Here is a 111157-nt window from a genome sequence, read left to right on the forward strand (position 1 = left end):
GCGCATGATGCGCAATCTTATCAAGTCGAGCTTTCTCTGGCAGTTTACTGGCGGTTTTGTTCTGGGTGCGCTGGGTCTCCTTGCGTTCCAGCCCGCCGAGGCGACCCAGCCGGTGTATGGCGCGCCCGTACACACCGCTCCCGCCCAGCGCTGAGCCTGCTGAATCCCGGTGATCGGTCGCCGAAAGGCATTCCGCGCCGGGGCTGGAAACGTCATCGAGACGCCCCACATGATCAACATGCACACGCCCCTTTTCGCAACGCTCGCCGCCGTCGGACTCGCCGGTGCGGTCATCGCCACCGGTTCTGCGCAGGCAGAGCGCGCGGTCATCATTCCGGCCGCGACGATCGACGTCCCGCGGACGGGCGGCCTGCAGACCGCGGTGCTGGCGGGCGGCTGTTTCTGGGGGCTCGAGGCGGTGTTCGAGCATGTCCGCGGCGTCAAGGGCGTGACCGCAGGCTATGCCGGCGGGACGAAGGCGACCGCGAATTACGAGCAGGTGTCGAGCGAAACCACGCGGCATGCCGAGGCGGTGCGGATCAGCTATGATCCCCGCGTCGTGAGCTACGCCACGCTGCTGCGCGTCTATTTTTCGATCGCGCATGATCCGACGCAGCTGAACCGGCAGGGCCCCGACAGCGGCACCAGCTACCGTTCCGCGATCTTCCCGCAGTCCCCGCAACAGGCGCAGGTCGTACGCGCCTATATCACGCAACTGGGTCAGACGCGGGCGTTTGCGCGGCCGATCGTCACGACGCTCGAAATCGGCAGCTTCTATCCTGCCGAGGCCTATCATCAGGACTTTTTCGACCGGAACCCGACGCATCCCTACATCGTCGCCTGGGACAAGCCCAAGCTCGCGGCGTTCCGCAAGGCCTTCCCGACGATCGCCAGCTGACGCCGGCTTATTGCGTCAGGCGGATACGGCAATCCGTGTGTCCGGTCGCTGCGCGGCGACCGGAAAGCGCAGCATCCGGTCCGCGACCGGCAACAGTGCCTGCGCACCAGAACCCACCGCGCGGATGATCTCGGGATGGTCGACGTCCAGCCCGCCCGTCAGCGATCCGAAGGCGGGCAGGATCAGCTTGGTCTGGGTCGCGACGAAACACCGCCGCGCGACCTGCTTGCCGCGCAGCCGAAGCCGCAATTTGGGATGAAAATGGCCCGAGAGTTCGGGTCGGGTTTCACGGGGATCGGCCTCGTGGCGCAGTACCAGGCCATCGACACAGGCCTCGTCGACGACCGTGCCACCGCACCGGTCGAGGATCATCGGGTCATGATTGCCGGTGATCCAGGTCCAGTGGGTCTTCTGCGTCATGGCGCGCAGCATGTCCTGCGCGCGCTGCGGCAGCCGGTCGCAGCCGTCGCTGTCGTGAAAGCTGTCGCCGAGACACCAGATCTCGGTCGCGCCGGTCGCGTCGAGCACGGCGGCGAGTTCGGTCAAGGTCGCGATCGAATCATAAGGTGGCAGCATCTGGCCACGGCTGGCGAACCAGCTCGCCTTTTCGAAATGCAGGTCGGCGACCAGCAAGGCGTGTCGCGCGGGCCAGTAAACCGCACCTGCCGCCAGCGCCGAAAGCGTGTGTCCGCCGAACGAAAAGGGAACCATCAGGTGGCCATGCCGTCGGTCGACGTTCGAATCAAGCGATTGTGCGGCGCAGCGTCGAACACTTGCGCATGGCTGCAATCGGCGTAAAGCGCGCCGTCCCATCAGGAGGAGCGCTTTTCGCGCCATGTCGTCCGTCGCCGGAACACCCCAGCCCGCTGAAACGTCCACCGATCTGTCGGCGGCGCATCTTCACCCGCACCCGGCGCTCGCCGCGCTCACCGTGGGGGCGATCGGCGTGGTGTTCGGCGATATCGGCACCAGCCCGCTCTATGCCTTCCGCGAAGCGCTCGGCCAGAGTGCTGCGGGCGGGATCGATCCGAGCGAGATTCTCGGCGTGCTCAGCCTGGCGCTGTGGTCGCTGTTCCTCGTCGTCACGGTGAAATACGTCATCTTCCTGATGCGCGCGGACAATCAGGGCGAGGGCGGCGTGCTTGCGCTCGCGGCGCTCGCGCGGCGCGCGCTGGGGGTCCGGTCGAAGATCGCGATCGTGCTCGGGGCCGCCGGCGCGTCGCTGTTCTACGGCGATGCGATCATCACGCCGGCCCTGTCCGTCCTCTCGGCAATGGAAGGGCTGCGCACGATCCCGAGCGCGGCGCATATCTTCAACGAGGGCGTGGTGCGCGCGTTGACGATCGCGATTCTCATCGTCCTGTTCGTGATCCAGTCGCGCGGCACGGCGCATGTCTCGAAGCTGTTCGGTCCGGTCTGCATCGTCTGGTTCGTCGCGATCGGTGCGCTGGGCGTGTGGCATATCGCCGACGAGCCCTCGATCGTCCGCGTCTTCTCGCCGACCTACGGCGTCGCGTTTCTCGCGACCCACGGCGTCACCGGGCTGTTCGTGCTCGGCGCGGTGTTCCTGACGGTCACCGGGGCCGAGGCCCTGACCGCGGACATGGGCCATTTCGGCAAGATGCCGATCCGGATCGGCTGGTTCTTCCTGGTCTTTCCGGCGCTCGCGCTCAACTATCTGGGGCAGGGCGCGTTCGCGCTGTCGCAGCTCGAGGATGCCGCGCGTCGGGGCGTCCCGTTCGTCAATCAGGACTGGTTCTTCCTGATGGCGCCCGAACCACTGCGCCCCGCGCTGATCATTCTCGCGGGCTTCGCGACGGTCATCGCCAGCCAGGCGGTGATCACCGGCGCGTTCAGCCTGACGCAGCAGGCGATTCAGCTCGGCCTGCTGCCGCGGCTGCGCATCCGCCAGACATCGGCGGTGTTCGCCGGGCAGATTTACCTTCCCGCGATCAACTGGCTGCTGCTGATCGGCGTGCTGGTGCTGGTGATCCAGTTCAAGACCTCGTCGGCGATGGCCGCGGCGTACGGTATCGCGGTGACCGGCACGATGGTCGTGACCACGCTGCTCGCCTATATCGTCGTGCGGCACCGCTGGAACTGGTCGCGGCCGCTGGCGCTCGCCGCAATCCTGCCGTTCCTGACGCTCGACCTGATCTTCTTCGGCGCGAACATCCTGCGCGTGATCGAGGGCGGCTGGGTGCCACTGGTGATCGCGGCGTCGATCGGGCTGATCATCTTCACCTGGGTGCGCGGCAAGAAGATCGTCAGCGCGTTCGAGAAGCGGCAGAGCATCCCGCTCAGCGATCTCGCCGCCGCGCTCGAGAAGCGCCCGCCCGAACGCGTGTCGGGGACCGCGGTGTTTCTCACCGCCAATCCGCACGCCACGCCTGGCGCGCTGCTCCACAATTTGAAGCACAACAAGGTTCTGCACGAGCGCAACCTGATCGTCAGCATCCGCACCGCGGATCGCCCGTTTGTCGATCAGGCGGGCCGCGCCAAGGTCGAGCGGGTCGATGACAATTTCTCGATCGTCGTGCTGACCTACGGTTTCATGGAATCCCCCGACGTGCCGCGCGATCTCGGCGTCGGCGCCAAGACCGAGCAGCTCGGGCTCGACCCGATGCGGACGTCGTTCTTCATCGGCCGCAACACGCTCAAGCCCGACGCGGAAAAGGGCATGCCGCCCTGGCAGGACCGGATCTTCATGTTCCTGCAGCGCAACGCGAGCGATCCGACGGATTTCCTGCGGATCCCGCCGGGCAAGGTGCTCGAACTCGGCGAGCAGGTCACCGTCTGATCTCCCTCTCCCCTAGGGGGAGAGGGAAGGGGCCCGCACGGCGAAGCCGGGTGGGAAGGGTGAGGGGCGTGTGGCTAGGGACCCCGACCCAATACCCCTCACCCTTCCGTCGCGCGCGGCTCCTCCCTCCCTCTCCCCCAAGGGGAGAGGGATTCAGCGTCATCCCGCGAACGCCTTGACCAGATCGTACAGATAGTCGCGGCCGTCATAGAGCGACGCCACCCGGATCCGTTCGTTCAGCCCGTGGATCCCGCCCATGTCCTTGTCGATGAACACGCCCGGTGCGCCGTAAACCGGGATGCCGATCGCCTCGAAGAAGATCCCGTCGGTCGCGCCGGTCGACATCAGCGGCAGGATCGGCAGCCCTGGGAAGTGCTTGGCCGCGACCTTCGTCACCGGGCCCATGATCTTGGGGTCGAGCGTCGGCGGGATCGCGGTCGGCCGGACCGGCTGGTTCGCGGTCACGCTCACCTTGGTACCGGCGAGCGACTTCAGCTTGGCCAGCGTGCCGTCGACCGTCTCGCCGGGAAAGATCCGGCAGTTCACATTCGCGGTCGCGCGCTGCGGCAGCGCGTTTTCGGCATGGCCCGCACTCAGCAACGTCGCGACACAGGTCGTGCGCAACGTCGAATGCATCGCCTTGTCGCGGCTGACGATCGCGTCCGCCGCCTTGTCCTGCGGGTTGGCGAGCAGGCGCGTGATCGCGTCACCCATCGTCCCCGGCATCGCCTTTGCACTCGCGGCGAAGAAGGCGCGCGTCGTGTCGGTGAAGGTCACGGGGAATTCATGGCCCTGCACCGCCTTCACCGCGTCCGCGAGTTCGTAGATCGCATTGTCGGGCGTCGGCTGCGAGCTGTGCCCGCCGGGGTTGGTTGCGGTGAAAGTGTAATTCTGCGCGGCCTTCTCACCGACCTGGATCGCCAGCAGCTGGCGCTTGCCAGTATCGTCGAGCCGCCCGCCGCCGCCCTCGTTCAACGCGAATTCGGCGGCAATCAGGTCGGGCTTGCTCGCGGCGAGATATTGCGCGCCGTTCCACGCAAAGGTCGTCTCCTCGCCACAGGTCAGCGCGAGCTTGATCGTCCGCTTCGGCGTGTAGCCCGATGTCTTGAAGCGGATCATCGCGTCGGACCAGATCGCCGCCTGCGCCTTGTCGTCGACGGTGCCGCGCGCATAATAATAGCCGCCCTCCTCGATCAGCGTGAACGGATCGCGCACCCAGTCCTCGCGCTTGGCCTCGACGACGTCGAGATGGCCGAGCAGCAGCATCGGCTTGATCGATGCGTCCGACCCCTTCAGCACCGCGACCAGCCCGCCATCCTTGGGATGCTCGGGCACCGAGAAATAGGTGATGTCGGCATCGGCATAGCCCGCGCTTTTCAGCCGTGCGCCGATCTGCGCCGCGGCCTGTGTGCAGCTGCCTGAGGACAGCGTCGTGTTGGTTTCGACCAGCTCCTTGTAGAGTCCGAAAAACGCCTTCTGGTCGGGGCGGCTCTGCGCAAATCCCGTACCGGGCATGGTGACGACACTGGCCGTCAGCATCACTCCCGCCATCACCCTGCTTACTGCGCGCATCGTCGTCCCCTTGATCGTTTATTGCAGCAGCGTTGCAGCGAATGATCGATCACGCAACCTCAACGCTGCGGGACATTGCGCGGCAGGGCAAGCCGCACCTCGCGATTGGCAAAGTCGATGTCGACGCGCCGGAACAACGTCAGCGCATCCATGCCGAGCAGGATTGCGGGCCGCTCCGCCAGCCCGAACTGGCGAAAGGGCGGGGCATCGACGGCCGTCAGCGCGATCGGCAGGCTGGTGATCGTTAGGCTGCCGATCATGACGCGATCGATCGTCGAATAGTCTGCCATCACCGTCTGTCCGGTGACACCGGTCAGCGCGATCGATTGCGACCGGACCGGCTTGCGCAACAGTTTGCGGCGCAGTGCGGCATTGCCCATGCTGACCGACGACCCGGTATCGATGATCACGCGGATCCGGACGCCGTTGCAATAGGCGTCGGTGACGACGAGCTGGCCGAACAGGCTGCGCGCCCGGACGACGATCTCGCCCCGCTCGGTCCGCTCGCGGCGGTTGCGCCGGCGCGCGGGCGTCACGGTCATCGTGCGGGTGTCGAAATCGATTCCCACCGCGCGTCCCTGCAGCGTGTCGATCCCCAGCAGCCCCAGCGCGCCCAGGTTCTGCGCGGCGATCGCGGGTGCCTCGATTGCCGGGGTGTCGATCGTGCCGACCCGCAGCGCCGGGATGATCACGGTCGCGACGTTGTCCGATCCGGTCATGCCCGTGACGCGGACGATCCGGCCGGGCGCAAGCCGCAACACCGCCGCAAGCTCGCGTGAGATCACGGTGCGTTGCGCGCCGGTATCGACGACGAACTTCTGCGGACTGGTGCCCGCGATCGACACGGGCACGGTCATCCTGCTCTCGTCCTGCCCGAACAGCATCACCGTGTTTGCTGCAGATGCTGCATCATCGACCGGTGCAGCATAAGCGGGCGGGGCGGCGGGTTGCGGGGTAGCGTCCGGGGCAGACTGCTGGGCCGCAGCCGGGGCAGCGATGATGAGCAACACCGGGCCTGACCACCTGCGCATGACCCGATGCTGCGCCCGAAACCGACGGACGACAAGTCGTTCGTCCCTGGTTCGTCTCGGGTCCGTTCAGTCGATCCGCATCGCCTCGGCCGCCAGCGCCTCCGCCTCGATCAGCAAGGCGTCGTCGGACGTGTTGGTGGCGACCTTCTCGCGCCCGATCAGCGTCAGGATCGGCACCGCGAGCGGCGTCACGCGCTCGAGATCGACATGCAGCATCGTCTCCGCCGCACGGTCGAGCAGCCCGGCCAGTCGCCCGACATCGGTCATCCGCGCCCGCGCATCCGCCCAAGCGGCTTCCAGCAGCAAATGCGTCGGCTCGTATTTGCGCAGCACGTCATAGATCAGGTCGGTCGAGAAGGTGACCTGGCGCCCGGTCTTGCGCTTGCCGGGGTGCTGGCGCTCGACCAGCCCGCCGATCACCGCGACCTCGCGAAACGCGCGTTTGAGCAGATGCGATTGCTGCACCCAGTCGACGAACTCATGTTCGAGGATGTCGGCGGAGAACAGCGATGCTGGGTCGGTGATCTTGTCGATCCCGTACACCGCCAGCGCATAGTCGTTCGCGACGAAGCCGAGCGGTTTGAGCCCCTGCGTCTCCATCCGCCGCGTGATCAGCATGCCGAGCGACTGGTGCGCGTTCCACCCCTCGAAGCTGTAGGCGACCATGTAATGCCGCCCCTCGCGCGGGAAGGTCTCGACCAGCAGCTGCCCGGGTTCAGGCAGGACCGAGCGCAACCGCTGATATTCGAGCCATTCGCGCACATCGTCGGGAAAGCGCGCCCATTCGCCGGGATGCGCGAGGAAGCCGCGGACGCGGTCGGCGAGGTTGGTCGACAGCGGCATCCGGCTGCCGCCATAGGTCGGGATCCGCGCCGGCTTGGACGTCGCGCGGACGACGAGGTCCTCGGTGTCCATCTTGATGACTTCAAGGCTGAGCCCGGCGAAGAAGAAGGTGTCGCCGGGGCTGAGCTGCGCCGCGAAGCCTTCCTCGACGCGGCCGAGCGCGCGGCCATTGCCGAACCGGACGTTGAGCATCGTCGCCTCGACGATGATCCCGGCGTTCAGCCGGTGCTGGCCGATGAACTTGGGGTGGCTGATCCGCCATGTGCCGTCCGCATCCTGCGTCAGCCGCTTGAACCGGTCATAGGCCTTGAGCGCATAGCCGCCGTCGCTGATGAAGCCGAGCACGCGCGAGAAGGTCTCGGCTGGCAGCGCCGAATAAGGGAGGGCCGAGCGGACCTCGTCGAGCAGGTCCTCCTCGCGGAACGGCGCGGCGCAGGCGCACGCCATCACATGCTGCGCCAGCACGTCGAGCGCGCCGACGCGGAACAGGTCGGGATCGAGTTCGCCCGCCTCGACCGCGTCCAATGCGGCGCGCGCCTCGAGATATTCGAACCGGTTGCCGGGGACGAGGATCGCCTTGCTCGCCTCGTCGAGCCGGTGATTGGCGCGGCCGATGCGCTGGAGCAGCCGCGACGAACCCTTGGGCGCCCCCATCTGGATCACGCAGTCGACATTGCCCCAGTCGACGCCGAGGTCGAGGCTGGCGGTCGCGACCAGCGCGCGCAGCTTGCCCTCCGCCATCGCGCCCTCGACCTTGCGTCGTGCCTCGCGCGCGAGGCTGCCGTGATGGACGCCGATCGGCAGCGTATTGGCGTTCACCTTCCACAGATCCTGGAAGATCAGCTCGGCGAGGCTGCGCGTGTTGCAGAACACGATCGTCGTCGCATGCTTTTCGATCTCCGCCATCACCTGCTCGGCGGCATAGCGGCCCGAATGGCCCGACCAGGGGATGCGCCCCTCGGGCAGCAGGATCGCGATGTCCGGATCCGCGCCTGCCTCGCCCTGCACCATCGCGACCTGGTCGATATCGCCGTCGGGGGCGAGCCACGCGCGATAGCCATCCGCATCGGCGACCGTCGCCGACAGCGCGACGCGCCGCATCCCCGGCGAGATTGTCTGCAACCGCGCCATGCACAGCGAAAGCAGGTCGCCGCGCTTGCCGGTCGCAAACGCATGGACCTCGTCGATCACGATCGTGCGGATGCCCTCGAACATCGTGATGCTGTCGGGATAGCTCAGCAGCAGCGACAGCGATTCGGGGGTGGTCAGCAGGATCTGCGGCGGTTTCACGCGTTGCCGTGCCTTGCGGTCCGACGGCGTGTCGCCGGTGCGAGTCTCGACGCGGATGTCGACGCCCATCTCCTCGATCGGCGTCAGCAGGTTGCGCTGGACGTCGACCGCGAGCGCCTTCAGCGGCGAGACATAGAGCGTGTGAAGCCCGCTGGTCGGCTCCTCGATCAGCTCGGCGAGCGTCGGCAGGAAGCCGGCGAGCGTCTTGCCGGCCCCCGTCGCCGCGACCAGCAGCGCGTGGTGCCCGGCGCGCCCCTGCGCCAGCATGTCGGTCTGATGCCGGCGCGGCCGCCAGCCCCGTGTCGCAAACCAGTCGTCAAGTTGGGGGGGAAGGTCGCTCACGGCCTGTTCACGCATGGTCGTCATATGGGTGCACTATGCCGCAACGCCATGGACGGCGCTCACCCGGTCGGCAATTTGTCGGACCATCGATCTGTTTAGCCTGTGAAAGACCAACCTTGTCGATTCTTCGCCATCTCGCGCCGCTGTCCCTGATCGCGCTGTTGCCCTTTGCCAATGCGACGGCGGCGACGCAGAAGTTCGTCGGCGCAGGCGGCACCGTTCGCCTCGCCTATCCGTCGACCCTGACCCCGACGCGCAACTTTGCAGGTCGCGCGTTGATGACCAGCGGCTGGCGGACGATGTGGGACGGCACGCTGCCCGGGCGGGGCGTCGGCATCGTCCGGTTCTGGCAGGTCGCAAAGCCGACCGACGGGCAGGGGCAGGTGACCGAGATGATCCAGGTCGGCTTCAGCCGGAGCACGGCGGTGATCGCGCGCTGCACCACCGACGGGCTGACATCGGCGAACAGCCGCCGCCTCGCCGATCGCACGCTCGGCGGCCAGCGCTGGACGACCTATGAGACGGGCGATGCCGGGATGAGCCAGCAGGTCCGCGCGCTCACGCTGCGCAGCGTTATCGGCGGCACCTGCTACGCGGTCGACCGGATCACCTATGCGGCCAAGGCGGGATCGCCGCCGCCGCGCAATGCACCGACCCAGGCGGTCGCCGCGGCGCGGATGGATGCGATCCTGAAGACGGTCAAGGTCGGCCGGCGCCGCTAGGCGACCGCGCTTGTGCCGCTCCGCCGTTGCGCGTGGCACCGCAGCCGTGGCTCGGGCGTAGTAACGTGATGGCAAAACTCGGCGACTGGCTCGAACCGCATCCGCACGGCATCCTCGTCAAGCCGATCGACGCGTGGATCGATCCGTCGATCCCGAGCGAGAGGGCGCTCGTCACGCACGGCCATGCGGATCATGCGCGCGGCGGCCATGCCGCGGTCTGGGCGACGCCCGAGACGCTGGCGATCATGGATGCCCGCTATGGTCCGCAATCGGGTCACCCGGTCGCCTATGGCGAGACGATCCGCATGGGCGAGGTCGATATCGGTTTCGTCCCCGCCGGCCATGTCCTGGGTTCGGCGCAGATCGTGCTCGACTATCGCGGCGAACGGGTCGTCGTCTCGGGCGATTACAAGCGGCGGAGCGATCCGACCTGTACGCCGTTCGAGCCCGTCAAATGCGACGTGTTCGTCACCGAGGCGACCTTTGGCCTGCCGGTCTTTCGCCACCCCGATACCGGCGACGAGATCGACAAGCTGATCGCCGCATTGCACGCCAACCCCGACCGCTGCGTGCTGGTCGGGGCCTATGCGCTCGGCAAGGCGCAGCGCGTGATCGCCGAACTGCGCGCGCGGGGGCACGAGGCGCCGATCTACATCCATGGCGCGCTCCAGCGGCTGTGCGATCTCTACGCCGATCACGGCGTCCGTCTGGGCACCCTGCTGCCGGTTGCGGACGCCAAGAAGGCCGACATGGCGGGGCATGTCGTGATGTGTCCGCCCGGCGCGCTCAACGATCGCTGGTCGCGACGCCTGCCCGACCCGATCACCGCGATGGCGAGTGGCTGGATGCGCGTCCGCGGGCGCGCGCGGCAGAAGAATGTCGAATTGCCGCTGATCCTCAGCGACCATGCCGACTGGGACGAACTCATCGACACGCTCGCCGAGATCGCACCGCGCGAAGTATGGGTCACGCATGGCCGTGAGGACGCGCTCGTCCACTGGTGCATGACCCGCCAGATCAAGGCGCGCGCGCTGGCGCTGGTCGGGTTCGAGGACGAGGACGACTAGGCGGATGCCGTCCGCATCGCGGGGGTGATACGCGTTTTGCGCCACGACAGCCGGCGCCGCTCGAGCAGCGACCGCCACGCCCATTCGACCGGCGCGATGCTGAACGCGCGCAGATAGGCATTGGCGAGCCACAATAGGCCGATATTGATCGCCAGCGCGATTCCCATCAGCGCCGCCCAGCCGAACTCGCCGTACAGCCCGAGCGCGAAGGGCGGGAACAGGATCCACAGGCCGATGATCGTCTGCAGCACGTAGAGCGACAGCGCGGTCCGGCCGGCGGCGGCGAAAGGCCGCAACAGCCGCGCGCCGACGATCGTCCCGACCAGCAGATGGACGGCGCCGACATGGCCGAGCGTCATCGCCAGCCGGCTGACCTCCGCGGTCGCCCAGAGCGTCTTCGGCGCGGTATCGAAGCGCATCTGCTCCGCCGCGCCGATCATCCGCAGCGGGATCGCGATCCCGTAGGCGATCAGCGTCATCCGCGCATAGAAGGCACGCGATCGTCCGCCCTGCAGGATGCCGAGCCTGTACAGCGCCGCGCCGATCAGCATCACGCCCGCCGCTTCCCACACGAACACCAGCTCGAGCCCACGGCTCTGCAGATAGGCGATGACACTCCACTGATACGCCGCCCAGGTCATGAAGCTGCCCGTACGCGCCTTGTCCTCGGCGGCGATTCGCGCGGCATCCTCGGCCTTGGTTTTAGCGCGTCTTGCAGCTCCCTCGGCGACCTTGGTCAGCAGCGTGCGGTCTGCGGCGGTGACCGGTCGCCCGGCGCGTTGCGCGCTCTCGATCGCGGCGACCTGCGCCTGGGTCTGCGTGGTGGAGACATAGCCGTAGGTGCCGCCGGCGAACTGCAGCGCGGCCGCCGACAGGCCGATGGTCAGCAGCAGGCGGGGTCGCAGTCCGCGAAACAGGAAGGCGATCAGCGCCGCCAGGCCATAGGTGTGGAGGATGTCGCCCGGCCACAGCAGGACGAGGATGTGCACCACGCCGAACGCGAACAGCAGCAGGTTGCGCGCATAATAGCGCTTCATCACCACGCGCGTCCCCGCCAGCTGCGCGGCGCGGTCGGTCAGGATCACCATCCCGGCGCCGAACAGCATCTCGAGCATGCAGCGGGCGGTTCCGTTGGCGATCACCTCGCGCAGCCACCAAGCGATCTGGTCCTGCGTGGTCCAGCCGAAATGCCGGATATCGTCGAACGACGCGTAGAGCGACCCGCCCATGTCGTTGATGTTCATGAACAGGATGCCGAGGATCGCGATCCCGCGCAGGATATCGAGCACCGCGATGCGCGGGGCGCCATCGGGCTCGGCCGCGGTCATCGCTGGCGACGTCGCCACGTGCTCGGCGTCGCCATCACGGCTGGCGGAAAGGTCGTTCATCGGTCTGGGCCCCCCCGTGATGCAAGCCGGACGCTACGCCGATCCGGTGCGAAGGCAAGCGTCAGTGGGTGCCCTCGAGCGCCCGCGCCCGGCGGCGTTGTACCGAACTGCCGATGCCGAGCGCCTCGCGATATTTGGCAACGGTGCGCCGGGCAATGTCGAAGCCCTTGCCGTCGAGCAATTCCACCAAAGTATCGTCGGACAGGATCTTGGCACCCTCGTTCGCGATCAGCGCCTTGATCGCGCTCTTGACGGCCTGGGCCGAGACCGCATCGCCGCCATCCGCCGACTGGATCGCCGAGGTGAAGAAATATTTCAGCTCGTAGAGCCCGCGCCCGCACGAGACATATTTGTTGCTAGTCACGCGGCTGACGGTCGATTCGTGCATCTCGATCGCGTCGGCGACCATCCGCAGCGTCATCGGCCTGAGATGTGCGACGCCGTGGAGGAAGAACGCCTCCTGCTGCTTCACGATCTCGGTTGCGACCTTGATGATCGTGCGCTGCCGCTGGTCGAGCGCCTTGACCAGCCAGTTCGCGCTGGCGAGACACTCGCTGAGCCACGCCTTCGACGCCTTGTCCTGCTCGCCCCGGGCCAGTTCGGTGTAATAGCTGCGGTTGACGAGGATGCGCGGCAGCGTCGCGGTGTTGATCTCGATGCTCCACCCGCTCTTGGTTCGCGCGACGAACAGGTCGGGCACGACCGCGCGGCTCGGTTCGCCGCCGAACCGGCATCCGGGCTTCGGATCATAGCCGCGCAGCTCGCGGATCATGTCCGCCATGTCCTCGTCGTCGACTTGGCACAGCCGCTTCAGACGCCCGATCTCGCCCCGCGCCAGCAGGTCGAGATTGTCGATCAGCCGCGCCATGCAGGGGTCATAGCGATCCGCCTCCCGCGCCTGGATCGTCAGGCATTCGGCTAGGTCGCGCGCGCCCACCCCGGTCGGGTCGAAGGTCTGGATCACCGCCAGGACATGCTCGACCCGGGCAAGCGCGACGCCCAGCCGGTTGGCGATCTCGAGCAGCGGTACGGTGAGATATCCCGCCTCGTCGATCTGGTCGATCAGATGCGCCGCGACGAACGCATCATCCGCGGCGATCGCGGGGCCCGCCTGCGCCAGCAGATGATCGGCAAGGCTGAGCCCAGTATCGGCAAAGCCGTCCAGATCGAGACCGTTCCCGTCGCCATCGCTGCCACCGCCCGCGCCGGCCCCGCTCATCGACAGCGCGCCGTCGGTGCCGCTGCCACCGTCGGCGACGCTGTCCTGGTGATGGCTCTCGGTCGCATAGTCGATGTCGAGCGCGGGCTCGTCGCTGCCGACACTGCCGCTCACCAGCTCGTCGGCGGCGACGCGTTCGTCGCGGGGGGCGTCGCGGGCGGCGGCGTCCGGATCCGGGCCGGGCTCGCGGTCGGGTCTGTCGCCATCGTCCGCGGCGCCCGCCTCGAGCAGCGGATTGCGCTCGATCTCCTCGGCGATGAACCCCTCGATCTCCAGGTTCGACAACGCCAGCAGCTTGATCGCCTGCTGCAATTGCGGGGTCATCACCAGCGACTGCGATTGGCGAAGGTCCAGGCGAGGCGCGAGGCTCATGACACTAGAGCGAGAAGCCCTCGCCCAGATAGAGGCGGCGGACATTCGCGTCCGCGACCAGTTCGGCCGGGCTGCCCGAGAACAGCACGCGGCCATCGTAGATAATGTAGGCGCGGTCGACGATGTCGAGCGTCTCGCGGACATTGTGGTCGGTGATCAGCACGCCGATATCGCGGCGCTTGAGATCCTTCACGAGGTCGCGAATGTCGGCGATCGAGATCGGATCGATGCCCGCAAACGGCTCGTCGAGCAGCATGATCGACGGCTCGGCGGCCAGCGCGCGGGCGATCTCCGCCCGGCGCCGCTCGCCGCCCGACAACGCCATCGCGGGCGCGGCGCGCAGCCGGGTCAGCCCGAACTCCTCAAGAAGCGTGTCGAGCTTGCGCTCGCGCACCGCCTTGTCGGGCTCGGACAGCTCGAGCACCGTCAGGATGTTCTTCTCGATCGTCAGCCCGCGGAAGATCGAGGTTTCCTGCGGCAGATAGCCAAGCCCCAGGATCGCGCGCCGATACATGGGCAGGCGCGTGATATCGTCGCCGTCGAGCATGATCCGGCCCGAATCGGGCTTCACCAGCCCCATCACGGAATAGAAGCACGTCGTCTTGCCGGCGCCGTTCGGCCCGAGCAGCCCGACCACCTCGCCACGCCCGACCGACACCGACACATCGGTCAGGACGGTGCGCTTGTCATAGGACTTGGCGATCGACACGACCTGAAGGCCGTTGGTCGTCGGCGCTTCGACGATCGCGTCGCCGTGCGGGCCGGGGGTTTCGATCGGGGGCAGCGTGGGGGCATCCATCAGGCTTTGGCCTTGCTGAGGGCGGGCGGGTAAAAGCGGCGGGCGGTCGGCTGGCAACGTTTGCGGATGGCCGGCTGTGCGGTCATCGGATCAGTTGCGCTTGGGAACCGAGAAGGTCCCGGTCACGCGCCCGCCCGTCTGGGTCACGGTGCCGCCGCTGGCCGTCGCGCCGCCGCTGCCGCGGACCGACGATCCGTCGATCACCGCGCGACCGGTGTCGAGATTCATCGTCAGCCGCCCGCCATTCACGGTGTTGCCACCCTGGGTCAGCGTCACCGCGCCGAGCATCGTGATCACCCGCCGGTTGAGGTCGTAGATCGCATATTGGCTCTTCGCGGTCTGGTCCGGCCGGCGCACCGTCACGCCGCCCGACGCGTCGAGGCGCGACACCTGCGGGTTCCCGCCGACGACTTCGCCGGTATAGGCCACCGTCATCCGCGCCGAATTCAGCGTCATGTCCGCCTGCTTGACCGACACGCTTCCGTTCAGCACGGCACGGTTCGCCTTGTCCTGCAGCTCGATATGGTCCGCACCGAAATCGATCGGCGCGTTCGAGTTGTGCGCACGTTGCGCGGAGACGCCGGTCGCCGCGACCGCGGAGAGCATCAGGAGGACGGAGCATGGTATGAGGCGCATGGCGGCTATTTCGGCCCTCGCGGCACGATCCGCAAGCGCGCATTGCCGTCGAGCCTGACGGTGCGGGCTTCCAGATCGGCATGCAGCTTGTTCGCACTGAACACGCCCTGCGGCACCGTTCCCGTCACCGCACTGCCGCTGTCCATCGTCCGCGCGCGCATGTCGAGCGTCGCATTGGTGGTTTTCAGGTCATAGCCGTTGGGAGCGGTGACGTTGAGCGGGCCGTTCAGCTGCACCTTCTCGGTGTCCATGTCGTAGCGCCCGGAATTCGCCTTGATGTTGGCGGGGCCGTCGGCGAGCTGGAGCTGCGCGCTCAGCGTGTTGAGCTGCACGATCGGCTCGGCCGAGCTCTTCTGGATCGCCGAGCGGGCGTCGAGCGTGAACGCCTGGCCCTTCGAATCCTGCCCGCGATATTGCGCGGCCTGCAGCTTCATGCGCTCCTGCGCGACCTCGACCTTGTTCTTGTCGAGCACGAACGATACGTCGCCGCCCGCGGTCAGCGGCGCCATCACCAGGAATGCGGTCAGCACGCCGATCGCGGTCGGCAGTCCGAGTCGCGCCAGCCCGACGACGCGGTCGTGGCGGCTGCCCGGCGCCGCCCAGACCTGACGCGGCGAGCGGGCCTGCCGGATCGTCTTCGCCGATGCGTCGGACGGGGGCGCCATGGTCATGTCAGGCGTGCGCGAAGATGTCGATCTCGGGCCATCCGGCGAGATCGAGCGCGGCACGGGTCGGCAGGAAGTCGAAGCATTTCTGCGCCAGCTCCATGCGGCCTTCGCGAATCAGCCGCTTGTCGAGTTCCTCCTTCATCCGGTGCAGGAAGCGGACGTCGGACGCGGCATAGTCCTTCTGCGCCTCGCTGAGATGCGGGCTCCCCCAGTCGGAGGATTGCTGCTGCTTCGACACGTCCTGGCCCAGCAGTTCGCGCACCAGCTCCTTGAGCCCGTGCCGGTCGGTATAGGTCCGGACCAGTCGCGACGCGATCTTGGTGCAATAGGCCGGCGCCGCGACGACGCCGAGATAATGCTGGACCGCGGCGATATCGAATCGTCCGAAATGGTAGAGTTTCAGCCGCTCCGGATCCGCGAGCAGCGCCTTGAGGTTGGGCGCCGCATAGTCGCTGTCGGCCGCGAACCGGACGAGATGTTCGTCCGCGCCGCCATCCGAAAGCTGCACGACGCAGAGCCGGTCGCGCGGCGTGATGAGGCCCATGGTCTCGGTGTCGACGGCGATCGAGGCGCCCGGTGCGAAGATCCCGGACGGGATGTCGCCTTCATGAAGATACACTGTCATGCGGTGGCCCTAGCGGTCGGGGGCGCCTTGCTCAATGGTCCTCCGCGATGACGCGGGTGCGCCATGCTTTTGCCGCGATCATCGCCAATGGAGCAAGCGGACAAGATTCTGTTCGCGATAGCTTGATTTTTGCGCTATGCCCTTCCCCAAGGCGCAAAAGGTTTCGCGCCCGAGGGCCCGCGTTCGTCGTCCGGACACGCCGGCCTTTGGAGAGATTTTGCGGGCGAACCGGGAAGACGATCAGGGCTTATGGGTTTCGATAAAGGTGGCCGCGGGAACCGTGGCGGGCGTGGCCGCGACAAGCGCGACAGCTTCGGCGGCGGCAGCGACGATTTCGGTGGCGGCAGCAGCTTCGGCGGCGGCGGTGACCGGTTCGGCGGCGGCGGCAGCAGCTATGGTGGCGGTGGCAGCAGCTACGGCGGCGGCAGCAGCTTCGGCGGCGGCGGTGATCGCTTCGGCGGCGGCGGCGGTGGCGGCGGTGGTTACCGCGGCGGCGGCGGCGGCGGCTTCAGTGGCGGCGGCGGTGGTGCCGGGCGCGGCATGCCCCCCCAGGTCGTTGGTGAAGGCACCGGCGTCGTAAAGTTCTTCAACGCACAGAAGGGCTTCGGCTTCGTCGTTCGCGATGACGGCGGCGAGGACGTGTTCGTGCACATCAGCGCAGTCGAGCAGGCCGGCATGGTCGCTCTCGCTGAGGGTCAGCCGCTCGGCTTCACGCTCGTTGATCGTGGTGGCCGCATCTCGGCAACCGATCTCAAGATCGATGGCGAGCCGATGGCCGTGACCGATCGTGGTCCGCCGCGTGATCGCGATGCCGGCCCGGGTGCACCCCGTGGCGGTGCCGATCGTGGTGCAGGCGGCGCGCCGCAGCGCCAGCTGACCGGTGAGAAGGCAACGGGTACGGTCAAGTTCTTCAACGCGATGAAGGGCTTCGGCTTCATTCAGCGCGATGATGGCCAGCCTGACGCGTTCGTGCACATTTCGGCCGTCGAGCGTGCCGGCATGGCGACGCTGAACGAGGGCGACAAGCTCGAGTTCGAGCTCGAAGTCGATCGTCGCGGCAAGTATGCAGCGGTCAACCTGAGCGCAGGCGGCTAATCCCGTCCGTCCGGTCATCGGGGTTTTTCAAACCAGCATGACGATCGGACATAGCCTGATAGCGGCCGGTCTCGCACTTGCGGGGCCGGCCGTTGCCGTTCTAGCGCAGGGCGCAGCGGCACCGACCCCGGGTGGCGCGCCCGCGGCGCCCCGGTCTGTACCGCGCACATCGCCTGCTCCCGCTCCTGCGCCCGCGCCAGCCGTGCCGATCCTGTCGGTCAGCATCGTGGCCCGCTATCCGCACGATGCGACGGCATTCACCGAAGGCCTGTTGTGGCACGATGGCGCGCTCTACGAGAGTACGGGCAAGGAGGGGCAGTCCGATGTTCGCCGCGTCACGCTTCTAGATGGTCGTATCGTCGCGCGCCGGCGGATCGATCCGGCACAGTTCGGCGAGGGGCTCGGCCTGTGGAAGAACGAGCTGATCAGCCTGACCTGGCATGACGGCATCGCGCACCGCTGGGACGCCGGCACGCTCAAGCCGACCGGCACCAACCGCTATGCGGGGGAGGGCTGGGGCCTGACGAGCGACAAGGATGGCCTGATCCAGTCCGACGGCAGCGCGTCGTTGATCCTGCGCGATCCAAGGACACTCGCCGAGCGTCGCCGGATCGGCGTGACGATCGACGGACGTCCGCTGACGCAGCTCAACGAACTCGAATATGTCGATGGCGCGATCCTCGCCAACGTCTGGCAGACGGGATATCTCGTCCGCATCGCCCCCGGCACCGGCCGCGTCACCGCGATCATCGATCTGCGTCCGCTGGTCGCCGAGATCGGCGCCCGCGACCGCGACGCGGTGCTCAACGGCATCGCCTGGGATGCCGCGAAGAAGCGGCTGTTCGTCACCGGCAAGCTCTGGCCAACCCTGTTCGAGATCCGGATCAACGGCTAGGGCGCGGGAATCATCCGGCGGAGCGTGTCGATCCGGTCGGCCTCGGCCGCGGGCTTGTCCGTCCGGATCCGCGCGATCCGCGGAAACCGCATCGCAATCCCCGACTTGTGCCGCTTCGACTCCTGCAGCGCGTCGAACGCGATTTCGAGCACCATCGTCTTGGCGACCTCGCGCACCGGCCCGAACCGGTTGAGCGTGTTTTTGCGGACGAACGAATCGAGCATCCGCAGCTCCTCGTCGGTGATCCCCGAATAGGCCTTGCCGACCGGCAGCAGCTCGCCCTCCTCGGTCCAGCAGCCAAAGGTATAGTCCGAATAATAGGAGGACCGCCGGCCGCTGCCCCGCTGCGCGTACATCATCACGCAATCCGCGGTGAGCGGGTCGCGCTTCCATTTATACCAGAGCCCGACGCGGCGCCCGCCGACATAGGGCGAATCGCGGCGCTTGAGCATCACGCCCTCGATCGCCGAGTCGCGCGCGCCCGCGCGCACCGCCTCGAGCGCGGTGAAGTCCGCGGCGTCGATGACCTGGCTCAGGTCGAAGCGCTCGGCATCGAGCTGCGTCATGAACGCCTCGAGCCGCGCGCGTCGCTCGGTCCAGGGCAGCGCGCGCAGATCCTCGTCGCCATCGATCAACAGGTCATAGAGGCGGACAAAGGCCGGATACTCGGCCAGCATCTTCGCCGACACGGTCTTGCGCCCCAGCCGCTGCTGCAGCGCGTTGAAGCTCGCCGCGCCGCCGCCCTCCTCCAGCGTGCCCCCCTGATGCTCGCCCTTGACCAGCAATTCGCCGTCGACCGTCCCCGGCGTGACGAAGGCGGCGGCGATCTCGGGGAAGCTCGCGGTCACGTCGTCGCCGGTCCGGCTGTAGAGTCGCGTTTCCCCCGCGACATGGACGATCTGCACGCGGATCCCGTCCCATTTCCACTCCGCCGCATAGTCGGCGAGGTCGACGCGCAGATCCTCCAGACCATGGGCGAGCATGAAGGGGCGGAAGACGGGGACGTTGGCGGGTGTCGGTTGCGCGCCATGCCCCTCCGCCCAGGCGAACAGCGTCGGATAGGGGGCTGCCAGCCCGTGCCACACCTCCTCGACCGCATCGACGTCGAGCCCGAACGCATCCGCCAGCGCGGTCTTCGCCAGGCGCGACGAAACGCCGATCCGCAGCCCGCCGGTCGCCATCTTGAGCAGGGCGAAGCGCTCCTCCGCATCCGAGCGATCGAGCATCGCCGCAAGCGCCGCCGGCGCCTCGGCGCGCGACAGCGTCATCAGCCGGTCGACCACCTGCGAGATCGACAGCGGTTCGGCCGGCACTGGATCCGGTCCCAAGGGCTCGGGCTCGGGCCACAGCAGGGCGACGGTCTCGGCGGTATCGCCGACATAATCGCGGCTCATCCGGAAGAGAACGGGATCGACCCGGTCCTCGATCAACCCGCGGATGACCGCCGATTTGACCCCCGGCAGATCGAGATCGCCGGTCAGCGCCGCCATCGCCCAGCCGCGATCGGGGTCCGGCGTCACGCGCAGATAATCGCCGATCAGCTTCAGCTTCGCATTGCGCGACCGCGTATAGGTGAGGGCATCGAGGAGCGCGGCGAAAGCATGCATGATCCGATAACGCGCCGCCCGGCACTCGGCTCCGGGCCGGCGTCCACGTCGCTGCGGGCGCTACATCAAAAAGGCCCCCGCCGTTCCCGGCGAGGGCCCTGTCGTGGTATTGACGTCGTGGCATCGGCGCGGGCCGGTGCGATCTCGTCGCGTCAGTCGATCGCGTTCTTGATTCCCTTGCCGGCCAGCAGACCGAGCACCAGGAAGATCACGAACAGCGCGATCGCGATGAAGAACAGCACCTTGGCGATGCCGATAAACGCCCCGCCGACGCCGCCAAATCCGAGCAGGGCCAGCACGAGGCCGATGATCAAGAAGGTGATGGCGAGCTTCAACATGGGCATTCTCCTGTTCCTGACAGAACCCGTCCCGCCCATGTCGGTTCCGACACGGGCAGGACGGGCGCCGGGGTTCAGGCCTTGCGGCTGGCTTCGAACAGGAACCAGGCGCGTTCCTCGGCCTGATCGGTCCACTCGTCGACGATGCCGCTGGTGGCATTGTCCTTGGCCTCGTCGGCGGCGTCCTTGACGATCCGGAACTGTTCGACGAGCTTCAGATTGTCTTCGCGCAGCTCGGCGAGCATTTCGGTCGGTCCCACAAAATCCTTGTCATTGTCAGGGATGCTCTGGCGGCGCGAAATGTCGCCGATCGAGCGCAGCGTCGTGTTGCCGGTCTTGCGGACGCGCTCGGCGATCGCATCGGTCACGCCCAGGATTTGTGCCGCCTGGTCATCAAGCAACAGATGATAGTCACGGAAATGCGGACCCGACATGTGCCAGTGAAAGTTCTTGGTCTTCAGGTACAAGGCATAGCAATCGGCGAGCGAGGCATTGAGCGCCTCGGCAACCGTCTTCGTGCTGTTGCTGACGAGATCGGTGGGCGTGTCGAGTGCGGGGTTGGTGGCGGGCATCGAAAACTCCATGCATGGGAATGTCTGTGGATCGTTGCGTCAACGAAGCGATAGCCGAAATGCTCCCGTCGCGCATGCGCCATTCCTCATCTGAGTGATCGCCCCGCTAGATCAATCGCGCAGCGCTCAGGCCCAGAATGACCCCCAGGAGCACGAAAATCAGCCCGATGCCGGTGCGCAGTCGGGCGAGCGGCCATCGGCGCCACGCGGCTTCACCCATCATCGCCGCGGGGACGATCACCACCAGCGATCCGATCGTCGCGCCGACCGCCGCCAGCATCGGTACGGCACTGCGGAGCGCAAGCGCGGCCACGATGAACTGTATGCCGTCGCCAAAGGCGAGGATGAACAGCCCGAGCATGGTGGTGGCGATCGCGCCCGTGCGCCACCCGCGCAGTGGATCGGGCGCCTTGACCGGCAGGAGCGCACCGCCGCCCTGGAGGATCAGCGCGAGCGCCAGCATCAGTTGCCGCGCATTGGGGGTCAGCAGCGGCGCGACCGCGATCCCGCCCGCGACCGCCAGGCTGCCCGCGAGCAGCAGCGCGAGCGCCGCCGCGAGGATCACCAGCCGGGGCTTGCGATACCGATCGGCCAGGATCGCGGCGAGCCACGCGGTCCGATCGCCGACCTGCGCCAGCGCGGCGGCGACGAGCGCCGCCATCAGCGCATCCATCGCTAACGCGTCACGCGCGGGTCATCCCGCGAGCCGGACCGAACAGGCGGCCGCGAAGACATGGCAGGCCTGGACGTCCTGCCGCTCGCTGTAGATCGCGTCGCTCAGCGTCATCAGCCAGCCATGGACGAGCGCACCATGTTCGCCGCGCGACAGTGCCGAATCGATGAAGTGCGTGACGGTCACCGCGGGGTTCATGCCGTTGCGATGCGCGATCAGGCGGATCGCGTCGATATCGGGCGCGAGATCGGTCGCGCGGGTATAGGGCGCGCGGACGTCGATCGCGGCGATCCTGGCCGCAAGCTCGGCCTTTACCAGCGCCAGATCCTGGAATTCCGCGACTCGCTCGGCAACCTGCCCCATGATCCCGCCTCCTGTCTTTCTTATGGGATGCATCATGCGCCCATGCCGATAAAGATGCGGTTAAACACCCTCTGATGCGGGATTCCGGGGCGAATATGGGGTGATATGGTTGACTTGGCCGGCAGCATGCGCCATGCGCCGCGACAGATCGGGCGGTGGCATGCGTGCTGCCGCCCTAGCATTTTCAGCCTTAAGGATTGGGCTCATGGCCAAGCCGACTACCGTCAAGATCAAGCTCGTCAGCACCGCGGACACCGGCTTCTTCTACGTCACCAAGAAGAATCCCCGCACGAAGACCGAGAAGCTCTCGTTCAGCAAGTATGATCCCGTCGTGCGCAAGCATGTCGAGTTCAAGGAAGCCAAGATCAAGTAAGTCGACGCGGCGGCGATGCCGTCGCGCGTTTACGATGCGATCGCAAGGCCGCGGGTAGCGATACCCGCGGCCTTTGGCGTTCCTGCGCGGCAGGTCTCGTTGTTCGTTCAGATGAACGCGCGCACCGCTTCCATGAAGCGGGCGAGGCTGATCGGCTTCGAGATATAGGCGTCCGCGCCCGCGGCACGGATCCGGTCCTCGTCCTCGCGACCTGCATAGGCGGTGACCGCCATCACCGGGATCGTGCTGAGCACGTCGTCGGCCTTGAGCTCAAGGATGATCTCATAGCCGGTGACGTGCGGCATCTGGATGTCCATGATGATCAGGTCGGGGGCGAATTCGCGCGCCCGGACCACCGCCTCGCGCCCGTCGCGTACAGGTTCGGCAAGGTAATCATGCGCCCGCAAAAGGTCGCAGAATAGTTTCAGGTTGAGTTCGTTGTCCTCGACAACGAGCACCTTCTTTGCCACGCGAGCCACCATTCGTTTCAAGAAGGATGACAATAGGCAATGCGCAGCGCCGTTACAAATGAAGACGCTGAGGCCCTGGCGCTGCAAGCCCTGGTATGGACGCTGAGCGAGCCGGACCGAGCGATGCGCCTGTTGTCGGTGACCGGACTCGACCCTGCCGACCTGCGCACGCGGGCTGGGGAGCCCGCCGTGCTCGCGGCGGTACTCGGTTTCCTCGAATCGCATGAACCCGATCTTGTCGCCTGCGCCGAAACGCTCGGCATCAGGCCCGAGGCGCTGGTCCGCGCGCGGATGACGCTCGATCCGGGGTTCGAGGCATGAAGCCGCTGCTGATCAGCGATTGCGACGAAGTGCTGCTGCACATGGTCAAGCATTTCGGCACCTGGCTCGACGAGGCGCATGATATCGATTTCGAAATCGGCCACGGCGATTTCGCCAACAGCATGACGCGCCGCGACGGCGGGCCCGCGCCCACGCGCGAGGATATGTGGGCGCTGCTCGGCGGGTTCTTTCCCGCAGAGATGCACCGCCAGACTTTGGTGCCGCATGCCCGCGAGGCGCTCGCGTCGCTCGCCGAGATCGCGGACATCATGATCCTGACCAATTTGCAGGACGAATGTCGCCTGCCGCGGATCGAGCAGCTCGCCGCGTTCGACATCGCCCACCGCGTCGAGTGCAACCAGGGCGGCAAGGGCGACCCCGTCGCGCGGCTGGTCGCCGAATATGGCAACCCCGTCACCGTCTTCGTCGACGACCTTGCGGTGCATCACGAATCGGTCGCGCGGCATGCGCCGGGCGTCCACCGGCTGCACATGGTGTCCGAGCCGACGCTGGCGGGGGCGGTGCCCAAGGCGCCCGCCGCGCATGCCCGGATCGACGACTGGCGCGAGGCGGAAGCCTGGATCGCCGCGCGGTTCGCCGCCGGGGTGCCTGCGGACGCTTGACCCGCCCCCCGTGGCTGTGGTGAGACCGCGCACATGACCGATCGTATCGACCGCAAGCTCGAAGAGCTTGGCCTGACGCTGCCGCAGGCCGCCGCCCCCGTCGCATCCTATGTTCCCGCCGTCGAGGCGAATGGGCTGCTCCACATCTCCGGCCAGCTGCCGTTCAAGGACGGCCAGATCGTCACCGGTCGCCTCGGCGACGGCGTGTCGCTCGAGGACGGGCAGGACGCGGCACAGCGTTGCGCGCTGATGCTGGTCGCGCAGATGAAGGCGGCGCTCGGCTCGCTCGGCCGCGTCGAGCGGATCGTGAAGCTCGGCGTGTTCGTCAATTCGCATGGCGATTTCACCGATCAGCCCAAGGTCGCGAACGGCGCGTCCGACCTGATGGTCCAGCTGTTCGGCGAAGCCGGCAAGCATGCCCGCTCCGCGGTCGGCGTTCCCGTGCTGCCGCTGGGTGCCGCGGTCGAGATCGACGCGATCGTCCAGGTTTCCGCCGCTTGAGCCCAGCCGCTTGAGCCTGACGCCTGCGCGCCTATTTTAGGAGCGCATGACAGCCATCACCGCCCGCATCGCCCAAGGCGTTACCTCGATCGCGGCGGAGGACTGGGACGCCTGTGCCGGCGACGCGAATCCGTTCGTCGGCCACGCCTTCCTCGCCGCGCTCGAGGCCTCGAAAAGCGTCGGTGGACGATCGGGGTGGCAGGCGCTGCCGGTGGTCGTCGATGGCGACGACGGCAGGCCGGCCGGCATCGCGCCCGCCTATGCCAAGAGCCACAGCCAGGGCGAATATGTGTTCGATCAGGGCTGGGCCGATGCGTGGGAGCGGGCGGGGGGGCAGTATTACCCCAAATTACAGATCGCCGCGCCGTTCAGCCCGGTGCCCGGCCCACGCCTGCTCCTGCGCGACCCGGCAGTTGCGCCCGCGCTGATCGCCGCGCTCGAGGCGGTGACCGACCAGAGCGGGCTGTCCTCCGCGCATGCGACCTTCATCGCTCCCGCCGAAGTCGCGCTGTTCGAGGCCGCCGGATGGCTGATCCGTCAGGGCACGCAGTTCCACTGGACGAATGAGGGCTATGCGAGCTTCGACGATTTCCTCGCCGCCCTCGCCAGCCGCAAACGCAAGGCGATCCGCAAGGAGCGCGCCGCCGCGGTCGAGGGGCTGACGATCCGCCATCTGACGGGCGCGGAGATCACGCCCGCGCACTGGGACGCGTTCTGGGTCTTCTACCAGGACACGGGCAGCCGCAAATGGGGCCAGCCCTATCTGACGCGCGCCTTTTTCGACCGGATCGGTCAGACGATGGGCGACCGGGTGCTGCTGATCCTCGCCGAGCGTGACGGCGTGCCGATCGCGGGGGCGCTCAACCTGATCGGTGCGGACACGCTCTACGGCCGCTATTGGGGCGCGACCGAGGAGGTGCCGTTCCTCCATTTCGAGCTATGCTATTACCAGGCGATCGACGCGGCGATCGCGCGCGGGCTGACGACGGTCGAGGCGGGCGCGCAGGGCGAACACAAGCTCGCGCGCGGCTATGCGCCGGTCGCGACCTATTCCGCGCATTACATCCCGGATCCGGGCTTCCGCCGCGCGATCGCCGATTTCCTCGTCCGCGAACGCGAGGCGGTCGCCTCCGACCGCGAGTATCTTGGCGAGCTTACTCCGTTTCGGCGGGCGGAACCGCCGACCGGTTGACCTTGTACAGCACGCTGGTGCCGTCGCGGCGGATCGGGGTCAGGTCGCGGATCAGCGCGGGGTCGAACGCCGGCGGGTGGATCAGCCAGACATAATCGAACGCGTCGCGGGGGAAATGCTCTAGCGCCATCGCGATCGGCCGCCAGAACTGGCCACGACAGCGGATATCCGTAACGATTTCGGACGGATCATGCGCGAAGCCGCGCGCGATCGGATAGCGCGTCGTCATCAGCTGTCCGCCCGCCATCGACCACTGGTCGTTGGTGAAGGCCAGCCGCCGCTCGAGCAGCAGCGCCGGGACATGCTCGAGCCGCGAATAGGCCCAGTCGTCGCGACAGCGGCGCCCGACGAACGAGACCACGCGCGCCCGCTCGGGCACGGTGTCGATCGCCGCGATCGCCTGGTCGTAGCTGCGGTCATAGATCAGGAAGCTGATCGTGGTGCCCGCCAGCCGGACCGCGAAGAAGCTGAACCCCAGCACCGCCAGCGTCGCGGCACCGCGCAGCGAGAGGCGGTTGCGCGGGCGCAGCGCGATGATCGCGAACGCCAGCATGAACGGCGCGAGGCGCATGTCGGCATAGGCCGAGCCGAATACGATGCGCGGCAACAGGATATAGACGAGCGCGAGGAACAGCGCGGACAGCGCGAGATTGCGCGAATATTCGATGGTCTGGTCGCGCACGCCGCGGAACAGGATCACGAACAGCACGGTGACCGACGCGATGTCGAACGCCATCCAGCGATCGCGCAGGACCATCGTGATCCAGTTCATCTTCCAGCGCCAGTTGAACCAGTCCTGCGTCTTGCCGGTGACGTGGTCGCCCGACCGCCACAGCACCATCATCACCATCGGCAGCGCCAGCGGGATACAGCTGAGCCCGGCGCGGATGAACGCGCCGATCCAGCCCTTGATCGCGCCTTCGCCGCGCACCCCGGTCTTGCGGATGTCGTGCTGGCGGATCAGCTCGGCGGAGAAGGCGAGCACGCCCAGCACGCCCCAGCCGAAGGTATGGCACAGCCAGAGCAGGCAGGATCCGGGCACGAACAGGATCGTGCGCAGCCGCAGCCGCTCGAGCCGCCCGAGGCGGAGCCACAGCGCGAACATGTTGAGCGCGAGCGCCATCGCCAGCGCGAAGTTCACGAAGCCGAACTGGAACGGATAGCTATAGGCGAGCGGCAGCGCGAACAGCGCGGTCGCCGGGATCCGGCCATGCACTTCGCGCGCGATCCAGAGCAGTCCGGTGACGGTAAGCGCGGGGATCGCCATGACGATCAGCTTCACCGCGAGCTGCAACCCGAAGATCGGCGCAAGCGGCACGATCAACAGGTCGATGCCGAGATTGCCGATCAGCTGCCAGCGGAAATCATACCATTGGCTGAGCCAGGGATTGTCGCCGATCGCGAGCTGGACGCGGTAGCGCCCCATATGCCCGGGCAGATCGACCAGCGGCGGCACCTCCGGCCACAGCAGCGGGATGATCGATGCCAGCGCGACGCACGCGACGAACGTGCGCGTCTGCCACCAGTGAAGTTCCGTTGTTGTCCCCCGCGCCATCCCTCGACGCCTAGCGCCGCAGGGGGGCATTCGACAAGCGCCGACCGCGCCGCATTGCGACGGAATACACCGCCAGGGCTTCCGGCCCCCGAGCGTCGGGGGACGGGAGCCGGTATCGCTCACACCTGGTCGCGACGGCCCAACAGGCGCAGGCGCAGTGCGTTCAGCTTGATGAAGCCGGCCGCGTCGCGCTGGTCATAGGCGCCCTGATCGTCCTCGAACGTCACGACCTTTTCCGAATAGAGCGAGTTGGGCGACTTGCGGCCGACCACATACACGCCGCCCTTGTAGAGCTTCAGCCGGACGGTACCCGACACCTTCTCCTGGCTGTGATCGATCGCCGCCTGCAGCATCTCGCGCTCGGGCGAGAACCAGAAGCCGTTGTACAGCAGCTCGGCATAGCGCGGCGCGAGCTCGTCCTTCAGATGCGCCGCGCCGCGGTCGAGCGTCAGCTGCTCGATACCGCGGTGCGCGAGGTGATAGATGGTACCGCCCGGTGTCTCGTACATGCCGCGGCTCTTCATCCCGACGAAGCGGTTCTCGACCAGGTCGAGGCGGCCGATGCCGTGACGGCGGCCATAGTCGTTGAGAGTCGACAGCAGGGTCGCCGGGCTCATCCCCTCGCCGTTGATCGCGACGCCGTCGCCACGCTCGAAATCGATCGTGATGTACTCGGGGACGTCGGGCGCGTCCTCGGGGTTCACCGTGCGCGAATAGACATAGTCCGGCACCTCGTCCCACGGATTCTCGAGCACCAGCCCCTCGGACGAGGTGTGGAGCATGTTCGCATCGGTCGAGAAGGGTGCCTCGCCGCGCTTGTCCTTGCTGACCGGGATCTGGTGCTGTTCGGCGAACTCGATCAGCTTGGTGCGGCTGGTCAGGTCCCATTCGCGCCACGGCGCGATCACCTTGATGTCGGGCGACAGCGCATAATAGCCGAGCTCGAAGCGGACCTGGTCGTTGCCCTTGCCGGTCGCGCCGTGGCTGACCGCGTCGGCGCCAACCATCCGGGCGATCTCGATCTGGCGCTTGGCGATCAGCGGGCGCGCGATCGACGTGCCGAGCAGGTACAGCCCCTCGTACAGCGCGTTCGACCGCATCATCGGGAACACGTAATCGCGCACGAATTCCTCGCGCAGATCGTCGACGAAGATGTGCTCGGGCTTGACGCCCATCATCTCGGCCTTGGCGCGTGCGGGCTCGAGTTCCTCGCCCTGGCCCAGATCGGCGGTGAAGGTGACGACTTCGCAGTTGTAGGTCTGCTGGAGCCATTTCAGGATCACGCTGGTGTCGAGGCCGCCCGAATAGGCGAGGACGACCCGATTGATGCCGGCGTCGCCGGCGGCGCGGTTGATCTGATCGGTCACGGGCAAGATCCTTTGGGCAATATCCAATGCCCGCGCCCCTATGCGCTGGACGCCCTGCATGCAACCGGAGCATGCAACCCGCCGCATTCATGGCGCGTACAACCAACCCGCGCTACGTGCGCCCCCAGATCATTTGGAGTGTACCGACCGTGCTACGTCAAACGCTTACCCTGTTCGTCCTCGCCGGCCTCGCGACGCCCGCGCTGGCGCAGGAGACCCGCGCCTCCGTTTCCGCCAAGTTCAAGGCCGAGTTCGCCGCGCGCGATACCAACAAGGACGGCGTCCTGACGCGCGCCGAGGTCCAGGCGGGGATCAGCCAGATGAAGGTCGGGCCGGGGCGCCCGGATCCGGTCCACGCCAAGCGGCTCGCCGAACTGTGGTTCAGCAGCGCCGACACCAACAAGGACGGGAAGGTCACGCAGCCCGAGGCCCAGGCACTGCTCGCCGCGACCTTTGCGAAATATGACGCGAACAAGGACGGCAAGATCGGCGGCGACGAGCGGTCGGCCGCGAAATCGCAGATGCAGGGCAGCCGCTGAGGCCACCTTTATAGTATCGTCATCCCCGCGGAGGCGGGGATCCAGACAGGCTGGCCTTTCGGTTCCATCACCGGAGCCTGCCAGTCTGGATTCCCGCCTTCGCGGGAATGACGAACGTACGGATCTTACCCTGCGCCAAGCGGCGGGAAATCAGCCCGAGCGCAACGCCCGTTCACCCTCGATCATATAGTCGCGTGTCAGCGGCAACGTCATCCGGCTCTTCGACAGCTGGATCTGGTAATTGACCATCCCCCCGGTCCGGAACGCCGCGGCGGCACCCGCGAGGTAGAAGGTCCACATCCGGTAGAAGCGCTCGTCATACAACGCGACGATCGCGTCCTTCGCCGCCACCGTCCGGTCGTACCAATGGTCGATCGTCAGCGCGTAATGGACGCGCAGCACCTCGATATCGGTCGGGAAGAACTTCAGCCCCTCATAGCCGCGGACGATCTCCGAAAGCGCGGGGTTGTAGCCGCCGGGGAAGATATATTTGGTCGTGAAGGTGTCGGTCACGCCGGGCCCGCCCATGCGGCCGATCGTGTGGAGCAGCATCACCCCGTCTGCGCTCAGCAGGTCGCGGCACTTGCGGAAGAACGTCTTGTACTGCGGCGGGCCGACATGCTCGAACATGCCGACCGACACGATCCGGTCGAACGTGCCCGTCAGCGCGCGATAGTCGATCAGCTCGAACTTCACCTTGTCCGCGACGCCGGCCTCCTCGGCGCGGCGCCGCGCGACCTTCAGCTGTTCCTCGCTCAGCGTGACGCCCAGGACCTGGGCCCCGGTCTTGGCGTGCAGGTACAGCGCCATGCCGCCCCAGCCGCAACCGATGTCTAGCACGCGCATGCCGGGCTGGATCGCGAGCTTGGCGGCGATATGCGCCTTCTTGTCGTCCTGCGCCTGTTCGAGGCTGTTGCCGGCATCGGTGAAGTACGCGCACGAATATTGGCGATCGGCGTCGAGGAACAGGTCGTACAGCCGGTCCGACAGGTCGTAATGATGCGCGACGTTCTTCTTCGACCGGCGTGCCATGTTCACCCGGTCGACGCGGTGGACGACCTTGTCGAGCAGCTTGATCGGCAGCGAGGGGTTGAGCCCGCCACCGCGCTCCCACGGGCTGTTGCCCTTGAGCAGGTTGACGAGGTCACGGATGTCGCCACGCTCGATCACCAGGCGGCCGTCCATGAACGCTTCCGCCGCGCCCAGCGCCGGGTGGCGGACGATCGCGCCCGCAACACCGGGGGCGGTGAGACGGATGGTGACGGGGTTGTAGGCAGGGTCGGGCGTGCCGAACTGCTTGGTGGTACCGTCCGCGTGGATCAGCGTGAGTTCGCCGGTTTTTACCTGCCGGGCGAGAAAGCGATCGAATAGGGCCATGTCGCGTTAGCTAATGACTGGTACGGAAATGCGCCACCCCCGGGCGGCGTCAGATCCCCGCATACCAATCATAATCCACATTATCTTCCCAATAGCCGCCCTTGCCCTTGCCGATCCCGGCCAGGCTGGCGACGGCGTCTATCGCCATGATATATTTGGCATGTTTGTATCCGAGCTGGCGTTCGACGCGCAGCCGGACGGGCGCGCCGTGCGCGACGTCCAGAACCTGGTCATTCAGCGCCCAGGCGAGGATCGTCTGTGGGTGGAATGCGTCGATCAGGTCGATCGACTCGTAATAGGGCGTGCCCCGGTACAGGTCGGCGCAGGTGAAGACGATGTAGCGCGCGGTGTCGCGGATCCCCGCGGCCTGCAACAGCGTGGCAAGCTTCGGGCCCTGCCACTTGGCGATCGCCGACCAGCCTTCGACACAGTCGTGCCGCGTGATCTGCGCGCGCGCGGGCATCTGGCGGAGCTGCGGCAGCGAGAGCGACAGCGGCCGGTCGACCAGCCCGCCGACGCGCAACCGATAGTCCGCGAAGTTGTTCACCAGCATCTCGGTATAGGCCGGGGTACCGGGGTTGCGCGTGCCGTTCGACCGGAAGATCGGCGACATCTGCGCCGCGCTGAACTCGGGGACGAGCGCGTTGCGATCGGTCAGCGCACGTTGCAGCCCGCGGTTCATCTCTTCGCCCATGAACAGGATCTTGCGCGCCTCGGGATGCTGGATGATCTTGTCGCACCCGGTGAGCAACGCGCCGGCGCCGACCGCCGCGCCCGCGACCAGCGAGCGGCGGGTGATGATGGTGCTCATGCGGCGTCCTCCCCGGTATGCGCGGGGACGTGCCCCGGAACGGTAAAGCGTCCGGTGATCATCGACCGCACCTCGTTCCACGCGCCCGCCAGGATCACGAGCGCGAGGTGGGCGATGATGAACAGCACGAGCGCGACCATCGCGATGAAGTGGATCGACCGCGCCGACTGCCGCCCGCCGAAGATGTCGAGCAGCCACGGCCACGCGGCATCCATCGCCGGCGACATCGCCAGCCCGGTGAGGATCATCACCGGCAGCAGGATGAAGATCGTCGCGACATAGGACAGCTTCTGCAGGATGTTGTACGCGGCCGGCCGCTTCGGATCGTGAAAGCGCAGCGCCAGATGCTCGCGCACGTCATGCGCCACCTCGCGCGGCGCAAGCTCGCCCGCCCGGACGCGAAGGTCGCGCTGGAAATGCCGGTTGAACAGGCTGACGATCATGAAGCCGAGCAGCGCGAACGACAGGACCAGCGCGAAGAACAGGTGCCAGCGGCGCGAAATGGCGAGGTTGTAGCTCGCCGGAATCGTCAGCAGGTTGATCAGCGTCACCACCCAGCCCGGCCATTGGTCGAGCGTCGTCCACGCCTGATCGAAGTTCGCACCATAACGGCCCCAGTAGAATCGCGGATGCGCCTTCAAGATGCCGATCCCGCTGCCGATCATGATGAACATCGCCACCGCGGTGATCCAGTGCCACAGCCGCGTCGCGATCCGGTGGCGTTTGATGACGGTGACAGGGGCAGTGGCGATAGGGCGGGCGGGATCGTTCATGCTTGGCCTTCGCTTTAGGCGACAAGCTCCGACCATAGCAGGGATACGCGTATGACCGAATGGCATTCTTACGAACCGGCGAGCGGCCATCGCCTGCCGCACGATCCGCTCAACGCGATCGTCGCGCCGCGCCCGATCGGCTGGGTGAGCACGCTGTCGGCGGACGGCGTGCCCAATCTCGCGCCCTACAGCTTCTTCAACCTGTTCAACTACACCCCGCCGCTGATCGGCTTTTCGTCGATGGGGTGGAAGGACAGCGTCGCCAACATCGCCGCGACCGGCGAATTCGTCTGGAACCTCGTCAGCCGCGATCTTGGCGAGGCGATGAACGCGACCGCGGCCAATGTCGCAGCGGACGTCGACGAATTCGCGCTCGCGGGGCTCGAGACGCTCGCGTCGCTGCACGTGAAGCCGCCGCGCGTCGCCGCGAGCCGTGCGCAGTTCGAATGCAAGGTGACGCAGATCGTCCGGCTGGAAACCAAGGAGGGGCGCGAACTCGACCAGTGGCTGGTGCTCGGCGAGGCGGTTGCGATCCATATCGACCCGGCGATGCTCGACGACGGCGTGTACCAGACCGCGCGCGGCGAACCGATCCTGCGCGGCGGCGGCCCGGCGGATTATTTCGCGATCACCGAGGAGTCGCTCTTCAAGATGCGCCGACCGGGCTGACCTGAGGAGGTTGGTTCACCCGCGAAGGCGGGTGCCCAGACTGGATCCCCGCTTTCGCGGGGAAACAATTCTCAGCCATACGCTCGCCAGAAGAACACGATCGTCGTCGCGATCGTCACCAGCAGCGTCCACACCCGAATGACCTTGGCGGGCAGCACCAGCCCGAGCTTCGCGCCGAAATGCCCGCCGACGATCCCGCCGAGGAGCATCGGTATGCACAGCGCCCAATAGACCATGCCGGTGGCGATGAAGATGATCGTTGCCGCCAGATTGGCGACCGCGAGCATCAGCGTGCGCGGTGCCGCAAGCATGGCGGGCGTTGCGCCCGACAACAGCCCCCAGGCGGCGGTCAGCATCAAGCCGACCCCGCCGCCGAAATAGCCGCCATAGACGCCCAGCATCGCCTGCACAGCGACGAGCGATTTCGGTCCGATCTCGACCCGCGACCGCAGCCAGAGCGACGCCTGCGTGCCGAACGCGATCGCCAGCGTCGCGAACAGCAGCAGCCACGGCACGATCAGGTCGAACGCGCGCGCCGAGGTCGCCACGAGCAACAGGCTGCCGACGAGCCCGCCGACGAAGGTGATTCCCGCCATCGTCCGCATGCCGACGCCCGACACCGGCTCCAGCCCGTGCCGGTAGGTCCATGCGCTCGCCATCGCGCCGGGCTGGAGCGAGACGTTGCTCGTCGCATTGGCGAAGGTCGACGGCACGCCCAGCCCGATCAGCGCGGGCATCGTCGCGAAACTGCCGCCACCCGCCAGCGCGTTCATCGCGCCGCCCAGCAACCCCGCACCCGCCGCCAGTGCCACCACACCCAAATCAGGCAAGCGCGGCTTCGCGATCGAGTTGCGCGCGGCTTTTCTTCTCCGACGCGGTCTTCAGCTGCCCGCACGCCGCATCGATGTCGCGACCGCGCGGGGTGCGCACCGGCGCCGAAATGCCTGCACCGAACACGATGCTGGAGAACGACTTGATCCGCTCGGGCGTCGAACATTCATAGGTCGCGCCCGGCCAAGGGTTGAACGGGATCAGGTTCACCTTGGCGGGCAATTCATATTTGCGCAGCAGCCGGACGAGTTCGTGCGCATCGGCGTCCGAATCATTCTTGTCCTTCAACATCACATATTCGAACGTGATCCGGCGGGCATTGTTGGTGCCGGGATAGTCCGCGCACGCCTGCAGCAGTTCCTCGATGCCGTATTTGCGGTTGAGCGGCACGATCTCGTCGCGCACCTCCTTGGTCACCGCGTGGAGCGACACCGCGAGGTTCACGCCGATCTCAGCACCCGCGCGCGCCATCATCGGCACCACGCCGCTGGTCGACAGCGTGATCCGGCGGCGGCTGAGCGCGAGCCCCGCACCGTCCATCACCAGCTTCAGCGCATCGCGGACATTCTCGAAATTATACAGCGGCTCGCCCATCCCCATCATCACGATGTTGGTGAGCATCCGCCCCTCGGGCTGGCTCGGCCATTCGCCGAGCGAATCGCGCGCGAGCATCACCTGGCCGACGATCTCGGCGGGCGTCAGGTTGCGCACCAGCCGCATCGTGCCGGTGTGGCAAAAGGTGCAGTTGAGCGTGCAGCCGACCTGGCTCGACACGCACAAGGTGCCGCGATCCGCGTCGGGGATGAAGACCATCTCGTAATCCTGCGCGTCGTCGCTGCGCAGCAGCCATTTGCGCGTGCCGTCGGTCGACACCTGCGCCTCGACCACATTGGGCCGGCTGATCACGAAGCGCTGCTCGAGCCACGGGTGCATCGTCTTCGAGATGTCGGTCATCGCCGAAAACTCGGTCGCGCCGCGATTGTAGATCCAGTGCCACAGCTGTTTTGCGCGCAGCTTGGCCTGTTTTTCCTCGAGCTGCGACGTCTCCAGCGCCATGCGCAGATCGGCGAGCGACAGCCCGAGCAGGTCGATACGCCCGTCGCTGCGCGGCACGAAGCTGCGGGGAACGGGCACGGGATCGATGTGCCCGGGGATGGGCATGAGGTTCGCGGCGGTCTGCATGGCCGGGCGCATAGCGGAATTTTGCCGATTTTTCTACAGGCTGCGTGGAGCGAAGCGTTGCCGCCATGATCACCACGCATAGCCCCACACAATAACACCTCCCCGGCGAAGGCCGGGGCCCAGTTGGGGGACGGAGGTAAGGACGGCCAGCCCGTCGTTACGACCACCTTTCCACCTGGGCCCCGGCCTCCGCCGGGGAGGCGCAGATGTTGGGCGCGCTCTTATCCCCCGCGACACGCCAGCACCGCGGCATCGATCGCGGTCGCCGCGCCCGACAGCGCATAGACATCCGCGAACGGCCGACCACCGACGCCGACCGCCTCGACGCTCATGCTCCGCCCCGATCGCAGCGCGGCGACGATCGCGCGGTCGCTAGGGGCATCGCTCGCCCATGCGTCCAGCCCGTTCGCGACCAGCGCGAACCGGCGTTCGCCGACCGTCAGCGTCACCCCGGCGGAGCGATCGCGCTCGCGGCTGAGGCGGATGTACAGCGAGGCGCGCAGGCCGCGCTTCGGCCAGGTCGCGATGGTCGCGAAACCCGTCGTGCGCCCACCCGCCATCACCGGCCGCGCGATCGCGTAGCAGCGCGGCGGCGCCGCGTCGCGGAATGCGCCCCACCCCCGGTAGATGCCGATCGTGTCGCGCGCCGTCGCCGGTGTCGCGACCGCGAAGGCCAGCAGCACCGCCAGCCTCACGCGGGGGCGAAGCCGGTGCCGCGGTGCGGGACGGTCGCGCGGCCCTGCTCGACCAGCGTCACCGACCCCTGCGGCAACCCGGGCGCAACCGCGGCGCCGAGGACCGGATCGACCGGCGCACCCGTCATCGCGCCCAGCATCACGCGGCTCGAAATCCCGTGCATGATCACCAGCCGGTCGCCCGGGTCCTGCGCAGTGTCCGCCAGCCAGCCGCCGACCCGTGCGGCGATCTGCGGATAGGTCTCGCCGTCGGGCGCGGGCTTCAGCGTGCCGCCGGGCATCATCACCGGTCCGACCTCGTCGACCACATCGGCATAATAGCGGCCCCCCCACGACCCCATGTCGATCTCGACCAGCCGTGGGTCGGTGCGCGCATCGTGCCAGTCGAGCTCGAGATGCTCGCAGATCACCGCCAGCGTCTGCAGCGCACGCCCGGTCGGCGACGACCACAGCGTCAGCGCAGGCCTGGCCCCGAGCAGGTCCCGCAGCGCACCACCAAGCTCGTCGGCCTGCGCGAATCCGGCGCGCGTCAGCGGCGTGTGCGCGGCATTACCCTGCAACCGGTGCGCGGCGTTGAACACGGTTTCGCCGTGCCGCGCGACGAAATCCCGGCCAAGCCTGACGGGCGGTTTGCCGGTTGGACCGAGGTCCGCTGCACGTTGCCGAGGGCTTGGAATCATGGCCCGCATTTCAACCCCCTGTTGCGCAAAAGCAACGGATTTCCGTGTTTATCTGGGGTTCATGCAACGCCTGGCGGATTGGTCCATTGGAGCCATCCACCCCGCGTTCGGGGGTGACGAAGATCAATGGAGTATCCCAATGCGTAAGCTTATCGCCGCATCGCTGTTCGCGACCACCGCCGTCGCCGCCCCCGCGCTGGCACAGACCAACCCGACCTTCACCGGCCCGCGCGTCGAAGCCACGCTCGGCTACGACCACACTGGCGCCGGCAGCAGCGTGTCCAACAACAACGGGCGCGACGACCAGAAGATCGACGGCCTGCTGTACGGCGGCGGCATCGGCTACGACATCGCGACCTCGAGCAACATCGTGCTCGGCGCCGAGGCCGAACTGACCGGTTCGACCGCAAAGAGCGACCGCAACGACTATACCAGCGACTTCGGCTTCGGTCGCGTCAAGCAGGGCCGCGACATCTATGTCGGTGGCCGCGTCGGCTATGTCGTCGCGCCGACGACCATGATCTACGCGAAGGGCGGCTACACCAACGCCAAGCTGAACGTGCTCGCGGGCGACACCAACCAGACCACCGACACCGACTTCAACCTCGACGGCTGGCGGATCGGCGCGGGTGCCGAGCATGCGGTCGGCCCGAACAGCTATGCCAAGCTCGAATATCGCTATTCGAACTATGAGCGCAGCAACATCGACTATGCGACCGGCGGCACCAGCGGCCGATTCGACGTCGACACCGATCGTCATCAGGTCGTTGCCAGCTATGGCTTCCGCTTCTGATTGCGGTTTAACGCGACGTTTACCGTGATCAAAGAAGGGTCGGGGCGCTTGCTCCGACCCTTTATTGTTGGGTAAGCCATCTGCGGATTGCCCCCAGCCCCGAATCCGGCTGTGGAGGCCGGGGGAATTTTGATGAAGGCGACGATCGAACGCGCAACGCTCCTCAAGGGGCTGAGCCATGTCCAGTCCGTGGTGGAACGGCGCAACACCATCCCCATCCTGTCGAACGTGCTGATCGAGGCGACTGCCGAGGGTACGCTGAAGCTGATGGCGACCGATCTGGATCTGCAGATCAACGAATCGATTGCAGCCGCCGTCGATCAGCCGGGCGCGACCACCGTGTCCGCGCACACACTGTTCGACATCGCGCGCAAACTGCCCGAGGGCAGCCAGGTCCAGCTCGCCGCCTCCGAAGGCCGGATGAGCATCATCGCGGGCCGCGCGCGCTTCTCGCTCGGCACGCTGCCGCGCGACGATTTCCCGGTGATCGCGGAAGGCGAACTGCCGACCCAGTTCGAACTGCCCGCCGAGACATTGAAGCAGATCATCGACAAGACGCGCTTCGCGATCTCGACCGAAGAGACGCGCTATTATCTCAACGGCATCTTCCTCCACGTCGCAGACGGCGACAGCGCGAACCCGGTGCTGAAGGCCGCCGCGACCGACGGTCACCGCCTCGCGCGCGTCACGCTGCCGCGGCCCGAGGGCGCCGAATCGATGCCCGACGTGATCGTGCCGCGCAAATGCATCGCGGAGCTCCGGAAGCTGCTGGACGAGGTCGACGGGTCGGTCGGCGTCTCGCTGTCGCCGACCAAGATCCGCTTCGACCTTGGGCAGGCGATCCTGACCTCGAAGCTGATCGACGGTACCTTCCCCGATTACAGCCGCGTGATCCCGACCGGCAACGACAAGATCCTCAAGATCGACCCCAAGAGCTTCATGGAAGGCGTCGACCGCGTGTCGACCATCGCCACCGAGAAGACCCGCGCCGTCAAGATGGCGCTCGACCGCGACAAGATCACGCTGTCGGTGACCTCGCCCGAAAACGGCACCGCCGCCGAGGAAGTTCCCGGCGATTATGTCGCGCTCCCGTTCGAGATCGGCTTCAACAGCCGCTATCTGATGGACATCCTCGCGCAGATCGATGGCGACATGGTCGAGGTCCACCTCGCCGACGCCGCCGCCCCGACGCTGATCCGCGAAAACGACAAGTCGCCCGCGCTCTACGTGCTGATGCCGATGCGCGTCTGACCGGCGCACGCCGGCGATCGCGTGAAAGGCCAGCCTGCGGGGTGGCCTTTTTCGTTTGAAGGCTAGAGCGGATCTGATACTGACATTGCTGTTAGTAAGGAGTCGACTCGATGGCGAAGCTTCCTCCCGTTCCCGGTACGACCGGTCGTCGCGACTGGCGGACCGCGATGGATGCGATCCGGAAGCTCCTCGCCAATGGCGACGACACGACTCAGGTGTTCCGGATCATGCGCGCGCTGAACGTCGGCAACGCGCCGATGAACTATGCGCGGCTGATCGCGACCGAGCGGGGCGGGCGGATCGCCTATGATCAGGTCGAGCTGGCGCGGCGCTTCTCCGATCCGGCGTTCGTCGCGAGCTTTGCGCCCGGCACGGTCGGCGCGGCCTATCGCCATTTCCTGGAGACGACGGGCTATTCGGCGGACGGGCTCGTCGAGGTGTCGCGGCTGGTGCCGAGCGAGGACGATCTGGCGCATCCCTATGCATGGTTCGGCCGGCGGGTGCGCGACACGCATGACATCTGGCACGTGCTGACCGGCTACAAGGCGGACGAGAGTCTGGGCGAGGCGGCGCTCGTCGCGTTCAGCTATGCGCAGGTCGGCGGGCTCGGCTGGGCGCTGATCGGGTCGGCGGCGGCGCTCAAGAGCCTCCGCGTCACCGGCAATGGCTTGTTCGCAAAGGCGGTCTGGGAAGGCTATCGCAATGGCCGCAAGGCACACTGGATTTCGGGCGAGGATTATCTGACCCTGCTGCACGAGCCGCTCGATGCGGCACGCGCGCGGCTCGGGATCGCGACGCCGGTCGCCTATCTGCACGCGCAGCGCGAACTCGGTCCCGTGCTCGCCTCCTATCTGAGCGCGCAGAAGGCGGGAGCGGGCACCGGGCCCGAGCGGATCGCCGCCTGACGCGAAGGCTGACAGCGCACCGGGTCTGTCGCGGGCGGTCCTGACCAGACCGATCGCCGACTTCGCTCAGGGCGAACGGAAAAGGGCGATGCACTCGGCTGCAAAACTCCTTTAAGGCCGGTGCGATGCTGTCGCGCCTCGTCCTCACCGATTTCCGCAATCATGCCGACCTGACGCTCCAGCCGGGGGCGGGGTTCGTGGTGCTGACCGGCGCGAACGGCGCGGGCAAGACCAACATCCTCGAGGCGGTCTCGCTGCTCGCCCCCGGCCGGGGGCTGCGCCGGGCTGCGCTTGGCGAGATGGCGCGGCAGGGCGGTGCGGGCGGTTTCGGCGTCGCGGCGACGCTCTGCCCCTCCGCGCGAGGTGAGACTTCCGTAGCTGGGGCCGAACGCGACCAGCATGCCGACGCTGGTAGCCACATCGGCGATGTCGATATCGCGACCGGCGCGCTGACCTCGGCGCCCGAGCGCCGCATCGTCCGCGTCCAGGGTGCGACCACCACCGCCAATACGCTCGCCGAATGGCTGACGGTGCTGTGGCTCACCCCCGCGATGGACCGGCTGTTCGTCGCCCCCGCGGGCGAACGCCGCGGATTTCTCGACCGGCTGACGCTCGCGCTCGCACCCGGGCATGCGCATCATGCCGCGCGCTACGAGGCGGCGATGCGCGCGCGCAACCGGCTGCTCGGCGACGACGGCCGTCCCGATGGCGACTGGCTGTCCGCGCTCGAGGCGCAGATGGCCGACCATGGCGACGCGCTCGATGCCGCGCGCCGCGAGACGGTCGACCTGCTCGGGGCGCGGCTGGCGGGCGAGACGGACGGCGCATTTCCGCGTGCAGGCCTCGCGCTCGACGGCTGGGCCGGCAATGCAGCGCCACTCGCGGTGGCGCTGGCGCAGGGTCGCGCGCGCGATGCCGCTGCCGGGCGGACCCTGGTCGGGCCGCACCGTGTCGACCTGATCGTCACGCACCACGACAAGGCGCGCGCCGCGTCGCTCGCCTCGACCGGCGAGCAGAAGGCGCTGCTGCTCGGCATCGTCCTCGCGCATGCCGAGCTGGTCGCCGAGCGGACCGGCCAGCCCCCGGTCCTGCTGCTCGACGAGGTCGCCGCGCATCTCGATCCGGCGCGGCGCGCGGCACTGTTCGATCGGCTGGCGGGGCGCGGGCAGGTGTGGATGACCGGCACCGAAGATGCGCTGTTCGATGCGATCGACGCGCAGGCGACGCGGATCGCGGTCGGGCCTGGCTGAACGCGCGCTGTCGATGCGCGTCACGAGGGGTTCAAGCGGGCGCGGGCACATCCCGGTCCATCGCGCCCCGGTCCATAGCGGGGGCGACGGAGAGACATGATGAAGACGACTATCGCACGCGCCGCATTCGGACTGGTCATGATCGCGGCAACCACCGCACCGGCATTCGCGCAGGCACGCTATGACATGAACAACCCGCCCTGGTCGCGCCCCGGTTACAGGCTGGCGGGCGCGGGCGTGCCGATCCTGTTTCCCGAACTCCGCAATACCGCGCGGGGCCGTGCGTTCGTGATGCCCAATTTCGATGCAAACGGCGATGGTCGGATCAACCGGCAGGAAGCCGGTGACGCCAACCGGGAATTCGCCCGCATCGCCGGGCCGCGTCGCGACCGGTTCGACTGGGACGCCTATGGCCGCGACCCGGGTGGCTATCGCGGCGACCGCGGCGGCGGCACCACTGTGGTCGAGACCAGCACGACGTGGGACCGCGGCGCGATGCGCAACTATGGCTTCCGCCAGACGCCACGCGGCGCGACGCTGACCCTGCAGGAGGACGTGCTGTTCCGCACCGACAGCGCGGTGCTGCGCCCCAGCGCGATCGAGAAGCTGCGCCCGCTCGCGCGCTATCTGCGCGGCAATCCGGGCGTCCGCGTGGCGATCGACGGCTTTACCGACTCGCGCGGCACCAATGCGCACAACCAGGATCTGTCCGAGCGCCGCGCGGCAAGCGTCCGCCAGGCGTTCGACGACATGGACGTCGTCCGCGCCCGCTTCAGCGTCGTCGGCCATGGCGAGCGCCAGCCGGTTGCGACCAACGCGACCGCGGCGGGCATGCGCCTCAACCGCCGCGTCGAAGTGACCCTGCTCGGCCAGCGCGCCGACCGCTTCTGAGGGCGACCTCCCTCTCCCCCGAGGGGAGAGGGGCAGGCCTGCCTCCACCACCCCGGCGAAGGCCGGGGCCCAGGTGGGGGACGTCATCTGACGGAAGGCGTCGCTGCGTTACGACCACCTTTCCAACTGGGCCCCGGCCTCCGCCGGGGAGGCGACGTGTTTGGAGCAAGGCCAGAGCCGACCGTTGTCCTACGCCCCCGAGCCCCCGGCGCCACAGGCCATTTCGCTTCCGTTTCGGGCGTGCGATGCCTATATGCTGGGTATGGCATCCAACCCTGAATCCAACAATCCCAACCTGCCCAACCAGGGCGACTATGGCGCAGACTCGATCAAGGTCCTCAAGGGCCTCGACGCGGTCCGCAAGCGCCCCGGCATGTATATCGGCGACACCGACGACGGGTCGGGCCTCCACCACATGGTGTTCGAGGTCAGCGACAACGCGATCGACGAGGCGCTTGCCGGGCATTGCGACCGGATCGACATCGTCCTGAACGCCGACGGTTCGGTCAGCGTCACCGACAATGGCCGCGGCATCCCCACCGGCATCCACACCGAGGAAGGCGTATCGGCAGCCGAGGTCATCATGACCCAGCTCCACGCCGGCGGTAAGTTCGAGAACACGAGCGACGAGAACGCCTACAAGGTCTCGGGCGGCCTGCACGGCGTCGGCGTCTCGGTCGTCAACGCGCTCAGCGAATGGCTCGACCTGACGATCTGGCGCGACGGCAAGGAGCATTACATGCGCTTCGCGTTCGGCGACGCGGTGCTCCCGCTCAAGATCGTCGGCGACGCGGCCGAGGGCCAGAAGGGGACGCGAGTCACCTTCTTCCCGTCGCCCGCGACCTTCAAGATCACCGATTTCGACTTCGACAAGCTCGAACATCGCTACCGCGAGCTCGCCTTCCTCAATTCGGGCGTGCGCCTGTTCCTGACCGACGCACGGCATGAGGAACTGAAGACCGTCGAGCTCTATTACGAAGGCGGGATCGCCGCGTTCGTGAAGTATCTTGATCGCGCCAAGCTGCCGCTGATGCCCGAGCCGGTCGCGATTTCGGGTACGCGCGACGACGTCACGATGGACGTCGCGCTGCAGTGGAACGACTCCTATTACGAGAACGTCCTCGCCTTCACGAACAACATCCCGCAGCGCGACGGCGGCACGCACATGGCCGCGTTCCGCGCCGCGCTGACGCGCACGCTCAACAATTATGCCGAGAAGTCGGGCCTGTTGAAGAAGGAAAAGGTCCAGCTCACCGGCGAGGACATGCGCGAGGGTCTCACCGCGATCGTCTCGGTCAAGCTGCCCGACCCGAAGTTCAGCAGCCAGACCAAGGACAAGCTCGTCTCGTCCGAGGTCCGCCAGCCCTTGGAAAGCCTGATGGCCGACAAGATGGCCGAATGGCTCGAAGAGAACCCCGCGCACGGCAAGGCGATCGTCGCCAAGATCATCGACGCCGCCGCCGCGCGCGAAGCCGCCAAGCGCGCGCGCGAACTGACGCGCCGCAAGGGCGTGATGGACATCGCCTCGCTGCCCGGCAAGCTCGCCGACTGCCAGGAGCGCGATCCCGCCAAGTCCGAGCTGTTCCTGGTCGAGGGTGATTCGGCCGGCGGTTCGGCCAAGCAGGGCCGCGACCGCCATTTCCAGGCGATCCTCCCCCTGCGCGGCAAGATCCTGAACACCGAGCGCGCGCGCGAGGACCGCATGTTGTCGAGCCGCGAGATCGGCACGCTCATCACCGCGATGGGCACCGGCATCCGCGACGATTTCAACGCGGACAAGCTGCGCTACCACAAGATCGTCATCATGACCGACGCAGACGTCGACGGCGCGCACATCCGCACGCTGCTGCTGACGCTGTTCTACCGTCACATGCCCAAGATCATCGAGGGCGGCTATCTCTACATCGCGCAGCCGCCGCTCTACAAGGCGACCAAGGGCCGCTCCGAAATGTACCTCAAGGACGATGCCGCGCTCGACGAATATCTGGTCGATGCGGGCGTCGGGTCGATGGTCCTCGAAGGGCCCGGCGGCGCCCGCTCGGGTCGCGACCTGAAGGATCTGGTCGATCATGCGCGCCGGATGCGCACGCTGATGCGCTACGTCCCCAAGCGCTATGACGCGGGCATGATCGAGGCGCTGGCGCTGGGCGGCGTGTTCGATCCCGAGGCGTCGGTCGCGGACCGCACGTCGCGGCTCGAGATCGTCACGCGGCGCCTCGAACTCGACGACGGCGATGCGCGCTGGACCGCCGAGCTGACGCAGGATGGCGGCATCCATTTCCAGCGCGCGTGGCGCGGGGTGACCGATCACCACATCATCGAGGCGAGCTTCCTCGTCTCGGCCGAGGCGCGCAAGCTGCACGCTTTGTCGGCCGAGCAGTCGGACAGCTATGCGCGCACCTCGAACCTCGTCCCCGCGAGCAAGGCGGCGCACGCCGACGAGCCCGAGGCGGAAGACGCCGCAGAGACCGGTGCCGGCGTGATCGGGTCCGCCACCGCGGTTGCGACGCGCGGCTCGACCCAGGTGTCGCGCCCGAGCCATCTGCTCGACGCGATCCTCGCCGCCGGCCGCAAGGGCCTCGCGATCCAGCGCTACAAGGGGCTGGGCGAGATGAACGCGGAACAGCTGTGGGAAACCACGCTCGATCCGTCGGTCCGCTCGATGCTGCGCGTGACCGCGGTCAATGCCGAGAGCGCGAACGAGATCTTCACGCAGCTGATGGGCGAAGTCGTCGAACCGCGGCGCGAGTTCATCCAGGACAACGCGCTCAACGTCGCCAATCTCGACGTCTAGGACGCGCCGCCTGGCCGGACCGACGCGCAGGGATCGTCCGATCCGGGTGCGTCAGTCCGGTTTGGCAAGGCGTGGTGCGTCGGTCTTGCGGATGATCGCGCCGAAATGCGTCTGGCCGTCCTCGCGCCACATCGACAGCGACAGGGTGACGGCCAGTTTCGACCCGCCGCGGTGCGTCGCTTCGAGGGTGACGGTCGTCCCGACCAGATGTGCCGCGCCGCGGGCCGCGAGCTGCTGCAGGCTCAGGGCGTTACCCCGTTCTCGCGGATCGATGATCGCAATCGTCTGACCCAGCGCCTGATCGGTGCTGAAACCGAACAGCGTCTCGCACGCCGCGTTCCAGACGATGATCCGGCCGTCATGATCCGCACATAGAATGCCATCGGGAGAGGTCGCGGCGAAATTGTCGAAGCGGGACCGGCCCGGGTCGGGCAGCTGCGGCACGTGGTTCGCCAGCGGCGACCCCTCACGCAGGCTGCGCGCGAGTTCGGGCGTGTCGAGCCAGCGTTCGCGGGGCGCAAGCCCGCCATCGACCGCGACATAGACCATCTCCGCCACGCTGCTGACGTTCAGCTTGCGCAGCGCCTGCGCGCGGTGCCCCTCGACCGTGCGCGGGCTGATCGCCATCGCCTGCGCGATCGCCTTGTTCGTCTGACCGACGATCATCGCGCGCACGACATTGCGCTCGCGCTCGGTCAGCAGGTCGAGACGCGCGCGCGCCGCGCCGCGCTGCGCCGTCCAGTTCACCAGCGTCGCGACCCGTTCGAACGCGCGGTCCAGCGCGGCCGCCAGCGTTTCGGGCTCGAGCGGCATGTCGAGCACCTCGGTCGCGCCCAGTTTCATCGCCTCGACGGTGACCGTCGCATCGGTCCGCGCCGTGATCGCGATCGCCGGCCAGCGGATGTCGCGTTGTGCCAGCGCGGAGAGCAGCCCCAGGCCGTGCGCCGGCGGCGTCCGCAGCTCGATCAGGATCGGCGCAGGCTTGAGCGTGGGCAATTGCTCGAGGAACAGGTCGGCATGGGCAAAGGGCCAGACCGTGATGCCCGACGGCTTCAGACAGGCCTGCAGATGCCGCCGCGTGCCGCTGTCGTCGTCGATGACGTATAGGATCATGGCTGCTCCGGTCGGTGGCGGTGCCAGGGGCCCGAAAATGGTGCCGCGGCCGGGACGATGAAATTCGGCGTTACACGGTAAAGTCTAAGAGTTCGAGGGGGCTGTCGCGGGCGTTCAATAGGTGATGCTGACCCAGAGGATGTCGCTGTAGGATCCCGGCTTCAGCTGCGTCTGGCGGGCCGGTGCGCGGGCATAGACGGGAATCGCGGTGCTGGTCGCGACCGCGGTGCTGCTGACGGTGCTGCTGCCATTGGTGCCATCGCCCCAGACCCTGGAGTGCGCAGGATCGATATAGAGATTGTAGAGCAGCGCCTGGGCGCCGCCGGTCATGGTCCGCGCGCCATAATCGCCATTGCCCGGGCCGATCGCGATGACGACGCTGGTCTCGACGTCGCAGGTGATCGCGATGCCGGTGACCGCATCCTGGGGTGCGGTCGCGAACGGATCATAGGAGCCGAGCGTCAGCGCCTGCGGGCTTACGCTGCAACTGGCTGCCGCTGCCGGCGCCGCGGTCGCGAGTAGCGCGAAGACAAACGCGGCGGTGATCGCGCTGCGACCGATCATGAGGTGCATGTGAAGGTTCCGAGATCGGGTTGGGTCTGTCCGGCGGGGACGAAGTCGAAGGCGAAAGCGCACCCGCCGCCGGCGAAGGTGGCGGATACGCGATTGCGCGTGGCCAGCCCGGTCAGATAGGCGTCGCCGCCGGGCGCCAGCAGAAAGGCTTCGCCCGCGCCGTTCAGGTGAAGCACGGTGCCGGCGGGAAGCGGGCTGCCGTCCGCACCGACCACCCGGAGCCGCGCATCGCTTGCCGCGCGCGCGCCGAACCGTACCGCGACGCCGCTGCGATCATAGGGCCGCACCGTGCGCTTGGTCTCGTCGATGATCGCGTCGAGCGGCAGATCCTCGGCCTCGATCCGGATATGATTGTCCTGAAACGGCAGCAGCCGCGGAATGACCAGCACGCCCGCCGCGTTCGTGCGGCCGACCAGCTGGTTGTCCGAATAGACGCGGACATTGGCGTAGGGGCCGACGCGCACGGTCCCGAAGCTCTGCTCGATCCGGCGTGCGGCGAATACCGCGCCATCGACCGTCGCGACCGATCCGACCAGCTGCAGCCGCCCGCCCGAAGCACCGTTCAGCCGGGTCACCTGCGCATCGATACGGCCGATGCCGCTCTGGGCATTGACCTCCGCATCAAGCCGCTCGATCGCCCCGGTTTCCGCCTGCAGCCGGTATCCGACGCCGTCGCCATAAGGGAGGTTGCGTTGCAGCGTCGTCGTTGCGCCAAGTTCGCCGTCGCGCAGCTGCACGCCGGCGGTAGCACTGGTCCGCTGGCCGAACGGGACGGTGAGGCGGAACTGCACCGTCGTGTCGCGCGCGCCGGCAAAGCTCCGGCTCGCGTTGAGGCTGAGCGCGCCGATCCGACGGAGCCGCATCGACGCATTGGCATTGCCCGACAGGATATCGCCGCGCTGGTCGCGGCTGCGGCGCCACAGAAGCGAAGCTGTGACCGACCCATAGGGCGTGGGCGTGCCGATAAAGCCGGTCACCGTGCTGCGCGCGCGCCGATAGGCAATCGAATCGCCGACCGTCGCATAGTCCGCGGTGGTGATCTCGCCATTGCCGCCCAGCGACAGGCCGCGCGTCTGGCGTTCGAACCCGATCCCGAACAGGCCGCCGCCGCCCCGGTCCGAATGGCTGCCCGCGGCCGAGAGCGAGAAGATCCCGACCGCGGGCCACAAGGCGCTGACCTGCATGCTGGTCGCCTGCATCTTGCGGGTGGTTTCGCCATGCGCCTCGACCGTCAGCCGCTCGGTCACGCCGTAGCGATGCGTCGCCGACAGGATCGGCGTGCCATAGTCGAAGCTCGCCCGCGTGAAATTGCGCCGCAACACGCCGATCTCGTACGAGAAATCATGCAGCCCCCGGCGCAGGATCTGCGGCGCGGCATAATAGGATTGCGTCACCCGCGTCTCGCGACCCAGCGCATCGCGCACCACCAGCTGGATATCGCCGCTGCCATTGACCACCGGGACGTCGGTCAGCGCGAACGGTCCGGACGCGACCGTCTGGCGGTTCTGGAGGATGTTGTTGACATAGAGGTCGACGACCGAGGGTACGGCGGCGCTGCCGTTCAGCGTCGGCAGCGCCATCGTCAGATAGCCCGGCTGCGTCGCGAAATTGGTCGCGAGCTGAAGGCCCGCGAACCGCAGCGCACCGGTCCCGGTGCTGCCGCGCGTCACGCCGTCACCGATCCGCAGCGATCGCAGCCGCGCCGGGTCGTCGATCGTCCAGTTGGTATCCAGCCTGACGAGGCTGCGTCGCCCGTCGCCACTATTCCCCGTGCCGGCAATGAAGCCCGTCCCCATCGTCCCCGCGCCGCTGAACGCGCCCAGCTCGAACAGGCCGTCGAGCGAGGACGCGCCTGACGCGGTCTGTGCGGACAGGTCGTAATTGAGGAAGCCGCCGATCCCGCTGCGCGTCATCGGCCCGTCGGTCCGGCCCGACAGCAGCGCGCTCGACGGCATGAACAATGCGGCCGGCGCGGTGATCGACAGCGTCTGCGTCGCATCGTCGAGGCCGGCGACGAGTCCTTCCGCCGTGTCGAGCCGAAGATAGGTCTCGCCCTCGAACAGCCGCGTGTCGTCCTCTTTCAGCACCAGTCGCCAGGCGCGCGCCGCGTCTCCGGTGACGTACAGCGCGTCCGCATCGTACAGCACCCAGACCGGATCGGGCTGATCGATGCCGTTGATCCGGATCGCGAGCAACGCCAGACGCAGGTCCGCCGGCGCCGCAGCCTGCCCCGCAGCCGGGATGGGCGCGGGGTCGGCAGCGATGCCGGGCGAACCCGCGGCCAGAAGCACGATTGCCAGACTAGCGCGCGGCCAGATTCGCCGTGACTTCGTGCTCGCCATCGGCGGTGCGGATCGCAAGCGTCAGCGGCGTCCCGGTTGTGAGTTCGGGATGCTTGCCGATCTCCCATTGGCGCATGCTCTGCGGCAGGACGACGCCCATCGCGTTGCTCAGCACGGTCGATGTGCCGCCCGTCCCCGCCCGATGTGCGATGCCGGTGACCTGCGCGATCGCGCCGCCGGTGTTGCGCGCCTCGAGCACGATGTCGCCGGCCGGACGCCGCCAGGCGGTCCAGGCGACGTCAGCCTTGGCGGCCGGATCGGCGACGATATAGAGCGGCAGGTTCAGCTTGACCGCGATGCGCACGCCGTTCGCCGTCGCCGGCCCGGGGATCTCCTGCAGCATCACGCGATAGGCGGCATTGGGCACGCGGTGCCGCACGCCGATGCGGACGAGTTGCGGCGCCCGCGTCGCGGCGGTGAAGATGGGTGGCGACGCGATCAGGTCGTCGGTCGGCGTATAGACGTCCTTGCCGTTGACCTGGGTCCAGCGAAAGGCGGACACCCGGATCGATACCGGTACATCCTCGCCATTGGTGATGGTCAGCGATCCGATCGGGCGGTTGGCGGGCAGGGTGAGCGTGACCGGGCTGACGCGGAAGTTGCTCGCGACCGCATCGCCGGGCAGGGCGATGGCGGCGGCCATGCAAAGACCGGCCGCCGTGAGGCGACCGGTCTGCAAGAGGCTTATAAAGCGCATTGCTTGAAGAGCTTAGTAGTTAACCGTGACCTGGACGACATCCGCATAGGTTCCTGCTGGTATGCCCGTCTGGCCAGCCGGGATGCTGCCGGCCAGCACGATCGGCACAATGGCGCCGGTGCCGGTGCCGGTGATCGGCAAGGTGCCGCCCGTGCCATCACCCCATGGGCTGGTCGTGGTGTTGTCATTGTACAGGACGTAGTTCAGCGGCTGGCCGCCCCCGGCGGTCGAGGTCATCCCGCGCAAGGCCATCGTTGCGCCGGTGCCGGTGCCGATATCTGCCGTTGCGGTCCATCCTGTGTCCATCGTGCACATGACGTTCAGACCACCGGTGCCCGCATGCGCGGCGCCATCGGTCACATCGGCGCCGCCGAACTGCAGAGCGGTCGAGGTGACCACGCAGCTCTCGGTGACTTCAGCGTTGGCGGCGATCGTCGTGCCGGTGGTCTGCGCCGATGCCGGAAGGCCGACGAAAGCGGTCAGGCCGAGCGCGGACGCCAGCGCGAATTGGACGCGCATGTTGTTGATAGCCATTGGTAATTCCCAGGACTGGGCGCAGCAGGACATACCTTGCGCCACTCATGTCGAGCCGTATCTGTCATCAAGAGGCTTCTTGAAAACATGCCGCCTCATCGATGCAGTTCTACGCCAATGGCATTGCGAAGACCTGAACAAATGTACAATATTTCCCACGTAGATCTACGCGGACATGCATGCTCTTGACTTGGGATGGTCGTCGATCATCGCCGTACATCATGGCGCATCATGGTAAACGGAATGAGATTGGATGGTTAATACTAGATGAAAGGCTGAATGCTGGCAAGGCGTGCCGTGCGCAGGGGCGCCACATGCCCCGGGATTGCGAAGATCGCGGCCCGGGCACCGGCTCATCGGGCTGGCCTTCACCGTCGCGCGGCCATTCCTATAGCGCCAACGCCCCCTATATCCCGTCGGCACCCTGCTGACCGGACGCAGCTTTCGCGCATCCCGGCCGGCCAACCGACGCGGATCGCCGCGTGAGAGGACAGCATGACAGAGTATAAGAAGACCGACGCCGCGCTCGCCAAGCTGACGCCCGAGCAATATTACGTCACGCAGGAAAGCGGCACCGAGCGACCCGGGACGGGATCCTATCTCAACACCCGCGAACCCGGGCTCTATGTCGACATCGTGTCGGGCGAACCGCTGTTCGCGTCGGCCGACAAGTTCGACTCGCACTGCGGCTGGCCGAGTTTCACCAAGCCGATCACCCCCGCGCATGTCGCCGAGCTGCATGACCGCAGCCACGGCATGGTCCGCACCGAGGTCCGCTCGGCAGGCGCGGACAGCCATCTGGGGCATGTCTTCGAGGATGGGCCGCGTGACCGCGGCGGGCTGCGCTACTGCATCAACTCGGCCGCACTCCGTTTCGTCCCGCGCGACGCGATGGAAGCCGAGGGGTATGCGGACTATCTCGACCAGGTCGACGCCGCAGGCGCGTGACGGAACAGCCGGCCGCTCGCGCGGCCGGCCACCCCGTGGGTCAGGCGAGCGTCAGCCCGACATCGACATTGCCGCGCGTGGCGTTCGAATAGGGGCAGATCTGGTGCGCGGTATCGACCAGCTTCTGCGCCTGCTCGCGGTCGAGACCCGGCAGCGTGACGGTCAGATCGGTGGTGATGCCGAACCCGCCCGCACTGCGCGGACCGATGCCGACCTTGGCGGTCACCGACACATCGTCGGGCAGCTTCACCTTCAGCTGCTGTCCGGCGACCTTCAGCGCGCCGATGAAGCACGCCGAATAGCCCGCCGCGAACAGCTGTTCCGGGTTGCTCCCGTCACCACCGGCGCCACCAAGCTCCTTGGGCGTCGACAGGGCCACCGCGAACCGGCCGTCCTCCGACCGTGCCTGACCGTCACGACCGCCGGTGGCGGTTGCCGTGGTGCTGTATTTCACATCGACCGACATGCTGAATCTCCTATTTGCTTATCGCGATAACTAAATAGGAACGCGCGCGATCACTGTCCAGAGCCGCGCGCTCAGGTATCCTGCTCGTAACCGACGGAGCTCAGCGCACCTCGGCGCGGAGCGTCGCGCGGACGCCGCGATGCGCGCGGTCATATTCGACGATCGAATGCAGGCTCTGCGCCATCGCGCGGATCAGCTTGGTGCCGAGCCCCGTACCGCGCGGCGTGGCATCGGCGGGCATGCCGCAGCCATCGTCCTCGACAGCCAGCAGGAACTGGCCGTCATCGGTCTGCGACAGCGTCACGCGGACCTCGCCCGATCCTGCGGGATAGGCGTATTTGCAGGCATTGGTGACGAGTTCGGTGACGATGACGCCCAGCGACACCGCGCGGTCGGTCGCCAGCCGGATCGGTTCGGCGACCAGCCGCAACGCGCGTGGCAGCGCCTCGCTCGACCAGGTCTCCGCCAGTTCGTCGACCAGCGCGCCGAGATATTCGCGCATGTCGACGCTCTCGACGTCGTTGCTCGTATACAGGCGGCGATGGACCTGCGCGATCGCCTGGATCCGCCGCTGCGTATCCTCGAGCGCCTCGCGCGCGGCCGGGTCGGTCAGCGCCCCCGCCTGCAGGCTGACCATCGCCGAGACCAGCTGCAGCGAATTGGCGACGCGGTGGTTCACCTCGCCGAGCAGCGCCTCGAGCCGCGCATTGGTCGCGCGCAGATCGGCCTCGGCGACGGCCTTGGCCTGTTGCAGCACCGATCGCGCGCCGACCTGCTCGAACGCCGCATCGAGCAGCTCGAAAAACTCCTCGCCGACGGTCTTCACGACATAGTCGGCCGCGCCCGCCTTCAGCGCGGCGACCGCGATCCGTCCCTCGTCTGACCCGGTGACATAGACGACGGGCGGCGCATCGGGCAGCTCGCGCAGCACGTTCAGCGTCTCGAGCCCGTCCATCCCGGGCATGTAATGGTCGACCGCGATCAGGTCATACGGTTCGGCGCGCGCCATCGCGATGCCGTCCGCGCCTGATTCGGCCAGCGTCATATGATACCCGCGACGCTCCATCGCGCGCCCGACCAGCCGCCGGATACCCGCATCGTCATCGATATAGAGAACGCGTTTGCCGGTCATTCAACTCTCGGCCGAGGGGACCTGGATCACCGACAGGAACAGGCCGAGCTGGCGGATCGCCTGGGCAAAGCTCTCATAATTCACCGGCTTGGTGATATAGACGTTGCAGCCCAAATCATAGCAGCGCTGGATCTCGACCTTGTCGTCGGTGGTCGTCAGCACGACGACGGGCGCGCGTCGGAGCGGGCTGCCCTCCGCCTTGATCCGCGCGAGGATGTCGGTGCCGCTCATGTCGGGCAGGTTGAGGTCGAGCAGGATCAGCGCGGGGCCGCTCTTCGCCGGACCGTCGGCCGCATCGAACAGGAAGTCGAGCGCGGTCGTGCCATCGGTGAAATGGCGGATATCGTTGAGGATGCCCGCACGACGGATGTTCTTCTCGATAAGGCGCGCATGGCCCTCGTCATCCTCGATCATCACGATGCCGACGGATTTGTGATCGTTCATGCCACGGGATCCTGTAACCTGAGGTCGAAGGGAAGGTTGAGCCGGAAGGTCGCGCCTTCGCCGAGCGTCGAGACCACGTCGATCGTCCCGCCGAGCCGATAGGCCAGTGCACGGACATGCGCGAGGCCGATGCCCTCGCCGGGCTGGTCCTGCGGCCCGGCACGCCGGAACAGGTCGAAGACGCGCTGGTGATCGCCCGGCGCGATCCCGCGGCCATTGTCGATGACCGACAGGATCACGCGATTGCGCTCGCGCGTGCCGGCAAGCCGGATCACGCCCGGCCGCCCGGGCTGAAGATATTTGGTCGCATTCTCGATCAGGTTCGACAGGATCTGTTCAAGCGCGAGTCGGTCGGTGACGAGTGCGGGCAGGGGGCGGTCGATCGTGACGGTCGCGCCGCGATCGTCGATCAGATGCTGAATCGACGCGACGATCGCGTCGCCGACGGCGGCCGGGTCGACCGGTTCGGGGGTGATCGACCGCCGCCCCTCGCGCGACAGCTTCAGGATCGCGTTGATCAGCCGGTCCATCTTCTGCGTCGAGGCGCGGATGAAGCCGATCGCCTCGGGCAGGTCCTCGCGCGCGGCGATCCGCGCCTCGGGGGTGACGATCTCCGGCGCGATCGCCTCCGCCCGGTCGATCAGTGCGGCCAGCGGCGCGGCGGCCTCGGCCAGCTCCGCGGTAAAGCCCATCACGTTGACGAGCGGCGAGCGCAGGTCGTGGCTGACGATATAGGCGAAACGCTGGATCTCGTCATTCGCGCGGCTGAGATCCGCGGTCCGTTCGACCACCTGATCCTCGAGCGTCTCGTTGAGCAGGTGCAACCGGTCGCGCGACGCACCGAGATCGGCGGTGTAGCGCCGGATCACCAGGATCGCGAGGATCGCGACGACGAGCAGCAGCAGCGCCGCGACGCCCGCCACCGACAGGAACAGCATGTTCGACCGCTGCTGGCGATCGCTGCGGATCTCGAGCAGGCGAACTTCCTCGGCAGCCATCGCCCGCAGCCGGTAGCGGATGCTGCGCATCAGCGGGACGCTCGCATCGACCGCGAACCGGCGTTGCGCCTCGCCGATCCGGCCCGCGTCGACCAGCGCAATCGACTGCGTCCGTAGGCTGCGCAACTGGCCCACCCGCGGTTCGATCAGGTCGAGCCGCGCGGTCTGGCGTGGATTGTCGTGGGTCGAGGAGCGCAGCGCCGTCAGCGCCGGCGCGAGCCGTTGGGCCGTCGTCTCATACGCCGTCGAGAACAGGGGCAGGCCAGTCAGAAGATAGCCGCGCCGCGCGGTTTCCGACTGCTCCATCTCGACCTGCAACGTGGCGATCGCCTGGCGGACGTCCTGCGTATGAAGAATATCGGCGGTGTACCGCGCGTTGCGCACCGTGATCCAGCCGATCGCGACCGCGGCAGCGGCCAGCGCGACGAAGCCGAGCGTCATGAACGCGACCAGCCAGCGGGCGATGCGCCCTTCCGACTGGGGAAGTTTCAAGCTGATACGCGCCATATGCGACCCGTCTAGGATACCGCCTATCGTTACGCCAGCGATACTGACGGACGGCGGCCGGAGAGGGTGGATACCGGCGGCTTGCGCGACGGCGATTGCAAGGATCGGGGCGTCTGGCCGCGCCGGATGGGCATCGACACCGGCCCGCCAGGGTGGGGCCGGCGCCAGCGCCGACCCCGTTATGTCTTAGTTGCTGTCGGAGTTGTTGTCGTCGTCGATCGCGAGATACAGCGCGCCGCCCACGGCGACGGCAGCGACGGCGACGATGACCAGACCGGCACCGGCAACCTTGTTCTTCTTGGCAGTCGGCGATGCAGCGCGCACCGACTTGGCGACCGACAGCGACGCTGCGGAATTTGCAGCAGCATTCGCCGCGACGGGCATGGCCGAGACGGCAACGGCAGCAGCCGTGAGAAGGATCTTACGCATGAGAACAACTCCGTAACTTTATGAGAAGAGCACACAGTATAGGCGTTTGTATTAAAAATGAAGCAACGTCTAAACCGATCGGGGGCAATTATCGGTCACCGACCGTGCCCCTGGGGCAACAGTTTTCGGGCGCTGGCCTTGCCAACGCGGCGGTCGCCACTGTGTCGCATCGATCGCGGGATTGGCCGAGACCCGGAGATCGCAATCGCGATCGATCGGGACGGCCATCAAGATCACGGATCATCATGACCCGGTGATATCGTCGTCATGGTTCGACTTTGGCAGGCCCTCTAACCCGCCCGACAAAACGAGACCGCTGCCGTTCGAGCGGATGACATCGCTACGCCGTTCGTTTGCTCAGTTGCTGTCCGAATCATCGTCGTCGCTCGAGGCGAGCAGAATGGCGCCGCCCACGATGACAACCGTTGCGAGCAGGGGGACGATCAGGCTCGGACCGGCAAGCTTGGTCTTCCTGACGGTCTGCGTCGATACACGCACCGACTTGGCGACAGACAATGGCACCGCTGCGTTGGTGGCTGCATTCGCGGTGGCCGGCATCGTAGCGATTGCAAATGCTGCAGCAATGATGATGAACTTGCGCATGAAGGGGTCTCCACTTCACCGAAGGAGACACGATCATAGTTCAATTCACGAATAATATAAACGCGCGCAATGTTTTGGTACGTATTATATGTATCCGCCGCGAAGTCGCTCTAGAGCAACAGTTCCTGCGCGCTCGCCTTGCCGACGCGGCCGCCGCCACTGCGCCGATCCATCTCGTGATTGGCGGTGAAGCGGATATCGGGATCGCGATCGGTCAGGAACGCCATCAGGGTCTCGTGATCCAGTTCGGACCATTCCTTGCCGCGGTCGGGGCCATAGCGCACGCGCGGGATCAGGCCGGGATCGCGCGACCATTCGATCAGCTGCGCCAGGCTCGCCTCGTTGAGCATGTCGCGCAGATGGAAGGCGGTGACATAGGCGTCGGGGAAGGCACGATGCGCGGGCAGGCCGCGCTCATGCTCCATCCCCGCGGGCTTGCGCCAATAGCGCAGCACCTGGTTCGAGAAGCTCGGCGAATCGGGCCACAGCCGCAGCGCGCATTTCCACGTGCAGATCCATTCCGCGTCACGCGTCAGCGCGGGGGTGCAGAATTTCTGTTCGAAATCGGCACGGTGCGCGGCCAGCGCGAGCCGCCGCGGCCAGGGATCGAGCACCTGACGCGCACAATCATGCCACCAGGGCGCATCGGCGACATGCTCGTCGAGAATATGGTGGATCGCCTGCGTCACCGGCGGGATCAGCCGGCCGGGATTGACGAGCAGGCTGCCGCCTTCGCCGTAGATTTCCCAACGCCCGTCCTCGCCCAGCGCGACATCCTGCCAGCCGATCTCGCACACGCCGTGCGCGGGGGGAGCCGATCCGGTGGTCTCGAGGTCGATGACCCGGATCATCTGCGGCTGGGGTTTGGGCTTTGCATAAGATGGCGCCATGACTGCCATGTGGGGACAAAAGCGCGGCTAATCCAGCGCGTATGCACCGTCGCGGTCGATATCCACCTCGCGCACGCCGCGCCGCTGGCGCGCACGGTCGACGAGCGTGCGCAGCCCTTCGCGCCGGTCGCGCGCCATCGGCACGTCGCGCAGGACGAATTCGCCGCCGCCGGTCGTGCGATCGGTCGACGTCAGCACGATCGTGCCGATGTCGGTCATCTGGTTGAGCAGCGAATAGCCGAGCCGGACGTCCTTGATCCGGTAGAGCTCGATCTCGTCGATCGTCTTGAACAGGATGCCGCGCTTCACGATCAGCCGCTGGTCGGTGATCTCGAAGGTCGTGCTCCGGTTCCGGAGCCAGCGCAGCCCGATCAGCACGAAACCCACGCCGATCAGGCAGGTCAGCAGCGTTCCCCAGCCGGCAAAGCTGCCGAGCAGCCAGCGCCGCGTGCTGGACCGGAATTCGTCGATGGGTCGCTCCACGCGGCACTCCTTGGGATGATGGCGGAGGGTAGGGTCGCGCGGCCCCGAGTCAATCGCCGCGCGCGGGGCGGCACGCGGATCAGGCTCGCGTCACGCCGCAGGCCGCGAGGTGCGCATCGACCGCGGCGAGCAGGCTGGCGAGCGCGTCGGCGGTTCGCGCCTCGGCGCGCACCGTCAGCATCGCCTGCGTGTTCGACGCGCGCAGCAGCCACCAGCCCTCGGGCGTGGTGACACGCGCGCCATCGGTCAGATCGACCACCGCGCCCTCGCGCGTCAGCCGTGCGACGACCGCATCCACGACCGCGAATTTCTCCGCGTCGTCGACCGGAAAGCGCAGATCGGGCGTCGCGACCAGCGCCGGCATCGCATCGTGCAGCGCGGTCAGCGATTGTCCCGACAGATGCACCGCGCGAATGAGGCGGACCGCGGCATAGGCGGCGTCGTCGAACCCGTAATAGTCGCCCGCGAAGAACAGGTGCCCGCTCAGCTCGCCGCCGAGCGGGGCGCCGGTGCGCGTCATCGCGGTCTTCATCAGGCTGTGCCCGGTCGGCGCCATCACCGCCTTGCCGCCAAGCGCGGTGATCCGGTCGAACAGCGCTTGGGACGACTTCACGTCCGCGACGATCGATGCGCCGGGATGCTCGCGCAGTGCAGGCTCGACCAAGATGGACAGGATCTGATCCCCCCAGATCACCCGCCCCAACGCGTCGACCGCACCGATCCGGTCGCCATCGCCGTCAAAGGCCAGTCCGAAGTCGAGGTTGTTTTTGGTGACGAGCCGCTTCAGATCGGCAAGGTTCGATTCTTCGGTAGGATCTGGATGATGATTGGGAAAATTGCCGTCGACTTCGGCGAAGATCACATGATGCTCACCCGGGAGGAGCTTGACCAGCGCCTCGATCACCGGGCCCGCGGCGCCGTTGCCGGTATCCCAGCCGATCCTATAGGCGCCGCCGGCATAGCCCGCCATCAGCCGGCCGACATAGGCGTCGCGCAGGTCGGCGGTGGTAACCACGCCGGCGCCTTCGCTCCACGCGCCCGACGCGGCAAGCGCGGCAAGATCCTGGATGTCGTCACCGAAAAATGGGGCGTGACGCAATACCATCTTGAAGCCGTTATACTCGGCGGGATTATGGCTGCCGGTTACGTGGATGCCGCCATCCACTTCTAGCGTCGCCTCGGCATAATAGAGCATCGGCGACGGGCCGAGACCGATCCGGACGACGTCGACACCGCCCGCGACCAGCCCCGCGACGAGCGCCGCCTCGAGCGCAGGGGAGGACAGGCGACCGTCATAGCCGACCGCCACGCGGGTGCCGCCGATGCCGCGCACGCGCGTCGCGAACCCCCGGCCGATCGCGGTGGCGTCCGCGGGGCCAAGGCTTTTGCCGACGATCCCGCGAACGTCATATTCGCGCAGCGCGCTGGGGTCGAACTGGTGCGTCATACGTCTCTGTGTCGGCTTATCGCGTGCGTTTGAGCAGCAGGTCGCGCGCGGCGTTCACCCGCCGCGTCAGGTCGGTCGAGCCGCCGCGGTCGGGATGGACCGAGGCGATCAGCCGCCGGTGCGCGCCACGGATCGCATCGGCGTCCGCGTACGCGTCGATCCCCAGGATCGCGCGCGCTTCCGCCTCGTCGGTCACCACGCGCTGTTTCGGCTTAGGGCGCAGATACCGCCAGGCCAGCCAGATCAGCAGTGCGGTGGCGATCCACGTCACGCCGCGGCCCTGCGGCGGACCGTGGTGCGGTCCGTCATGCAGCGACATCCGACACGGGGCCGGGCGACGACGGCGTAGCGGCGCGCGGCGCGGTTTCGGCAACCAGCTCGGGCAGTTGCAGCGCCGCCATCATCTCGCGCAGTTCCTGGCGCGCGGCGACGTGCGCCAGCCCCATGCCACCGAATTCCTTCGCATCGATCATCGTCAGCCCGGCGGGGAACATCTCGCGGTAGATGACGCGCTCGCCGAGCCCCGGGATGATCCGGAATCCGACCCGCTTCGACAGCTGGACCAGCGCATCTGAGACGCGGCGCATGTTGCGCGCCTCGATATGCTGGAGGCGGTTGCGCAGCACGACCCAGTCGATCGTCGTCCCGTCCGCGCGGGCGCGCTGCTTGCGCGCGTCCCAGATCAGCTCGGAATAGAAGCTCGGCCGCGTCACCTGGAAGGTTTCGGGATCGACCTGCCCGATCAGGTCGAAATCGACGAAGCTGTCGTTCATCGGCGTGACCAGCGTGTTCGACAGCGCGGCGGCGGTGCGCGCAAACGGATCGTCGCGGCCGGGCGTGTCGACGACGAGGAAATCCGAGTCCGCGCACAGCGAATGCCACAGATCCTCGAACTGGTCCTCGGTCTGCGCCGACAGCGTCGCGTGACGCGGCATTGGCAGCGCGGAGCCGGTGCGCTTGATCGTCTCGGCGCGGTTGTCGAGATAGCGGCCGACGGTGCGCTGGCGGTGGTCGAGGTCGAGACAGGCGACGCGCGCGCCCCTGGCGGCCAGCGCGATCGCGACATGGACCGCGGTCGTCGATTTGCCCGTGCCGCCCTTCTCGTTGGCGAACACGATGACGTGCGTCGAAGCGTGAGGGGAATCCGGGCCCGTGGCCAACGCGCGTTTCCTTATTGATCGTGAGTGACGCCCTTCATAGAAGCCGCGACCGTACTTATCGAGTGGGAGTTTCACGTGGACACCGTCAGGGACCTGAATATGCTGCGCGAAAGCGTCGCCGCGTTCCGCGCGGCCGGCCAGCGCGTCGCGCTCGTCCCGACGATGGGGGCGCTCCACGCCGGCCATGTCGCGCTGATCGAGGCGGCGAAACGGCCGGGAACGAAGGTCGTCGCGTCGATCTTCGTGAACCCCAAACAGTTCGGCCCGAACGAGGATCTCGCGCGCTATCCGCGGCGCGAGATGGCGGACATCAGGCTGCTGAACGAGGTCGGCTGCGATCTGCTCTGGGCGCCGGGCGTCGAGGTCATGTATCCCGACGGCTTTGCCACCAATGTCAGCGTCGCCGGGGTGAGCGAGGGCTTTGACGGGGCCGCGCGTCCCGGCCATTTCGACGGCGTCGCGACCGTCGTCGCCAAGCTGTTCAACCAAGTCGGCGCGGATGCCGCCTATTTCGGCGAAAAGGACTTCCAGCAGCTCGCTGTCATCCGCCGGATGGTCACCGATCTCGACTTCGCGATCGAGATCGTCGGCGTCCCGACGCAGCGCGACGATGATGGCCTCGCCATGTCGTCGCGCAACATCTATCTCGACGACGACCAGCGCCGGCAGGCGGTCGCGCTGCCGCGGGCGCTCGGCGTCGCCGCGCGTGCGATCGCCCGCGGCGAGGATGTCGCCGCCGTGCTCGACGACGCCCGGACCGCGCTGGTCAGCGCGGGCTTCGCGATCGACTATGTCGCGCTCGCGGATGCCGAGACCCTCGTCGAGCAGACGGGGGCGGAACAGTCCAGCGCGGGCCGCCCGCGGCGGCTGCTGGCGGCGGCGCGGATGGGCACGACCCGGCTGATCGACAATATCGCGGTCGACTAGGCAATCCTACGGAATGCCCCGTTAACCATTGTGCAGGCCGAGTCGGTCCAGTCTGTCGGCAGGAACAGCGGGGACCGACAATGGCTTGCAGGCTCAAGACCAAGAATTTCCTGATCGAACGGCGCCTCGCCGATGCCGCGCGCGGCGACGGGCGGGCGTGTTACGAACTCGGGATGGTGTATTCGACCGGCACCGCGGGCGTCGTGCTCGACCTGATCGAGGCGCATAAATGGTTCAACCTGGCGGCGGTGTCGGGCAATCACGCGGCGCAGGAATGCCGCGCCCAGATCGCCGAGGACATGAGCCCACGCGAAATCGCGGTGGCGCAGCGCGCCGCGCGCGACTGGATGCAGTTGACGCAACGCCGCGCGGCGTAAGCCTTCTGTCTGTATCCTCCCCCTGACGGGGGAGGATCAGGGCGTTATTCGGCTGCGGCCTTCTTCTTGGGTGCTGCCTTTTTCGCAGGCGCCTTCTTGGCCGGCGCCTTCTTCACCGGCGCTGCCTTCGCCTCCCCGTCCTTGGCCGCCGCGGCCTTGGCCGGTGCCTTCTTCGCCGCGGGCTTCTTGGCGGGCGCCTTCTTCTTCTTCGTCGCAGGCGCCGCCGCGGCGCGCGCGTCGATCAGCGACGCGGCTTCCTCAAGCGTCAGCTGGTCCTTCTCGATCGACTTGGGCAGGGTCGCATTGGTCGTGCCGTCGGTGACATAGGGACCGTAACGCCCCTCCATCAGCTTGATCTCCGCCTCGGTGCGTGGATGGTTGCCCAGAACCTTGAGCGGCGCCTGCGCCCCGCGCGCGGTGCGACCGCCGCCGGCCGCCGCTTCGGCGAGCTTCACGACCGCCGCGTTCATGCCCGTCTCGAACACGTCCGCGGTCGTCGTGAGACGCGCATATTTGCCCTGATGCTTCAGATACGGCCCGAACTTGCCGATCGTCGCGATGATCGGCTCGCCGGTTTCGGGGTGATTGCCGACCGTCCGCGGGAGCGAGAGCAGCTTGACCGCCCATTCGAGGTTGAGCTCGCCGATGTCCTTCGGGATCGACGCCATCTTGCGGTCCTCGCCCTCGCCGATCTGCAGATACGGGCCGAATCGTCCCGACTTGCGCTCGATCGGCTGGCCGGTGTCGGGATGCGTGCCCAGTGTCGACGGACCCGCATCCGCCTCGGCGTCACCGCCGGGCTGCGCGAAGCGGCGGGTGTATTTGCACTCGGGATAGTTGGAGCAGGCGATGAACGCGCCGAACTTGCCGCCGCGCAGCGCGAGCTGCCCTTCGCCGCAATTCGGGCAGAGCCGCGGATCGCCGCCGTCCGCCTTGGCGGGGAAGAGATAGGGCGCGAGGAAGGTGTCGAGCTCGGCGGTGATCGCGCTGGGCTGCTGCTCCATCACCTCGTTGGTGCGCGGCTTGAAATCGCGCCAGAACGCGTCGAGCACCGACTGCCACTGCGCGCGGCCGCCCGAGACGTCGTCGAGTTCCTCCTCGAGCTCGGCGGTGTAGTCGTAGCCGACATATTTCTCGAAGAAGCGCTCGAGGAACGCCGTCACGAGGCGCCCGGACTCCTCGGCGAAGAAGCGGTTCTTCTCGATCCGGACGTACGCGCGGTCCTTCAGCGTCTTGATGATCGAGGCGTAGGTCGACGGGCGGCCGATGCCGAGCTCCTCCATCCGCTTGACGAGGCTGGCCTCCGAGAAGCGCGGCGGCGGCTGCGTGAAGTGCTGCTCAGCATCGACCTTCTTCTTGGCGGGGGCATCGCCCTCCTTCATCCGCGGCAGGCGACGTGCGTCCTCGTCCTGCGTGTCGTCGGCGCCTTCCTCGTACAAGGCGAGATAGCCGGGGAAGAGCACGACCTGCCCTGTGGCGCGCAGGATGTTGCGCCCCGTGCCGTCGGCCATCTCGACTGTGGTGCGCTCCATCCGTGCCGACGCCATCTGGCTGGCGAGCGCGCGCTTGAAGATCAGGTCGTAGAGCCGCGCATGATCGCCGCCGCCGGCCTTGTCCTTGCCGAAATCGGTCGGACGGATCGCCTCATGCGCTTCCTGCGCGTTCTTCGCCTTCGACTGGTACTGGCGCGGCTTGTCGGGGACGTAGCTCGCGTCGAAGCGGTTCGCGACCGCGAGGCGTGCGGCTGAAATCGCGCTGCCGTCCATCTGCACGCCATCGGTACGCATATAGGTGATCGCGCCGTCCTCGTAGAGACCCTGCGCGATCCGCATCGTGTGATCGGCGGAGAAGCCGAGCTTGCGCGACGCCTCCTGCTGCAGCGTCGAGGTCGTGAACGGCGGCGGCGGGTTGCGCGTGGCAGGCTTGGTCTCGACCGTCTGGACCGAGAAATTGCCGTCGAGCACCGCCTGCTTGGCACGCAGCGCATCGCCCTCGTTGCCGATCGACAGCCGGTCGAGCTTGTTGCCCTCGAACTGCGTCAGGCGCGCCTGGAACGCGGTGCCGTCATGCTCCATCTCGGCCGTCACCGACCAATATTCCTGCGGCTTGAAGACGTCGATCTCGCGCTCGCGCTGGACGATCAGGCGGAGCGAGACCGACTGGACGCGGCCGGCGGACTTGGCGCCGGGCAGCTTGCGCCACAGCACCGGCGAGAGCGTGAAGCCCACGAGGTAATCGAGCGCACGGCGGGCGCGGTACGCATCAATCAGATCATCGTCGAGCTCGCGCGGGTTCTTCATCGCCTCGGTCACGGTCGCCTTGGTGATCGCGTTGAACGTGACGCGCTCGACCTCCTTCGGCAGTGCCTTGCGCGCACGCAGCACTTCGCGGACATGCCACGAAATCGCCTCGCCCTCGCGATCCGGATCGGTCGCGAGGATCAGGCGGTCGGCGGTCTTGGCGAGGTCGGTGATCGCTTTGAGCTGCTTCGACTTGTCGGCGTAATTCTCCCACGTCATCGCGAACTGGTCGTCGGGATCCACCGAGCCGTCCTTCGGCGGCAGGTCGCGGACATGGCCGTAGCTGGCCAGCACGCGATAGTCGCTGCCGAGATACTTCTCGATGGTTTTGGCCTTGGCAGGCGATTCGACGATGACAAGCTGCATGGGGAAACCGGGATCCTTACGTGTACGCGTACGAGGGTGACGGCGTTCGGGTGGTGCCGTCAAGCAGGCGCTTGGTCGGCATGAATGCGCCAGATAGGGCGCCCGCGCCCGTTTGTCAGAGGCAGGGCGGGCGCGGTGGCGGCATTGCGATGCGCCACCGCGGCCGCGGATCGTGTAGACCGGATGACGTCCCCGTCCGGGACTGGTCGAAGTGATGTCGATAGAGCATATGCTGGATAGTTGATCCAAATCAGGTTAATTGTTGGTGTAAGATCGCATCGATCGGCGCTCATTTCGGCGGATTGCATGACATATCAGGGCCCTCTGCCGCGCTGTACTGCCCTCGACCGGGAAAGCGCGTCCTGCCGCGTCGCGACGTTGACCAGTGTCCGGGTGGATCCGGCGGGCGTCGCATGACCCCCGCGGCACTCGTCCTCGCGCAACGCAAATGCGCGGTGCTGGCGCGACGGATCGCGACGCTGCGCCGGGCCGCGCTGCGCACGACCACGCCGCTGCTGATCGAGGACGATCAGCGCGAGCTCGACGGATTGATCGCGACGATCGAACGGGCCTGCGACGACGCGGACGCGCTTGCCCGGAAACAGCGTGCGGCGATCGCGCTGGCGCTGGCGACCACCGGCGCCGCGCCTAGCCGGCGGGCCCGGCCCAGATCAGGCTGACGCGCCCGCCCGCATGCCGTTCCAGCCGGCCGGCCAGTTCGAGTTCGAGCAGGATCAGCTGGACGATCGCGGGCGCCCGGTACGACTGGCGGACGAGTTCGTCGATCCCGACAGGGACGGGGCCGAGCAGGTCGGCGACCGCGCGCCGGTCCGCCTCGCTCGCATCGTCGAGATACCCACCGCCGGTGTCCTGCCCGGTATAGGCGTCGACGGGGGAACGGACCGAGCGGCTGTCGAACGGACGGATCTGTTCGAGAATGTCCGCCGCCGACTGGACCAGCGTCGCCCCCTCGCGGATCAGCAGGTTGCACCCCTGCGCGCGCGGATCGAGCGGGCTGCCGGGCACTGCCATCACCTCGCGTCCCTGCTCGGCGGCGAGCCGCGCGGTGATCAGCGAGCCCGATTTTGGCACCGCCTCGACCACCACGGTCCCGATCGAGAGGCCCGCGATGATGCGGTTGCGCGACGGGAAGTTGCGCGCCTTGGGTTCGGTGCCCGGCGGCTGTTCGGCGAGCAACAGCCCGTGCGTGGCGATCGCGTCCTGCAGCGCGGCGTTGTCGGGCGGATAGGCGATGTCGATACCGCTCGCGATCACGCCGATCGTGCCGCCGGATCCGGTCCCCGTCCCGTTCTTCCCGAGCGCACCGACATGCGCGGCAGTGTCGATGCCGCGGGCGACGCCCGACACCACGGTGGTGCCCGCCTCGGCGAGCGCATGCGCGAGTTCGCGCGCGAAGCGGCAGGCGGCGGCAGAGGCGTTGCGCGCGCCGACCATCGCGATGCACGGCCGTGTCGCGTGCGCGATGTCGCCGCGCAGGATCAGGACGGGCGGCGCGGTTTCGGTCTCGGCCAGCAGGCGGGGGTAATCGGGGTCGTCGACAAAGAGGTAGCGGGCGCCGAGCCGCGCCGTCGCCGCCATCTCGCGGTCGACCAGCGTCCGGTCCGCGACCCGCGGGACGCGCCCGCCGCCGCGTGCGGCCAGCGTCGGCAGCGCGTCGATCGCGGCCTGCGCGCTGCCGAAGCGCGCGATCAGCTGGCGATAGGTGACCGGTCCGATCCCGGTCGTACGGATGAGCCGAAGTCTGGCGACCGCGGTGTCAGCCACCACGCGGCCGGCTGGTGCCACCGATCCGCGGCTCGGTCCCGGCGAGCAGCCGCTGGACGTTCTCGCGGTGTTTCCACCCGACGATCAGCGCGAGCGCGAGGAGCAGCAGGACCAGATCCATGCGCCCGAACAGCGCGGCGGCGAGCGGTGCGCTGAACGCCGCGGCGATGCCCGCGACCGACGAGATCCGCAGCGTGCCGAGCAGGCCGAGCCACACCACCGCATAGACCAGCCCGAGCGGCCAGTGGAGCGCGACGACGATTCCCATCAGCGTCGCGACGCCCTTGCCGCCGCGGAACCGCAGCCAGACCGGGTAGCAATGGCCGATAAAGGCGCCGGCCGCCGCGAGCAGCGCGTTGCCGGGAAACAGATGCGCGACCAGCAGCACCGCGACCAGCCCCTTGGCCATGTCGAGCAGCAGTGTCGCCGCGGCGAGGCCCTTGCGCCCGGTCCGCAGCACGTTGGTCGCGCCGATATTGCCCGATCCGATCGTCCGCAGATCGCCCGCGCCGCCCAGCCGCGTCAGGATGACGCCGAACGGGATCGACCCCAGCAGGTAGCTGAGCGCCAGCGACAGCGTCGGCGCGACCCAGAATATGTCCGTCTGCAAGAAAGCTCCCCCGTTCCGCCCCGCTATAAACGACCCGGGGCGGACGGCAAATGCCCGGACATCCCCACCCCGTCATCCTGACAGAAGAAGAGCGACCCCCTCTGCCGCCCCCAGGCTGTCACCCGCCACCGATACCGCCTAAGGCGCGGTGATGGACGTTCGCCCCATCCTGTTCTTCGATTCCGGCGTCGGCGGCTTGTCGATCGTCGGCCCCGCGCGCGCTGCCTTGCCGGACGCGCCGTTCGTCTATGCCGCCGACTCGGCCGGCTTTCCCTATGGCACCAAGAGCGAGGCGGAGATCGCCGCGCGCGTGCCGGTGCTGCTCGGGCGGCTGGCGGAGCGCTACCGGCCGCGGCTGATCGTGATCGCGTGCAACACCGCGTCGACGATCGCGCTGCCGGTGGTGCGCGCCGCGCTCGATCTGCCGGTGGTCGGCACGGTGCCCGCGATCAAGCCCGCCGCCGCGCTGTCGGTGACGCGGACGATCGGCGTGCTGGGGACCGAAGCGACGGTGCGCCAGGCCTATGTCGACGATCTCGCGGCGCGGTTCGCGGCCGACTGCACCGTCCTGCGCCACGGCTCGGCGGCGCTGGTCGAGATGGCGGAGGCCAAGCTCCATGGCCGCGCGGTCGCGCCCGATCGCTATGCCGCCGTCCTCGACGGCCTGTTCGCGCAACCCGGCGGCGAGGCGATCGACGTGATCGTCAACGCCTGCACCCATTTTCCGCTGGTCGCCCCCGAGCTTGCCGCCGCCGCCGGGACGCGGGACATCCGCTTCGTCGATGGCGGCCCCGGCATCGCGCGCCGGATCGTCCACCTGATGCACGGTCAGTCCTGGGCCGGTGCCGGCGCAGGGGTCGCGGTCTTCACGCGACTCGGCCCCGACGAAAAGGCGCTCGCCCCCGCGATGGCCCGGCACGGGTTCACCCGGCTGGAGCAGCTCTGACGCGCGGCTTGGGACAATATGCCCGCTTGCGTCAGGCGCGCAGCATGGCAATGTTCTACAAGGACGAGGAAAGCGATCACCGTAACAACGGTATTGCGCTGGATTAGACGGAAAGCGAGGCGTAGTGCCCCAGGTCATGATTACGGATGTCTCCACGACGGCCGACGGCATTGCGGGCCCACGAGTCGATTATTCGCGCGTCTTCACGCAGGCGATCGACCGCCTCCATGCCGAGGGCCGCTACCGCGTCTTCATCGATATCCTGCGCAACAAGGGCGCGTTTCCGAACGCGCGCTGCTTTGCCGGGCATAACGGCCCCAAGCCGATCACCGTCTGGTGCTCGAACGACTATCTCGCCATGGGCCAGCACCCCAAGGTGATCGCGGCGATGGAAGAGGCGCTGCACGATGTCGGCGCCGGCTCCGGCGGCACGCGCAACATCGGCGGCAACACGCATTACCATGTCGACCTGGAAGGCGAACTCGCCGACCTGCACGGCAAGGAAGCGGCTCTGCTGTTCACCAGCGGCTATGTCTCGAACGAGGCGACGCTGGCGACGCTCGCCAAGGTCCTGCCGGGCTGCATCATCTTTTCGGACGAGCTGAACCACGCGTCGATGATCGCGGGGATCCGCAATTCGGGCTGCGAGAAGCGCGTGTTCCGGCACAACGACCTCGCGCATCTCGAGGAACTGCTCGCCGCCGAAGATCCGAGCGCACCGAAGCTGATCGCGTTCGAGAGCGTCTATTCGATGGAAGGCGACATCGCGCCGATCGCCGCGGTCTGCGATCTCGCCGATCGCTACAATGCGCTGACCTATTGCGACGAAGTCCATGCGGTCGGCATGTACGGCGCGCGCGGTGGCGGCATTTCGGAGCGTGACCAGGTCGCGCACCGGATCACGATCCTCGAGGGGACGCTCGGCAAGGCGTTCGGCGTGATGGGGGGCTATATCGCCGCCGATCGCACGATCGTCGACGTGATCCGCAGCTATGCACCGGGGTTCATCTTCACGACCTCGCTGTCACCCGTGCTCGTCGCGGGCGTGCTCGCCAGCGTCCGGCATCTGAAGGCGTCGAGCGTCGAGCGCGACGGGCAGCAGGCGTCGGCCGCGATGCTGAAGGCGATGCTGAAGGATGCCGGGCTGCCGGTGATGATCGGCGACACGCATATCGTGCCGCTGATGGTCGGCGATCCGGTCAAGGCCAAGAAGATCAGCGACGTGCTGCTCGCCGAATACGGCGTGTACGTCCAGCCGATCAACTATCCGACCGTGCCGCGCGGTACCGAGCGGCTGCGCTTCACGCCCGGCCCCGCGCATACCGAGGCGATGATGCGCGAACTGACCGACGCGCTGGTCGAGATCTGGAGTCGTCTGGACCTGCGCAAGGCCGCCTGAGCCGGACCGGCCTATAGTGCCGCCGCCCCGAGGGTCAGGACACCGAGCCCCAGCGACAGCGGCACGCGCAGCGCCATCCACCCCGGTGGCGCTATCCCCGCGCGGACCAGCGCGCGGTCGACAAGCAGCGCGCCGATCAGGCTGATCCCGAGCACCACCAGCGACGGCCCCGGCCAGCGCAGCCCGACCATCCACGGCCAGGCGGTCACCAGCGCGATCAGCGACGGCGCGACGCTCGCGAACCACAGCCAGCGCGGCGCGCCCTCGGTGCGCGCGGCCAGCCCCCACCACAGCCCGCCGAGGAAGCTGAGGATCAGCGCGGCATAGGCATAGGCGACCGCCAGCGCGGAAAACCGGCTCGCAGGATCGTTGCCGAGCAGCAGCGCGACCGCGCCGATCTGCGGCAACAGCCCCGACAGCCCGAGCAGCCGCGCGATTGGCGGAATGCCACCGGAGGGCGCGGGCGCGGGCGCCATCAGACCCGCGCGACCACGCCGGTCGCGACGACCGGACCGGTCGGCAGCCCGGTCGGCGAGCCGCCCAGCGGTTCGATCGAGATCGCCAGCGTCGCGCCCGGCGCGATCCGGCCGCGATCCGCGCCCCGCGGCGCCAGCACCGTCGGCCGCGCGGCAAGCAGCCCGAGCGAATGCGGCACGCCGTCGCCGCCGATCACCCAGAGCTGCGCGACTCGCGCATCGGGCACGCCCGGCCCGGCGGCGACGCGCAACGCCCCGGTCGCAGGGTCGTAGACCGCGGCGACGGGTGACTTGGCATCGCCCAGCATCGCGACCAGCACGCTGCTCGGCCGCGCCGCCGGAATCGGCTGCGACACCGGCGGCGCCGACCGCGGCTCGACCGCGATGAACAGCAGCAGACACGCGGCGATCGCGCTGCTCGCCGCCGCCAGCCACGGCCAGGGCGACCGCGCCCCGCTGCGGAGCGTGGTCACGCCGTCGGTCGCACGACCCGATTGGCGGGTGAGGGCGTCGAGACTCGTCTCGACCCGCGCCGCGAGCTGCGGTGGTGCGTCATGCTCGGGCCACAGGTCGAACAGCGCCGCGAACTGCGTGCGCCACCATTCGACATCGGCGGCGAAACCGGGTTCGGCGAGCAGGCGACGCACCGCCGCGGCCCGCTCGTCGCCCTCGAGCAGGCCCAGGGCGAATTCGCCCGCAAGCGGATCACGATCAGCCACCGAGGCAATCCTTCAATCGGGCCAGCCCGCGCCGCACCCAGCTCTTCATCGTGCCGAGCGGCACCGCGCGACGCAGCGCGAGCTCGGCATAGGTCACGCCATCGAAGAACGCGGTCCGGATCACGTCGCGCTGCTGCTGCTCCAGACCCTCGAGACAGGCGTGCAACCGCCGCGTCGCCTCGTCGTCGAGCAGCAAGGCCTCGGCGCTCGGCTGCGGGTCGGCAATGTCCGGCGCATCGTCGATCGGCGAGGCGCGGCGGACGCCCTGTGCGCGCTGCCAGTCGATCGCACGGTTGCGCGCGATGGTCGCGAGCCAGGTGATCGGGCTCGCACGACCGGGTTCCCAGCCGCCGGCGCGCTTCCAGATCGTGAGATAGACGTCGTGCAGCACATCCTCCGCGGCTTGAGCATTGCCACAGATACGCAGGGTGATCCCGAAAAGCTTCGCCTGGGTCAGCGCATAAAGCTCACGAAAGGCGTCACGGTCTTCCTCGCCGGTCCGGATCAGGACGCTCGAGAGATGGGCGCGGGCGGCATCCGCCTGGGGCTTGGACAGGGTCACGCGACCGACACTAGCGCGTTGATCCGCGGCGACAATAGCCTTCGCCCGTCTTGACCGTCAGGCAGTCGGTCTTGCCGGCCAGATATTTCAGACCCGTCGCGTCGCCGTTCGTCGGCCGCAGGATCTCGCGCACCCCGTCGCGCGTGAAGACGATCGTGTCGCCGACCGCGCGCGCATCGAACACCCCCTTGTGGTCGAGATCCCACTGCATCGCGAGCCGGAACTGCTCCGGTTCGCCCGCCGGCGTCACGTCGAGCACCATGCCCTCGACGCCGATCCACCGCCCCGACAGGTCGCGCGTCGGCTCTGCGACAACCTTTTCGGGGCGCTTCGTCTCGGTCGCGCCCGCCGACGTCATGCTCGCGTCACCGCGCGTCTCGGGTGCCGGTCCGGAACAGGCGGCGAGGGCGAGGGCGGCGGTTAGGGCGAGAGCTTTCATGGGGTTCTCTTTGCAGGCGGCAGGGCGGTCATTGCAATCCTCCCCCTGGCGGCGGAGGGTCGTCAGGCTCCATGCGCCGCCTTCGCGAACAGGTGTGGCAAATCCCGGCTCGGCTCGGTAAAGGGCTGGGCACCCGATCCCGATCACAGGAATACGCCAGGTGCGCATCGCTATCGCGTCCGACCACGCCGCCGTTTCGTTGAAAGCGGTGCTGACCGCGTGGCTGCGCGAGGCCGGGCACGACGTGCTCGATTTCGGGCCCGAGGGCACCGCGAGCGTCGATTATCCCGATTACGGCTATGCGCTGGCCGCCGCGATCGAGGACGGTCGCGCCGAGCGCGGCATCGCGCTGTGCGGCTCGGGCATCGGCATCTCGATCGCCGCCAACCGCAATCCCGCCTGCCGCTGCGCGCTCGTCTGCGAGCCGCTGTCGGCGAGCCTCGCGCGGATCCACAACGACGCCAATGCCATCGCGATGGGCGCCCGCCTGATCGGCGAGGAAATGGCAAAGGCGTGCGTAGACGCCTTCCTGTCCGCCGATTTCGCCGGCGGCCGTCATCAACACCGTGTCGATAAGCTCTCCGCCGTCGACCGGACTTCCGCAAAGGTCCCCGCATGAGCACCCAGCCCAATACGCTCCATGACGTCCAGCCGGACGGCTTCTTCACCCGCGGCCTCGCCGATGCCGATGCCGCCGTCTTCGCCGGCGTCGAGGCGGAGCTCGAGCGCGAGCAGACCCAGATCGAACTGATCGCATCCGAGAACATCGTCTCCAAGGCGGTGCTCGAGGCGCAGGGCTCGGTCTTCACCAACAAATATGCCGAAGGCTATCCGGGCAAGCGCTATTACCAGGGCTGCGCGCCGTCGGACACGGTCGAGACGCTCGCGATCGAGCGCGCCAAGCAGATCTTCGGCTGCGGCTTCGTCAACGTCCAGCCGCATTCGGGCGCGCAGGCGAACGGCGCGGTGATGCTCGCTTTGGTCAAGCCCGGCGACACGATCCTCGGCATGAGCCTCGACGCCGGCGGCCACCTGACCCACGGCGCCAAGCCCGCCCAGTCGGGCAAGTGGTTCAACGCGATTCAGTACGGCGTCGACGCCACCACGCACCTGATCGACTATGACCAGGTCGAGGCGCTGGCGGTCGAGCATCAGCCGAAGCTGATCATCGCGGGCGGCTCGGCCTATCCGCGCGTCATCGACTTCGCCCGCTTCCGCGCCATCGCGGACAAGGTTGGCGCCTATTTCATGGTCGACATGGCGCATTTCGCGGGCATCGTCGCGGCGGGGCTTCACCCGACGCCGTTCGGTCATGCGCATGTCGTGACCACCACCACGCACAAGACGCTGCGCGGTCCGCGCGGCGGCATGATCATGACGAATGACGAGGGCGTAGCGAAGAAGATCAACTCGGCGGTGTTCCCCGGGCTCCAGGGCGGGCCGCTGATGCACGTGATCGCAGCCAAGGCGGTCGCGTTCGGCGAGGCGCTCCAGCCCGACTTCAAGAGCTATATCGCCGCCGTCGTCGAGAATGCGAAGGTGCTCGCGGCGACGCTCAAGGAGCGCGGCTCGGACGTCGTCTCGGGCGGCACCGACACGCATCTCGCGCTGATCGACCTCACCCCGCTCGGCATCACCGGTCGCGATGCGGACGAGGCGCTCGAGCGCGCAGGCATCACCTGCAACAAGAACGGCATTCCCAACGATCCGCTCCCGCCGATGAAGACCAGCGGCATCCGCGTCGGCACCCCTGCCGGCACCACGCGCGGCTTCGGCCCCGCCGAATTCCGCGAGATCGGCAACATGGTCGCCGACGTGCTGGACGGGCTCGCGAAAAAGGGCGAGCATGGGGACCCGCAGGTCGAGGCGGACGTTCGGGCACGTGTTCGCACGCTGTGCGCACGCTTCCCCATCTATCAAGGATAACGAGCATGTCGAAGATCGATGACATCCAGAACGACATCAAGGCGACCCCGGGTCTCGGCAAGAGCATGGCCAAGTGGAGCGCACTCGGCGCGGTCGTCGCGATTCCAGTGCCGGTGATCGGCCCGATCTTCGGCGCGCTCGCGGGCGCGGGCTACGCCTATTACAAGGGCAAGAAGAAGGTCTGAATGCGCTGCCCCTTTTGCGGACATGAAGACAGCCAGGTCAAGGACAGCCGCCCCACCGAAGACGGGGCGGCGATCCGGCGCCGGCGCCAGTGCGAAGGCTGCGCCGCGCGTTTCACGACGTTCGAGCGCATCCAGCTGCGCGAACTGTTCGTACTGAAAAGCGAGGGGCGCAGGGAGCCATTCGACCGCGAGAAGCTGCTCCGCTCGCTCTCGATCGCCACGCGCAAACGCGCGATCGAGCCGGGACGGATCGAGAAGCTCGTCAGCGGCATCCAGCGCCGGCTCGAGACGCTGGGCGAGAACGACGTTACGTCGAAACGGATCGGCGAGATGGTGATGGACGGGCTCAAGGGGCTCGATTCAGTCGCGTATATCCGGTTTGCGAGCGTGTACCGGGACTTCAGCGAGGCGAAGGACTTCGAGGCGTTTGCCGGGAGTGTCGAGGAGGTCGGGCGGGCGGAGTGATCTGACCGTCGGTCGTTTCCCTGGCGGGGGCCCTTCGACTGCGCTCAGGGCGAACGGAAAGCTGGTGAGGTACGCCACCCCCCACCCCGTTCGTCCTGAGCGAAGTCGAAGGACTTGTTTGACCACCACGCCACCGCGTAAGCCCCGGCCATGACATTCTGGGCCTATATGGTGCGCTGCGCCGACGACAGTTATTACACCGGACATACGGACGATCTCGAACGCCGGATCGGCCAGCACAACCTCGGCGAGGTGGCCGGCTACACACAGACGCGCCGCCCGGTCGAGCTGATGTGGAGCCAGGACTTCCCGTCCCGGCAGGAGGCCCTCGCGGCCGAGTTCCAGGTCAAGGGCTGGTCGCGGCGCAAGAAGGAAGCGCTGTCGCGCGGCGACTGGGCGGATCTGCACGATGCAGCGATCCCCCCGCGGGAGCGTGCCCTTCGACTTCGCTCAGGGCGAACGGAGGGGGGTGAGGACGCCTCACCACCAGTGACCGTTGATGAAACACTTCCTCCCCCCGTTCGTGCTGAGCGAAGTCGAAGCACCTTGGCGGACGAAACCCCACCCCCCGTCATAATCCTCGTCCGCCCCCAGCTCGGCGAAAACATCGGCAAGGCCGCGCGCGCGATGCTCAACTTCGGGCTCGTCGAGATGCGCCTCGTCTCCCCGCGCGACGGCTGGCCCAACCCGTCCGCCGGCCCCGCCGCGAGCGGTGCCGACATCGTCCTGCAAAACGCCAAGGTCTATGACAGCGTCGCTGCCGCCACCGCGGACTGTGCGCAGGTCTTCGCGACAACGGTCCGCAAGCGCGGCGTCACCAAGCCCGTCATGACCCCCGAACAGGCCGCGACCGAGATCCACGCCGCCCCCGGCCGCTCCGCCATCCTGTTCGGACCCGAGCGCTCAGGGCTAGAAACCGACGACGTCGCGGTCGCGCGGACGATCATCACGGTGCCGATCAACCCCGAATTCGGCTCGCTCAACCTCGCCCAGGCGGTGATCCTGGTCGCCTATGAATGGTCCAAGGGGCTGACCGCGGAGCGCGAGCTCAGCCAGCCGTCGATCAACCCGATCATGCCGCCCGCACCGCAGGAGGAGCTCGACGGGATGATCGGCCAGCTCGACACGATGCTGATGGGCGCAGGCTTCTTCTATCCGCCCGACAAGATCCAGACGACGCGCCGCACGTTGCGCACGCTGCTGACCAAGCCGGGCTGGTCGAGCCAGGAAATCCGCACGATGCGCGGCGTGCTCTCGTCGCTGGCGGGGAAGAAGCCCAGGGCCTGACGGGGGGCGAGAGGTGCGTTCAGGCCCGTTCTCCTACCCCCCCCCGTTCGTCCTGAGCGAAGTCGAAGGGCATGCCCCAAGCGCAGGTGCTTCGACTACGCTCAGCACGAACGGGGCAGGGGGGCGTACGTTGGAAGACTCAACGCCGGTCGAACGCCGCCAGCTCATACGCGATCGACGCCTCGACCAGCCCCTCCCACAGATCCGCGATCGCCGCGTCCGGCAACCCCAGCCGCGCGGCCTCCGCCCGGGCATTCTCGATCACCTGAGTCTTGCGCGCCTCGTCGCGCACATGCCCCCGCTCGGGCTTGATGCGCGCGGCGGCGTCCATATAGGCAAAGCGTCTGGCCAGCAGCGCGACGAGCTCGCGGTCGAGCGCGTCGACGCCCGCGCGGACCTCGGTCATGGTGGTACAGTCGGGGCCGGATAGGATGGTCATGCCGCCTCTTGCCGAGCGGCCCGCACGCTGTCCAGCTTGACTCTGGCAGGCGCGGCGTCTAGGCGCCCGCCTTCGCAATGGCCCTGCACCCCGGTGAAGCGGTGGCCCTGCCTTGTCCGGACCCTTGGGTCCTATGACGACCAGCAGAGCGATACCGGGACCAACGTTGTTTGCATTTGCAAAGGTTTTATCATGTCGAAGCGTCAAAGCGCAAAGTACAAACTCGATCGCCGTATGGGCGAGAACATCTGGGGTCGCCCCAAGTCGCCGGTCAACAAGCGTGAATACGGCCCCGGCCAGCACGGCCAGCGCCGCAAGGGCAAGGTCAGCGACTTCGGTATCCAGCTGCGCGCCAAGCAGAAGCTCAAGGGCTATTATGGCGACGTGACCGAGAAGCAGTTCCGCGCCTGCTATTTCGAAGCCGCGCGCATGAAGGGCGATACCAGTCAGAACCTGATCGGCCTGCTCGAGCAGCGCCTCGACATGATCGTCTACCGCGCCAAGTTCGCGCCGACGATCTTCGCGGCCCGCCAGATCGTTTCGCACGGCCACATCCGCGTCAACGGCGTGAAGTGCAACGTCGCATCGCGTCGCTGCTTCGTCGGTGACGAGATCACGCTGGGCACCAAGGCGCAGGAGATGGCGCTGGTGATGGAAGCACAGACCCTCGCCGAGCGCGAGATCCCCGACTATGTCGCCACCGACGGCGCCGCCAAGGTCACCTTCACGCGCGTGCCGACGCTCGACGAAGTGCCCTATCCGGTGAAGATGGAACCGAACCTCGTCGTCGAGTTCTATTCGCGTTAATTCGAGCAACGCGAGACCGGCCGGCGTCGCGCAGGCGACGTCCGACGACGTGGCTCCGCCACGGCGCGGCCCAGATCAGGAAAGGGCGGTCCTCCGGGGCCGCCCTTTTTCGTTGCGTGGACATCACGGTCCGGCTTTGCCAGAACGCGCGGCATTCACCCGGGAGATCCCTATGCGCGCTGCCCTTCTGCCCTTGCTCCTTCTCGGCACCGCCGCCTCGGCGCAGACCGCGCCCGCCATCTCGGTCGAAACGCTCAAGACCGTCACCCAGACATTGTCGTCCGACGCCTATGAAGGCCGCGCGCCGACCACGCCGGGCGAAACCAAGACCGTCGCCTATCTCGTCGCGCAGATGAAGGCCGCGGGGCTGAAACCCGGCAACAAGGGCAGCTGGACGCAGGACGTGCCGATGGTCGAGATCACCGCCAAGGACGTCCGGCCGTTCGTCTTCACCGGCGGCACCGCCCCCGTCAGCCTCGCCTATCGCACCGACATGGTCGCCGGCACCTACCGCGTCGCGCCGACGTCGACCGTGACGAACAGCGACGTCGTGTTCGTCGGCTACGGCATCACCGCGCCCGAAAAGGGCTGGGACGATTATGCGGGCGTCGACGTGAAGGGGAAGACCGTCGTCATCCTCATCAACGACGCCGACTGGCAGACGATGGGCCGCGAAGGGCCTTTCGAGGGCCGCGCGATGACCTGGTATGGCCGCTGGCCCTACAAGTTCGAGAATGCGGCCAAGCACGGCGCGGCGGCGGCGATCATCGTCCACGACACCGAACCCGCGGCCTATCCCTGGGCGGTGGTGCAGTCGTCCTGGACCGGCCCGCAGCTCGAACTCGACGAGACGGGCGATCATCTCGACCAGTCGCAGGTCGTCGGCTGGATGCAGAAGCCTGCCGCCGAGCGCGTCTTCGCGAGCGCGGGCAAGGACTATGCCGCGCTTGCCGCGGCGGCCAAGGTGAAGGGCTTCAAGGCGGTACCGCTCGGCCTCAAGCTGTCGACCGGCTTTGCCAACACGATCCGGCGCCAGGCGTCGAAGAACGTCATCGGCGTGCTGCCGGGGACGACCGCACCGGAAGATTACGTGCTGTATTCGGCGCATTGGGATCATCTCGGCCGCTGCGACGCGGTGGGTGGCGATGACATCTGCAACGGTGCCGCGGACAATGCGACGGGCACCGCGGGGCTGATCGCGCTCGCACAGGCGCATGTGAAGGCCGGCCCGGCGAAGCGCTCGCTCGCGTTCCTCGCGGTGACCGCGGAGGAATCGGGGCTGCTCGGCTCGCGCTATTATGCCGAGCATCCCATCTATCCGCTCGCGCGGACGGTCGGCGGCGTGAACATGGACGTGCTGAACGTCGACGGCCGCGTGAAGGACTTCGTGCTGACGGGGGCGGGCAAGTCGGAGATCGAGGATCTGGTCAAGCCGTTCGTCGCCGCGCAGGGCCGCGTGATCGGCGTCGAGGCGAACCCCGAACGCGGCGGCTATTATCGCTCGGACCATTTCAGCTTCGCCAAGCTCGGCGTGCCGATGCTCGACGGCGGCAGCGGCGAGGACCTCGTCGTCGGCGGCACCGCGGCGGGTCATGCCGCGCGCGAGGACTATGTCGCCAACCGCTATCACAAGCCCGCGGACGAATATGACGCCACATGGGACTGGTCGGGTGCGGTCGAGGATCTGACGATCTATTACGGGCTCGGCCGCAAGCTCGCCGACGACACCGGGCTGTGGCCCAACTGGTACAAGACCGCCGAATTCCGCAACATCCGCGACAAAGATCGCGCAGGAGCCAAGTAAGTGACGACACTCCCCCCGCCCGCCGAATGGGCCCATCACAAGGCCGTGTGGATCGGCTTTCCGAGCCATGCCGATCTGTGGCTCGACGATCTCGAACCCGCGCGTGACGAGGTCGTCGCCTTTGCGTCCGCAGTCCATGCCGACGGTAAGGGCGAGACGGTGATCCTGGTTGCCGCGGACGAGGGCTCGGCGCGGACCGCGCGCCGGCTCGCGCCGTTCGCCGAGGTCGTGGTCGAGCCGTTCGGCGACATCTGGCTGCGCGACACCGCGCCGATCATCGTCGGCGACGGCACCGCGCACCAGTTCGTGTTCAACGGCTGGGGCGGCAGATACGACCTGCCCGGCGACGACACGATCGGCCGCCGTCTCGCCGAGAGTCGCGGCAAGACGCTCGCGGCGTTCGACTGGGTGCTCGAAGGCGGCGCGGTCGATGGCGACGGCACCGGCGTGGTCGTCACGACCGAACAGTGCCTGCTCAACCGCAACCGCAACCCCGACCTCGACAAGGCGGGGATCGAGGCGCGCCTGAAGTCCGACCTCGGCTTCAGCCAGGTCGTGTGGCTCGGCGACGGCCTCGTCAACGATCATACCGACGGCCATGTCGACAATCTCGCGCGCTTCGTCGGCGAGGGCCGCGTCGCGATCCCCGAGGCAGCCGAGAACGACCCCAACTGGCAGGTCTATCAGCTGGCGAAGCGCGATGCGGAACGCGCCGGCCTGACGGTGGTCAGCATCCCGTCGCCCGGCCGCGTGCTGCGCGACGAGGAAATCGTGCCGGCCAGCTACATGAACTTCTACATCGGCAATGCGGCCGTCGTCGTCCCGCTCTACGGTGCGGAGAATGACGGCGCCGCGGTCGCGGCGATCCAGGCGATCTTCCCCGATCGTCAGGTCGTCGGGCAGCGTGCGGACCATATCCTGACCGGCGGCGGCAGCTTCCACTGCATCAGCCAGCAAATCCCCGGCTGATGCTCGCCTTCGCGGTCCGCGCGGTCCTGTCCGGGATCATCGTCGCGCTGATCGCGGTCATCGCCCGGCGGAGTCCGGCGGCAGGGGCGCTGGTCGCGTCGCTGCCGCTGCTGTCGGTGCTCGGCATGATCTGGCTGTGGCACGACACCGGTGACCGCGTCCGGCTGGCCGCACATGCCGAGGCGACCTTCTGGTACGTGCTGCCCTCGCTGCCGATGTTCCTGCTGATTCCGGTGCTGTTGCGGCACGGCGTCGGCTTCTGGGTTTCGCTCGCTGCCGGTTGCGTCCTGACGATCCTTCTCTATCTCGCGGTCGTCGCAATCGCGGCGCGCTTCGGCGTGACGCTATAGGAATTCGCATGACCGAGATCACCGTCGCCGCGCTCCAGCTCGGCTTCACTGCCGATATCGACAAGAACATCGCCAATGTCTCGCGGCTGGTCCGCGAAGCTGCGGCACGTGGCGCGCAGGTGATCCTGCCGCCCGAATTGTTCGAGGGCGAATATTTCTGCCGTGTCGAGGACGAGGGCCTGTTCGCCAACGCCGCCCCCGTCGGCGAGCACAAGGCGGTGCTCGCGATGCAGGCGCTCGCCGAGGCGCTCAAGGTCACGATCCCGACCAGCTTCTTCGAGGCCGATGGCCCGCATCACTATAACAGCCTCGCGATGATCGGCCCCGACGGCGAGGTGCAGGGCGTCTATCGCAAGAGCCACATCCCTGACGGCCCGGGCTATGAGGAAAAATTCTATTTCCGCCCCGGCAATACCGGCTTCAAGGTCTGGCCGCATGCCGCGGCGCAGGGGCGCTCGACGCTCGGCGTCGGCGTCTGCTGGGACCAATGGTATCCCGAGACCGCGCGCGCGATGATGCTGATGGGCGCCGAGGTCCTGTTCTACCCGACCGCGATCGGCAGCGAGCCGCACGACACCAGCCTCGACACCGCGCGGCTGTGGCGGCGTGCGATGGTCGGGCATGCGGTCAGCAACGTCGTCCCGATCGTCGCCGCCAACCGCGTCGGCGTCGAGCATGGCCAGACCTTCTACGGCACCAGCTTCATCGCCGACGAGCGCGGCGATATCCTCGCCGAACTCGGCCGCGACGATGAGGGCGTGATCACCGCGACGATCGACCTCGACATCGTCAAGCGCCACCGCGCCGCGTTCGGCTTCTTCCGCGACCGCCGCCCCGATCTTTACGGGCGGCTCGTCGCGGACGTCTGACGCAGCTTATGCTGCGGCGATGCTGCGCCGCAATTCCAGCGCCCGTGCGAAGACCGCTTCGAACATCTCGGGGGTCAGGACGCGGGTGTTCTGGTTGTAGCGTGAGCAGTGATAGCTATCGATCAGGATGCGGCCGTCGGGCATGACATGCTCGGCGAGATGGCCGAACTTTGCCTTGGGCAGGCGCCCGCCGAGCAGCTTGACGCTGGTCTGGTGCGCGATCTGGCCAAGTGCGATGAAGATCCGCGCCTTGGGCAATTCGGCGAGCTGCGATTCGACGAACGGGCGGCAGGTGCGGATTTCCTCGGGGGTCGGCTTGTTCTGCGGCGGCAGGCACTTGACCGCGTTGATGATGATCGCGCCGTTGAGCTTCAGCCCGTCATCGGGTTTCGCCGCGAACACGCCGTCTGCCAGCCCGAACTTGCCGAGCGTATCGTAGAGCAATTGCCCCGCGAAATCGCCGGTGAACGGGCGGCCGGTGCGGTTGGCGCCGTGCTTGCCGGGGGCGAGGCCGATGATGCCGAGCCATGCGTCGGGATCGCCGAAGGCGGGGACGGGCGCGTTCCACCAGGTCGGGAATTCGGCGCGCAGTTCGTTGCGGAAGGCGACGAGGCGCGGGCAATTGGGACAGTCGTGCGGCGGCTCGGTTTCGGGCAGCGGGGAGGGTGCGAAGTTCATCGCGGTGCGTTAGGCGGGTCGGATGGAGCGGACAACCTATGCGATCGCGCTCGGCTCGAATCGGCGCGGGATCCACGGCGCGCCCGCCGCGACGATCCGCGCCGCGCTGGCCGCGGTCGGCGGTGTCGTCGCCGTGTCGCCGATCATCGCGAGCGCGCCGCTCGGGCCGTCGATCCGGCGCTATGCCAATGCGGTCGCGCTGATCGAGACGGACGACTCGCCGCCCGTGCTGCTCGCGCGGCTGAAGCGAATCGAGACCGCGTTCGGGCGGCGGCGCGGGCGCCGCTGGGGATCGCGGGTGATCGATCTCGACATCATCCTGTGGTCGGGGGGTGTTTGGAGGGGGCCGGGGCTGACCGTGCCGCACGCCGCCTACCGGGACCGCGGCTTCGTGCTGGCGCCGCTCGCGCGCATCGCGCCGCGCTGGCGCGACCCGCTGACCGGGCAAAGCGTCCGCCATCTCGCGCACAAGGTTGACCGACCGCGGCTGCGCCCCTAGTGGCTCGCAGCCGATGTACGGGTCCGTAGCTCAGTTGGTAGAGCAAGCGACTTTTAATCGAGAGGTCCCGGGTTCGAGCCCCGGCGGACCCACCATCGGCACCTCCTCCTCTCGCAAGCCCCCGATTCGGCCCCCCGATTCGCCCCCCCGATCCGCACCGCTTGATCGGCCGCGCCGGCGCGCGCATCGTCGTGCGATGGACGAATTCACCACCTCGATCGTCGGCATCGACTTCCCCAATGCGGACAAGACCCGGAGCAACCGGCGGATGGAAATCCTGCTCTGTGCGCCGGGCGACCGCGTCACGTTGCGCCGCGAACCGAAGAATCCGCATGATTCGAATGCGGTCGGCGTGTGGAGCGAGCGCGACATCCAGCTCGGCTATATCAGCGCCGAACGCGCGCCGATGATCGGCCGGCGGCTGCAGGCCGAGGAGACGAGCGCGCTGTTCCAGGCGATGCATCAGGGGGGCGCCTATATCCGCATCCGCTTCGGCGGGGGTGACCCTTCACTGCCGCCGCCGATCGCGGATCCCGGCCCGCCACCACCCCCGCCCGAACCCGACCGCGACGACGGCTTCTACCGCGACGAGGACGGGCCCGAATGGGGCGCCTGATCGCTCGGGGTGGTGAAACACCGCAGCGTGGACCTTTCCCGGATCGAAGGCCGGGCTCACGGGTTATCGCTGCCTGACCAACCCTGCATCGGCGAAGCGCAAAACGCGTTTTACCGGCTTGCCCTGCACGAGGGGCGAGGGCAGGGACGATCGCGTAACCCCGGGAGTTCAAGACATGGCCAGCAGCCTCGTAATCGACCAGAACAGCCTTACCGACAATGACCGCGAGCGGCAGGTCGAGTTCACCGCCGAGATCGACGGCGACGACCGTGATTTCGCGGTGAAATATGCCGTGCTGAAGGAGCTCAGCGGCGACGAGCCCGAGGACGACGCGCTCGAGCTGTTCGAGCGTTTCAGCGACGAGATCGTCGACGTCTGCGCCGAAGCCGCGATGAAGAAGCCGTCCGCATCGCTCATCGTCATCGACGAGGGCGATCTGGAATAATTCCGCATGACGGCGTCGGCCGGCCGTGGCGAGGGTGATCGCAGCGTGACGCTTGGCGTCGCCACCCCGGGCGAGGCGCATCGCCGTCGCCTGCCGGTGGTGCTCGCGGGCGCATCGGTCGGCGCGGTCGCCATCGCGCTCGTCCTGCTGATCGGTCTTGCGGTCGGCCACTGGCCGTTCGATTTCGACCGCGCGATCATCCTCAACCTGCGCGCCTGGGGCGGACCGTCCTGGCTGCCCAAGGTCGCCGCCGACGTCACCGCGCTCGGCGGCGGCGTCGTGCTGACGATCATCGTGGTGCTGGCGGCGGGGCTGCTCGCGGTCCAGCGGCTCTGGCTCAGCGCGGCGGCGACGCTCGCCGCCAGTATCAGTGGCGGGATGGTCGTCGCGCTGGTCAAGACCGAGGTCGCGCGGCCGCGACCCGACATCGTCGACCATCTGGTCCGGGTGTCGAACATGAGTTTCCCGAGCGGGCATTCGGCGAACAGCGCGATCGTCTATCTCACGCTCGCCGGGCTCGCATCGCAGGTCACCGTGTCGAATGCGGCGCGGCGCTACATCCTCGTCATGGCGATCCTGATGGTCGGTGCGATCGGATGCAGCCGCGTCTATCTCGGCGTCCACTGGCCGAGCGACGTGCTCGCCGGCTGGAGCTTCGGAACGCTGTGGGCGCTCGGCTGGTGGCTCGCAACGGCGCGCGCCCGGGCGGCGATCGGCGGCGAGCGCCACGCCTTTGGTCGCCCGCCCGCCGACGCCTGATCGGGCCCGGTCCTAGCGCTGGCGTTCGGCGAGCGTGCGTTCCCAGGCCAGCGCATCGCGGACGATCCCGTCGAGATCGGCATGGCGCGGCGTCCAGTCGAGCGTCGCGAGGATCGCGCTGTTGTCCGAGATCAGCATGGCCGGATCGCCCGCGCGACGCCCCTCGAGGCGGCGGTCGATCGTCATGTTGGTGACCTTGTCGACCGCATCGAGCACCTCGAGCACCGAGAAGCCGGTGCCATAGCCCGCGTTCAGCGTGTGGCTCTTCGCCGGCTCGGCGACCAGCAGGTCGAGTGCGGCGACATGCGCGGCGGCAAGGTCGCTGACATGGATATAGTCGCGCACGCCGGTGCCGTCGGGGGTGGCGAAATCGGTGCCATAGACGCCGACATGGCTGCGCTTGCCCGTCGCCGCCTCGACCGCGATCTTGATCAAGTGAGTCGCGCCGATCGTCGACTGGCCGCTGCGCCCCTGCGGATCCGCGCCCGCCACGTTGAAGTAGCGCAGCGCGGCATAGTTGATCGGGTGCGCCGCCGCGACGTCGCGCAGCATCGCCTCGGTCATCAGCTTCGACATGCCGTAGGGATTGATCGGCACGGTCGGATCGCCCTCGGCGACCGGCACCTTTTCGGGCGTGCCATAGGTCGCCGCGGTCGACGAGAAGATGAAGTGCGGCACGCCTTCCGCCACCGCGCTCTCGATCAGCGACCGGCTGGCGGCGGTGTTGTTGCGGTAATATTTGAGCGGGTCGCTGACCGATTCGGGCACCACGACCGAGCCGGCGAAATGCATGATCGCGCGGACCTTGTGATCGCGGATCGCCGCGCGGACCTTCGCATCGTCGGCGACGTTCGCCTCGACCAAAGTCGCGCGCGGATCGACCGCCCAGTCGAAGCCGGTGACCAGATTGTCGACCACGACCACCTCATGCCCCGCGTCGAGCAGCGCCAGGACCGCATGGCTGCCGATATAGCCGGCGCCGCCCGTTACCATCACCCTGCCATCAAGCCTTGGACCGTCGATCACATGCGTCTCCTCTTTGCTGCGGGGTAGCGGCTTCCTATCTTGGCGGAAAGGAGATCGTGATGACGGATTATGTAACGCTGGCGGGCGGGTGCTTCTGGTGCACCGAGGCCGTGTTCAAGGACGTGATCGGCGTCGAGAGCGCCGAGAGCGGCTATATCGGCGGGCATGTGCCTGATCCGACGTACAAACAGGTGTGCGGCGGCGATACCGGCCATGCCGAGGCGATCCGGATCGGCTTCGATCCCGAGCAGCTGAAGCTCGGCGACCTGCTCGACATCTTCTTCGCGACGCATGACGCGACGACGCTCAACCGCCAGGGCAACGACGTCGGCACGCAATATCGTTCGGCAATGTTCCCCGCCGACGACGCGCAAAAGGCCGAGATGCAGGCGGCGCTCGAGCGTGCACAGGCGGACAGCGCCAAGCCGATCGTCACGACGATCGAGCCGATGACCACCTGGTACGAGGCCGAAGGCTATCATCAGGACTATTGGGAAACCTCAGGCCGCTCCAACCCCTATTGCATGGCGGTGATCCCCCCCAAGCTGCAGAAGCTCCGCAAGAGCTTCGCCGCACGGTCGAAGGCGGCGGTCAGCGCGTAACGACGCTGTTCCCCCGCGGACGCGGGGGCCCAGCTAAGTACCGGATGCCAACGTAACTCCTGTTCCCCCGCCTGCGCGGGGGAACAGGTCAGCGGTGTGCGGCGCGGCGGAGGCGGTCGTTGATCGCCTCGCCGATGCCTTCGGACGGAATGGGTGCAACGGCGATCCTCGGATGGTCGTTCGCATCGGCAGCGTGGAGCAGATCGAACAGCTTCGCAGCGGCTTCGACGAGGTCGCCTGAAGCGGATAGCGTTACATCCCCTGCAATCGCCCCGAACCCGATCAGCCACTCGTCGGCCTCGGCATCGAGCGCGTCCAACCGAAGCAACTTGCTCGGCGCATAATGGCTTTCAAGCTGCCCGGGCGCCGTAACCGCACGCCCCCCCGGCGAAGGCCGGGGCCCAGTTGGGGGACGATCGTGAGGCCCGTCGCCCTTAGTTACAGCGACCTCTCCACCTGGGCCCCGGCCTTCGCCGGGGAGGTGGCTTAAGAGCAACTCCGCCGTCACCGGCCCCGGCCGCAACACCGTCCGCCCCGCCACGATCGTCGACTCGAGCCCCGCCTCGGTCGCGCCGTCGTCGAGGATCAGCGGCACGTTCCCCCTCAGACTCGCCGCGACATGCGCCGCCGTCGTCGGCGAGATCCCCCCGCTCGCATTGGCCGACGGCGCCGCGAGCGGCCGCCCCGATGCCGCGATCAGCGCCTGCATCGCGCGGTGCCGCGGCACCCGGATCGCGATCGTGTCGAGCCCCGCGGTCACCAGCGCGGCGATCCCCGAATCGCGGCGCACCGGCAGCACCAGCGTCAGCGGCCCCGGCCAGAACGCCGCGGCCAGCGCGCGCGCGTCCGCATCGAACACCGCGATCCGTTCGGCCGCGGCGAGATCCGCGACATGCACGATCAGCGGGTTGAAGCTCGGCCGTCCCTTGGCGGCATAGATTCCCGCCACCGCCTGCGCGTCGGTCGCATCCGCGGCGAGTCCGTAGACCGTCTCGGTCGGCACCGCGACGAGTCCGCCGGCGCGAATCATCGCTGCCGCCTGCGCGATTGCCGCGGTGCCGTAGGGTAAAATCAGGGGGTGTGGACGCGTCATTCTGAAGGCCTATAGCGGGCGCAAAGCATAGCGATAAGAGGATGCCATGGCCTTCACCCCAGCAACCACCGAACAGCGTTTCGTGCTCGATCACGTCGTGCGGATCGGCGAACTCGCCGCCACCGACCGGTTCGCCGCCGCCAGCGACGACGTCGTCGACGCGGTGCTCGAAGGCGTGGGACAGTTCGCCGCGGGCGAATGGGCGCCGCTCAACCGCGCGGGCGACACGGTCGGCGCGAAATGGACCCCCGACGGGGTCGTCATGCCCGACGGCTTCGCCCAGGCCTACAAGGACTATGTCGAGGGCGGCTGGGGCACGATCGGCGTCGAGGAGGAATGGGGCGGGCAGGGCCTGCCCTTTGCAATCCAGACCGCGGTGCTCGACACATTGGGCTCGGCGAACATGGGCTTCGCGCTCTGCCCGACGCTGACCGTCGGCGCGATCGAGGCGCTCGCGCATCACGGCAGCCCGGAGCAGCAGGCGCTCTACCTCCCGCATCTCGCGACCGGCGAATGGACCGGCACGATGAACCTGACCGAGCCGCAGGCCGGCTCCGACGTCGGCGCGCTGCGCGCCACCGCCACCCCGCTGGGTGATGGCAAGTGGAGCATCAAGGGCACCAAGATCTACATCTCGTTCGGCGATCACGACATGGCGCCGAACATCGTCCACCTCGTCCTCGCGCGGACGCCCGGCGCGCCCGCGGGGACCAAGGGCATTTCGCTGTTCCTGGTGCCGAAATACCGCCTGAACGACGACGGCACGCCCGGCGACTTCAACGACGTCCGCGTCGTCTCGATCGAGCACAAGATGGGCCTCCACGCCTCGCCCACCTGCGTGCTGAGCTTCGGCGATAATGACGACTGCGTCGGCGAGCTGATCGGTGCGGAACTCGGCGGCATCCGTGCAATGTTCACGATGATGAACAATGCGCGGCTCAATGTCGGGCTTCAGGGCGTGCAGGTCGCCGAGGGCGCGACGCAGGGCGCGGTCGCCTATGCGCTCGACCGCGTCCAGTCGGCGCGCGCGGGCTCGCCGAACAAGGAGTCGGTGAAGATCGTCGAGCATCCTGACGTCCGCCGCATGCTGCTGCGGATGAAGGCGCAGACCCAGGCGGCGCGCGCGCTCGTCTATTATGCCGCCGGGCAGGTCGACCGCGCCAATATGGGCGACGCCGCGGCGCGCAATCGCCTCGAACTCGTCACCCCGCTGGCCAAGGCGCACGGCACCGACATCGGCAACGAGGTCGCCTCGCTCGGCATCCAGGTGCATGGCGGCATGGGCTATGTCGAGGAAACCGGCGCCGCGCAGTATTTCCGCGATGCGCGCATCACGCCGATCTACGAAGGCACCAACGGCATCCAGGCCGCCGATCTGGTCGGCCGCAAGCTCGCGCTCGACAATGGCGGCGCGTTCGCCACGCTGATCGCCGACATCCGTGCGGAAGCCAGGGACGAACGGCTGCTCGCGCTCGTCGACGCCTGCGACGCGATCGGCCGCCGCCTCGCCACCGCGGATGCCGACGACAAGCTCGCCGCGAGCTATCCCTTCCTGACGATGCTGTCGGTCGCGACCTGCGGCTGGCTGATGGAGCGCCAGGGTGCGGTCGCCGGCACCAACGATTTCGGACGGATGAAGGCGGCCTCGGTGCGCTTCTACCTCGAACAGATCGTCCCCGAAGCCATGGGCCTCGTCGCCGCCGCCAGCGCCAGCGCGGCGGTGCTCTACGCGATCGAACCGGCGCTGTTCGCGGCGTAAGTCCCCCTCCCGTCATCCTGACGAAAGTCAGGATCCAGAGCCACGCATGCGGGCGTCCGTGGCTCTGGATCCTGGGTCGAGCCCAGGATGACGGAGGGGCTGGTACACTCACCCCCGTCCGCCCCACCCCCGTTCGCCCCGCTTCCATTCGCCCCGCTCCCACACCCACCCCGTTCGCCCTGAGCGCAGTCGAAGGGCTGCCCCAAGCCCAGGTGCTTCGACTTCGCTCAGCACGAACGGCGGGGGTGAGGGGCGGCGGCGGGGGATGTATGCGCGCGGCGGCGGGGGACGTATGCACGCGGCGGCGGGGGGCGTACGTACGCGTGGCGCACGCCCGCCCCAGAACCGCGGCTGCCCCCTAACAGCCCCCACCCGCCCTTCAGCACTCGACGGCCGCGCCACACGCACGGTATGGGCAAACCCAAACGAGGACCCCCCGACCGATGTTCGATCTCGACGCCTATCTGACCCGTGTCGCCATGCCCGCGCGGCCCACGCTCGATTCGATCGGCCTCGGCCGGTTGCAGCTGGCGCACCGGCTCGCCATCCCGTTCGAGGATCTCGACGTCGTGCTCGGCCGCGGCATCGCGATCGACAGCGCCTCGGTGTTCGCCAAGCTCGTGACCGCGCGCCGCGGTGGCTATTGCTTCGAGCATAACCGGCTGTTCCTCGACGCGCTCGCCGAACTCGGCTTTGCCGCCCGCCCGGTGCTCGCCCGCGTCTGGATCGCCGCGACCGAGGTGCCGCCGCTCACGCACACCTTTTCGCTGGTGACGATCGACGGGCAGGCCTGGATCGCCGACACCGGCTTCGGCGGCAGCTACACGCCCGTGCTCCCGCTCGCGGACGGGGCCGAGGCGACCGCGCCCGATGGCGCGCGCTTCCGGCTCGAGGCGACCAGCCGCGATCACGGCGAACAGGGCTGGATGCTGCTGCGCGACGGGGATCCGATGACCACCGACGGACGCGGCGCGAGCGGCGGGTTCCAGCCGCAATACAGCTTCACGCTCGCCGAGGTGTTCGACGCTGATCTGCTGCTCGGCAATCACTGGACGTCGACCGCCCCCGCGAGCCGCTTCACGCAGACCGCGATCGCGAGCATCGTCCTGCCCAACGGTTTCGCGTCGCTGATGGGGCGTACCTATCGCCGGCGGTCGGGCACCGACACGGCGGCAGGCGAGATCACCGACCCGCGCGTCTACCGGATTCGCATGAGCCTGTTGTTCGGGATCGACCTGAGCGTCGAGGACATCGCGGCGCTGAAGCTGTTCTGAATCACCCGCCGCGCGGGATCATCCCGCGGGGTGGCTCAGGCCCGCTCGTGCGCCAGCAGGTCGCGCGCCTCGAGACCGAGCAGGTCGATATGCCCGAGGATGCGCGGCCAGTGCGTGGTGACGAACGTCTCGCGTTCCGCCACGCGCAACGCTTCCGCGGCCCCCGGCAGGACGAACATGCCGACGCCGCGCCGGACCTCGACATAGCCGTCGTCCTGGAACGTCTGATAGGCCTTGGCGACGGTCAGCGGGTTGGCGCCATGCTCGGCGGCAAAGGCACGGACCGAGGGCAGCTGATCACCCGCGCGATAGTCGCCGCGTAATATCCCGGCGGCGATCGTGGCGCGGAGGCGGAGATATACCGGGCTGTCTTCGCTGCTGAGCGCTGTCATGCTGCCTTAATACAGCAATTGGCCATTTCGTCGAGTCCTAGGGCCGCCAGCGCGAGACGACACGTTCCATATCGGGGCGGGGCCGTTCGTCGAGCGGGCGCGACGGCGTGCCGACGAACAGGAACCCGGCGATCCGCTCATGGCCCTCGCCAAACGCATCGCGCACCGTGTCCGAATAGCTCGGCCAGCCGGTGAGCCAGCCGCCCGCAAAGCCCAGCGCGTGGACCGCGTGGAGCAGGTTCATGCACGCCGCCCCGGTCGACAATTCCTGTTCGAACACGGGGATATGGCTCGGCTTGGGTGACGACAGCACGACGACCAGCGCCGGGGCCTGGTGCGCGAACTGGTCGAGCGCCTCGATCTCGGTCCGCGACGCGGTCGGCCGCTCGACGCGGTACGCATCGATGATCAGCGCGGCGAGCGCGGTGCGCTGGTCCTGGCCGACCACCACGAACCGCCACGGCGCCAGCTTGCCATGATCGGGGGTGCGCGCCGCGATCGCCAGGATCTGCGCGAGCTGGTCGGCATCGGGACCGGGCGCGACAAGGTCGCGCGGCTTGCCCGAACGGCGGGTCGCGAGCAGCGAAAGCGGGCTGGAAGTGTCGTTGAACATCGCCCCGCAGATAGGCACGGGGCGCGGCAATTTACAGCCGCATCCGCGATTTAGCAGGCGGTCCCGCGGCCACCGATATTTACAGTCCCGGCTTTGCCGCTAGGTAAGGCCGCAATGAAGCCGCCGCGTTCGACGGCGGCCCAGCGTTTCAGGGAGCGTAAAAGATGGTGGACACCCCGACCGCGGATACGCCGCGAGAGCCGGATATCACCCATGTGAACCCCGCCAGCGGGGAGACGTGGTTCGGCCATCCCCGCCAGCTCGCGCGACTGTTCACCACCGAGATGTGGGAGCGTTTCGGCTATTACGGCATGCGCGCGCTGCTCACGCTGTACCTCACCAAGCATTTCGTGTTCGGCGACCGCGAGGCGACCGGGCTGTACGGCGGCTACACTGCGCTGGTGTATCTGACGCCGCTGGTCGGCGGCTATCTCGCCGACCAGTATCTCGGCTCGAAGCGCGCGGTGAAGTTCGGCGCGATCATCATGGCGATGGGCTATCTGCTGCTCTGCTTCGGCGGCGAGACCGCCAAGCCCTATGCGACGATCGCCAACCAGCGCTATGAGATCCAGGTCGTCGAGCAGGCCGACAGCGAGGTCCGCTACCTCGTCGACGGCGCGAACAAGCTGAAGATCAAGGGCAATGACGACGGCACCGTCTCGCTGCTCGCCGCCGACGGCGCGGTCGCGCGGACGGTCGAGAAGGGCAGCTTTGAATCGGGCGCGGAACGCAGCAGCTTCTACGTCACGATCATGCTGCTCGCACTCTGCATGATCTCGGTCGGCAACGGCTTCTTCAAGCCCAACATCTCGACGATGGTCGGCGAGCTCTATGCGCAGGGCGACAAGCGCCGCGATGCCGGGTTCACGATCTTCTACATGGGGATCAACCTCGGCTCGCTCTTCTCGCAGCTGCTCTGCCCGTTCCTCGCGGTCGCGTTCGGCTGGTGGGCCGGCTTCGGGCTGGCGGCGATCGGCATGCTGTTCTCGTGGACGCTGATCCAGTTCGATGGCGGCAAACTCAACGGATATGGCGAGCCGCCGGTGCGCAGCGGCCCCGATCGCGCGCTCGGCATCTATGCGCTCGCGCTGCTCGGCATCCCGATCTTCTACCTGCTGTTCGTCAACCTGATGAACGCCGAGCCGCCGGTGCCGGGGTCCGGGATCATCGGCTACATCGTCTCGCTGTCGCTGATGGGCAAATTGCTGTTCGGCACGTTCCTGGTCGCGGTGCCGGGCATCCTGATCTGGTCGTTCGTCAATGGCGAGCGGCGCGAGTTCCAGATGATGCTCGCAGCGATGGTGCTGATCGTCTTCAACGTCGTGTTCTGGACGCTGTTCGAGCAGGCCGGCTCGAGCCTCACGCTGTTCGCGGATCGCAACACCGATCTCAGCGTCTTCGGCCTGTTCAGCATCTCGGCCGGGCAGACCCAGTTCTTCAACGCGTTCTTCATCGTCGCGCTCGCGCCGGTGATGTCGATCCTGTGGACCAAGCTCGCCGCCCGGGGCATCGAGCCGTCGATCCCGGTCAAGTTCGGCATCGCGCTGATCGGCGTCGGCGTCGGCTTCCTGTTCCTCGTCTGGGGCGCGAGCATGGTCGGCCCGACGTTCAAGGTCGCGATCTGGTGGCTTGCCGGGCTCTACTTCATCCACTCCTTCGCCGAGCTCTGCATCTCGCCGGTCGGGCTCAGCATGATCACCAAGCTGTCGATCGCGCGCGTCGTCGGGCTGATGATGGGCGTGTGGTTCCTGTCGATCTCGGTCGCGCAATATGTCGCGGGCATCGTCGCACAGGTTGCCAGCGTCGAGACGGTCGGTGGGCAGGTGACCAATCTCAAGGTCAGCCTCGACACCTATGCCGGCGTGTTCTGGACGATCGGGCTGGTCTCGGCAGGAATTGGCGTGCTGCTGCTGGTCATCTCGCCGCTGATCAAGAAGTGGATGCACGGGGTCCAGTAATTCGGCTGGACCTACCAACGCATCATTCCCAATAATCCGTCATCCCCGCGGAGGCGGGGATCCAGACACTCTGCAGTTCGTGATAGACCACGGCTTGCCAGTCTGGATCCCCGCCTGCGCGGGGATGACGATTCTAGGGGGTTAGCGGATCTCTCAGATCCGCGTCATCGACAGCGCCTTCGCACCATAACGAGGCCCCGCGGTGCCACCCCTCGGCGCCGCCGCATCAAGCTTCGCCAGATCGTCCGCCGACAGCGTGACCTCGGCCGCCTTCATGCTGTCCTCCAGCGTGACGCGACGCTTCGACCCCGGGATCGGTACGATGTCGTCACCCTGCGCCAGCAGCCACGCCAGCGCGACCTGCGCCGGACTCGCCCCATGCGTATCGGCGATACCCTTCACCACCGCGACCATCTCCATGTTCTTGGCGAAGTTTGCGTCCGAATAGCGCGGGTCGTTGCGGCGGTAATCGCCCTCGGGCAGGTCCGAGCGCGCGGTGATCTGCCCGGTCAGGAACCCGCGCCCGAGCGGCGAATAGGGCACGAACCCGATGCCCAGCTCGCGACACAGCGGCAGGATCTCGTCCTCGACCCCGCGCTCCCACAGCGAATATTCGCTCTGCAGCGCCGCGATCGGATGCGTCGCCGCAGCGCGCCGGATCGTGTCGAGCCCGGCTTCCGACAGCCCCAGATGCCGCACCTTGCCCTCGCGGACCAGCTCCGCCATCGCGCCCACCGTCTCCTCGATCGGCACGCCCGGATCGACGCGGTGCTGGTAGAGCAGGTCGATCGTCTCGACGCCGAGCCGCTTGAGCGACCCCTCGCACGCACGCCGGACATTGGCGGGGGTGCTGTCGACGCCGGTCATGCCGTTCTCGTCATAGCGGAAGCCGAACTTGGTCGCGATCACGACGCCGTCGCGCTTGCCCCGGATCGCCTTGCCGAGTAGCTCCTCGTTGATCAGCGGACCATAGATTTCGGCGGTGTCGAACAGCGTCACGCCCAACTCGATCGCGCGGTGGATCGTCGCGATGCTCTCGTCGGCGGGGGCGCTGCCGTACATGTCCTTGCCGACCCCGGCCATCGGCATGCAGCCGAGGCCAAGCGCGGAAACCTCGAAATCAGGGCCGAGCGTGCGATACTTCATGCGGAATCTCCTCGGCGCCGCCGCCGTGATCGGACCGCGCCGCGACGGAGATAGTGACGGCGGTGTCCATCGTCACGTTCCCGACGGTGCGAAACAGGTCGGGAATGGTCTCCACCGCGATGAGCAGACCGAGCACCTCGAGCGGGATGCCCATCGCCAGCGCGACCGGCGCGACCGAGGCGACGAAGCTGATCGTGCCGGGCAGCGAGATCGACCCCATCGTCGTGATCGCCGCGGTCGCGACGCCCGCGGCCATCTGTCCCGGCCCGATCGGCAGCCCCAGCCAGTGCGCGACGTACAGCGCGACCGCGAGGTTCATCGCCGGGCTGGTCGCGCGGAACACCGCGACCGACAGCGGCAGGACGATCCCGGCGGTGGCGGGCGACGCGCCGAGCTCGGTCGAGGCCTTCAGCATCGCCGGCAGCGAGGCGAGCGACGACTGGGTGCTGATCGCCACCGCCTGCGCCGGCGCGACCGCGCGCGCGAACCGGCCCAGGCTGACCCGGCCGCCGATCATCCCGATCGGATAGGCGCTCAGCAGGACGATGAAGCCGATCGCCGAGACGCAGACGATATAGTGCAGCAGCGCGCCGAACGCCGCCGTCCCGGTGCGCGCACCGACCCCGTAGGCGAGCGCGAAGATGCCGATCGGCGCGAGCTTCAGCACCCATTTGATGATGATCAGCAGCGCGTCGACGACCGCCTGGAAGAAGCCGGTCAGCACGCGGCGGCGATCGTCGGGCAGCTTCGTCACGGCAAAGGCGAACGTCAGCGCGAAGACGGTGAGCGGCAGGAACGAATCGCTCGATGCCGCGGCGACGATGTTGGTCGGCACGATCGTGTCGAAGAACGCGCCGATCCCCGGCACCGGCCCGACCGGGGCGGCACCGGTCAGCGCGGCGCGGAGCGCGGCGCCGAGCCCGCGTGGCAGCGGGAAGGCATCGAGGATCAGCGGCATCACCAGCGCGGACATGATCGTCGAACTCCACAGGATGACGACGATCATCACCATCGCCCGCATCGTGATCCGCCCGGCGCGTGCCGCCTCGGTCGTCGCGCCGATCCCGGTGACGAGCAGCCCGACGACGAGCGGCACGATCACCATCTGCAACCCGTGCAGCCAGGCCGCGCCGATCGGCTGTGTCACCGCCGTCGCCGCGAGCGCGTGGGCCGGCGACCAGGCCGCCGCGGCGATGCCGATCCCGATGCCGCCGAACAGCGCTGCGAGTATCCGTGTAGTCTGCGACATGCTCGCCCTTCGTGTTCCACCGCGCTATCAGCGATGCCAGAGAGCGATACCGGACGGAAAGCATTGACGATGGCAAGGAAATATTTCGGCACCGACGGCATTCGCGGTGCCACCAACGCATCGCCGATGACCGCGGAGATGGCGATGAAGGTCGGCATGGCGGCGGGCGCCTATTTCCTGCGCGGCGATCACCGGCACCGCGTCGTGATCGGCAAGGACACGCGGCTGTCGGGCTATATGCTTGAATCCGCGCTGGTCGCGGGCTTCACCAGCGTCGGCATGGACGTGGTGATGGTCGGGCCGATGCCGACGCCTGCGGTCGCGATGCTGACCCAGTCGATGCGCGCCGATATCGGCGTGATGATCTCCGCCAGCCACAACCCCTATGCCGATAACGGGATCAAGCTGTTCGGCCCCGACGGCTTCAAGCTGTCCGACGAGGCCGAGACCGCGATCGAGACGCTGATCGACGGTGATGTGCCGCTCGTCGCGTCGAGCAAGATCGGCCGCGCGCGCCGGATCGACGATGCTCAAGGGCGCTACATCCATTTCGCCAAGTCGACCTTCCCGGAAAATCTGCGGCTCGACGGGATGCGGATCGTGCTCGATTGCGCGAACGGCGCCGCCTACAAGGTCGCCCCCTCGGCGCTGTGGGAACTCGGCGCGGACGTCGTCGCGATCGGCGTCACGCCCGACGGCACCAACATCAATGACGGCGTCGGCTCGACCGCACCGCAGGCGCTCGCCGAGACGGTCGTCGCGAGCGGCGCGGATATCGGCATCGCGCTCGACGGCGACGCCGACCGGCTGATCGTCGTCGACGAGACCGGCACGATCGTCGACGGCGATCAGCTGATGGCGACGATCGCGGCAAGCTGGGCGCGGCAGGGGCGGCTCAAGGGCGGCGGCCTCGTCGCCACCGTGATGTCCAATCTCGGCCTCGAACGCCATCTCGCCGCGCAGGGGCTCGGGCTGGTCCGCACCCAGGTCGGCGATCGCCACGTGCTCGAAAAGATGCGCTCCAGCGGCTATAATGTCGGCGGCGAGCAGTCGGGGCACATCATCCTGAGCGACTATGCCACGACCGGCGACGGCCTGGTCGCAGCCCTCCAGATCCTCGCCGAGGTCAAGCGCTCGGGCGCGCGCGCGGGCGAGGTGCTCCACCGGTTCGAGCCCCTGCCGCAACTGTTGAAGAACGTCCGGTTCGGCGGCGGCAAGCCGCTCGACGACGAGGCGGTGAAAGCGGTGATCGCGCAGGCCGAGGCCGAACTCGCCGGCAAGGGCCGGCTCGTCATCCGCCCGTCGGGCACCGAACCCGTGATCCGCGTGATGGCGGAGGGCGATGATCCGGGTCAGGTCGGGCGCGTCGTCGACCGGATCTGCGACGCCGTCCGCAAGGTCGCCGCCTGATGCTCGAGATGCGCCCCGCCTGCGAACGCTGCGCCGCCGAGCTTCCCGCCGACGCGCCCGGCGCGTTCATCTGCTCGTACGAATGCACCTTCTGCGCCTCCTGCGCCGACGCGCTCGACGAGCGCTGTCCCAATTGCGGCGGCGAACTCCTCGACCGCCCGACCCGGTTCGGCGATGCCCCCCCGCAAAGGCCGGCCTCGGGCCGGCGGCACTAAACTCCTCTCCCAACCTCAACCACCCCGGCGAAGGCCGGGGCCCAGTTGGCAAGGTCGCAGTAACGAAGCGCTGCGCTCAGCCAGCGACGTTCCCCAACTGGGTCCCGGCCTCCGCCGGAGAGGTGGCGAGGGCATGGCCCTGTCCCGCACCGCACCGACTATGCCATAGCCCGACCCATGACCTCCAACCCCGCCCGGCACCGCCAATGACCGCGAGACTCCTCATCATCGCCGGCTCCGATTCAGGCGGCGGCGCCGGCATCCAGGCGGACATCAAGACCGTCACGATGCTCGGTGGCCACGCGATGACCGCCATCACCGCGATCACCGCGCAGAACACGCTCGGCGTACAGGCGGTCCACCCGGTGCCCACCGACATCGTCCTCGCGCAGATCGATTCGGTCGTGTCCGACATCGGCGTCGACGCGGTAAAGATCGGCATGATCGGCTCGGCCCAGACCGCCAACGCCGTCGCCGACCGCCTGACGTCAATGTCTTCCCGCGACCCGATACCGATCATCTTCGACCCGGTCATGATCGCCAGCAGCGGCTCGGTGCTCGCCGCCCCCGACACGATCGCCGCCTTCGCCCGCCTCATGCGGATCGCCACGCTCGTCACCCCCAACCTCCCCGAACTGGCAGCGCTGGGCGGCGAGGCGGCGGTGCGTGCCCTCGGGCCCGCCGTGCTCATCAAGGGCGGCCATGCCGAAGGCCCGCGCGTCACCGACCGCCTCGTCACCGACGCCGGCGAAACCCTCTGGACCAACCCCCGCATCGAAACGCGTCACGCACACGGCACCGGCTGCACGCTCGCCAGCGGCATCGCTACCGGCCTTGCGCAGGGCATGCCGCTCGACGCAGCCATCGCGCGCGCGATCGCGTTCGTCCGCGCCGCACTTGCGCAGCCGCCGGGGCTTGGCGCAGGGCACGGGCCGATGGGGCACGCGCTCGGCGTCAGCCCGTTCGACCAGCTGAAAGACCGCACATGCCCGGCATGAAACATGAAAAGCTCTGCGTCGGCCCCGTCGCCGGCGTCGACGAGGCCGGTCGCGGTCCGCTCGCCGGCCCGGTCGTCGCCGCCGCGGTGATCCTGCCGTCAAAGGGCGTGCCCCGCGGCATCGACGATTCGAAGAAGCTCTCCGCCTCCGAGCGCGAACGGCTCTGCGCGCGGCTCAAGGGCTGTGCGATCGTCGGTATCGGCATCGTCGAGCCCGACGAGATCGACACGCTCAACATCTACTGGGCGACGATGAAGGCGATGACGCTCGCGGTCGACGCGCTCGCCACCGAACTCGGCCACGCGCCCGGCCACGTCCTCGTCGACGGCAACCGCCTGCCGCGCTGGACCTACCCCGCCACCCCGCTGGTCGGGGGCGATGCGAAATCGCTGTCGATCGCCGCCGCCTCGATCGTCGCCAAGCACACGCGCGACCTGATCATGATCGCCGCCGCCGACGTCCACCCCGAATATAACTGGCATTCGAACAAGGGCTATGGCTGCGCGCACCACATGAAGGCGCTGCGCGATCATGGCCCCACACCGATTCATCGCCGCAGTTTCGCCCCCGTCGCGGCGGCCTATCTGACGCGCGAGGGCCTTTTCGCGAAGGAAACGACGAACTGAGTCTTTCGCGCCACACCCCAAGGGCTTGAGGCGCGAGTCTGTCACGACTCAACATCTGGGCGACGGCGACTCGTTTGGTCGCACCGACGGATTCGCGCCCGCGCGCCGTTCATCAAACTCTGCTTGACGGAGTCGGACAATTCCGCAGCTATGGGGGTCGACAAGGGGCGCAAAAACATGGGTTTGATCGACACGATCGCGCGGCCGCGCGCGGTAAAGAAGGTAGCGGCGCCGGCCGTGCAGCCCGCGCTGCCGCTCGACCAGATCCTGCGCGGCGACTGTATCGAGCGCATGAAGGCGCTGCCGTCGAACTCGATCGACATGATCTTCGCCGACCCGCCCTACAATCTTCAGCTCGGCGGCGAGCTTTATCGCCCCGATGGCAGCCATGTCGACGCGGTCACCGACGAGTGGGACAAGTTCGACACCTTCGCCGCCTATGACCGCTTCACCCGCGCCTGGCTGAAGGAAGCACGCCGGATCCTCAAGGACGATGGCAGCATCTGGGTGATCGGCAGCTATCACAACATCTTCCGCGTCGGCGCGGCGGTGCAGGATCTCGGCTACTGGATCCTCAACGACATCGTCTGGCGCAAGACCAACCCGATGCCCAATTTCCGTGGCACGCGCTTCACCAACGCGCACGAGACGCTGATCTGGGCGTCGAAGGGCGAGAAGGCGAAATACACCTTTAACTACCGCGCGATGAAGACGCTCAACGACGAACTGCAGATGCGCAGCGACTGGGAATTCCCGATCTGCGGCGGGCCCGAGCGCTTGAAGAAGAACGGCACCAAGGTCCATCCGACGCAGAAGCCCGAGGCGCTGCTCTACCGGATCCTGCTCGCCTGCACCAAGCCCGGCGACGTCGTGCTCGACCCGTTTTTCGGCACCGGCACGACCGGTGCGGTCGCCAAGCGGTTGGGGCGCAGCTGGATCGGGATCGACCGCGAGGGCGAGTATATCGAGGCGGCGCAGGAGCGGATCGAGGCCGCGCTGCCGCTCGACGAATCCGCGCTGGCGACGATGATGAGCCCGCGCGCGCAGCCCAAGGTCGCGTTCGGCGTGCTCGTCGAGAACGCGTATCTCGCGCCCGGCACGGTGCTGACCGACGGCAAGCGCCGCTGGCGCGCGACGATCCGCGCGGACGGCTCGCTGCTCAGCGATTGCGGCACGATCGGCTCGATCCACAAGCTCGGCTCGACGCTCCAGAACGCACCCGCCTGCAATGGCTGGAGCTTCTGGCATTACGAGAGCGACAAGGGGCTGAAACCGATCGACGATCTCCGCCAGACCTATCTGCTGGCGACGACGGTCTGAGCTTTACCGTGCAGCGGTATCGATAGGTCCTGCTTGAACCTGTTCTCCCGCGAAGGCGGGAGCCCAGGCTGGGTCCCCGCCTTCGCGGGGAAACAAATCGCGCTTGGCCAATAGTGGGAACGGTCATATCCGGCACACCCCGCTGACGGAGTAGCTCGATGACCTTCCACCTCCGCCCCGTCCAGTTCGTCGACACCCCGATCGGCCATCCCGACGGCAGCGTCGCGCGGCTCGCGGGCGGGATGCAGTGGTTCGCCGCCTATGAGGTGATCGAGCGCGGGACCCGTCGCACGATCCCCGTCGCCGACGTCGCGACTTTGGGCGACCGCGCGGCGCATCTTCACGCGCTCATCACCGCGCCCCGCGCGCCCCTCCCGCTCGGCGAGCGCATGCTGCGTTTCGACCAGCCGCTCGTCGCCGCTATTCTCAACGTCACCCCGGACAGCTTCTCCGACGGCGGCAAACATGTCGACGACCCCGCCGCCGCCGCGGCCGCCGGGATCGACATGGCCGCGGCGGGCGCGACGATGATCGATGTCGGCGGCGAATCGACCCGCCCCGGTGCGGCGGCGGTCTGGGAAGGCGACGAGATCGCCCGGCTCGTCCCCGTCGTCGAGCGGCTCGCCCGCGCCGGCGCGATCGTCTCGGTCGACACGCGCAAGGCGGGCGTGATGGCGGCGACGCTCGCCGCCGGCGCGCATATCGTCAACGACGTCGCCGCCCTGCTGTGGGACGACCGCGCGCTCGAGGTCGTCGCGGCCAGCGGCTGTCCGGTCGTGCTGATGCACTCGCCCGACCCCCGCAAGGGCGGCCACGGACGGACCGGCTACGCAAACGTCGTCACCGACGTGTTCGACTGGCTCGAGGCGCGGATCGCCGCGGTCGTCGCGGGCGGGGTCGATCGCACGCGGATCATCGTCGATCCCGGCATCGGCTTCGGCAAGACGCTCGCCGACAATCTCGCGCTGCTCAACGGCCTCGCGATATTCCACGGGCTTGGCTGCCCGATCCTGCTCGGGGCGAGCCGCAAGCGGCTGATCGGCGCTTTGTCGAACGAGGCCCCGGTCGGCGACCGGCTCGCCGGATCGCTCGCGCTTGCGCTCAAGGGTGTCGAGGCGGGCGTCCAGATCCTGCGCGTCCACGACGTCGCCGAGACCGTTCAGGCGCTGCGTGTCTGGCGCGGGATGCGTGACCTCGCACTTGTCGGTGGCTGACCCGGCCCCGATCTTCTGGTCACATGTTCGGGGCGGAATATCGCCGCATTGCAGCGAAATGCGCGATCGCGCATTAGACAAGGCGTCAGCAAGGAGCCTTTCGTTTGATCGTTACCGCAACACCGCGCCTAAGCCAGATCCTCAGCGAAGTCTGGCGCCCGTTGCTCGGGCTCTTTGTCTGGGACGTCGTGGTAACCATCACCTATTATGTCCTGCCCTTTCACGCGCCGTCGCTGCCGCTGACGCTGTTCGGCACCGCGCTCGCGCTGTTCCTCGGCTTTCGCGACAATTCCGCCTATCAGCGCTGGTGGGAAAGCCGCGGCCTCTGGGGGCTGATGACCAACGCCTCGCGCAGCCTTGCCCGCATGACGCGCAACCTGCTCCCCGAACCCGAAGGCCATGATCTCAAGCGGACGATCGTCCTGCGCCAGATCGCCTATGTGAACGCGCTGCGCTGTCAGTTGCGCCGCCAGCCGGTCGCGCCCGATGTCCTGCGGTTCCTGTCGGAGGACGAGGCGTCGTTCGCCCTCGCGCGGACCAATCCCGCCAACGGCCTGCTCGACGGCACCGGACGGCGGATCGACATCGCCCGCCGCAACGGCTGGATCGACACGATCCAGCAGGCGTCGTTCGAACGGCTGCTGGTCGATATCGCCAATGCGCAGGGCGGGATGGAGCGGATCAAGAACACCCCGCTGCCCAACCAGTATCGGTTCTTCCCGACGCTCTTCACCCGGCTGTTCTGCATCCTGTTGCCGATCGGGCTGGTCGAGACGCTCGGCTTCGCAACCCCGATCGGCTCGACGATTGCAGGGCTGATGTTCCTCGCGGTGCTTCAGATCGGCGACGACCTCGTCGATCCGTTCGCGGACACGATCCACGACGTGCCGCTCAACGCGATGTGCCGCACGATCGAGATCGACCTGCTCCAGGCGATCGGCGACGAGGCCCCCGAGCCGCTGAAGCCGGTCAAGGGCGTGCTCTGGTAGGTCGCCGCCTTTCGTCCGGCTCCAGGACAACGTCGCTTGGGGTCAGGCGACGTTGTCGATCCCGAGCTCCGCGAGCTTGCGGTACAGCGTCGACCGCCCGATCCCGAGCCGCCGCGCGACCTCGGTCATCCGCCCGCGATAATGACCGATGGCCAGCCGGATGAGGTCCGATTCGATCTCCTCCAGCGTGCGCAGATGCCCGTCGGCACTGAACAGCGTCACCCCGCCGCCAGTGGCCGCGCTCGCGGGCTCAGGCCGGCGGCGGCTGCCGAGCGCCGCGATCTGCGGGAAATCGGCCCGCGTCAGCGCGTCGCTCTCGCACAGCACCGCGGCACGGAAGAGCGCGTTCTGCATCTGCCGGACATTGCCCGGCCAGTCATATTGGACCAGCAGCGCCAGCGCATCGTCGGTGATCCCGAGCGGACGCAGTCCCGGCTGCTGCGCGATCCGCGCGAGCAGGTGGCGGGCAAGCGCCGGGATGTCGCCGGTCCGCTCGCGCAGCGGCGGGATCGTCACCTGCACCGCGTTCAGCCGGTAATAGAGGTCCTCGCGAAACCGGTCCGCCTCGACCTCGTCGATCAGCGTCGTGTTGCTCGCGGCGATCACCCGGACATCGACCTGCTGCGGATGCCGCGCACCGAGTGCATGGACGTCGCCCGTATCGAGCAGATGAAGCAGCTTGATCTGCGCGTCGATCGGCATCGCGCCGATCTCGTCGAGGAACAGCGTGCCGCCGTCCGCCTCGCGAAACCGGCCGATCTTGCGCTCGAACGCGCCGGTAAAGGCGCCTTCCTCGTGGCCGAACAGCTCGCTCTCGACAAGATTGGCAGGGATCGCGCCGCAATTGACGCTGATCATGGGGCGTTTGGCGCGTGGCGACGCCGCATGGATCGCCTCCGCCACGACCTCCTTGCCGACCCCGCTTTCGCCTTCGAGCAGGATCGCGACGCGGCCGCGCGCGGCCTTGGCGGCGATCGCCAGCGCGGCGCGGAAATCGGGCGACGAGCCGACGATCTCGTCGAACGCGAGCAGCGCGGGGATCTTCTCGGTCAGCGGGCGCAATTCGCCCGCGGTCGTGCCGGCGACGACCGCATCGAGCGAGGCGAGCAGCCGGTCGGGCGCGAGCGGCTTGACCAGGAAATCGGTCGCGCCCGCGCGCATCGCGTTCACCGCATGCTCGACCGATCCGTTCGCGGTCAGCATCAGGATCGGCAGTGCCGGACGGCGATTGCGCAGCTCGGCGATCACCGCCGAGGCGTCCTCATGCGGTGCGGAATGGTCGAGGATGATCGCGTCGAGCTGCATCCCGTCCTGCGTGCCGAGCGTGGCGATCGCCATCTCGCCGTCGCTCGCGAACACGGTCCGCCAGCCGCCACGCGACGCCAGTGCGGACACCAGCCGCCGTTGTGCAGGCTCGTTGTCGATCAGTAGTAGCAGGCGCTGCCCGTTGCGCGTCATGGCGAATCCTGTCCCGTTTGCGGACAGTCTTTAGCGTTTTCAGGTAAAGGGCGACTTAAATATCGCTTTGGGGCGGTTGCGAAGCGCTCCGATCGTGTCGCGGCGGCTGCACGACGGCGTGAAGCCGGGGTTTGGAAGCGCGGGGGTTGAGGCTGGGGCACCGGCCCGATAAGGTCGCACCGATAACAGAATGGCGAGGGACGGATCATGGCGGACGATGCAAACATCAAGGGTCATGCTGCGACCTATGACAGCGTCATCGGTGTGATGAAGATCGGCGCGATCGCCTGTGCGGTGATCGTCGCGATCGTCATCTGGCTGATTTCCTGATCCGATGAAGATCGCCGTCCTCAAGGAGCAGGTGGACGGCGAGCGGCGGGTTGCCGCGACGCCAGAAACCGTCCGCAAGTTCGTCGCGCTGGGCGCGACGCTCGCGGTCGAGGCGGGGGCCGGCCAGTCCGCGTCGATCGCCGACGCCGCCTATGCCGATGCGGGGGCGAGCGTCACCGACCGGGCAGCGGCGATTTCGGGTGCGGACATCGTGCTCGGCGTGCAGGCGCCGGATCCGGCAACGCTGGCGGGCGCCGCGCCCGGCGCCTGGGTCGTCGCGAGCTTCAATCCCTTTGGCGAGCGCGCCCGGGTCGATGCCTATGCCGCGGCGGGCCTCGAGGCGCTGGCGATGGAGTTCATGCCGCGGATCACGCGCGCGCAGTCGATGGACATCCTGTCCTCGCAGTCGAACCTGTCGGGCTACAAGGCGGTGCTCGACGCCGCGGCTGAATATGGCCGGGCCTTTCCGATGATGATGACCGCGGCGGGGACGATCAGCGCCGCGCGCGTGTTCGTGATGGGGGTCGGCGTCGCCGGGCTCCAGGCGATCGCGACCGCTCGCCGGCTCGGGGCGCAGGTTTCCGCTACCGACGTCCGCGCCGCGACGCGCGAACAGATCCAGTCGCTCGGCGCGAAACCGATCTTCGTCGAAAGCGTCGCCGGGATCGAGGGCGAGGGGACGGGCGGCTATGCGGGCGAGATGAGCCCGGAATATCAGGCCGCGCAGGCCGAGCTTGTCTCCGGGCACATCGCCAAGCAGGACATCGTCATCACCACCGCGCTGATCCCCGGCCGCCCCGCGCCGCGGCTGATCTCGGCCGCGCAGGTCGCGAGCATGAAGCCCGGGTCGGTGATCGTCGATCTTGCGGTTGAACAGGGCGGCAATGTCGAGGGTGCGGTCGCGGGCGAGATCGTCGAGGTGAACGGCGTCAGGATCGTCGGCCACCGCAACGTCCCGAGCCGGCTCGCTGCCGACGCCAGTGCATTGTTCAGCCGCAATTTGTTCAACTTTCTCAGTGCCTTCTGGGACAAGGAGGCGGGGCGGCCGGTGCTCGATGCGGAAATCGGCGACGCGATCCGCCTGACCCGCGATGGCGCGGTCGTCAATCCGCGTTTGCAGCCATGACCCGGCACGATACAAAACCCCGTTTGCGTCTCAACATTCGCAACATTCGCGGGGCTCAGGAGGGCTGAGATGGACTTTATCGCGATCCTGTCGATCTTCGTCATGGCCTGTTTCGTCGGCTATTATGTCGTCTGGTCGGTGACACCCGCGCTCCACACGCCGCTGATGGCGGTGACCAACGCGATCTCCAGCGTGATCATCGTCGGCGCGCTGATCGCGTCCGCCGCGGCGGGATCGCCGGTCGCGAAATATCTCGGTCTGCTCGCGGTCGTGCTGGCGAGCGTCAACATCTTCGGCGGCTTTGCAGTCACCGCGCGAATGCTGGCGATGTACAAGAAAAAGGAACGGCCGGTCGCCAAGTGACCGTTACGGATCCGAGGGGAACTGAGTGATGCATGACGTAGCCGTGAACCCCTGGGTCGCGCTGGCCTATCTCGTCGCCGGCATGTGCTTCATCCTCGCGCTGCGTGGTCTGTCCAGCCCGGCGACGAGCCAGCGCGGCAACCGGTTTGGCATGATCGGCATGACGATCGCGGTCGTCACGACGCTGGTCACGCATCTCAACGTTGGCATCTGGGAGATCGTCGTCGCGATCGGCATCGGTGCCGCGATCGGGCTCGTCACCGCCCGGCGGATCGCGATGACCGCGATGCCGCAGCTCGTCGCCGCGTTCCATTCGCTGGTCGGGCTTGCCGCAGTGCTGGTCGGGGTTGCGGCCTATCTCAACCCGCAGGCATTCGGCATCTCGGACCTGATGATCCCGCTGCTTGGCGATCCGGTCGCGATCATTCGGCCGGTCAGTCGGATCGAACTGGGGCTGGGCGTCGCGATCGGCGCGATCACCTTCTCGGGCTCGGTCATCGCCTTCCTGAAACTCAACGGCAACATGGGCGGCAAGCCGATCATGCTGCCCGGGCGCCACGTCATCAACATCGCGCTGCTTGCCGCGATCCTCGGGCTGATCGCCTATTTCGTCACCAATCAGGAGCCGTGGATCTTCTGGACGATCACGGCCCTGAGCTTCGTGATCGGCTTCCTGCTGATCGTGCCGATCGGCGGCGCGGACATGCCGGTGGTCGTCAGCATGCTCAATTCCTATTCGGGCTGGGCGGCGGCGGCGATGGGCTTCACGCTCCACAACACCGCGATGATCATCACCGGCGCGCTGGTCGGCTCGTCGGGCGCGATCCTCAGCTACATCATGTGCCGGGCGATGAACCGCAGCTTCATCAGCGTGATCGCCGGCGGGTTCGGACAGTCCGCCGATGCCGGCGGCCCCGCGACCGCCAGCGACCGCCCGTGGAAGCGCGGTTCGGCGGAGGACGCCGCCTTCCTGATGAGCCAGGCCGAACAGGTCGTCATCGTGCCCGGCTACGGCATGGCGGTCGCCCAGGCGCAGCACGTCCTGCGCGAGATGGGCGACAAGCTGAAGGCGGAAGGGGTGCGCGTGAAATACGCGATCCACCCCGTCGCGGGGCGCATGCCAGGCCACATGAACGTCCTGCTGGCAGAGGCGAACGTGCCCTATGACGACGTGTTCGAGCTCGAGGACATCAACAGCGAATTCGCGCAGACCGACGTGGCCTTCGTGATCGGCGCGAACGACGTCACCAACCCGGCGGCCAAGACCGACAAATCGTCGCCAATCTATGGCATGCCGGTGCTCGACGTCGAGAAGGCGAAGACCGTGCTGTTCATCAAGCGGTCGATGGGCGGGGTCGGCTATGCCGGGGTCGACAACGACTTGTTCTACCGCGACAATACGATGATGCTTCTGGCGGATGCGAAGAAGATGATCGAAGACATCGTCAAGGCGCTCGACTGACGGCGTCTGCCTGTCCGCCGGATCCGCCGAGAACCGATCCATTTGGCGTGTAATTCCGGTACGATCCATGGCCTAATCGCGTCTGGCGGGGGATGCGGCAATGACGGCGATCGACGCGCTATCGGCGGACATACGCTATGATGGCGGTGCCGCTGCGGTTCTGATTGCGGACCTTGGCGGTGCGGGGGCAGGGGATCGGCTCGCGACCGCGCTGGACGCGCTGGGCGGGCGCCTGATGGCCCGGATCGACTGGCACGTCCCGCTCGAGCGGTCCGCGACACCGCGTATCATTCTGGTCGATACGGTGGGGATCAACGCACCGCTGCTCGCCGAACGGATGGCGCAGATCGTGGCCTGGGCCGCCGATACCGATGCTGCGCTGGTGGTGGCGCTGCGGGCGGACCAGATCGACGCGGTCACCGCGCTGACGCTGGGCGGTGCGACATCGCTGCTCGTCGATCCCGGGATCGGCGAATGCGTGGCCGCGGTGGCGATCGCGATCGAACGATCGCGCCAGCCCGCCGGGGTCTTCGACGTCACGCGTGAGAGCGACGGGGCCCGGCTCGAGCGCCTGAGCGCGGAGGTCGGGCGCATCGCCGAGGCGCTTGCCCGGCTGACACAGGCAGATCATGATCGACCGTCCGATCCCCCGGCGATCGTCGGCGATCGATCGGTCGCCTATCAGGCGGCGCCCGGGGCGACGCAACACGACGCGACCGACATTCGACGCGCGATCCGCGCGCGGCGGCTTCGCGACCAATTTTTCGGCGGCACGCTGTTCGAGGATCCGGGTTGGGACATGCTGCTCGATCTCTACGCCGCCGATCTCGAGCGGCGCCGTGTGTCGGTATCGAGCCTGTGCATCGCCGCAGCCGTCGCGCCGACGACGGCGTTGCGCTGGATCGCGCGCATGACCGATAGCGGGCTGTTCGAACGTCAGCCCGATCCGCATGATCGCCGCCGCGCCTATATGGCGCTGTCGCCGCCCGCGCGCGACGCAATGCGCGGCTATTTCGGCGCAGTCTTGCGCAACGAGCTGCGGATCGCCTGAACGCATGCGCTTTGGGGCTTGCCCCGACGCCGCAGCTTTGGCATCGAACCCCGACCTCAGGGTTTCATCCCGGGAGGGCGCTTAGCTCAGCTGGTAGAGCGGCTCGTTTACACCGAGTAGGTCGGCGGTTCGAACCCGTCAGCGCCCACCATATCTCCCGACACTGGACGCGGCGGCCGAACCCCGCTTTCATGCTGCCAAGGGAGTTGAGACGCTTATGGCACGACAGAAATTCTGGTGGGTCGCGACGGTGGTCGGGAGTATCCTTCTCGCAGGGGCAGCGCAGGCGCGCCTCACGCCGGCAGAAATGCGGGCGGTTGCGACCGTCGACGCCGAGCATGAGCGCTCGATCGGGCTGCTCAAGACGGTCGTCGACCAGAACAGCGGCACGATGAATCTCGAAGGGGTCGCCAAGGTCGGTGCGATGGTCCGTGCTGAGCTCGAACCACTCGGCTTTGCGGTGACCTGGAAACCGATGCCACAGACGCAGCGGGCGGGACATCTGATAGCGCGGCACCCGGGCAAGCCTGGCGCCAAACGCCTGTTGCTCATCGGTCATCTCGACACCGTCTTCGAGCAGGATTCACCGTTTCAACGGTTCGAACGCGAAGGCGAGAGCGCGACGGGGCCAGGTGCGGGCGACGACAAGGGCGGGATCGTCGTGATGCTGTCGGCGCTGCGGGCGATGAAGGCCGCCGGTCTGCTGGACGCCGCCGATATCGAGATCGTGCTGACCGGCGATGAGGAAGATGCGGGCGACCCGGTGGCGATCGCGCGGGGCGATCTGATCGCAGCGGGCAAGCGCGCCGACATCGCGCTCGACTTCGAAGGCCTGTCGGTCGTCGAGGGTCGCGACATGGGATCGATCGCGCGGCGGTCGTCGAACGGATGGGTGCTCACCACGTCGGGCAAGACCGGGCATTCGTCGCTGATCTTTTCGGACGCCTATGGTGACGGCGCCATCAACGAGATGGCCCGGATCCTGGCGGCATTTCGCAAGGATCTGCCCGAACCCAACCTGACCTTCAATACGGGTGTGGTTGCGGGCGGTGCGACGGCGACGCTCGACAGCGACGGCGTCCGGGCGAGCGCGACGGGCAAGGGCAATATCATCCCTGCAACCGCGGTGGCCCGTGGCGACTTTCGGACGCTGAGCGAAGATCAGACCATGCGGGTCCGTGCGAAGATGGAGCGGATCGTCGCGGCGCATGCGCCCGGCACGAATGCGACGATCCGGTTCGAAAGCGGGTATCCCGCCATGCCGCCGACGGTGGGAAATCGCGCGCTGCTCGACCAGTTGAATCTGGTCAATCGCGACATGGGGCTGCCCGAGATGGCAGCGCTCGATCCGCTCAAGCGGGGTGCGGGCGACATTGCGTTCGTCGCGGGCGATGTCGACGGGCTGATCGGGCTCGGGACCGCGAGCAGCGGGGATCACGCACCGGGGGAGACGGTCGACCTTGCGAGCATTCGCCGTCAGGCCAAGCGCGCCGCGATCCTGATGGCCCGCCTCTCACGTGAGCAAAAGGATCGGTGACAAGGCTCGACGCCTCGCTGGGCTAGCGGTCGGCGACGTTCGGCTTGGCGGTCGCAACGACTGAATCGTCGTCGCGCAGCTTGAGGAACAGCGTGTCGGTCGGACGCGGAATTGCGACCGTACTGGCGGTATAGCCGTCGGGAATTGCCGCAGCGCCGGTGAACTGCGCGTCTCCGCCAACCGCGGCGAGCAGATACAGCGCGTCACCGGTCAGCAGGCAGCGCGGCGCGCCCTTGTCGCATGTCACGCCCGTGATGGTCGGCAGGCGGACAAGGGTGACGAGTGGCGCCCAGTCGCTTTCCACACCGTCTTGCAGCAGGCGGTAGCGTAGCGGGCCATAGGCCGATACGCCCAGCGCCCTGGCCGGTTCGATCGTCGCAATCGCGACCTGTGCGCTCTGGACGCGGTAGCCGTTCGCGGCGGCGATGACGGTCGAGGCGCGTCCGTCGACCGTGGCGATCTCGACCTGTTCGCGTCCGCTGAACCGGGTCGCCCCCGCGCCGCGGATCGAAAAGGTCAGGCTGGCATCGAGCGGCATGACGGTGCTCGACGGCAATATGATCGGCAGCGACGCTGCGTGCGCCGCCGGGGCGATGGTCTTGTCGATGAGTGTGACCGAAGGCCGCGCTAGAGCGACATGCACGGTGACCGGCAGCACGCGACCATCTTTCAGCGTCACCCGCCCCGATCGATCCTGGTCTGCGGTCCAGGCGGCGACCGGAGCAGGCGTGTCGACCGTCATGACGCGTTCGTCGGCTTTGCCGGTTCGTACCACCGCACCAGGGCTGAATACCGCGCCATCGACGCTCAGGGAGGCGACGGTGTCGAGCCGCGTGCCCGTCAGGACACCATGAAGATCGCCGGCGTGCAGCGTGAACGCGTCGATCCGCCCCGTCTCCGTCAAGGCGGTCAGGGCGATCGTGTCGACGTCAGCGATTCCCTGCTGGCGGACGAGCAGGCTGACCTGCCCCGCCGCGATCTGCGCCTTCGGGATCGTTGCGGTGATCCGGCCATCCGGCAATGCGGCCCATTTGAGCGGCTCGGTCGTGCCGGACGTGCGGGCGAGCGCGATGTCCTCGACACAGGCGGCGGCTCCGCCCTCGATCGTCAGGCTGTTATCGCGTCCGGCGATCACCGTGGTGCCCTCGATCGCGCGCCAGCTGTTCGCGCGCGGGCTCTGGATGCGAAAGCGTGGACCGTCGAACGGGGTGAAGCCCCATACGCCGTGAAGCGTGGCGTCAAAACCGGCTCGCAGGTCGCCGCCGTCGCTGCCCGGGCCGGCAAGAAGGAAACCCCCGCGTTCGACATCGGCGCTGACCGGGAGATCGAGCGTGCTGCCGTCGGCCCGCGTTACGCGCACCGCCATCGCATGCGCATAGCGCGTTGCATAGATCAGCGGCGCGCCTTCGACTGGAAGCAGTACACCCTCTCGTGCTCGACACAGCGCGCGACCGGGCGCGATCGTGCGCAGCGGCGGCGGCTCGGGCGCCTCGATTGCCGGGAGCGCCGCGACCATGACCGACTTGGGCTTTGCAAAGGAAGGCGCCGCGTTCAGCAACAGCGACAGGCGCGACTCTGCCGCGCGGCCGAGGGCGGGGATATACTGGAACTGGGTCGACTGGAATGCGCCGAAAATCCGGGCAAGATCGCGAACGACACCGATATAGGAGCTGTAATAGCCGTATCCGGCCTCGGGTGTTGCGGCGAGTTGCAAGGCCAGATCGGTGGGGGCGCCGACGAGGGTTTCGGTCAGCGATGCGCTGTGACTGTCGGCCAGCAGTAGCGAGCTTCGGCTCTGCGTCAGGCAGGCCGCCTGGAGATCGATCGCCTGCTCGAGGCATTCGGCCTTGAGCGTGATTGACAGGCTGCGGGTCAGGACGGGTGATACGGTCTCGATCCGTTCAGGATGCGTGCGCTCGAGGCGGTGGATCGAGTCCAGGAACGTGTCGAGCCGCGCGCGGTCGAGCGACGCCTGGTTGAGCTCCTGCGAGGCGCGGACGAACGCGCCGGGCTGTTTGCGGACGGCGTCGACGATCGAGTCATAACCCCCGCCGGTTTCCGGCGCGAGGAAGAGGATCAGCTGGCGTGCGCCAGCGGGCACGGTCAGGTCGAGAGTGTTTTTCTTCCGCTCCCACGTCTTGGCCTGCGTGAACCAGTTTTTGGGGGGCGGATTGGTCGCGCCGCGCAGGAATGCGGCCACCAGCAGGTAATGGACACCCTGATCACGGGGTAAATCCGCACTCACCGCGATCCGGTCGCCTTCGCTGAGATTGGGCACCTGCCCGATCGGCAACCTCGTCGCACCGTGCGTCACCATGACGTTCAGCGCCGGACCAGACAGGTCGAAGGCCGCGGGGTCGGCCTGTGCCGGGGTCAGCGGCAGCAGCGCGGCGAAGAGCAGCGCGATGCGTCCCGATCGGGTAATCGACGCGCCGAGGGGGAATCGCGAAACAGCCATGGGCGCTACCCGTGGCGACAGGGCATGGCCATTTTAGGGCGGTCGCACGGGTCTAGACCGCGACCTTCGCGTTCGTGCGGCCCTCGTCGCCGAAGATCCGCAGGTACCGGGCAATCTCGCCCGGATCGCCGGTCGCCTTGGCTGGATTGTCCGACAGCTTGACCGCCGGGCGTCCATTGGCCTGCGTGACCTTGGCAACCAGCGAAATCGGCTCGAGTCCGGCCATGCCATCGGGGTCGCACCCTCGGAAGTCGTTGGTCAGATTGGTCCCCCAGCCAAAGCTCATCCGCACCCGGCCGTGGAAATGCCGATAGGTCTCTTCGATCGTGTCGACATCCATGCCGTCCGAAAAGATCAGCAGTCTCGTTTTAGGGTCGCGACCCTGTGCCTTCCACCAGGCAATGATCGCTTCGCCACCGGCGATCGGCGGCGCACTGTCGGGGCGGAAGCCCGTCCAATCGGCGACCCAGTCGGGCGCGTTGGCGAGGAAGGCGCTCGTTCCGAACGCGTCGGGCAACGCGATCAGCAGATTGCCGCCATAATGGCGTCGCCAGTCATCGAGCACCCGGTAGGGCGCATCCGCTATCCCCCGGTCGTCGTCGGCCAGTGCGGCATAGACCATCGGCAATTCATGCGCGTTGGTGCCGATGGCTTCCAGATCGTTATCCATCGCCAGCAAGACGTTCGACGTGCCGATGAAACGGCTGCCAAGCCCTTCCTTGAGCGCCTCGACGCACCAGCGTTGCCACAGAAAGCCATGGCGGCGGCGCGTGCCGAAGTCGGACAGGACCAGATCGGGCAGATCCCTCAGCCTTTCGACCTTGTCCCATAATTTGGCCTTCGCACGCGCATAGATCACGTCGAGCGCGAAACGTCCGCGATCGCGGACCGCCACGCGCGCGCGCAATTCATTGATGATCGCGAGCGCGGGGATTTCCCACATCGTCGTTTCCGCCCAACAGCCCTCGAAGCGCAGCTCGAACTGTCCGTCGACGGTCCGCAGCTCGTATTCGGGCAGCCGGAAGGCGGCGAGCCACTGCAGGAACTCGGGCGCAAACATGCGATCCTGGCCATAGAAGCTGTTGCCAGCGAGCCAGATCAGCTCCTTCTTGCCGAACCGCACGGTACGCGCATGATCGAGTTGCGCGCGCAGTTCGCCTTCGTCGATGATATCGGCCAGCCGCACGCTCGTCGTGCGGTTGATCAGGGTAAAGGTCGTCTGCACCTTGGGATGCAGGTGACGGATCATCTGCAACATCAGCAGCTTGTAGAAATCGGTATCAAGCAGGCTGCGGACGATCGGGTCGAGCCTGAAGCCGTGATCATAGGTACGCGTGGCAATATCGGTGACGGCCATGCCGGTCTCCTTCCGGGGCGTTCAGCGCAGCAATGCAACGATATCGCGTGCAATGTCCGCTGGCGGTCGCGACGCGCCGGCCGTGACCGTCGATACGGTCGCCCAGCGGCCCAGCAGCCCTGCCGCCGCCATCGCGGCATAGTTGATGCGGACGCGGTCCTGGAGCCCGGTATCCGCTTCATACGCGTCGAACGCATCGTCGGTATAGGAGCGCTTGCGCTTCTGGCGGATCAGCCCGCGTGCAATGTCTGCCGGCGTATCGAGGTAGACGGACAGATCAGGCGTCGGCAGGGCAAAGCTGCGCGTCTCGAGATCCGCGATCCAGGCCATCATCGTATCCGCTTCGTCGACGGGCACCTGCGCCGCCTGATACGCCATGTTCGACGCGATATAGCGGTCAAACACGACGACGTCGTTCGCCGCCATCGTTGCCATCAGGTGATCGCGCGATTCCATCCGGTCGAGCCCATAGAGCACGGCGGCGGCCTTTGGCGTCGTGCCGCGTGGCAACGTGCCCGCGAGCATCGCCCCCAGCGCCCAGCCGCCGACCGTGTCCGTATAGCGCGGGAACGAAATGACCGCGGCGCTGCGCCCGGCGGCCTGCAACTGGTCGACGACCAGTGCGGAGGCCGTGGCCTTACCGGCGCCGTCGGCGCCTTCGATAGCGAGGAGGAAGCTCATCGCGCTCCCCTAACCGACCGGC

At 67.6% G+C, this 111157-nt stretch carries 117 protein-coding genes and 2 tRNA genes; 59 read left to right on the forward strand and 60 right to left on the reverse strand.

Annotation, left to right across the window (positions count from 1 at the left end; genetic code table 11):
* Positions 1 to 7: 7 nt before the first annotated feature.
* Positions 8 to 154, forward strand: coding sequence for a hypothetical protein (locus tag J3A66_RS11790; protein WP_166746496.1), 147 nt, complete (start codon positions 8 to 10; stop codon positions 152 to 154).
* Between the two features lie 84 nt (positions 155 to 238).
* Positions 239 to 898 carry a peptide-methionine (S)-S-oxide reductase MsrA gene (msrA, locus tag J3A66_RS11795; RefSeq protein WP_209570488.1) on the forward strand — a complete coding sequence of 220 codons (660 nt, stop codon included), beginning with the start codon at positions 239 to 241 and terminating at the stop codon, positions 896 to 898.
* Positions 899 to 913: 15 nt separating this feature from the next.
* On the opposite strand, the gene pdeM is transcribed toward msrA (J3A66_RS11795), so the two are convergent.
* Complete coding sequence (gene pdeM / locus J3A66_RS11800) at positions 914 to 1609, reverse strand: ligase-associated DNA damage response endonuclease PdeM (protein ID WP_209569038.1); 696 nt, start codon at positions 1607 to 1609, stop codon at positions 914 to 916.
* 124 nt (positions 1610 to 1733) lie between these two features.
* On the opposite strand from pdeM, the gene J3A66_RS11805 reads away from it, so the two are divergent.
* Positions 1734 to 3698, forward strand: a complete 1965-nt coding sequence (locus J3A66_RS11805) for a potassium transporter Kup (RefSeq protein ID WP_209569041.1) — start codon at positions 1734 to 1736, stop codon at positions 3696 to 3698.
* Positions 3699 to 3857: 159 nt separating this feature from the next.
* Here the strand turns inward: J3A66_RS11805 and J3A66_RS11810 are convergent, their stop codons facing one another.
* From J3A66_RS11810 to J3A66_RS11820, 3 genes are all read right to left on the reverse strand, one after another.
* Entirely contained in the window at positions 3858 to 5237 is a 1380-nt protein-coding gene (locus J3A66_RS11810) for a M20/M25/M40 family metallo-hydrolase (RefSeq protein ID WP_245336808.1), read from the reverse strand.
* Between the two features lie 92 nt (positions 5238 to 5329).
* The gene (locus J3A66_RS11815) at positions 5330 to 6301 is read right to left on the reverse strand and encodes an aspartyl protease family protein (RefSeq protein ID WP_209569044.1); all 972 of its coding nucleotides are present in this window, start codon (positions 6299 to 6301) and stop codon (positions 5330 to 5332) included.
* Between the two features lie 66 nt (positions 6302 to 6367).
* On the reverse strand, positions 6368 to 8800 hold the full coding sequence (locus J3A66_RS11820) for a ligase-associated DNA damage response DEXH box helicase (protein WP_245336809.1): 2433 nt from the start codon (positions 8798 to 8800) through the stop codon (positions 6368 to 6370).
* Between the two features lie 92 nt (positions 8801 to 8892).
* On the opposite strand from J3A66_RS11820, the gene J3A66_RS11825 reads away from it, so the two are divergent.
* Together J3A66_RS11825 and J3A66_RS11830 are read left to right on the forward strand one after the other, a co-directional pair.
* Positions 8893 to 9498, forward strand: a complete 606-nt coding sequence (locus J3A66_RS11825) for a hypothetical protein (RefSeq protein WP_192098034.1) — start codon at positions 8893 to 8895, stop codon at positions 9496 to 9498.
* A gap of 68 nt (positions 9499 to 9566) precedes the next feature.
* Positions 9567 to 10565 (forward strand): ligase-associated DNA damage response exonuclease, encoded by a 999-nt coding sequence (locus J3A66_RS11830; protein ID WP_031438833.1) that lies wholly within the window; start codon positions 9567 to 9569, stop codon positions 10563 to 10565.
* Here J3A66_RS11830 and J3A66_RS11835 read toward each other — a convergent pair.
* From J3A66_RS11835 to J3A66_RS11860, 6 genes are all read right to left on the reverse strand, one after another.
* Positions 10562 to 11953, reverse strand: coding sequence for a DUF418 domain-containing protein (locus J3A66_RS11835; protein WP_209569046.1), 1392 nt, complete (start codon positions 11951 to 11953; stop codon positions 10562 to 10564). The genes J3A66_RS11830 and J3A66_RS11835 overlap by 4 nt on opposite strands.
* 61 nt (positions 11954 to 12014) lie before the next feature.
* On the reverse strand, positions 12015 to 13544 hold the full coding sequence (gene rpoN / locus J3A66_RS11840) for an RNA polymerase factor sigma-54 (RefSeq protein WP_209569048.1): 1530 nt from the start codon (positions 13542 to 13544) through the stop codon (positions 12015 to 12017).
* A gap of 4 nt (positions 13545 to 13548) precedes the next feature.
* Complete coding sequence (gene lptB / locus J3A66_RS11845) at positions 13549 to 14343, reverse strand: LPS export ABC transporter ATP-binding protein (RefSeq protein ID WP_107045271.1); 795 nt, start codon at positions 14341 to 14343, stop codon at positions 13549 to 13551.
* A gap of 90 nt (positions 14344 to 14433) precedes the next feature.
* On the reverse strand, positions 14434 to 14979 hold the full coding sequence (locus J3A66_RS11850) for an LptA/OstA family protein (RefSeq protein WP_209569050.1): 546 nt from the start codon (positions 14977 to 14979) through the stop codon (positions 14434 to 14436).
* A gap of 5 nt (positions 14980 to 14984) precedes the next feature.
* Positions 14985 to 15650 (reverse strand): LPS export ABC transporter periplasmic protein LptC, encoded by a 666-nt coding sequence (gene lptC, locus J3A66_RS11855; protein WP_234387468.1) that lies wholly within the window; start codon positions 15648 to 15650, stop codon positions 14985 to 14987.
* 1 nt (position 15651) lies between these two features.
* Entirely contained in the window at positions 15652 to 16272 is a 621-nt protein-coding gene (locus J3A66_RS11860; protein ID WP_166746487.1) for a ribonuclease D, read from the reverse strand.
* Positions 16273 to 16521: 249 nt separating this feature from the next.
* Between J3A66_RS11860 and J3A66_RS19460 the strand changes: the two genes are divergently transcribed.
* Together J3A66_RS19460 and J3A66_RS11870 are read left to right on the forward strand one after the other, a co-directional pair.
* Positions 16522 to 17367, forward strand: coding sequence for a cold-shock protein (locus tag J3A66_RS19460; protein ID WP_209569052.1), 846 nt, complete (start codon positions 16522 to 16524; stop codon positions 17365 to 17367).
* Positions 17368 to 17404: 37 nt separating this feature from the next.
* On the forward strand, positions 17405 to 18262 hold the full coding sequence (locus J3A66_RS11870) for a glutaminyl-peptide cyclotransferase (RefSeq protein WP_209569054.1): 858 nt from the start codon (positions 17405 to 17407) through the stop codon (positions 18260 to 18262).
* Here J3A66_RS11870 and J3A66_RS11875 read toward each other — a convergent pair.
* From J3A66_RS11875 to J3A66_RS11895, 5 genes are all read right to left on the reverse strand, one after another.
* Positions 18259 to 19869 (reverse strand): cisplatin damage response ATP-dependent DNA ligase, encoded by a 1611-nt coding sequence (locus J3A66_RS11875; protein WP_209569056.1) that lies wholly within the window; start codon positions 19867 to 19869, stop codon positions 18259 to 18261. The two genes, J3A66_RS11870 and J3A66_RS11875, sit on opposite strands and share 4 nt — an antisense overlap.
* A gap of 152 nt (positions 19870 to 20021) precedes the next feature.
* Positions 20022 to 20207, reverse strand: a complete 186-nt coding sequence (locus J3A66_RS11880; protein ID WP_031395540.1) for a DUF1328 domain-containing protein — start codon at positions 20205 to 20207, stop codon at positions 20022 to 20024.
* 74 nt (positions 20208 to 20281) lie between these two features.
* Positions 20282 to 20779, reverse strand: coding sequence for a DNA starvation/stationary phase protection protein (locus J3A66_RS11885; protein WP_031395539.1), 498 nt, complete (start codon positions 20777 to 20779; stop codon positions 20282 to 20284).
* A gap of 106 nt (positions 20780 to 20885) precedes the next feature.
* Complete coding sequence (locus J3A66_RS11890) at positions 20886 to 21452, reverse strand: TMEM165/GDT1 family protein (protein ID WP_209569057.1); 567 nt, start codon at positions 21450 to 21452, stop codon at positions 20886 to 20888.
* A gap of 21 nt (positions 21453 to 21473) precedes the next feature.
* On the reverse strand, positions 21474 to 21815 hold the full coding sequence (locus J3A66_RS11895; RefSeq protein WP_042466204.1) for a hypothetical protein: 342 nt from the start codon (positions 21813 to 21815) through the stop codon (positions 21474 to 21476).
* Positions 21816 to 22020: 205 nt separating this feature from the next.
* On the opposite strand from J3A66_RS11895, the gene rpmG reads away from it, so the two are divergent.
* Positions 22021 to 22188: a 50S ribosomal protein L33 gene (gene rpmG / locus J3A66_RS11900; protein WP_017977469.1), complete on the forward strand. Its 168-nt coding sequence runs from the start codon at positions 22021 to 22023 to the stop codon at positions 22186 to 22188.
* A gap of 107 nt (positions 22189 to 22295) precedes the next feature.
* On the opposite strand, the gene J3A66_RS11905 is transcribed toward rpmG, so the two are convergent.
* Positions 22296 to 22658, reverse strand: a complete 363-nt coding sequence (locus J3A66_RS11905; RefSeq protein ID WP_159511935.1) for a response regulator — start codon at positions 22656 to 22658, stop codon at positions 22296 to 22298.
* A gap of 39 nt (positions 22659 to 22697) precedes the next feature.
* Between J3A66_RS11905 and J3A66_RS11910 the strand changes: the two genes are divergently transcribed.
* From J3A66_RS11910 to J3A66_RS11925, 4 genes are read left to right on the forward strand one after another with little or no spacing between them, the layout of a single operon-like run.
* Positions 22698 to 22979 (forward strand): DUF3572 domain-containing protein, encoded by a 282-nt coding sequence (locus tag J3A66_RS11910; protein ID WP_056673459.1) that lies wholly within the window; start codon positions 22698 to 22700, stop codon positions 22977 to 22979.
* The gene (locus J3A66_RS11915; RefSeq protein WP_209569058.1) at positions 22976 to 23602 is read left to right on the forward strand and encodes an HAD family hydrolase; all 627 of its coding nucleotides are present in this window, start codon (positions 22976 to 22978) and stop codon (positions 23600 to 23602) included. The genes J3A66_RS11910 and J3A66_RS11915 overlap by 4 nt, the downstream gene beginning before the upstream one ends.
* 33 nt (positions 23603 to 23635) lie before the next feature.
* Entirely contained in the window at positions 23636 to 24103 is a 468-nt protein-coding gene (locus J3A66_RS11920) for a RidA family protein (protein WP_031396590.1), read from the forward strand.
* A 46-nt stretch (positions 24104 to 24149) separates the two neighbouring features.
* Positions 24150 to 25295, forward strand: coding sequence for a GNAT family N-acetyltransferase (locus J3A66_RS11925; protein ID WP_209569059.1), 1146 nt, complete (start codon positions 24150 to 24152; stop codon positions 25293 to 25295).
* Here J3A66_RS11925 and J3A66_RS11930 read toward each other — a convergent pair.
* Positions 25258 to 26850: a hypothetical protein gene (locus tag J3A66_RS11930; protein WP_051916706.1), complete on the reverse strand. Its 1593-nt coding sequence runs from the start codon at positions 26848 to 26850 to the stop codon at positions 25258 to 25260. The two genes, J3A66_RS11925 and J3A66_RS11930, sit on opposite strands and share 38 nt — an antisense overlap.
* Before the next feature lie 119 nt (positions 26851 to 26969).
* A complete protein-coding gene (locus tag J3A66_RS11935; RefSeq protein ID WP_236559181.1) occupies positions 26970 to 28217 on the reverse strand; it encodes an argininosuccinate synthase in 1248 nt (415 codons plus the stop codon).
* A 149-nt stretch (positions 28218 to 28366) separates the two neighbouring features.
* Here J3A66_RS11935 and J3A66_RS19540 point away from each other — a divergent pair, with 149 nt between their 5' ends.
* Entirely contained in the window at positions 28367 to 28756 is a 390-nt protein-coding gene (locus tag J3A66_RS19540) for an EF-hand domain-containing protein (RefSeq protein ID WP_031396586.1), read from the forward strand.
* A 150-nt stretch (positions 28757 to 28906) separates the two neighbouring features.
* Here J3A66_RS19540 and J3A66_RS11945 read toward each other — a convergent pair whose 3' ends face one another.
* Genes J3A66_RS11945 through J3A66_RS11955 form a run of 3 tightly spaced genes read right to left on the reverse strand, consistent with a single transcriptional unit; the run spans position 28907 to position 31717 of the window.
* Positions 28907 to 30133 (reverse strand): cyclopropane-fatty-acyl-phospholipid synthase family protein, encoded by a 1227-nt coding sequence (locus J3A66_RS11945; RefSeq protein WP_192098021.1) that lies wholly within the window; start codon positions 30131 to 30133, stop codon positions 28907 to 28909.
* A gap of 49 nt (positions 30134 to 30182) precedes the next feature.
* Positions 30183 to 30944, reverse strand: coding sequence for a molybdopterin-dependent oxidoreductase (locus J3A66_RS11950; protein WP_209569060.1), 762 nt, complete (start codon positions 30942 to 30944; stop codon positions 30183 to 30185).
* Positions 30941 to 31717 (reverse strand): cytochrome b/b6 domain-containing protein, encoded by a 777-nt coding sequence (locus J3A66_RS11955; RefSeq protein WP_031396583.1) that lies wholly within the window; start codon positions 31715 to 31717, stop codon positions 30941 to 30943. The genes J3A66_RS11950 and J3A66_RS11955 overlap by 4 nt, the downstream gene beginning before the upstream one ends.
* Before the next feature lie 51 nt (positions 31718 to 31768).
* On the opposite strand from J3A66_RS11955, the gene J3A66_RS11960 reads away from it, so the two are divergent.
* Entirely contained in the window at positions 31769 to 32386 is a 618-nt protein-coding gene (locus tag J3A66_RS11960) for a flavin reductase family protein (RefSeq protein ID WP_031439120.1), read from the forward strand.
* 71 nt (positions 32387 to 32457) lie between these two features.
* On the opposite strand, the gene J3A66_RS11965 is transcribed toward J3A66_RS11960, so the two are convergent.
* From J3A66_RS11965 to J3A66_RS11980, 4 genes are all read right to left on the reverse strand, one after another.
* Positions 32458 to 33216 carry a sulfite exporter TauE/SafE family protein gene (locus J3A66_RS11965; RefSeq protein ID WP_037530331.1) on the reverse strand — a complete coding sequence of 253 codons (759 nt, stop codon included), beginning with the start codon at positions 33214 to 33216 and terminating at the stop codon, positions 32458 to 32460.
* The gene (gene rlmN / locus J3A66_RS11970) at positions 33209 to 34399 is read right to left on the reverse strand and encodes a 23S rRNA (adenine(2503)-C(2))-methyltransferase RlmN (protein ID WP_201302611.1); all 1191 of its coding nucleotides are present in this window, start codon (positions 34397 to 34399) and stop codon (positions 33209 to 33211) included. Before rlmN ends, J3A66_RS11965 begins: the two co-directional genes overlap by 8 nt.
* A gap of 221 nt (positions 34400 to 34620) precedes the next feature.
* The gene (locus tag J3A66_RS11975) at positions 34621 to 35082 is read right to left on the reverse strand and encodes an invasion associated locus B family protein (protein ID WP_234387455.1); all 462 of its coding nucleotides are present in this window, start codon (positions 35080 to 35082) and stop codon (positions 34621 to 34623) included.
* Positions 35083 to 35090: 8 nt separating this feature from the next.
* On the reverse strand, positions 35091 to 35774 hold the full coding sequence (locus tag J3A66_RS11980; RefSeq protein WP_209569061.1) for a histidine phosphatase family protein: 684 nt from the start codon (positions 35772 to 35774) through the stop codon (positions 35091 to 35093).
* A 139-nt stretch (positions 35775 to 35913) separates the two neighbouring features.
* Here J3A66_RS11980 and J3A66_RS11985 point away from each other — a divergent pair, with 139 nt between their 5' ends.
* The 6 genes from J3A66_RS11985 to gyrB all read left to right on the forward strand — a co-directional run bounded on the left by J3A66_RS11985 (position 35914) and on the right by gyrB (position 43658).
* The gene (locus J3A66_RS11985) at positions 35914 to 36567 is read left to right on the forward strand and encodes an outer membrane beta-barrel protein (protein WP_031439125.1); all 654 of its coding nucleotides are present in this window, start codon (positions 35914 to 35916) and stop codon (positions 36565 to 36567) included.
* A gap of 132 nt (positions 36568 to 36699) precedes the next feature.
* Positions 36700 to 37818: a DNA polymerase III subunit beta gene (gene dnaN / locus J3A66_RS11990; protein WP_031395114.1), complete on the forward strand. Its 1119-nt coding sequence runs from the start codon at positions 36700 to 36702 to the stop codon at positions 37816 to 37818.
* 110 nt (positions 37819 to 37928) lie between these two features.
* Complete coding sequence (locus J3A66_RS11995; RefSeq protein ID WP_209569062.1) at positions 37929 to 38723, forward strand: Coq4 family protein; 795 nt, start codon at positions 37929 to 37931, stop codon at positions 38721 to 38723.
* A 125-nt stretch (positions 38724 to 38848) separates the two neighbouring features.
* Positions 38849 to 39973, forward strand: a complete 1125-nt coding sequence (gene recF, locus J3A66_RS12000) for a DNA replication/repair protein RecF (protein WP_209569063.1) — start codon at positions 38849 to 38851, stop codon at positions 39971 to 39973.
* A 99-nt stretch (positions 39974 to 40072) separates the two neighbouring features.
* Positions 40073 to 40864, forward strand: coding sequence for an OmpA family protein (locus tag J3A66_RS12005; RefSeq protein WP_245336811.1), 792 nt, complete (start codon positions 40073 to 40075; stop codon positions 40862 to 40864).
* 253 nt (positions 40865 to 41117) lie between these two features.
* Positions 41118 to 43658, forward strand: a complete 2541-nt coding sequence (gyrB, locus tag J3A66_RS12010; protein ID WP_192003273.1) for a DNA topoisomerase (ATP-hydrolyzing) subunit B — start codon at positions 41118 to 41120, stop codon at positions 43656 to 43658.
* A 51-nt stretch (positions 43659 to 43709) separates the two neighbouring features.
* On the opposite strand, the gene J3A66_RS12015 is transcribed toward gyrB, so the two are convergent.
* The 5 genes from J3A66_RS12015 to J3A66_RS12035 all read right to left on the reverse strand — a co-directional run bounded on the left by J3A66_RS12015 (position 43710) and on the right by J3A66_RS12035 (position 48917).
* Positions 43710 to 44771, reverse strand: coding sequence for a LuxR C-terminal-related transcriptional regulator (locus tag J3A66_RS12015; RefSeq protein WP_209569065.1), 1062 nt, complete (start codon positions 44769 to 44771; stop codon positions 43710 to 43712).
* A 114-nt stretch (positions 44772 to 44885) separates the two neighbouring features.
* Positions 44886 to 45344 carry a spore coat U domain-containing protein gene (locus J3A66_RS12020; protein ID WP_209569066.1) on the reverse strand — a complete coding sequence of 153 codons (459 nt, stop codon included), beginning with the start codon at positions 45342 to 45344 and terminating at the stop codon, positions 44886 to 44888.
* On the reverse strand, positions 45332 to 47635 hold the full coding sequence (locus tag J3A66_RS12025) for a fimbria/pilus outer membrane usher protein (protein WP_209569067.1): 2304 nt from the start codon (positions 47633 to 47635) through the stop codon (positions 45332 to 45334). The genes J3A66_RS12020 and J3A66_RS12025 overlap by 13 nt, the downstream gene beginning before the upstream one ends.
* 10 nt (positions 47636 to 47645) lie before the next feature.
* Positions 47646 to 48329, reverse strand: a complete 684-nt coding sequence (locus tag J3A66_RS12030) for a fimbria/pilus periplasmic chaperone (protein WP_209569069.1) — start codon at positions 48327 to 48329, stop codon at positions 47646 to 47648.
* A gap of 66 nt (positions 48330 to 48395) precedes the next feature.
* Positions 48396 to 48917: a spore coat protein U domain-containing protein gene (locus tag J3A66_RS12035; RefSeq protein WP_052380908.1), complete on the reverse strand. Its 522-nt coding sequence runs from the start codon at positions 48915 to 48917 to the stop codon at positions 48396 to 48398.
* A 495-nt stretch (positions 48918 to 49412) separates the two neighbouring features.
* Here J3A66_RS12035 and msrB point away from each other — a divergent pair, with 495 nt between their 5' ends.
* Complete coding sequence (gene msrB / locus J3A66_RS12040) at positions 49413 to 49865, forward strand: peptide-methionine (R)-S-oxide reductase MsrB (RefSeq protein WP_031440471.1); 453 nt, start codon at positions 49413 to 49415, stop codon at positions 49863 to 49865.
* Between the two features lie 40 nt (positions 49866 to 49905).
* Here msrB and J3A66_RS12045 read toward each other — a convergent pair whose 3' ends face one another.
* The 11 genes from J3A66_RS12045 to J3A66_RS12095 form a co-directional block, all read right to left on the reverse strand.
* A complete protein-coding gene (locus J3A66_RS12045; RefSeq protein WP_107930848.1) occupies positions 49906 to 50331 on the reverse strand; it encodes an organic hydroperoxide resistance protein in 426 nt (141 codons plus the stop codon).
* Between the two features lie 100 nt (positions 50332 to 50431).
* Positions 50432 to 51463, reverse strand: coding sequence for a histidine kinase dimerization/phosphoacceptor domain -containing protein (locus J3A66_RS12050; RefSeq protein ID WP_209569071.1), 1032 nt, complete (start codon positions 51461 to 51463; stop codon positions 50432 to 50434).
* The gene (locus J3A66_RS12055) at positions 51464 to 51907 is read right to left on the reverse strand and encodes a response regulator (RefSeq protein WP_031394819.1); all 444 of its coding nucleotides are present in this window, start codon (positions 51905 to 51907) and stop codon (positions 51464 to 51466) included.
* Positions 51904 to 53412, reverse strand: coding sequence for a sensor histidine kinase (locus tag J3A66_RS12060; protein WP_209569073.1), 1509 nt, complete (start codon positions 53410 to 53412; stop codon positions 51904 to 51906). Before J3A66_RS12060 ends, J3A66_RS12055 begins: the two co-directional genes overlap by 4 nt.
* A gap of 186 nt (positions 53413 to 53598) precedes the next feature.
* Complete coding sequence (locus J3A66_RS12065; RefSeq protein ID WP_031394821.1) at positions 53599 to 53841, reverse strand: hypothetical protein; 243 nt, start codon at positions 53839 to 53841, stop codon at positions 53599 to 53601.
* Between the two features lie 357 nt (positions 53842 to 54198).
* Entirely contained in the window at positions 54199 to 54444 is a 246-nt protein-coding gene (locus J3A66_RS12070) for a hypothetical protein (RefSeq protein ID WP_209569074.1), read from the reverse strand.
* Positions 54445 to 54554: 110 nt separating this feature from the next.
* Entirely contained in the window at positions 54555 to 55295 is a 741-nt protein-coding gene (locus tag J3A66_RS12075; protein WP_031394823.1) for an exonuclease domain-containing protein, read from the reverse strand.
* Between the two features lie 66 nt (positions 55296 to 55361).
* Positions 55362 to 55817, reverse strand: a complete 456-nt coding sequence (locus J3A66_RS12080) for a PH domain-containing protein (RefSeq protein WP_209569076.1) — start codon at positions 55815 to 55817, stop codon at positions 55362 to 55364.
* Positions 55818 to 55896: 79 nt separating this feature from the next.
* Positions 55897 to 57264, reverse strand: coding sequence for a phosphomannomutase/phosphoglucomutase (locus J3A66_RS12085; RefSeq protein WP_209569079.1), 1368 nt, complete (start codon positions 57262 to 57264; stop codon positions 55897 to 55899).
* Positions 57265 to 57280: 16 nt separating this feature from the next.
* The gene (locus tag J3A66_RS12090; protein WP_056675144.1) at positions 57281 to 57535 is read right to left on the reverse strand and encodes a molecular chaperone DnaJ; all 255 of its coding nucleotides are present in this window, start codon (positions 57533 to 57535) and stop codon (positions 57281 to 57283) included.
* 34 nt (positions 57536 to 57569) lie between these two features.
* Positions 57570 to 58424 carry a division plane positioning ATPase MipZ gene (locus J3A66_RS12095; RefSeq protein WP_243845586.1) on the reverse strand — a complete coding sequence of 285 codons (855 nt, stop codon included), beginning with the start codon at positions 58422 to 58424 and terminating at the stop codon, positions 57570 to 57572.
* A 75-nt stretch (positions 58425 to 58499) separates the two neighbouring features.
* On the opposite strand from J3A66_RS12095, the gene panC reads away from it, so the two are divergent.
* Entirely contained in the window at positions 58500 to 59351 is an 852-nt protein-coding gene (panC, locus tag J3A66_RS12100) for a pantoate--beta-alanine ligase (protein WP_209569081.1), read from the forward strand.
* A gap of 80 nt (positions 59352 to 59431) precedes the next feature.
* Positions 59432 to 59728 (forward strand): sel1 repeat family protein, encoded by a 297-nt coding sequence (locus J3A66_RS12105; protein WP_209569083.1) that lies wholly within the window; start codon positions 59432 to 59434, stop codon positions 59726 to 59728.
* 44 nt (positions 59729 to 59772) lie between these two features.
* Here J3A66_RS12105 and topA read toward each other — a convergent pair whose 3' ends face one another.
* Entirely contained in the window at positions 59773 to 62394 is a 2622-nt protein-coding gene (topA, locus tag J3A66_RS12110) for a type I DNA topoisomerase (protein ID WP_209569085.1), read from the reverse strand.
* Between the two features lie 413 nt (positions 62395 to 62807).
* On the opposite strand from topA, the gene J3A66_RS12115 reads away from it, so the two are divergent.
* Positions 62808 to 63074 (forward strand): hypothetical protein, encoded by a 267-nt coding sequence (locus tag J3A66_RS12115; RefSeq protein ID WP_209569087.1) that lies wholly within the window; start codon positions 62808 to 62810, stop codon positions 63072 to 63074.
* Here J3A66_RS12115 and dprA read toward each other — a convergent pair.
* Both dprA and plsY read right to left on the reverse strand, forming a co-directional pair.
* Positions 63043 to 64179 carry a DNA-processing protein DprA gene (dprA, locus tag J3A66_RS12120; protein WP_348634043.1) on the reverse strand — a complete coding sequence of 379 codons (1137 nt, stop codon included), beginning with the start codon at positions 64177 to 64179 and terminating at the stop codon, positions 63043 to 63045. The genes J3A66_RS12115 and dprA overlap by 32 nt on opposite strands.
* A complete protein-coding gene (gene plsY, locus J3A66_RS12125) occupies positions 64172 to 64789 on the reverse strand; it encodes a glycerol-3-phosphate 1-O-acyltransferase PlsY (protein WP_166746459.1) in 618 nt (205 codons plus the stop codon). The genes dprA and plsY overlap by 8 nt, the downstream gene beginning before the upstream one ends.
* A gap of 151 nt (positions 64790 to 64940) precedes the next feature.
* Here plsY and murI point away from each other — a divergent pair, with 151 nt between their 5' ends.
* A complete protein-coding gene (gene murI / locus J3A66_RS12130) occupies positions 64941 to 65735 on the forward strand; it encodes a glutamate racemase (protein WP_209569091.1) in 795 nt (264 codons plus the stop codon).
* Positions 65736 to 65871: 136 nt separating this feature from the next.
* On the forward strand, positions 65872 to 67134 hold the full coding sequence (gene hemA / locus J3A66_RS12135) for a 5-aminolevulinate synthase (RefSeq protein WP_209570489.1): 1263 nt from the start codon (positions 65872 to 65874) through the stop codon (positions 67132 to 67134).
* 11 nt (positions 67135 to 67145) lie between these two features.
* Here the strand turns inward: hemA and J3A66_RS12140 are convergent, their stop codons facing one another.
* From J3A66_RS12140 to J3A66_RS12155, 4 genes are read right to left on the reverse strand one after another with little or no spacing between them, the layout of a single operon-like run.
* Complete coding sequence (locus J3A66_RS12140) at positions 67146 to 67610, reverse strand: DUF3429 domain-containing protein (protein ID WP_183936077.1); 465 nt, start codon at positions 67608 to 67610, stop codon at positions 67146 to 67148.
* On the reverse strand, positions 67610 to 68329 hold the full coding sequence (locus J3A66_RS12145; RefSeq protein WP_236559178.1) for an anti-sigma factor: 720 nt from the start codon (positions 68327 to 68329) through the stop codon (positions 67610 to 67612). Before J3A66_RS12145 ends, J3A66_RS12140 begins: the two co-directional genes overlap by 1 nt.
* Positions 68322 to 68891 carry a sigma-70 family RNA polymerase sigma factor gene (locus tag J3A66_RS12150; RefSeq protein ID WP_031441039.1) on the reverse strand — a complete coding sequence of 190 codons (570 nt, stop codon included), beginning with the start codon at positions 68889 to 68891 and terminating at the stop codon, positions 68322 to 68324. Before J3A66_RS12150 ends, J3A66_RS12145 begins: the two co-directional genes overlap by 8 nt.
* Before the next feature lie 10 nt (positions 68892 to 68901).
* Positions 68902 to 69330 carry a hypothetical protein gene (locus tag J3A66_RS12155; protein ID WP_209569093.1) on the reverse strand — a complete coding sequence of 143 codons (429 nt, stop codon included), beginning with the start codon at positions 69328 to 69330 and terminating at the stop codon, positions 68902 to 68904.
* A gap of 160 nt (positions 69331 to 69490) precedes the next feature.
* Here J3A66_RS12155 and rpiB point away from each other — a divergent pair, with 160 nt between their 5' ends.
* The 5 genes from rpiB to J3A66_RS12180 all read left to right on the forward strand — a co-directional run bounded on the left by rpiB (position 69491) and on the right by J3A66_RS12180 (position 73193).
* On the forward strand, positions 69491 to 69949 hold the full coding sequence (rpiB, locus tag J3A66_RS12160) for a ribose 5-phosphate isomerase B (RefSeq protein WP_209569095.1): 459 nt from the start codon (positions 69491 to 69493) through the stop codon (positions 69947 to 69949).
* Complete coding sequence (locus J3A66_RS12165; protein WP_031394947.1) at positions 69946 to 71256, forward strand: serine hydroxymethyltransferase; 1311 nt, start codon at positions 69946 to 69948, stop codon at positions 71254 to 71256. Before rpiB ends, J3A66_RS12165 begins: the two co-directional genes overlap by 4 nt.
* Before the next feature lie 5 nt (positions 71257 to 71261).
* The gene (locus J3A66_RS12170) at positions 71262 to 71441 is read left to right on the forward strand and encodes a hypothetical protein (RefSeq protein WP_031394946.1); all 180 of its coding nucleotides are present in this window, start codon (positions 71262 to 71264) and stop codon (positions 71439 to 71441) included.
* Entirely contained in the window at positions 71442 to 71906 is a 465-nt protein-coding gene (gene nrdR, locus J3A66_RS12175; protein ID WP_056053297.1) for a transcriptional regulator NrdR, read from the forward strand.
* A 150-nt stretch (positions 71907 to 72056) separates the two neighbouring features.
* Complete coding sequence (locus tag J3A66_RS12180; protein WP_209569097.1) at positions 72057 to 73193, forward strand: TrmH family RNA methyltransferase; 1137 nt, start codon at positions 72057 to 72059, stop codon at positions 73191 to 73193.
* 139 nt (positions 73194 to 73332) lie between these two features.
* Here J3A66_RS12180 and J3A66_RS12185 read toward each other — a convergent pair whose 3' ends face one another.
* Positions 73333 to 73632 (reverse strand): chorismate mutase, encoded by a 300-nt coding sequence (locus J3A66_RS12185; protein ID WP_031394943.1) that lies wholly within the window; start codon positions 73630 to 73632, stop codon positions 73333 to 73335.
* 192 nt (positions 73633 to 73824) lie between these two features.
* On the opposite strand from J3A66_RS12185, the gene rpsD reads away from it, so the two are divergent.
* From rpsD to aguB, 5 genes are all read left to right on the forward strand, one after another.
* Positions 73825 to 74439, forward strand: a complete 615-nt coding sequence (gene rpsD, locus J3A66_RS12190; protein ID WP_031394942.1) for a 30S ribosomal protein S4 — start codon at positions 73825 to 73827, stop codon at positions 74437 to 74439.
* Positions 74440 to 74611: 172 nt separating this feature from the next.
* Complete coding sequence (locus J3A66_RS12195; protein WP_209569099.1) at positions 74612 to 76243, forward strand: M28 family peptidase; 1632 nt, start codon at positions 74612 to 74614, stop codon at positions 76241 to 76243.
* A complete protein-coding gene (locus J3A66_RS12200) occupies positions 76244 to 77212 on the forward strand; it encodes an agmatine deiminase family protein (protein ID WP_209569101.1) in 969 nt (322 codons plus the stop codon).
* On the forward strand, positions 77212 to 77562 hold the full coding sequence (locus tag J3A66_RS12205; protein WP_166746450.1) for a DUF3147 family protein: 351 nt from the start codon (positions 77212 to 77214) through the stop codon (positions 77560 to 77562). The genes J3A66_RS12200 and J3A66_RS12205 overlap by 1 nt, the downstream gene beginning before the upstream one ends.
* An 8-nt stretch (positions 77563 to 77570) precedes the next feature.
* A complete protein-coding gene (aguB, locus tag J3A66_RS12210) occupies positions 77571 to 78431 on the forward strand; it encodes an N-carbamoylputrescine amidase (protein WP_031395228.1) in 861 nt (286 codons plus the stop codon).
* A gap of 6 nt (positions 78432 to 78437) precedes the next feature.
* On the opposite strand, the gene J3A66_RS12215 is transcribed toward aguB, so the two are convergent.
* Positions 78438 to 79109, reverse strand: coding sequence for a uracil-DNA glycosylase (locus tag J3A66_RS12215; RefSeq protein WP_031441050.1), 672 nt, complete (start codon positions 79107 to 79109; stop codon positions 78438 to 78440).
* A gap of 22 nt (positions 79110 to 79131) precedes the next feature.
* On the opposite strand from J3A66_RS12215, the gene folK reads away from it, so the two are divergent.
* The 5 genes from folK to J3A66_RS12240 all read left to right on the forward strand — a co-directional run bounded on the left by folK (position 79132) and on the right by J3A66_RS12240 (position 81428).
* Positions 79132 to 79608: a 2-amino-4-hydroxy-6-hydroxymethyldihydropteridine diphosphokinase gene (folK, locus tag J3A66_RS12220; RefSeq protein WP_209569102.1), complete on the forward strand. Its 477-nt coding sequence runs from the start codon at positions 79132 to 79134 to the stop codon at positions 79606 to 79608.
* Positions 79609 to 79627: 19 nt separating this feature from the next.
* Positions 79628 to 79703, forward strand: a tRNA-Lys gene (locus J3A66_RS12225).
* Positions 79704 to 79804: 101 nt separating this feature from the next.
* On the forward strand, positions 79805 to 80224 hold the full coding sequence (locus J3A66_RS12230) for an HIRAN domain-containing protein (RefSeq protein ID WP_107930800.1): 420 nt from the start codon (positions 79805 to 79807) through the stop codon (positions 80222 to 80224).
* A gap of 175 nt (positions 80225 to 80399) precedes the next feature.
* On the forward strand, positions 80400 to 80669 hold the full coding sequence (locus J3A66_RS12235; protein WP_031395725.1) for a DUF1488 family protein: 270 nt from the start codon (positions 80400 to 80402) through the stop codon (positions 80667 to 80669).
* A 6-nt stretch (positions 80670 to 80675) separates the two neighbouring features.
* Positions 80676 to 81428, forward strand: a complete 753-nt coding sequence (locus tag J3A66_RS12240) for a phosphatase PAP2 family protein (protein ID WP_209569104.1) — start codon at positions 80676 to 80678, stop codon at positions 81426 to 81428.
* Between the two features lie 12 nt (positions 81429 to 81440).
* On the opposite strand, the gene galE is transcribed toward J3A66_RS12240, so the two are convergent.
* Positions 81441 to 82421 (reverse strand): UDP-glucose 4-epimerase GalE, encoded by a 981-nt coding sequence (gene galE, locus J3A66_RS12245; RefSeq protein ID WP_209570490.1) that lies wholly within the window; start codon positions 82419 to 82421, stop codon positions 81441 to 81443.
* A gap of 92 nt (positions 82422 to 82513) precedes the next feature.
* On the opposite strand from galE, the gene msrA (J3A66_RS12250) reads away from it, so the two are divergent.
* A complete protein-coding gene (gene msrA, locus J3A66_RS12250) occupies positions 82514 to 83056 on the forward strand; it encodes a peptide-methionine (S)-S-oxide reductase MsrA (protein ID WP_031395728.1) in 543 nt (180 codons plus the stop codon).
* Positions 83057 to 83144: 88 nt separating this feature from the next.
* Here msrA (J3A66_RS12250) and J3A66_RS12255 read toward each other — a convergent pair whose 3' ends face one another.
* Positions 83145 to 84149, reverse strand: a complete 1005-nt coding sequence (locus tag J3A66_RS12255) for an L-threonylcarbamoyladenylate synthase (RefSeq protein ID WP_209569106.1) — start codon at positions 84147 to 84149, stop codon at positions 83145 to 83147.
* Between the two features lie 46 nt (positions 84150 to 84195).
* Here J3A66_RS12255 and J3A66_RS12260 point away from each other — a divergent pair, with 46 nt between their 5' ends.
* Positions 84196 to 85908 carry an acyl-CoA dehydrogenase gene (locus J3A66_RS12260; protein WP_209569108.1) on the forward strand — a complete coding sequence of 571 codons (1713 nt, stop codon included), beginning with the start codon at positions 84196 to 84198 and terminating at the stop codon, positions 85906 to 85908.
* 443 nt (positions 85909 to 86351) lie between these two features.
* The gene (locus J3A66_RS12265; protein WP_209569110.1) at positions 86352 to 87182 is read left to right on the forward strand and encodes an arylamine N-acetyltransferase; all 831 of its coding nucleotides are present in this window, start codon (positions 86352 to 86354) and stop codon (positions 87180 to 87182) included.
* Between the two features lie 35 nt (positions 87183 to 87217).
* Here the strand turns inward: J3A66_RS12265 and J3A66_RS12270 are convergent, their stop codons facing one another.
* Both J3A66_RS12270 and J3A66_RS12275 read right to left on the reverse strand, forming a co-directional pair.
* Positions 87218 to 87574, reverse strand: coding sequence for a GntR family transcriptional regulator (locus tag J3A66_RS12270; protein ID WP_209569112.1), 357 nt, complete (start codon positions 87572 to 87574; stop codon positions 87218 to 87220).
* Positions 87575 to 87611: 37 nt separating this feature from the next.
* Positions 87612 to 88187, reverse strand: a complete 576-nt coding sequence (locus J3A66_RS12275) for a nitroreductase (protein WP_031394567.1) — start codon at positions 88185 to 88187, stop codon at positions 87612 to 87614.
* Between the two features lie 164 nt (positions 88188 to 88351).
* Between J3A66_RS12275 and J3A66_RS12280 the strand changes: the two genes are divergently transcribed.
* Positions 88352 to 90145 (forward strand): peptide MFS transporter, encoded by a 1794-nt coding sequence (locus tag J3A66_RS12280; RefSeq protein ID WP_209569114.1) that lies wholly within the window; start codon positions 88352 to 88354, stop codon positions 90143 to 90145.
* A 153-nt stretch (positions 90146 to 90298) separates the two neighbouring features.
* Here J3A66_RS12280 and J3A66_RS12285 read toward each other — a convergent pair whose 3' ends face one another.
* Positions 90299 to 91291 carry an aldo/keto reductase gene (locus J3A66_RS12285; RefSeq protein ID WP_209569115.1) on the reverse strand — a complete coding sequence of 331 codons (993 nt, stop codon included), beginning with the start codon at positions 91289 to 91291 and terminating at the stop codon, positions 90299 to 90301.
* The gene (locus tag J3A66_RS12290) at positions 91266 to 92540 is read right to left on the reverse strand and encodes a cation:dicarboxylase symporter family transporter (RefSeq protein ID WP_056406869.1); all 1275 of its coding nucleotides are present in this window, start codon (positions 92538 to 92540) and stop codon (positions 91266 to 91268) included. Before J3A66_RS12290 ends, J3A66_RS12285 begins: the two co-directional genes overlap by 26 nt.
* 69 nt (positions 92541 to 92609) lie before the next feature.
* Here J3A66_RS12290 and glmM point away from each other — a divergent pair, with 69 nt between their 5' ends.
* The 7 genes from glmM (at position 92610) to J3A66_RS12325 (ending at position 99312) form a co-directional block, all read left to right on the forward strand.
* Positions 92610 to 93950: a phosphoglucosamine mutase gene (gene glmM / locus J3A66_RS12295; RefSeq protein WP_209569117.1), complete on the forward strand. Its 1341-nt coding sequence runs from the start codon at positions 92610 to 92612 to the stop codon at positions 93948 to 93950.
* On the forward strand, positions 93950 to 94165 hold the full coding sequence (locus J3A66_RS12300; RefSeq protein WP_031395385.1) for a DUF1272 domain-containing protein: 216 nt from the start codon (positions 93950 to 93952) through the stop codon (positions 94163 to 94165). Before glmM ends, J3A66_RS12300 begins: the two co-directional genes overlap by 1 nt.
* Positions 94166 to 94371: 206 nt before the next feature.
* Complete coding sequence (gene thiD, locus J3A66_RS12305) at positions 94372 to 95163, forward strand: bifunctional hydroxymethylpyrimidine kinase/phosphomethylpyrimidine kinase (RefSeq protein WP_209569119.1); 792 nt, start codon at positions 94372 to 94374, stop codon at positions 95161 to 95163.
* Entirely contained in the window at positions 95151 to 95789 is a 639-nt protein-coding gene (locus J3A66_RS12310; protein WP_209569121.1) for a ribonuclease HII, read from the forward strand. The genes thiD and J3A66_RS12310 overlap by 13 nt, the downstream gene beginning before the upstream one ends.
* Before the next feature lie 177 nt (positions 95790 to 95966).
* Complete coding sequence (locus J3A66_RS12315; protein WP_056675158.1) at positions 95967 to 97109, forward strand: site-specific DNA-methyltransferase; 1143 nt, start codon at positions 95967 to 95969, stop codon at positions 97107 to 97109.
* Positions 97110 to 97267: 158 nt separating this feature from the next.
* A complete protein-coding gene (folP, locus tag J3A66_RS12320) occupies positions 97268 to 98323 on the forward strand; it encodes a dihydropteroate synthase (RefSeq protein WP_209569124.1) in 1056 nt (351 codons plus the stop codon).
* A gap of 104 nt (positions 98324 to 98427) precedes the next feature.
* A complete protein-coding gene (locus J3A66_RS12325; protein WP_031396098.1) occupies positions 98428 to 99312 on the forward strand; it encodes a bestrophin family ion channel in 885 nt (294 codons plus the stop codon).
* Positions 99313 to 99354: 42 nt separating this feature from the next.
* On the opposite strand, the gene J3A66_RS12330 is transcribed toward J3A66_RS12325, so the two are convergent.
* The gene (locus tag J3A66_RS12330; RefSeq protein ID WP_209569126.1) at positions 99355 to 100770 is read right to left on the reverse strand and encodes a sigma-54 dependent transcriptional regulator; all 1416 of its coding nucleotides are present in this window, start codon (positions 100768 to 100770) and stop codon (positions 99355 to 99357) included.
* 207 nt (positions 100771 to 100977) lie between these two features.
* Here J3A66_RS12330 and J3A66_RS12335 point away from each other — a divergent pair, with 207 nt between their 5' ends.
* The 7 genes from J3A66_RS12335 to J3A66_RS12365 all read left to right on the forward strand — a co-directional run bounded on the left by J3A66_RS12335 (position 100978) and on the right by J3A66_RS12365 (position 106639).
* Positions 100978 to 101100 carry an aa3-type cytochrome c oxidase subunit IV gene (locus J3A66_RS12335; RefSeq protein WP_031396100.1) on the forward strand — a complete coding sequence of 41 codons (123 nt, stop codon included), beginning with the start codon at positions 100978 to 100980 and terminating at the stop codon, positions 101098 to 101100.
* Positions 101101 to 101104: 4 nt separating this feature from the next.
* Positions 101105 to 102226, forward strand: a complete 1122-nt coding sequence (locus J3A66_RS12340; protein WP_209569128.1) for an NAD(P) transhydrogenase subunit alpha — start codon at positions 101105 to 101107, stop codon at positions 102224 to 102226.
* Between the two features lie 69 nt (positions 102227 to 102295).
* A complete protein-coding gene (locus J3A66_RS12345) occupies positions 102296 to 102589 on the forward strand; it encodes an NAD(P) transhydrogenase subunit alpha (RefSeq protein WP_031394789.1) in 294 nt (97 codons plus the stop codon).
* Between the two features lie 28 nt (positions 102590 to 102617).
* Positions 102618 to 104051: an NAD(P)(+) transhydrogenase (Re/Si-specific) subunit beta gene (locus tag J3A66_RS12350; RefSeq protein ID WP_209569130.1), complete on the forward strand. Its 1434-nt coding sequence runs from the start codon at positions 102618 to 102620 to the stop codon at positions 104049 to 104051.
* Positions 104052 to 104151: 100 nt separating this feature from the next.
* Entirely contained in the window at positions 104152 to 105102 is a 951-nt protein-coding gene (locus tag J3A66_RS12355) for a hypothetical protein (RefSeq protein WP_209569132.1), read from the forward strand.
* A gap of 75 nt (positions 105103 to 105177) precedes the next feature.
* Positions 105178 to 105253: transfer RNA gene (locus J3A66_RS12360), tRNA-Val, on the forward strand.
* A gap of 66 nt (positions 105254 to 105319) precedes the next feature.
* Positions 105320 to 106639 carry a M20/M25/M40 family metallo-hydrolase gene (locus tag J3A66_RS12365; protein WP_209569134.1) on the forward strand — a complete coding sequence of 440 codons (1320 nt, stop codon included), beginning with the start codon at positions 105320 to 105322 and terminating at the stop codon, positions 106637 to 106639.
* Between the two features lie 22 nt (positions 106640 to 106661).
* Here J3A66_RS12365 and J3A66_RS12370 read toward each other — a convergent pair whose 3' ends face one another.
* The 3 genes from J3A66_RS12370 to J3A66_RS12380 are packed head-to-tail and all read right to left on the reverse strand — an operon-like array spanning position 106662 to position 111135.
* On the reverse strand, positions 106662 to 109097 hold the full coding sequence (locus tag J3A66_RS12370) for a hypothetical protein (protein WP_209569136.1): 2436 nt from the start codon (positions 109095 to 109097) through the stop codon (positions 106662 to 106664).
* Positions 109098 to 109149: 52 nt separating this feature from the next.
* Entirely contained in the window at positions 109150 to 110454 is a 1305-nt protein-coding gene (gene pncB, locus J3A66_RS12375) for a nicotinate phosphoribosyltransferase (RefSeq protein ID WP_192097974.1), read from the reverse strand.
* Positions 110455 to 110475: 21 nt separating this feature from the next.
* Complete coding sequence (locus tag J3A66_RS12380; RefSeq protein ID WP_209569138.1) at positions 110476 to 111135, reverse strand: thymidylate kinase; 660 nt, start codon at positions 111133 to 111135, stop codon at positions 110476 to 110478.
* Between the last annotated feature and the right edge of the window lie 22 nt (positions 111136 to 111157).

Origin of the sequence: Sphingomonas sp. PvP018, from assembly GCF_017876865.1 — a bacterium.
Taxonomy (GTDB): Bacteria; Pseudomonadota; Alphaproteobacteria; order Sphingomonadales; family Sphingomonadaceae; genus Sphingomonas; species Sphingomonas aerolata.

Bases quoted from the DNA above. Each gene is read 5' to 3' on its own strand.
- J3A66_RS12215 (WP_031441050.1), bottom strand. From the start codon at position 79,109: ATGAACTTCGCACCCTCCCCGCTGCCCGAAACCGAGCCGCCGCACGAC.
- J3A66_RS12020 (WP_209569066.1), bottom strand. From the start codon at position 45,344: ATGCACCTCATGATCGGTCGCAGCGCGATCACCGCCGCGTTTGTCTTC.
- J3A66_RS12255 (WP_209569106.1), bottom strand. From the start codon at position 84,149: ATGACGCGTCCACACCCCCTGATTTTACCCTACGGCACCGCGGCAATC.
- J3A66_RS11955 (WP_031396583.1), bottom strand. From the start codon at position 31,717: ATGAACGATCCCGCCCGCCCTATCGCCACTGCCCCTGTCACCGTCATC.
- J3A66_RS12170 (WP_031394946.1), top strand. From the start codon at position 71,262: ATGTCGAAGATCGATGACATCCAGAACGACATCAAGGCGACCCCGGGT.
- J3A66_RS12365 (WP_209569134.1), top strand. From the start codon at position 105,320: ATGGCACGACAGAAATTCTGGTGGGTCGCGACGGTGGTCGGGAGTATC.
- J3A66_RS12315 (WP_056675158.1), top strand. From the start codon at position 95,967: ATGGGTTTGATCGACACGATCGCGCGGCCGCGCGCGGTAAAGAAGGTA.
- J3A66_RS12290 (WP_056406869.1), bottom strand. From the start codon at position 92,540: ATGTCGCAGACTACACGGATACTCGCAGCGCTGTTCGGCGGCATCGGG.
- J3A66_RS12185 (WP_031394943.1), bottom strand. From the start codon at position 73,632: ATGACCATCCTATCCGGCCCCGACTGTACCACCATGACCGAGGTCCGC.
- J3A66_RS11805 (WP_209569041.1), top strand. From the start codon at position 1,734: ATGTCGTCCGTCGCCGGAACACCCCAGCCCGCTGAAACGTCCACCGAT.
- pncB (WP_192097974.1), bottom strand. From the start codon at position 110,454: ATGGCCGTCACCGATATTGCCACGCGTACCTATGATCACGGCTTCAGG.
- J3A66_RS11790 (WP_166746496.1), top strand. From the start codon at position 8: ATGCGCAATCTTATCAAGTCGAGCTTTCTCTGGCAGTTTACTGGCGGT.
- J3A66_RS12075 (WP_031394823.1), bottom strand. From the start codon at position 55,295: ATGATCCGGGTCATCGACCTCGAGACCACCGGATCGGCTCCCCCCGCG.
- J3A66_RS12330 (WP_209569126.1), bottom strand. From the start codon at position 100,770: ATGACGCGCAACGGGCAGCGCCTGCTACTACTGATCGACAACGAGCCT.
- J3A66_RS12335 (WP_031396100.1), top strand. From the start codon at position 100,978: ATGGCGGACGATGCAAACATCAAGGGTCATGCTGCGACCTATGACAGC.
- J3A66_RS11950 (WP_209569060.1), bottom strand. From the start codon at position 30,944: ATGAGCACCATCATCACCCGCCGCTCGCTGGTCGCGGGCGCGGCGGTC.
- J3A66_RS12140 (WP_183936077.1), bottom strand. From the start codon at position 67,610: ATGGCGCCCGCGCCCGCGCCCTCCGGTGGCATTCCGCCAATCGCGCGG.
- folP (WP_209569124.1), top strand. From the start codon at position 97,268: ATGACCTTCCACCTCCGCCCCGTCCAGTTCGTCGACACCCCGATCGGC.
- J3A66_RS12370 (WP_209569136.1), bottom strand. From the start codon at position 109,097: ATGGCTGTTTCGCGATTCCCCCTCGGCGCGTCGATTACCCGATCGGGA.
- gyrB (WP_192003273.1), top strand. From the start codon at position 41,118: ATGCTGGGTATGGCATCCAACCCTGAATCCAACAATCCCAACCTGCCC.
- J3A66_RS11860 (WP_166746487.1), bottom strand. From the start codon at position 16,272: ATGACAGTGTATCTTCATGAAGGCGACATCCCGTCCGGGATCTTCGCA.
- J3A66_RS12265 (WP_209569110.1), top strand. From the start codon at position 86,352: ATGTTCGATCTCGACGCCTATCTGACCCGTGTCGCCATGCCCGCGCGG.
- msrA (WP_209570488.1), top strand. From the start codon at position 239: ATGCACACGCCCCTTTTCGCAACGCTCGCCGCCGTCGGACTCGCCGGT.
- J3A66_RS12285 (WP_209569115.1), bottom strand. From the start codon at position 91,291: ATGAAGTATCGCACGCTCGGCCCTGATTTCGAGGTTTCCGCGCTTGGC.
- hemA (WP_209570489.1), top strand. From the start codon at position 65,872: ATGATTACGGATGTCTCCACGACGGCCGACGGCATTGCGGGCCCACGA.
- J3A66_RS11930 (WP_051916706.1), bottom strand. From the start codon at position 26,850: ATGGCGCGGGGGACAACAACGGAACTTCACTGGTGGCAGACGCGCACG.
- msrA (WP_031395728.1), top strand. From the start codon at position 82,514: ATGACGGATTATGTAACGCTGGCGGGCGGGTGCTTCTGGTGCACCGAG.
- J3A66_RS11995 (WP_209569062.1), top strand. From the start codon at position 37,929: ATGGCGAAGCTTCCTCCCGTTCCCGGTACGACCGGTCGTCGCGACTGG.
- J3A66_RS11895 (WP_042466204.1), bottom strand. From the start codon at position 21,815: ATGGGGCAGGTTGCCGAGCGAGTCGCGGAATTCCAGGATCTGGCGCTG.
- J3A66_RS11815 (WP_209569044.1), bottom strand. From the start codon at position 6,301: ATGCGCAGGTGGTCAGGCCCGGTGTTGCTCATCATCGCTGCCCCGGCT.
- J3A66_RS12055 (WP_031394819.1), bottom strand. From the start codon at position 51,907: ATGAACGATCACAAATCCGTCGGCATCGTGATGATCGAGGATGACGAG.
- J3A66_RS12240 (WP_209569104.1), top strand. From the start codon at position 80,676: ATGACGGCGTCGGCCGGCCGTGGCGAGGGTGATCGCAGCGTGACGCTT.
- J3A66_RS12230 (WP_107930800.1), top strand. From the start codon at position 79,805: ATGGACGAATTCACCACCTCGATCGTCGGCATCGACTTCCCCAATGCG.
- J3A66_RS11945 (WP_192098021.1), bottom strand. From the start codon at position 30,133: ATGGCCCTATTCGATCGCTTTCTCGCCCGGCAGGTAAAAACCGGCGAA.
- J3A66_RS11870 (WP_209569054.1), top strand. From the start codon at position 17,405: ATGACGATCGGACATAGCCTGATAGCGGCCGGTCTCGCACTTGCGGGG.
- rpsD (WP_031394942.1), top strand. From the start codon at position 73,825: ATGTCGAAGCGTCAAAGCGCAAAGTACAAACTCGATCGCCGTATGGGC.
- J3A66_RS11920 (WP_031396590.1), top strand. From the start codon at position 23,636: ATGACCGATCGTATCGACCGCAAGCTCGAAGAGCTTGGCCTGACGCTG.
- J3A66_RS11880 (WP_031395540.1), bottom strand. From the start codon at position 20,207: ATGTTGAAGCTCGCCATCACCTTCTTGATCATCGGCCTCGTGCTGGCC.
- J3A66_RS12350 (WP_209569130.1), top strand. From the start codon at position 102,618: ATGCATGACGTAGCCGTGAACCCCTGGGTCGCGCTGGCCTATCTCGTC.
- J3A66_RS11980 (WP_209569061.1), bottom strand. From the start codon at position 35,774: ATGATTCCAAGCCCTCGGCAACGTGCAGCGGACCTCGGTCCAACCGGC.
- J3A66_RS11890 (WP_209569057.1), bottom strand. From the start codon at position 21,452: ATGGATGCGCTGATGGCGGCGCTCGTCGCCGCCGCGCTGGCGCAGGTC.
- J3A66_RS12310 (WP_209569121.1), top strand. From the start codon at position 95,151: ATGCCCGGCATGAAACATGAAAAGCTCTGCGTCGGCCCCGTCGCCGGC.
- dnaN (WP_031395114.1), top strand. From the start codon at position 36,700: ATGAAGGCGACGATCGAACGCGCAACGCTCCTCAAGGGGCTGAGCCAT.
- J3A66_RS12205 (WP_166746450.1), top strand. From the start codon at position 77,212: ATGCTCGCCTTCGCGGTCCGCGCGGTCCTGTCCGGGATCATCGTCGCG.
- J3A66_RS12045 (WP_107930848.1), bottom strand. From the start codon at position 50,331: ATGTCGGTCGATGTGAAATACAGCACCACGGCAACCGCCACCGGCGGT.
- J3A66_RS12270 (WP_209569112.1), bottom strand. From the start codon at position 87,574: ATGACAGCGCTCAGCAGCGAAGACAGCCCGGTATATCTCCGCCTCCGC.
- J3A66_RS12085 (WP_209569079.1), bottom strand. From the start codon at position 57,264: ATGACGCACCAGTTCGACCCCAGCGCGCTGCGCGAATATGACGTTCGC.
- nrdR (WP_056053297.1), top strand. From the start codon at position 71,442: ATGCGCTGCCCCTTTTGCGGACATGAAGACAGCCAGGTCAAGGACAGC.
- J3A66_RS11810 (WP_245336808.1), bottom strand. From the start codon at position 5,237: ATGCTGACGGCCAGTGTCGTCACCATGCCCGGTACGGGATTTGCGCAG.
- J3A66_RS12235 (WP_031395725.1), top strand. From the start codon at position 80,400: ATGGCCAGCAGCCTCGTAATCGACCAGAACAGCCTTACCGACAATGAC.
- J3A66_RS12115 (WP_209569087.1), top strand. From the start codon at position 62,808: ATGACCCCCGCGGCACTCGTCCTCGCGCAACGCAAATGCGCGGTGCTG.
- msrB (WP_031440471.1), top strand. From the start codon at position 49,413: ATGACAGAGTATAAGAAGACCGACGCCGCGCTCGCCAAGCTGACGCCC.
- J3A66_RS11985 (WP_031439125.1), top strand. From the start codon at position 35,914: ATGCGTAAGCTTATCGCCGCATCGCTGTTCGCGACCACCGCCGTCGCC.
- J3A66_RS12195 (WP_209569099.1), top strand. From the start codon at position 74,612: ATGCGCGCTGCCCTTCTGCCCTTGCTCCTTCTCGGCACCGCCGCCTCG.
- J3A66_RS11830 (WP_031438833.1), top strand. From the start codon at position 9,567: ATGGCAAAACTCGGCGACTGGCTCGAACCGCATCCGCACGGCATCCTC.
- J3A66_RS11915 (WP_209569058.1), top strand. From the start codon at position 22,976: ATGAAGCCGCTGCTGATCAGCGATTGCGACGAAGTGCTGCTGCACATG.
- J3A66_RS12015 (WP_209569065.1), bottom strand. From the start codon at position 44,771: ATGATCCTATACGTCATCGACGACGACAGCGGCACGCGGCGGCATCTG.
- rlmN (WP_201302611.1), bottom strand. From the start codon at position 34,399: ATGCAGACCGCCGCGAACCTCATGCCCATCCCCGGGCACATCGATCCC.
- J3A66_RS12105 (WP_209569083.1), top strand. From the start codon at position 59,432: ATGGCTTGCAGGCTCAAGACCAAGAATTTCCTGATCGAACGGCGCCTC.
- J3A66_RS12155 (WP_209569093.1), bottom strand. From the start codon at position 69,330: ATGAAAGCTCTCGCCCTAACCGCCGCCCTCGCCCTCGCCGCCTGTTCC.
- J3A66_RS11835 (WP_209569046.1), bottom strand. From the start codon at position 11,953: ATGAACGACCTTTCCGCCAGCCGTGATGGCGACGCCGAGCACGTGGCG.
- J3A66_RS11820 (WP_245336809.1), bottom strand. From the start codon at position 8,800: ATGACGACCATGCGTGAACAGGCCGTGAGCGACCTTCCCCCCCAACTT.
- murI (WP_209569091.1), top strand. From the start codon at position 64,941: ATGGACGTTCGCCCCATCCTGTTCTTCGATTCCGGCGTCGGCGGCTTG.
- J3A66_RS11925 (WP_209569059.1), top strand. From the start codon at position 24,150: ATGACAGCCATCACCGCCCGCATCGCCCAAGGCGTTACCTCGATCGCG.
- lptC (WP_234387468.1), bottom strand. From the start codon at position 15,650: ATGACCATGGCGCCCCCGTCCGACGCATCGGCGAAGACGATCCGGCAG.
- J3A66_RS11885 (WP_031395539.1), bottom strand. From the start codon at position 20,779: ATGCCCGCCACCAACCCCGCACTCGACACGCCCACCGATCTCGTCAGC.
- J3A66_RS12345 (WP_031394789.1), top strand. From the start codon at position 102,296: ATGGACTTTATCGCGATCCTGTCGATCTTCGTCATGGCCTGTTTCGTC.
- galE (WP_209570490.1), bottom strand. From the start codon at position 82,421: ATGGTAACGGGCGGCGCCGGCTATATCGGCAGCCATGCGGTCCTGGCG.
- J3A66_RS11850 (WP_209569050.1), bottom strand. From the start codon at position 14,979: ATGCGCCTCATACCATGCTCCGTCCTCCTGATGCTCTCCGCGGTCGCG.
- J3A66_RS12050 (WP_209569071.1), bottom strand. From the start codon at position 51,463: ATGACCGGCAAACGCGTTCTCTATATCGATGACGATGCGGGTATCCGG.
- rpmG (WP_017977469.1), top strand. From the start codon at position 22,021: ATGGCCAAGCCGACTACCGTCAAGATCAAGCTCGTCAGCACCGCGGAC.
- J3A66_RS12065 (WP_031394821.1), bottom strand. From the start codon at position 53,841: ATGCGTAAGATCCTTCTCACGGCTGCTGCCGTTGCCGTCTCGGCCATG.
- J3A66_RS12260 (WP_209569108.1), top strand. From the start codon at position 84,196: ATGGCCTTCACCCCAGCAACCACCGAACAGCGTTTCGTGCTCGATCAC.
- J3A66_RS12300 (WP_031395385.1), top strand. From the start codon at position 93,950: ATGCTCGAGATGCGCCCCGCCTGCGAACGCTGCGCCGCCGAGCTTCCC.
- lptB (WP_107045271.1), bottom strand. From the start codon at position 14,343: ATGGATGCCCCCACGCTGCCCCCGATCGAAACCCCCGGCCCGCACGGC.
- J3A66_RS12275 (WP_031394567.1), bottom strand. From the start codon at position 88,187: ATGTTCAACGACACTTCCAGCCCGCTTTCGCTGCTCGCGACCCGCCGT.
- J3A66_RS12340 (WP_209569128.1), top strand. From the start codon at position 101,105: ATGAAGATCGCCGTCCTCAAGGAGCAGGTGGACGGCGAGCGGCGGGTT.
- J3A66_RS11960 (WP_031439120.1), top strand. From the start codon at position 31,769: ATGACCGAATGGCATTCTTACGAACCGGCGAGCGGCCATCGCCTGCCG.
- J3A66_RS12060 (WP_209569073.1), bottom strand. From the start codon at position 53,412: ATGGCGCGTATCAGCTTGAAACTTCCCCAGTCGGAAGGGCGCATCGCC.
- J3A66_RS12005 (WP_245336811.1), top strand. From the start codon at position 40,073: ATGAAGACGACTATCGCACGCGCCGCATTCGGACTGGTCATGATCGCG.
- J3A66_RS12165 (WP_031394947.1), top strand. From the start codon at position 69,946: ATGAGCACCCAGCCCAATACGCTCCATGACGTCCAGCCGGACGGCTTC.
- folK (WP_209569102.1), top strand. From the start codon at position 79,132: ATGGAGCGGACAACCTATGCGATCGCGCTCGGCTCGAATCGGCGCGGG.
- J3A66_RS12035 (WP_052380908.1), bottom strand. From the start codon at position 48,917: ATGGCTATCAACAACATGCGCGTCCAATTCGCGCTGGCGTCCGCGCTC.
- thiD (WP_209569119.1), top strand. From the start codon at position 94,372: ATGACCGCGAGACTCCTCATCATCGCCGGCTCCGATTCAGGCGGCGGC.
- pdeM (WP_209569038.1), bottom strand. From the start codon at position 1,609: ATGGTTCCCTTTTCGTTCGGCGGACACACGCTTTCGGCGCTGGCGGCA.
- J3A66_RS12355 (WP_209569132.1), top strand. From the start codon at position 104,152: ATGACGGCGATCGACGCGCTATCGGCGGACATACGCTATGATGGCGGT.
- J3A66_RS12070 (WP_209569074.1), bottom strand. From the start codon at position 54,444: ATGCGCAAGTTCATCATCATTGCTGCAGCATTTGCAATCGCTACGATG.
- glmM (WP_209569117.1), top strand. From the start codon at position 92,610: ATGGCAAGGAAATATTTCGGCACCGACGGCATTCGCGGTGCCACCAAC.
- rpoN (WP_209569048.1), bottom strand. From the start codon at position 13,544: ATGAGCCTCGCGCCTCGCCTGGACCTTCGCCAATCGCAGTCGCTGGTG.
- J3A66_RS12030 (WP_209569069.1), bottom strand. From the start codon at position 48,329: ATGGCCGCCGCCATCGCCCTGCCCGGCGATGCGGTCGCGAGCAACTTC.
- recF (WP_209569063.1), top strand. From the start codon at position 38,849: ATGCTGTCGCGCCTCGTCCTCACCGATTTCCGCAATCATGCCGACCTG.
- J3A66_RS12180 (WP_209569097.1), top strand. From the start codon at position 72,057: ATGACATTCTGGGCCTATATGGTGCGCTGCGCCGACGACAGTTATTAC.
- J3A66_RS11875 (WP_209569056.1), bottom strand. From the start codon at position 19,869: ATGCATGCTTTCGCCGCGCTCCTCGATGCCCTCACCTATACGCGGTCG.
- J3A66_RS19460 (WP_209569052.1), top strand. From the start codon at position 16,522: ATGGGTTTCGATAAAGGTGGCCGCGGGAACCGTGGCGGGCGTGGCCGC.
- aguB (WP_031395228.1), top strand. From the start codon at position 77,571: ATGACCGAGATCACCGTCGCCGCGCTCCAGCTCGGCTTCACTGCCGAT.
- J3A66_RS11910 (WP_056673459.1), top strand. From the start codon at position 22,698: ATGCGCAGCGCCGTTACAAATGAAGACGCTGAGGCCCTGGCGCTGCAA.
- J3A66_RS12380 (WP_209569138.1), bottom strand. From the start codon at position 111,135: ATGAGCTTCCTCCTCGCTATCGAAGGCGCCGACGGCGCCGGTAAGGCC.
- topA (WP_209569085.1), bottom strand. From the start codon at position 62,394: ATGCAGCTTGTCATCGTCGAATCGCCTGCCAAGGCCAAAACCATCGAG.
- J3A66_RS12280 (WP_209569114.1), top strand. From the start codon at position 88,352: ATGGTGGACACCCCGACCGCGGATACGCCGCGAGAGCCGGATATCACC.